We start from the raw sequence: 115,343 nt of genomic DNA on the forward strand, positions 1-115,343 counted from the left end.
GCAGTTCGAGCGCACCCGGACGCTTCGCTTCCTGCTCGACGTCAAGCTCGCGGCGCTGGGCATCAACCTGCCTGACTTCCACAGCGATTGGGTCCACGTCCTCTGGCAGGATCCCAACAAGGGGTTCGCCGCGCAGACGCTCAAGCGCAACTTCCCAGAGGGCGCGGAAAAGATACTGCAGTGGATGCCGGGCACATTGCTCCACGCCTTGATTCAATACAATGCGTACCATTTCCTCGCGGGTCGCCGGTCCTGGGTCTTCGGGCTCTTGCAGCCGGGGATGCCGGGGTGGAACGGAGCAAGCCTCCAGGTCGGCAAGGTAGAGGGCGGCAAGTTCACGGCATACAGTGGTAGCCCTACCCCGGTCTTCTACCTGGAGTCCTCCGCGGTCGAGCGCTCCTCGCTGCTCTTGTATAAGCTCATGGAGGTGGATCCAGGGGTCGTCATCGACATCCGGAAGACCATCATCTCCCTCTGGAGCATCCTCCTCGCGAACTATGTCCACTCCAAGGGCTTCCGTCTGAATGTGGTCCATCCCAAGGCCTATGGCTCGGATGACGGCGCCGTCCTCTGGGAAACCCAACCTGAATGGCGGGGCGTCTATCGCCGGAAGGTGGAATTCAAAAGCGCACAGGAGCTCTCCGCCAAGAAGTGGGTCCAGCATCTGCTGGACCTCCACCCCGCGCTGAAGAGCCAGCCGCTTTCGGATACCACGTTCAAGGGCTTCGGTGGCGGCAACTCCGGCGGTGGCGGCGCCAGCGGAAGTTGGTGAGCCATCAGCAATTCATTCGCGTGAGTACTCGCCACCGCGCATGTGCGAACTGGAGAACAGCCTCCTATTGCTCAAGGTCGGAATAAGCTCGCTGTGCAGATTATCGCTGGAGCCTCCAGGCGTGGAAAATTTGCCTTTTTTGTGGCTAGCTACGAGGCGCAGAGGAGGGACCACTGACACTGCACCTGCGAGGAGAGCCAACGGCGGAGGCTGCGCTCATGATCTAGGGCTAAGTCCTGGGAGGCACAAGCGATGGATAATACTTGTGAACCCAACGGGGACGGGCGTGCCGAGTTAGTATTACTGCAGCTTTGGCCATTCAGATGCCAGGGCAGTGCCGTCTCCACCAACAGGGTCTCGACTGACGAAGACTTACCAGATCCGCTGGGAACATTCTTAACACCAGCCCATACCTTTTCAAGACCGCAGTTGACTCACATGCCCACATGAACGCCATCCAAAAACCGTAGCGAATCTTCGCCAACACCTTGCTGGGACTCCGAATGCAATTAGAACAAAGACCAGCGCACAATCGCCCTCAAGATTTGGAAAACACAACCAACGAACACAGAAAAACATGAAAACCACAGACCCACACTGTAAATTCACACTAGAGGACGAAAAGGCAGGAAGAGTAAAATTCAAGCCACCCAAAGTAAGTGTAGAACGAATGGACACGGACACACTCTTCGGCATGAGCGACAGAGAAAGGAAATCCTGGTATCAGGGAAAAATCTCAAACTACGACAATCAACTCACAGAAAGCTCCATCAAAAACAAGATTCCCAAAAAACTCATAGCCGCAATAATACTAAACGAACTCGCCGACATTCAACTTGCAGATCAAATCCAAGAACAACTCGATCTGACCGACGGCTCTTTTGGTCCGGCACAAATGCAGGTCTTTGACACAGCGCTAAAATACGGCCACGTCGACATAATACAGAGCCAATTAAGCTCAACGCCAAAAACGATAATTACACCACGAAGAGTGGTCAGCATCCCCGAGAATTCAAGAATCGCAATCCACATCAGCCATCGACTTCGAATAATGCAGGTTGCCATCGAGGCGGTAGCGAGAGAAACCAACAGGCTACTCAACCTGATGAGGGCCAACATACTGAAGCCATGGCAGAAAGAGCACTCACTCAATCCGCCACCTGTTCCCAAAAAAACCACATCGAAATCGATACAATCCATGTACTACGAAAAAGGCCAGATCGGTGGCGCAGACAAGACCACGCGCTTTATGTATTTATGCGAGACAGTATCCGCCGCATACAACTCGCCAGACATTATAATTACGAGCAAGGAATTTAAATCACCAATCAAAGAAGCAATGAATCCGGCGCCAGAGCCAGAGTCAGAATCGCCGCTCCAGCAATGGATTCGCCACTACAAAAAGCCATACAAAAACGCGCGAGCACATGGCGGCAATGGCGGAATGATTGGGTCCGATATTGCGAATTTCGAGCTCTTCAAGTAGCCTCGCCAACAACATCAGTCGAAACAAAAATCCGGATTGCGGCGAAGGCAAACGACGACCAAGTATTGGGCATTGTGGACTTCCTACAATCCACAGCCATTCTCCTCAGTACTTGGTCCCGGTCGCGCCACGGGCAGCACCGTGGAGGTCGTTCCCATGGGGAACTCAACGACGATCCAGCAGCCCGTCGGGACTCGTGCCTCCTGGAAGGGCCAGGTCACCGCCCCAGCCCGTGGAAGCACAGCCAGACCCTTCGGAGCTCCGTGCCGGGTGCCTCGCTGAGGGGCGAGTCCAAGGCGAGCACCAAGCGCCAGGGGAGCACGTCCCACCGGATTGCGACCACCCGCGAACCCTGCGCGACTCCGAACCGCTCGCCCCCCTGCAGCTCCACCACCGCCACATCCATGGCCTTGCCGATCCCTAACTTCAAGCCGCCGCGGCCACCTGACCGTAGTAGTGCGCCGTGAACTCGCCCTCGGTGGCGAAGCGGGGATAGCGGCCCTCGGCCAGCGTGGGCGCGTCTGGCAGGGCGTTGGCGCTGGAGTGCTCCAGCAGCGCTGACAGGAAGCGCGCGTAGGCCTCTCGCGGCGCCAGGCCGGGATAGCGCTCCGGCAGCCCGAGCCCGGCGGCCGGGACGCGCAGCACGGTCGGCCCGCGCTGCGGGTCCCCCCAGGACACCACCAGGTCGGTGAGCACCGTCTGCCTTGGGGCCGCCCCTTCGGGCCCGGCGATGGGCAGCATCCCCACGGCCACCGCCATGACCTCCGTGACGGCCAGCGACCGGCGCTGGCCTCCCTGGGACTCCACCATCAGGGCCTTGTCGGTCAGTCCCAGGATGCGACAGGGGATGATTCGCGGGGGCAGCGTGGGGCCCCCGGGCGACTCGGGCGCCAGCGCAGCGACGGCGCGGGTCCTTGGCGTGGAGGACTCCGTGTCCAGGGCGATCCCCCGGTCCTTCATCCGCGCCTGCATCCGCTCCGCTTCCACCTCCAGCTCGCCGATCCGCTCCGCCAAGGCCGCGGCATCCCCTGTCGCCAGCGGCTTCGCCCGGGTCAGGTACTCCACCGCTTTCTCCGGAGCGTCACGGCGCGCCAGCCGCAGCTCCGCGGCGCGGACCAGGGCGCGCACCGCCATGGGGCCCGTGCCCTTGCCGGCCGCGGCGTAGAGCGACTCGGCCATCCCGAGCGCCGTGGCAGGAGCCCCCTCCTGGTCCATGCCCTGCGCCACGCGCCAGGCGACACCGGGGCGCAGCCGGTCCACCGGGAACAGCTCCCCCATCTGGTCCACCACGTTCCAGAGGGGTTCGGGGAGGTCATGTCCGACCAGGAGTTGCAGCGCCTTCTCCACCCTCGCGGAGCCGGAAGGCACCCGGCCGTCCTCCAGCTCCATCCGCCCCAGGGAGAGCAGCGCCTCGGTGTTGTCCGGATGGTCCGCCAGGATGCGCTGGAAGGTCGCTCGTGCCTTCTCCCGGTCACCGGTGTCCAGCGCGCTCTGCGCCTCCACCATGCGCGGGTCCGCCACCCAGCCCCCCTCCCGAGCGGCGATGGCAGGTGCGACGAAGCGCTCCTCCAGGCGTGTCACTCGCAGCGCGCTGGCCGCGACGAAGCCGAAGACGAACCCGCCAATGTGCGCCATCACCGCGACGCCCGTGTTGGTACCCAGGACCATGAAGTCGAACACCTGGTTGCCAAACCAGAGGCCCGCCCACAGCCAGCCCGGCACACCGAACGTGCCCCGCCAGATCTTCAGGAACCAGAAGAGGTAGCCCACGCGAACCCTGCGCGTGGCGAAACGCAGACAGAAAGCGCCCATGCACGCCGCCACCGCTCCGGAGGCACCGACCATCAATGTCTGGGATTGCGTGTCGAGCGCGAAGTGGGCAATCCCCGCCACCAGGCCTCCCACCCCGTAGAAGGCAGCGAACAGCGGCCGGCCCCAGGCGTCCTCGAGCAGCAACCCCACGACGTAGAAGAACAGCAGGTTCCCCAGCAGGTGCATCCACCCGAGGTGCAGGAACATGTACGTCAGCCATCCCCACTGCAGCAGGCCGCGCGCGGGCACGAGCCCCAGTCGGTGGAGCAAGCCGGAATCCCTCGCCTCCAGGACGCTCGTACAGTGCGCGTCGAGCCGCGCCTGGAGCGCATTCACATCCACGCCTCCGGCCGGAACCTCCGCCTCCTCCTTCAGCCGGGCCAGGAGCGCCTTGCCGTGCTCACTGAGCAGCGCGTTGCAGCCCTGAGGGAACTCCAGCTCTGGATGCGCGAGCGTCTCCTGGATCAGCTCGCGAAGCTCGCCTTCCCCTACCCCGCCCGGGTTCGCGGGAACCACCCAGGTGATGAAGAAGGCCACGGCACAGATGGCGGCGATGGAGACGGAGACCCAGGGGCGACGGTCCAACGTCGCACCCTCCACTCCAAGCGGGAGCAGGAACACCATGACGGAAGCCTCACCTCGGCGGGCGGGGCCCCCCACCCATGCGACTCGCGCATGGACATAGCACGCCAGGGCGCAGGCCTTCAGCCGGCGCACCCAACAGGACTTATCTTCAATTTCGTGAAAACAGCCATGTCGAGCAACTCACATGGCTCCCGGCGCACCGCTCACGGACTGTGACTCCGCGACGGCGGTACGGCGCTCTCGCTGGCGGTTGCGCTCAACGTCGCCATGCAGTCATCCAGGGTCGGATCTCCCGGCAGGTCCGCGACAACGAAGACAGAATGGTCCCCGGCCTCGGTCGGCTTCAGCACGAGCGCGATGCTCGCGGAGGCAGTCCCTACAATCGCTGGCATCGCGCAATTGATGCGCAGTCCGGAGACGTGACACGGCAGACCTGTTCCATCCGTGCTTCGGAGCAGGGTCATGGCCTCGGGCAAGATCACCCGAACGGAGAGGCCCGTCGCGGGGAGGTTGCCTGTGTTGGTGACCGTCGCCGACAGCCGGAGCTCCTCGTTCACGAGGACGGAGGACGGCGCCAGGGATGCCACGAGCCGCGCATCCGCATAAACGAGGTTCGGATCGCACGCGTCTCCGATGTGGTCTCCATCACGGTCCTGCTGTTCCGGGTTGAAGACAAGCTGACAGTTGTCCTCGCGGACGCCCAGGCCGTCCCCGTCATGATCCACATCCGGGAGGGATTGCTTGCGGTCGACAGGCATTCCCGCCGTACGCCCCTGAGAGACGACCGTCCGCTCCGCGCATGCAGTGACCATGCATCCGAGGAGGAGCCATCCTCTCAGGCCTGGGGGCACGAATCGTGAGGTGGAGTGACTCACGTCATTGCGCTCCAGGTGCCAGGCCCGGCGGCCCCCAGTCTCCCAGGGGCCGCGAGTCCACACAAGCCTACCGCCGCGCCGGGGGCACGCCGATCTCGCCGTACAGGTAGCCCTGCAGCGGCTTCACCGCGAGGTCCGAGCGCTTCAGCGACTCCAGCGCGCCCACCGCCATGCGCGCCGCCTGCACCGTCGTGTAGTACGGCACCGAGTGCATCAGCGCCTCACGGCGGATGGAGAAGCTGTCCGCGATCTCCTGCTTGCCGAAGGTGGTGTTGATGACCAGGACGATCTCCCCGTCGACGATCTTGTCGACGATGTTCGGCCGGCCCTCCTTCACCTTCTGCACCCGCTGCGACTCGATGCCCTTCGTCAGCAGGTAGTCGTGCGTGCCCGCCGTCGCCGTCAGGGTGAAGCCCATCGACCGCAGGCGCTTCGCCAGGTCCACCACCGCCGGCTTGTCGTCGTCCTTCACGGAGATGAACACCCGGCCGCTCTTGGGCAGCTTCACGCCCGCCGCCAACTGGCTCTTCGCGAACGCGGACGCGTAGTCCTCCGCCAGGCCCATCACTTCACCCGTGGACTTCATCTCCGGGCCGAGGATGACGTCCACGCCCGCGAAGCGCGCGAACGGGAAGACGCTCTCCTTCACCGCCACGTGCCGGAACTCCGGCTCCTCCGTGCGGTCCAGCTCCTTCAGCGTCTTGCCCACCATGCAGAGCGCGGCGATCTTCGCCATCGGGACGCCCGTCGCCTTGGAGATGAACGGCACCGTGCGGCTGGCGCGCGGGTTCACCTCCAGGATGTAGATGTTCTTCCCCTGGATGGCGAACTGCACGTTCATCAGGCCCACCACGCCCAGCTCGCGCGCCATGGAGATGGCCTGGTCCTTCATCCGCTCCACCAAGTCCGGAGACAGCGAGTGCGGAGGCAGCGTCGCCGCCGCGTCACCCGAGTGCACGCCCGCCTCCTGGATGTGCTCCAGCACGCCGCCAATCAGCACCTGCCCGGTGCGGTCCGCCACCAGGTCCAGGTCCACTTCAATCGCGTCCTTCAGGAAGCGGTCAATGAGCACCGGGTGCTCCGGCGACGCGCTCACCGCCTCGCGCATGTAGCGCTCCAGGCTGGCCGCGTCGTAGACCGTCTCCATCGCCCGGCCGCCCAGCACGTACGACGGGCGCACCATCACCGGGTAGCCAATGCGCTCGGCCACCTTGAAGGCCTCCGCGTGGCTGCGCGCGACGCCGTTCTCCGGCTGCTTCAGGCCCAGCTTCTCAATCAGCTTCGCGAACTTCTCGCGGTCCTCCGCCCGGTCGATGGCGTCCGGCGACGTGCCCAGGATGGGCAGCCCCGCCTGCTCCAGCGGCACGCTCAGGCGCAGCGGCGTCTGCCCGCCGAACTGCACGATGGCGCCCACCGGCTTCTCGCGCTGGGACACCTCCAGCACGTCTTCAATCGTGAGCGGCTCGAAGTAGAGGCGGTCGGACGTGTCGTAGTCCGTGGACACCGTCTCCGGGTTGCAGTTGACCATCACCGTCTCGTACCCGGCCTCGCGCAGCGCGAAGGCCGCGTGCACGCACGCGTAGTCGAACTCGATGCCCTGGCCGATGCGGATGGGACCGCTGCCAAGGATCAGCACCTTCTGCCGGTCCGTGGGGGGCGCCTCGTCCTCCTCCTCGTAGGTGGAGTAGAGGTAGGGCGTGTACGCCTCGAACTCCGCGGCGCAGGTGTCCACCCGCTTGAACACCGGTCGGATGCCGCGCGCGTGCCGGTGCGCCCGCACCTCCGCCTCCGGGTAGCCCATCAGGTTGCCCAGGTACTTGTCGGAGAAGCCGTGCGCCTTGGCCTGACGGAGCACGTCGTCCGCCAGGTGGTCCAGACGGCCAATGTCCGCCAGCGCCTGCGCCTCGCGCACCAGCGCCTCGATGTGCCGCAGGAACCACGGGTCGATGGCGGAGAGCTGGTGCACCTGCTCCACCGTCATGCCCTCGCGGAAGGCCTGCGCCACGAACCACGGGCGCTCCGGACGGGGCACGCGCAGGCCCTCGTGCAGGACCTTCTCCCGCTCCTCCTTCTCCGTGGGCAGCTCCGGCGACTCCAGGCCCACGCGCCCCAGCTCCATGGAGCGCAGCGCCTTCATGTACGCCTCGGGGAAGGTGCGGCCAATGGCCATCACCTCGCCCACCGAGCGCATGCTCGTGGTCAGCGTGCGGTCCGCCTTGGGGAACTTCTCGAAGTTGAAGCGCGGCACCTTCACCACCACGTAGTCCAGCGTCGGCTCGAAGGAGGCCGGCGTGTCGCGGGTGATGTCGTTGCGCAATTCATCCAGCGTGTAGCCCAGCGCCAGCTTCGCGGCGACCTTCGCGATGGGGTAGCCCGTCGCCTTGGACGCCAGCGCGCTGGAGCGCGACACGCGCGGGTTCATTTCAATGACGACCATGCGGCCGTCGCGCGGGTGGATGCCGAACTGGATGTTGGAGCCGCCCGTGTCGACGCCGATCTCGCGGATGACGGCCAGCGACGCCTGCCGCATGCGCTGGTACTCGCGGTCCGTCAGCGTCTGCGCCGGCGCCACGGTGATGGAGTCACCGGTGTGCACGCCCATCGGATCCAGGTTCTCGATGGAGCAGATGATGATGACGTTGTCCGCGGAGTCGCGGACCACCTCCAGCTCGTACTCCTTCCAGCCGAGCACGCTCTCCTCCACGAGGATGGTGGAGGTGGGGCTCGCCTTGAGGCCCGAGCGGCAGATGGCCTCGAACTCCTCGCGGTTGTACGCGATGCCGCCGCCCGTGCCGCCCAGCGTGAAGGACGGGCGGATGATGGCCGGGAAGCCGATCTCCTCCACCAGCGCCATGGCGTCCGTGAGCGTCGTCGCGTAGCCGCTCTTGGGCAGCGCCACGCCGATCTTCTGCATGGCCGCCTTGAAGAGCTGGCGGTCCTCGGCCTTGTTGATGGCCTCCAGGGACGCGCCGATGAGCCGCACCCCGTACTTCTCCAGGATGCCCTTCTCCGCGAGCGCCTTGGCCAGGTTCAGCGCCGTCTGCCCGCCCATGGTCGGCAGCAGGGAGTCCGGGCGCTCGGCGGCGAGGATCTTCTCCGCCGCCTCCACGGTGATGGGTTCAATGTAGGTGCGGTGCGCGAACTCTGGGTCCGTCATCACCGTGGCGGGGTTGCTGTTGAGCAGCACCACCTCCACGCCCTCGTCCCGAAGCGCCTTGATCGCCTGGGTGCCTGAGTAGTCGAACTCGACGGCCTGCCCGATGACAATCGGGCCCGAGCCAATCACGAGAACCTTCCGGATATCGGTACGCTTGGGCATCGGGCGCCCCCCATACCAACGTCCGCCCCCACATGCACGCGGTGCGTTGTGGCATGCGAAGGACCTGTCCGATTGGCCGCTCGCTCGGGGACCTGCTCCGGCGTCCTCTGCTACGCTGCCGCGCTTCCCTCCGGAGGTTTCATGCGTCGCTGGCCCCTGGCCCTGCTGGTCCTTCTCTCCGCGCCCGCCCTCGCCCAGGACACCGCTCCCGCCGCCACGCCCGCCCCCGCCGAGCCCACCCCGGCGCCGACGCCTGCTCCCGCCGCGCCCACCCCGGCGCCGACGCCTGCCCCCGCCGAGACCACTCCGGCGCCCGCCGCGGCCCAGCCTCCGGCGGCGGCTCCCCCCCCGGCCGCTCGCAAGCCTCCGCAGGCCGCCGCCACGCCCCCGGCCGCCGCGCCCGTGCCCCCCACGGCGCGCCCGCCCACGCCGCCCACGCCCTCCACCGCGGGCACCGTCCATCTGGGCCCGGGCCGCGAAGCCGCGCGCCCCACCGAGGAGGACCTGTCGCCCGAGGGCATCGCCCGCTCGGTGATCCACAACGAGGCGCGCTTCCTCTTCCAGAGCCTGCTGACGGGGGATGTGCGCACCGCGTCCACGGAGCTCATCTTCCCGTTCCAGCTGGAGGACAAGCGCTTCAACACGCCTGACGAATTGGTGCAGGCGTGGGTGAAGCAGCTGCGCGCGCGGCGCACGGACCTCATCACCCTCTACGACATCGAAGTGCTGCCCATCGCGGAGATGGAGAAGAAGTACGGCAAGCCGCCCGCGCGCCTGGGACTGGATCCGCGCGCGCTCAAGGACACCTGGGCCGCGGTGGGCAACCTCTCCGGCCACGCGGCCATCTTCCTCTTCCGCGGCAGCCCGGACCTGACCTGGCACGCCTTCGCGTACACGGACTGAAGAGACGCCCCGGTGCGCCCGGCGTTCCCACCGGGGCCACCGTCCTCCCAGACCGCGCCCGCGCTCAGCTCAGCGCCGCGACGAAGTCCCGCAGGCGCGTCAGGCCCTTCTGCAGCACCTCGCGCGAGGTGACGAAGCTCATGCGGATGTAGCCCGGCGCGCCGAACGGATCCCCCGGCACGGCCGCGACCAGGAAGTCGTTGAGCAGCGCCTCGGAGAGCTGGAGCGAGTCCGTCAGCGGCTTGCCCTGGTACGTCCTGCCCAGGAGCCCACGCACGTCCGCCATCGCGTAGAAGGCGCCCTCCGGCAGCCGGCAGCGGATGCCCGGGATGGCGTTGAGCCCCGCGACGAACAGGTCACGGCGCGCGCGGTACTCGTTCACCATCGCGGTGATGGTGTCCGAGGGGCCGTTGAGCGCCGCCAGCGCCGCCTTCTGCGTGATGGAGGACGCGTTGGACGTGGACTGGTCCTGCACCAGCTGCATGCCGGAGATGAGCGCCTTGGGGCCCGCCGCGTAGCCCAGCCGCCAGCCCGTCATCGCGTGGGACTTGGACAGGCCGTTGGACACCAGCAGCCGCGGCACCAGGTCCGGCGCCACGTTGCCCAGGTTGAGGAACGGCTCCCCCGTGTAGAGGAGCTTCTCGTACATGTCGTCGGTGACGATGATGCAGTCGTGGCCGCGCACCGCGTCCGCGATGCCCTCCAGTGTGGCGCGCGAGTACACCGCGCCCGTGGGGTTGGCCGGGCTGTTGAGGATGATGGCGCGCGTGCGCGGGGTGAGCGCCTTCTTGATGGCGGCGGGGTCCGGCGCGTAGCCGTCCTCCTCGCGCGTGGGGACGATGACCGGCGTGCCGCCCGCCAGGTGCACCATGTCCGGGTAGCTCACCCAGTACGGCGCGAAGACGATGACTTCATCGCCTTCATCCAGCAGCGCCTGGAAGCAGTTGTAGAGCGACTGCTTGCCGCCCGCTGTCACCACCACCTGATCCGGCGCGTACTTCAGGCCGTTGTCCTTCTCCAGCTTGCGGCAGACGGCCTCGCGCAGCTCCGGCATGCCCGCGGTGGCGGTGTACTTGGTGAAGCCCGTGCGCAGCGCGTCGATGGCCGCCTGCTTCACGAACTCCGGCGTGTCGAAATCCGGCTCACCGGCGGCGAGCACCACCACGTCCTTGCCGCTCGCGGCGAGCGCCTTGGCGCGGGCATTGAGGGCCAGGGTGGCGGAGGGCTTGATGGCTTGCAGCCGGCGGGCGAGTTTCATGCGCCTTGCCTAGCGCGGAACTCCCGAAGCGGACAAGCCCGCTCGCACGCCGCGAGGGCCGGATGCCCCTAGAGAACGACCCTAGGGTTTCGGGCCGAACTTCTTCTTCAGCCCCGCGTTGACGTTTGGCGGCACGAGCCCGTCCACGTTCCCCCCGAAGGTCGCGACCTCGCGGACGAGCTGCGAGGAGATGTAGAAGTAGTCCTCGCCCGTCATCATGAAGACGGTGTCGATGTCCGGCGCCAGCTTGCGGTTCATGTTCGCCAGTTGGAACTCGTATTCGAAGTCCGACACCGCGCGCAGGCCGCGGATGACGACGCTCACGTTGCGCTGGTGCACGTAGTCCACGAGCAGCCCGTGGAAGGCGTCCACCTCCACGCGGGGGTCGTTCACCGCCTCGCGGATGAGCTCGATGCGCTCCTCCTGGCTGAAGAGGGGCGTCTTCTTCGGATTCACCGCGATGGCGACGATGAGCCGGTCGAACATCTTCAGGCTGCGCTGGATGAGGCTCAGGTGCCCGTTGGTGAGCGGATCAAACGAACCAGGATAGATGGCGACCGGCATGGGTGCGTTGAAGTCTCGGCGGCCCCACGGGGCCGGTCAAGCGCACGTCACGGAGCCCGGTAGAAGCTCACCAGGGTGTCCCCGAAGCGGCGCTGGTCCTCCAGGGTCAGCCCCGAGTGGGCCTCCGGGGCCGCCTCCCGCTTGTCGTGCTCCACCATCACCGTGCCGCCCGGCGTCACCACGCCCGCCGCCACCACCGCCTCCAGCACCGTCTCCACCACGCGCGCCGCGTAGGGCGGATCCGCGAAGACGAGCTCGAACTTCGCCCCCTGCTTGCCCAGCGTCTCCAGCGCGCGGACCACGGGTTGCGCCAGGATGGACACCTGGGCGGTGAAGCCCAGCGCGTCGGTGTTCTTGCGGCACAGGGCCAGGGCCTCGCGGTCCTGGTCCACCAGCACCAGCCGCCCCGCGCCCCGCGACAGGGCCTCCAGCCCCAGGGCGCCGGTGCCCGCGTACAGATCCAACACGGCCTGGCCGTCCAGGAACTGGCCCAGCATGTTGAAGATGGTTTCACGGACGCGGTCCGCCGTGGGGCGGATGTGTCCGGACGACGGCTTGGGCCCCGTCAGGGCCCGGCCCTTCGCGCTGCCTGCAACGATGCGCATGCGCGCCCTTCTATCCCAGGTCCCCGTCCGGCTTCGCGAGGAACGCCATGGCCACCGACGCGGAGCGGTGCGCCCCCAGCGCCCCCAGCGCCTCCGTGGCCTCCGCGAAGGACAGCGCCTCCAGCGTCTCGCGGGCGGCGGGCGTCAGCGGCGGCAGCCCCTCCTCCAGCACGGAGAGCAGCTCCCCGGCCGGCATGCCCGCCGCCTGGGCGCGCGCCACCACCGGCTCGCGCACCTCCGGAGGCCAGGCGCGCAGGGTGAGCGGACCGAAAGGCCCTCCCCGGTCCACCTTGCGCACGCCCGCGGCCACGTAGCTGGACAGTCCCCCCGAAGGCCCGGTGGAGGCCTCCGCCACGGCCACCGCCACGCCCTTGCCCGCGGCCGTCTCCACCACCTGGCGCAAGAGCTCCACGTCCAGCTCCGTGCCTGGCTCGCCATGGCCCAGCTGCGCGTCCGACACGCGGAGGAAGCGCGGCGGGACCTGCCACTGCGCAAGCCCCTCCAGTAGCGTCGCGCACGCGTCCACCAGGCCGCCCGCGGACAGTTGGGGCGGGGACACCTCCAGCGACAGCTCGCGCTCCTTGAGCGGGCCCACCAGCGCGTTCACCGCCTCCACGGCCTCGTAGGAGGTGAGGCGCGACAGGTCCAACGACACCAGCGCGAAGCCCGCGTCCACCACGCGGAAGATGCCGTCCTGGAGCGCGTCCAGCACGTCCGCGTCCGTGGAGGTGACGCGCAGGGGGCCGGCCTGGAGGAACAGGGGCCGGGTGTGCCCGGCCTCCTGCGCCGCCGCGTGTACCGCCAGCACGAAGCGCTCCGGCGCGCCCCGGTCCGCCAGGGGGTGCGGGCAAGAGAGGCCCAGCACCGAGTCCTCCGCGCGGGCCGCGCCCAACAGGCCCGGCAGCGCGCCCTTGGACAGCACCGGCAGGCACGGCAGCGCCATGGGCGTGGACTCCAGCGCCCCAAGCAGCTCCCGTGGATCCAACAGGGGCACCCGGGAGCCCGGGCCCACCCGCGCCACCACGTTGCCCGGCCGCAGCGACAACACCTTGTCCAGCACGCTCATAGGAGCCGGCGAGAATCTCCGCCCCGCGCCCCTTTCGCAAGGACGTCAGTGCACCTCGCCCAGGTGGGCGTACGACTGGCTCTCGATCTGGATGGTCGTGTGGTCGATGCCGAAGCGGTCGAAGAGGTCGTGCTTCACGGCGGACAGGATGTCGTCGTTGTTGCAGACCATGGGGTCCGCCACCACCAGGTGCGCGGACAGCGCGTACATCCCGCTGGAGATGGTCCACACGTGCAGGTCGTGCACCGCCTGCACGCCCGGCACCTTCGCCATGAGCGCTCTCACCTGCTCCAGGTCCACGTGCGCGGGCACCGCCTCCAGCAGCACGTCCACCGCGTCCTTCACCAGCCGCAGCGCGCCCACGACGATGATCATTGAAATGAGCACGGAGATGATGGGGTCCACGACGTACCACCCGGTCCACCACATGATGCCCGCGCCAATCAGCACGCCCACCGACGACAGCGTGTCCCCCAGCACGTGCAGGAACGCGCCGCGCACGTTCATGGAGTGCGTCTGGTGCAGGAAGCCCAGCGCCGCCAGGTTCGCGACGAGGCCAATGCCCGCCACCAGCGCCATGGGCCCCAGCTCCACCGGAGCGGGCGTGCGCATGCGCTGCCAGGCCTCCAGCAGGATGAAGATGGTGATGACCAGCAGCAGCACCCCGTTGAGGAGCGCGCTCAGGATCTCCATCCGGTAGTAGCCGTAGGTCTTCTTCAGGTCCGCGGGCCGCCCTGCGAACCACAGCGCCAGCAGGCTCAGGACCATGGCCGACACGTCCGTCAGCATGTGCCCGGCGTCGGAGAGCAGCGCCAGCGAGTTGGTGAGGAAGCCGCCCACCGCCTCCGCCACCATGATGGTCGCCGTCAGCCCCAGCGCGAACAGGAGCCGCCGCCGGTCCTTGCGCCGCTCCTCCGCCAGCCCGCCCTTGCGGGGCCCGTGCGAATGGCCGTGCCCATGGCCGTGCGAATGCCCATGGTGCGAGTGGTCATGGTCATGGTCGTGCGAATGACCGTGTCCGGCCCTGCCGTGTGTATGTGGGGGTGCGCTCACAGGGAACCAGGGTACGCGATCAGCGCCATTATCGGACAGGTGCCGCTGGATTGATTTCGGACAACCCCGTAGATCCGTTGTCCTGATCCGCAACAGGCCGAGGGACGCGGGGATGGACTTCGAGAAGCATCAGAATCTGCACACCATTGTCATGTTGAGGGATGTCATCCGCAAGTGGTGGCAGGTGGAGCTTTCCTTCGCGGATCGCAACGGCGTGGTGCACGACTGGCAGCGCGGGGATTTCATCCCGCCGCCCAACGACTTCTGCCGCCACTCGCTGGGGGCGCGGGAGGGGATGCGGCGGTGTGCCCAGTCGGTGCGGGTGCTGCACGAGAAGTTCAAGGCCGCCAAGAACCTGCGCCGCTCGCTCTTCCACGACTGCCACCTGCGCCTGTCCATCGTGGGCGCGCCGCTCTACATCCGCAACGAGTACGAGGGCTTCCTCTTCGTGGAGGGCTTCGCCCGGCAGCCGCTCACGCCCGGCGACGGCCAGGTGCTGCTGAGCAAGATGCGCGACATCGCGCCCGGGGCGATGCTGGAGCTGGAGGGCGCGGCGGAGCGCGTGCCGGTGCTGGACGGCTCGGAGCTGAGCAAGCTGTCGGACCTCCTGGAGTTCGCGGTCACGGAGATCGCCAACCAGGAGGTGGAGCTCACGCGCAAGGAGGAGACCATCCAGTCCATGGCCTCCGAGCTGTCCAACCGCTACCGCTTCGAGAAGATCATCGGCCGCTCCGGGGCCATGAACGAAGTGTTCCGCCTGATGGAGAAGGTGGCCCACTCCGACTCCACCGTCCTCATCAACGGCGAGTCCGGCACGGGCAAGGAGCTGGTGGCGCGCGCCATCCACCACAACGGCCCGCGCAAGGACAAGCCGTTCGTCGTGCAGAACTGCTCCGCCTTCAACGACAACCTGCTGGAGAGCGCCCTCTTCGGGCACACCCGGGGCGCCTTCACCGGCGCGCTCAAGGACAAGAAGGGGCTCTTCGAGGTCGCGGACCAGGGCACCTTCTTCCTGGACGAGGTGGGCGACATGTCCCCCGCCCTCCAGGTGAAGCTGCTGCGCGTGCTCCAGGAGGGCACCTTCCTGCCCGTGGGCGGCACCCACTCCCGCGAGGTCGACGTGCGCGTCATCGCCGCCACCCACAAGGACCTGGGCGAACTGGTGAAGCGCGGCGAGTTCCGCGAGGACCTCTTCTACCGCATCAACGTCATCCGCCTGCAGCTGCCGCCCCTGCGCGAGCGCAAGGACGACCTGCCCGTGCTCATCGACCACTTCCTGCGCAAGCACCACCGCGAGGGCCAGCGCGCTCGGGGCCTGGCGCCGGAGGCCCTGGGCATCCTGGGCGCGTACGCGTGGCCCGGGAACATCCGCGAGCTGGAGAATGAAATCGAGCGGCTGCTCGTGCTGGGCGGCGAGCTGGAGACCATCCCCGCGGAGCTGCTCTCCAGCCGCATCCGCGACGCGGTGGTCCCTGGCGGCGGGCCCTTCATCGCCCCGCGCGCGCACGGAAAGCTGCACGAGGCGGTGGAGTCCCTGGAGAAGGAGATGATCCACCAGGGCCTGGTGCGCACCCGCTACAACAAGAGCCGGCTGTCTCGGGAGCTGGGCATCAGCCGCTCCAACCTGCTCTTGAAGATCTCCCGCTACGGGCTGGACAAGGGCATCCCCGAAGGACTGGACACGGACGAGGTGGAGGCGTGAGCGCACCGCATGGACAGGCGGTCTCCTTCCGGCAGGACTCGCTGCGGGTGCCGGACGGCGCGGACCTCTACTACCAGGTGCGGGGGGACGGCGCCCCGGGCATGGTCCTCTGCGACGGCCTGGGCTGTGACGGCTTCGCGTGGAAGTACCTGCTGCCCTACCTGGGCCGGCGCCACCGCGTGCTGCGCTGGCACTACCGGGGCCACGGCAAGAGCACCGTCCCCACGGACCGCACGCGCATTGGCATGGCGTACACCTGCGACGACATGGCGCGGGTGATGGACGCGGCGGGCATGGACAAGGCCGTCCTCTTCGGCCACTCCATGGGCGTCCAGGTGGCGCTGGAGTTCCACCGCCGCTACGCCCGGCGCGTGGAGGGGCTGGTGCTGGTGTGCGGCAGCTACGGCATGCCGCTGGACACCTTCCATGACTCCACGCTGCTCAAGCGCCTCTTCCCGACCTTGAGGGCCGCGGTGGAGCGCTTCCCCCGGCACACCGCGCGCATCGTGCACGGGGCGCTGACCACGGAACTGGTGGTCCAACTGGCCATCCGCCTGGAGATGAACCCGGAACTCATCGCGCGAAACGACCTGGCCCCCTACTTCACGCACCTGGCCCGGATGGACCCCGTCGTCTTCGTGCGCACCCTGGACTCGCTGGCCAACCACACCGCCGAGGACCACCTGGTCCACGTGGACGTCCCCACCCTGGTGGTCGCCGGGGAGAAGGACCGGTTCACCCCCGGCTGGCTGTCCCGGAAGATGGCCGAGCGCATCCCCTCCTCTGAACTCCTGATGATTTCCGAGGGCACCCATACCGCCCCACTGGAAGTCCCGGGGCTGGTGGAGCTGCGGGTGGAGCGCTTCCTGAGGGAGCGGCTGGGGGTGGAAACCGCCGAGGTCCCCCCAAAGGTGGGATAAGCGCCCAGTTGGCGGGGGGCCTGATTGTTTGCCTGCTGGACACCCGCCTTCATTGCAGGTGGAAAGCCCCCGGCATATAAGCCCCCGCCTTCCGGGTTCCGGTGGGATTGAGAAACCCCGTTCTGGGCGTCTCTCCTCGCACCTTCATTTCCGTTAGTTGGTCCTGATGATCTCTCGCGAAAACATCCGCAACGTCGCCATTGTCGCCCACGTTGACCACGGCAAGACCACCCTCGTCGACCACCTGCTGCGGCAGGCGGGGACCTTCCGCTCCAACGAGCACGTGGCCGAGCGGGTCATGGACTCGAACGACCTCGAGCGCGAGAAGGGCATCACCATCCTCGCGAAGAACACCGCCGTCTCCTACAAGGGGATGCAGATCAACATCATCGACACGCCGGGCCACGCCGACTTCGGTGGCGAGGTGGAGCGCGGTCTGCGCCTGGTCGATGGCGTCATCCTGCTGGTGGACGCCGCTGAAGGTCCCCTGCCCCAGACGCGCTTCGTGCTCAGCAAGGCGCTGGCCATGGGCCTGAAGACGGTGCTGGTCATCAACAAGATCGACCGTCAGGACGCCCGGGCCAAGGACGTGCTGGACCTCGTGTACTCGCTCTACATCGACCTGGGCGCGAACGAGGAGCAGTTGGAGATGCCGGTCCTCTACACCGTCGCGCGCCAGGGTCAGGCCTCCACGTCGCTGGAAGTGCCGGGCAAGACGCTGGAGCCGCTGTACGACGCCATCATCAAGCACATCCCGCCCCCGCCCGCGCCTCCGGCGGAGCAGACGACGCTCCAGTTGCTGGTCGCCAACCTGGACTACGACGACTACGTCGGCCGTCTGGCGGTGGGCCGCGTGCAGGCGGGCCGCATCACCCCGAACATGCCCGTGTCCGTCGTCCGCGAGGGCGGCAAGGTGCAGCAGGGCAAGATCGTCAAGCTGTTCGGCTTCTCCGGCCTGAAGCGCCAGGAGATCCCGGACGCGGGCCCGGGTGAGATCGTCTCCATCGCGGGCATCGAGGAAATCAGCATCGGCGACACCATCGCGGACTTCGAGAAGCCCGTGGCGCTGCCGCGCATCACCGTGGACGAGCCCACGATGATGATGATCTTCAAGGTCAACGACGGGCCGCTGGCGGGCAAGGAGGGCAAGTACGTCACCTCCCGCAACCTGCGCGAGCGCCTGTACCGCGAGGCCTACCGCAACGTGGCCGTGCGCGTGGAGGACACCGCGACGCCGGACGCGTTCCGCGTGGTGGGCCGTGGCGAACTGGCGCTGGCGGTCATCATCGAGAACATGCGCCGCGAGGGCTACGAGCTCACCGCCTCCAACCCGGAGCCCATCACCAAGGAAGTGGATGGCCAGGTCCACGAGCCCATGGAGCTGCTCTTCTGCGACGTGCCGGAGAACAGCGTGGGCGCGGTGACGGAGCGCCTGGGGCCCCGCAAGGGCCGCATGACGGACATGGCGCAGCTGGGCTCGGGCCGCACCCGCCTCCAGTTCCGCATCCCCGCGCGCGGCCTCATCGGCTTCCGCTCGGAGTTCCTCACCATCACGCGTGGTGAAGGCATCATGAGCAGCCAGTTCGACGGCTTCGAGCCGTGGTTCGGCTACATCCCCAAGCGCGCCAACGGCGCCATGGTCTCCGACCGCCTGGGCGACACGGTGCCGTACGCGCTGTTCAGCATCCAGGAGCGCGGTCAGCTCTTCGTGGGCGCGGGCACCACCGTGTACGAGGGCATGATCATCGGCGAGCACTCGCACCCGTCCGAGCTCAACGTCAACTGCTGCCGCGAGAAGAAGCTCACCAACATCCGCGCCGCCGGCCGCGACGAGAACGTCATCCTCGTCCCGCCGCGCGAGATGGGGCTGGAGAAGGCCCTGGAGTGGATCGCCGACGACGAGCTCGTCGAGGTGACGCCCAAGTCCATCCGCATGCGCAAGAAGGCGCTGGCCCACGGCGAGCGCTACCGCGCCGAGCGCGACCGCAAGCGCGAGGAGCGCGCCGAGGCGGAGTAGCCCTTCCGTCGAGACGCCTGAGGCTTCCAGGGGCCGTCACCTTCGCGGGTGGCGGCCCCTGCTTCGTTCCGGCTTCAGAAGCCGAAGCGGACGAGCCGGGCACGGTACGGCGTGGAGTTGCTCCGGTTCCCCTGGTCGTCCCAGCCCTTGAACTCCACGTCGTCCAAAAGCCGCTCCGTCTGGCCGTTGACGGTGACGGCGTTGATGAGCGGCAGGGTGATGGAGCCCACGTTGCGGCCCGCGAGCTGGTTGCCCGGATCCAACGCCTCCTGTCGGCCCTGGGAGCAGCTGTCGGTGAAGTAGCAGCCCCGGTCGCAGGCGGACTTCGTGTTGTACGAGCCGTGCTTGTTCACGGCCACGTAGATGCGCGGCGCGCCCCGGTACGCCCCCGCGTACTCGAGCTGCGCGTAGCCGTACCAGCCCGAGGCGTCGCACGCCGTCTCCAGGTGCGCGGACAGGAAGGCCTGGTCCAGGTACCAGCGGCCGTCGTCTCCATGGTGCACGTCCAGCACCTGGAACTCGGAGTCCCCGTCGTGGGCGAAGACGTTGAAGATGCCCAGGCTGGGGATGCCGTGGTCCTCGTAGTACGCGGACAGGTAGAAGATGCGCAGCGTGCGCTGCGCGGAGTTCAACGGCCGCGCCGCGAAGTACGGCCGGCGCGCCACGCCTTTCTCCCCCTGGGCAATCCACAGCGTGGGCATGAACGCCGCGGCCACCCGGAGCTCGCAGCTGTCGCTCACTCCGTCATGGTCCGCGTCCGGCAGCTGGCCCCAGCACGCCTCCGCGGACGGCAGGTCCGGGATGCCTTGCGCGAAGGCGGGGACGGCCAGCAATGACAGCACCACCACCCACACACGCGCGTGGGAACGGATAACGGGGGTCATGGGCTTACCTGGAAAGAAACGCGAGGGTGACTTTCAGGGTGAGCACACGACCGTCGGAGCTGAATCCGCCCCCCGGGCCGGGGCACCTGTCCGGCGTCAATCGAAGCGGTAGTGCAGCACCATGTCGTGCACGTCCTCACCATGCTTCGCCACGAAGCTGCCGTGGCCGCTCAGCCCCTCCAACGCGCCCGTGCCCGAGCCGGGAACGACCTCCCAGTCGGACGTGGCCGTGTCGTGCGCATAGACGCCCCGGTGGTTCAGCACGAACGCGCCCTGCCGTCCCAGGAGCGTGCCCGTCACCCGCTCCAGGCCCACGAAGTGACACGTCCCGTCAGCGCGGTAGTCCGACAGGTACGCCAGGACGCCCTGCCCCTCGAAGTCGCCCTGGAAGCCGCGCGTGCAGGTGGTCCGCGACAGCTTCACGCCGCCCTCCCCTTCACCGAAGAAGTCCTCCTGCCAGTTCGCCATCGAGAAACGGATCTTCGCGGGGGTATCCATGGTCCAGGCCACTCCACGTCAGGGGCGCGGACGCGCCATGCGTCCATGCACGGCGCACGCGAATAGCAGCGCCTCCCGGGATGTGATTGTAGAAACACGTCAGGACGCGGACGTCCGGCAGGAGGCGGCAAGGCGGGTGGAGTCGAACGCGGGCAAGCCTCGGGGCGTGTTGTATCCCCGTCCGGACTCCCGGCACTTCGAGCACGTCCGCGTGCTGCCCTCGGAGGACCTGCGTCCATGGGTGGAACACTTCTGGGCCGTGAGGTGGGATCTGCGCGGACAGCCACCCGTGCACCAGCAGACCCTGCCGCACCCGTCCGTGCATTGGGCCTTCGAGGCCGGCACGTCACGGGTGGGCGGCGTGAATCCGGGCCGCTTCTCCGTCACGCTGGAGGGCCTGGGCGGCGTGTTCAGCATCAAGTTCCGGCCGGGTGGCTTCTTCCCCTTCGTGGGGACGCCGCTGTCCACCCTCACGCGGCGCACCGTCCCACCGGGCCCGCTGCTGGGCCCCCAGGCGATGGAACTGGAAGCAGCCATCCTCGCCACCGACGTCACACGCGACGCGGACCGTGAGCGCATCGCCCTGGCGGAGGCCTTCCTGCGGGAGCACAAGCCCGCGCCGGATCCGAACGTGGCGCTCGTGCAGGGGCTGGTCACGCGCATCCTGGAGGACCGCGCGGTGACGAAGGTGGAGGACCTGCTCACGCCCGGAGGCCCGGGGCTGCGCACGCTGCAGCGGCTGTTCAACCGCTACGTGGGCGTGAACCCCAAGTGGGTCATCCAGCGCTACCGCCTGCATGAGGCCGCGGAGCGGCTGCGCGAAACGCCGCCTCCGGAGCTGTCGCGGCTGGCGCTGGAGCTGGGCTACTTCGATCAGGCGCACTTCATCCGAGACTTCCGGCGCATCGTGGGCCGCACGCCCGCCGGCTATGCCCGGTACGGGAGGGAACGACACACATGAAGACGATTGGATTGCTGGGCGGCATGAGCTGGGAGTCCACGGCGGAGTACTACCGGCGGATCAACGAGCACGTGAAGCGGGAGCTGGGCGGCCACCACTCCGCGAAGGTCGTCCTCTACAGCGTGGACTTCCAGGAGATTGAACACGCCCAGAGCGCCGGCCGGTGGGACGACGCGGCCCGCATCCTGTGCGACGCCGCCCGGGCGCTGGAGCGCGCGGGGGCCGAGGCCCTGGTGCTGTGCACCAACACCATGCACAAGCTGGCGCCGGAGCTCACCGCCGCCATCCGCATCCCCTTCCTGCACATCGCGGAGGCGACCGCGCAGGAGATCCTCCGCGCCCACGTGAAGACCGTGGGCCTGCTCGGGACGCGCTACACGATGGAGCAGGACTTCTACAAAGGCAGGCTCGCCGAATCGGGCCTGGAGGTCCTGGTGCCCACCGACGAGGAGCGCCAGCAGGTCCATGACGTCATCTACCAGGAGCTGTGCCTGGGCCAGGTGAAGGCGGCCTCCCGGGAGCGCTACCAGCGCATCATGGAGGGCCTGGTCCGCCGGGGCGCCCAGGGCATCATCCTGGGCTGCACGGAGATCACCCTGCTGATCAAACCCGGCGACGCGTCCGTGCCGGTGTTCGACACCACGGCCATCCACACCCTGAAGGCCGCCGCGTTCTGCCTGGGCGCGTAGCGCGCTTCAGAACGTGTACTTCACGCGCGGGAACACCGCGAACGACATGATGTTCGGCCCGATGATGTAGCGGCCGAGCAGGTCCGCGCCCACGGAGAAGTGGTCGAAGGACGTCGCGTACTCCACGCCCACGCCCAGGCCCGCGTTGAAAGCGTTGATGGACTGGCCCGGATCGCCGTCTTCCGGATTCACCGGCCGGGGCTCCAGGCGCGTGTAGCCCGCCGCCACCTTGGGCGTCAGGTAGAAGCGGTTGGCCAGCCGCACGTGGTACGCGGCCGTCAGGTCGCCGAAGGCCACCGTGAAGTTGTCCGACAGGGCGCAGACGTTGGAGTCCGGCAGATAGCCCGCGAAGCAGTTCTGCGCGGACGAGCCCAGCGCGAAGTGGGCCCCCAGCGAAATCTGCTCCGTCAGGTCGTACCCGATGCCCAGCTGCACGTATGACTGCGCGTTGGAGTAGCTGTTCTCGCCGCCCACCGTGAAGAACACACCGAGGTCGGTCTCGGTGAAGAACCCCCGGCGCGGCTCGAACGGCACACCCTCCGGCGGCGTGGCCCCCAGGGCCGGCGTCGCCAGCGCGAGCGCGGCCAACAGCAGCGACTTCCTCACGACTCCTCCCGTCACGTTGTCCTCCTGCTCCCTCGCACGCCTGGCAGCAGTGGCACGGACAGTAGTGACGCCCGGCACGAAACGGCAGCGGGGAAAAACGAAAATGGCGTGGACCGTTTCGTCCACGCCATTTCGGTCTTCCAGTCTACGAATCGTGGCTTTGTGCCGTTACTCCGCGGCGTCAGCGCCCGAGGGCGAGAACAGCCAGGGGTACGTCACGTTCACCACGCCGCCGCCCTTGGGCTCCGGGAACTTCCAGCGGCGGATGCGGGAGATCATGCACTGCTCCGCGGGAGAGCTGCCCAGCGTGGACTCGGACACGCTGGCGTCCGCCACCGCGCCCGCCGGGTCGATGGTGAAGGCCACCGCGACCTTGCCGGCCAGCGACGGGTTCTTGTTCAGCTCCGACTCGTAGCAGTACTTGATCTCGTTCTGGTGCCGCCGGATGACCTTGGCGATGACGTCCTTGTCCAGGCCGCCAATCACCGTCGTCTTGCCGGGGATGACCTTGGTGACGGACTTGCCACGGCCGCCCAGGTCGATGCCGCCCGAGCCGCCCGTGCCCCGGCCGTTGCCCTGGGTGCCCAGGCCGCCGATGCCCAGCGCCGTGCCGCCACCGCCGTTGCCCGTGCCACGCGAACCCAGGCCGCCCACGCCGTGCGCGTCACCCATGGCCGCGCCGCCCTTGAGGCCGCCCAGCGAGTTGTTGATACCCGTGCCGATGCCGCCCGGACCGAACACGTCGGAAGCGCCACCCTTCATGCCCTTGAGCGCGCCGAGGAGGCCCACCTTGCCCACCACCTGGCGGTCCTTCTCCTTCTTGGACTTGTCCACCACCGGGGTGCCCGGCTTGGAGGGCGCCGCCTCCTCCTGCTTCGCCTCCTGCTTGCCGAACTTGCCCTCTTCGTCCTTGGCCTTGGCCCCCTCCTCCACACCGGAGAGCTGGAGCTTCTTCGCCTCCACCTTCTTCTCCGGGGCGATGAGGAACTTGGCCACGCGCTGCTGGGACTCGAAGACGTCGTCCGCGGACTTCGTGTCCGTGTGCGGCGTCAGCATCATCGCGGTGACGAACGCCGCCGCCGCGAGGATGCAGATGGCGGCGATCTTGAAGAAGCTGAAGTCGCGGTCGGACAGCGACGTCGCCAGGATGGCCGGCGACGGCTTCACGTAGCGCATCACGAACGCCACCGTGCCCAGCGACACCTCCGCCCGGTCATGCAGGCCCAGGGTGAAGAGCTGCTCCTGATCCGCCGTGGCGTTGTTGAGCTGGCCCGCGGCGCGCAGCGCGTCCTTCGTGCGCACGTCACCGTTGTTGGTGACGAAGACGCCGGAGCCCGCCGGAGCGCGCAGCTCCAGCTTGTCGCCCTTGCTCAGCGCGAGCACGTGGCGCTTGCCCACCTGCGGCGAGAACACGGTGAAGGTGTTCTTCGCGGCCTCGCCGATGGTGACCGGCGCGCCGTCCTTGAAGTGCTGGACCTCCAGCATCTGGTCGCCCCAGAGCATGGAGACCTGGAGCACCTTCGCGTCCGGCGTGGGCTGCGCGTCCCTGGGCAGCGGCTCCTGCAGGTGCGGCGGAGGCTGCGGCTTGCGGGCCTGGGCCACCTGGGGCGGCGTGGCCTTGCGCGCCGCCACCGGAGGCGGCGGAGGGCCGAACACCGGGGTGGACGTCACGTTCGTCGAAGCCTGCGTGCCCAGCGCGCCCGCCGGAGCGGAGCGCGGCGTGCTCACCGTGCCCACCACGTTCGTGGGCGCAGCGTTCATCGCGGGTCGCGGAGGCGGAGGCGCCTGCCGCATGTTGGGAGGCACCGGCGCCGCGTGCGCCGCCGGAGCCGGAGCCGGAGGCATCACCGGGCGCTGCTGGAACACGCCGGGCTGCGCCACCGCCGCCGCCGGAGCCACCGGCCGGGGCGCGTCACCGAAGAGCACCTCCACCTGGGAGGTCCCCACCGTGAGCACATCCCCGGGCTTGAGGGCCGTGGGGATGATGAGCTTCTGCCCGGACACCTGCGTGCCGCCTTCACTGCCCAGGTCGATGGCCGTCACGGAGCCATCGTTGTCCACCTTCAGCATCACGTGGAGGTTGGACACGCGCGGATCCTGAATCTTCACCGCCGCCTGGGCGCCCGACCCCACGATGACACTCTCCGCCTCCGAAACCGTCTCCTGGATGGAGCCGTCCGGGGTGGTGATACGAAGCGTCAATCCGTTTTTTCTCGCCGCCGCCATGAAGTTCTTCCTTCTTCCCTTCCCGTCCCGAAAACGTTCAACGCCACCTGTGCTGTCTAGAGATTGTCCGCGGACTTCTGAAGTTCCGGGTCGAAGTTCTCCCGGACCTTGATGAGGCTTTGGAAATCCGTCTTCTTGCGGTTGAGGACGTAGGAGCCTTCCGGCTTGGTGAGCTCGCCCTCCACCGCCACATCCGTGAAATCAATCACCGTCTTCTTGCGGTACACGGTGCGATCCTCCTCCTGGATGATCTTCACCGAGTCCTTGCCGTCCTGAGCCAGGGCGGGAGCCGCCACCCCCAGCCCTCCCACCATCACCATCGCTGCCAGCAGTCGTTTCATGAGATGTCTCCGCCAGGCCCGCTTCGCGACTTCCATTGCAGGGCTCGCACCAACGCCAAGTCCCTGGATTCTAAGGGAGCCGCCCGGTCGCTTGCACCTGGGCGGCTATAGGTGGGAAGAAAGTTCTCGTCCTTCCCGCCGAGACGACTGTTGTTTCTTCAGGGCGTCGGAGCAGGCGCCGGAGCCGTCTGTCCATTGCCGGACGCATCGTCGGACGCGGGGGCAGCCTCGGCCGGAGCTGTCTCTTCGGTGGCCTCGGGCGCGTTGGCGTCCTGGGGCAGCTGGTTCATCACGGACGAGCCCGCGCCCCCGGTGGCTTCAGCGTCCTTCTTCTCTTCGCCCCCGGCCTCCGCGGTGGCGGCCGGAGCCGGCGCCGGCGGCGGGTTCTTGAGCATGTTCTGCAGGCCGTTCACCTTGGCGGTGATGAGCTGCTTGTCCTGATCCGTCGTGGAGGACAGCTCCTTGCAGCGGTCCAGGAACGCGATGGCCTTCTCATAGGCCGCGCGCTCGGACGCGTACGCCCAGCCCGCGCCGCACACCGCCTCCGGCTTGTCCGCGGCGCGCGCGAGCACCTTCTCGAACGCCTCGCCCGCGGCGACGCCCTTCTTCGGATCCAGGCCCTTCTGCCCGTCCAGCGCGTACGCCAGGTACAGCTGGCCCTCCAGGCCGTCCGGCTCCAGGGACAGGGCCTTGGTGAAGGCCTTCTCCGCGCCCGCGTAGTCGCGGTAGCTCAGCGCCAGGGCGCCCAGGTTGAGGTGCCCGGGCGCGAAGTTGGCATCCAGCGACACGGCCTTCTGGAACTGGGCCAGGGCGCGCGGACGGTCGTCCATCTTCAGGTAGATCATCCCCAGCGTGTTGGAGATGGCCGGGTCGTCCTGCGCTACCTTGCGCGCGTTGACGACCAGGAGCTCCGCCAGGCGGTACTGGCCCCGGTCGTACGCCACCAGCGCCAGCGTCTTGTACGCCTCCGGGTTGTCCTTGCTGCGCGCGAGCACGCGCCGGCCGGTGGCCTCCGCCTCATCCAGCTTGCCCGCCAGCCGGTACGTCGCGGCCAGCGCGTTGAGCACGGGCTCATCGTGCTCATGGCCCGGCGTCTGGAGCGCCTTCGTGTACAGCGAGAGGGCCTCGTCCAGTTGGCCCTCGTGCCGGTGCATCAGCCCCAGGTTCATCACGGACGGCGTGTGCGCCGGATCCAGGGCCAGCACCTGCTCGTACGCCACGCGGGCGTCCGCCGGCCGGCCCTGCTTCTCCGCGATGACGCCCAGGTTGAAGCGCGCGTTGAGCGCCTTGGGCTGCTGGTCGACGACGGCCTCGAAGCCCTTGCGAGCGGCGTCCAGGTCACCGGCCTCGTAGGCCTTCAGGGCCTGCGCGAACTGGCCATCCGCGTCGTCCTTCTCCGCCGGGGCGGGAGGGGGCGCGGCGGGGACCGTGACGGCGGGCTTCTCCACCGCGTTCATCGCGACGGGCGTGGGCCTGGGGCCCGTGGCGCAGGCCGTGGTGAAGGCGAAGGCGAAGGCCCCCGCCAGGAACATGCGCTTGGTGCGAAAGCCGTTCATCCCCGTCGTCCCCATCCCCTTCAACTGGCTGCTGATGTCGATGCTCTGGTTCGTCTTCACGGCCGCACCCCCTCGAGCGACGCGGTGGGTTCAGGCTTCGCGGCGCCGGAGCCTTCCGGCGTGCCCTCGGGCGGCGCGGGCTTCGCGCCCCCGGCCGGCACGGCTTCCGGCGCGGGAGTCGTCGCGGCGGGCTTCGGCTCCGCGGAGGCGCTGATGGGGCCGTTGAGGTCCTTCAGCACGCCCGAGGCGATGCGCGAATCACTGCTGCCCCGGTACGTCACCGGCTTCACCTGGGCGTAGGCCCCCGGGCGCAGCGTGTTGATCTGATCCTGCGCGGCCAGCGTCCACTCGCTGTAGATGCCCAGCTCGTAGGCCTTCTGGAGGCCCTTCTCCAGCGCCTCGTTGGACTTCTCCTCCAGGGGCATCGCCAGGTTCTCCAGCTCGCCGCGGTACATGCTGAGCTGTTCGTCATCCAGACCGGACGGATCCGGCGAGTCCATGATGTTGCGGGCGAAGTCCGCGTACGCGAGGCCGATGCGGGTCAGCGCCGCGATGCCCCACTCGCCGGAGCCCGTGGCGAGCACCGCCGCGTACTCCTTCTCCACGCGCAGCATCTCCTTCTGCTTGGCCTGCAGGTCGCGGCGGATGGTGGAGACGCGCGTGAACTTGATGTCGCTGAAGCGCTTCCACGTGGGCTCCAGCGCCAGGAAGCGCGCGTGGCCGTACGCGTTGAGCACCGCGGTGTCCTTGCGCACGCCCTCCGGCAGCTTGTTCCAGCCGCGCACCAGCTCGTCCTGCGCCTTCTCCTGGCCGCGCACGTCCTTCATCTTCTGGTACGCGAGCAGCTCGTGGTACCGCGCCAGGTACGCCTGCCCCGCGGCGGTGCGCGAGTCACGGCCGTAGTCCTCCACGAACCGGTTGAAGGCGCGGGCCGCGTCGCCCCACTTCTTCTCCTTCTCCCAGACGAGGCCGATGGAGAAGGCCACCTGCGGCACGTCCTTGCGGTCCTTGAAGCGCGCCAGGTAGTTGTTCCACGCTGTCACGGCCTTCTGGGACTCGCCCAGGCCGTCGTACCAGACGCCCGCGTTGAAGAGGGCATCCGCCACCCACTCGCCCGCCGCGTCCACCTGCGCCTTGCGCTCGGCGGCCCTCTGCGCGCGCTTGGACTCCACGTCCTCCACGGCGCCCGGCGTGTCGTCCTTCTTCGCGACGGGGGTGGCCTTGGCCTTCTTCTCCTTGTCCTTCTTCGACTGGGACTCGCGGGCCTTGAGGGCCGCGTCGTACTCGGCCACGAAGGACTCGGACATGGCCGCGGCCTTCTTGAACTCGGCGACCTTCTCGTAGAGGCCGGACAGCGTGTAGCGCGTCTTCAATTCGAAGTTGCTGTTCGGGTACTCCTTGAGGACGCGCTCACCGGCGGTGATGCCCTTGTCCACCTCACCGGCCTCCTGCGCGATGACCATCGCGTAGGTGAGCGCGCGGTCCGCGTTCTCCGACTTGGGGAACTCGGTCACGAAGGACAGGAACTCCTCGGCGGCCTTCGCCGGGTTCTTCTCCTTCTTGTAGACGACCTCGTCCACGTACTTGTACTGGCTGCCCTCCACCACGCGAGAGACGCGCAGGGCGAAGTCCGAGCCGGGCTTGGACAGCTTCTTGTTGGAGAGGAACTTGCGCGAGAGCGTGTTGAGCTCCTGCCACTCCTCGCGGCTCTCCAGCACGTACATGGTCAGGTCCGCGGCGTCGCGCGAACGGCGCTCCTCCGGGAACTTCTCGATGATCTCCCCGAAGCGGCGGGCCGCGTCCACGAAGTGCGCGCGGTCGTAGAGGATGACGGCGGCCTGGTAGCGCAGGTCGATCTCATCCTGGTTGCCCGGGAACAGGGTGTTGTACGTGTCGCACGCGGCGACCAGCCGGTCCTCGAACTTCGTGAGCGGCTGCTCGGCCTGCTCCTTGGCGTCGCGCTTCACCAGCTTCTGCTTGGCGACGTCGCCCTTGTCCTTCTTCTCGTCGACCTTCTGGCCGTCCTTCAGGTCGCTCTTGGCGATCTGGCCGCGTTCAATCTTGACGAGCTTGTCGTAGGCGAGCACCGCGTTGTACGAGGCGCTCTTGCGGTAGGCCTCGTTGGAGACCTCCTTCGCGGAGTCGCGGTCCGGGATCTTGAACGCCACCACGGCGTCGTACTCACCGGCGGCGGCCTCCCACTCCTCCAGGGCCCAGAGGATTTCGGCGTAGAAGAAGCGGATGTTGAAGGCGGAGTCCGCCACGAACTCCGGGTTGTCGCTGGAGGCGAACGCGTCCACGTACTGCTTGTAGATGTCGCGCGCGAGCCGGTAGGTCTCCACCTGGCGCGTCTTCTGCGCCTCCTGGTGGTACTCGGTGACCATCACGCGCATGGCCTCTTCGGTGACGCTGAAGGCGTTGCGCAGCACGCCCGCGTTGCTGGCGTTGGCGGTCCACCACTCGCCACCCGGGCGGTAGAGGTCCACCATCCGCTTCATCTCCTTGCGGACCTGCTGGCGCTGGCGAAGGCCCTCGAACGCGCGCACCACCGCCTGCTGGTACTCCGGCGCGTTCGCGCCCATGGGCGAATCGTCGATGAGCGTGCGGTACACCAGGATGGCGCTGTCGAAGTGGCCCGCGTCCACCAGGCCCGCGGCCGTCTTCGCGAGCAGCCGGCCCTGGCGCTTCGCCGGGGCCTTCTCCTTGAAGTAGGCGAGCGCCTCCTTCGGCTGATCCAACTGGACGTAGAAGACGGTGAGGTCGTTGAGGGCCTCCGTGCGCAGGTCGCCCAGCTCCTCGCCGCGCTGGCTCGCGTAGTCCACCACCTCGTGGAGCTTCTTCAGGCCCGCGTCCAGGTCGCCCGCGTTGAAGTCACACCAGGACAGCTTGTAGGTGGCGTAGGCGTAGATCTTGGGAACGCCGGAGTCGCGCGCCTTCTCGTAGTTCTCCTTGGCGGGCGCGAGCTTGTTGTTCTCGAAGTAGTGGTTGCCCAGCTGGATGTACGCGTCCGGGACGAACTGTGACTTCGGGAAGTCGCGGATCAGCTCCTCGTAGCGCTTCACCGCGTCGTCGCGGCGGTTGAGCTCGTAGAGGTTGTAGCCCAGGGAGAAGAGGACCTCGTCGCGGGCCGGGTAGTCCGGGTACTCGGCGAGGATGGCCTCGTAGATGCGCATCGTCTCCGCGCGGTAGCGCTCGGACTCGCGGTGGTCCTGCTCCGGCGCGGCGGCCTTCTCCCCGCGCGCCACGGCGGCGTCGTAGGCCTTCTCCGCCGCGAGGAACTTCTCCATCTCCAACTGGTAGAGGTACTTGGACTTCTCCCAGTAGAGCTCCGACAGGCGGTATTGCATCTCCGCCTTCTGCGTGGAGGTCTCCTGCAGCTTGGGGATGAGGCGCTTGAAGCCTTCAATGGCCTCGTCGCGCTTCTTGTCCGCCAGCGCGTCCTTCTTGGAGTCCGCGATGCGCGGCATGTCCGCGAACTTGGCCGTGGCCGGCTTCACCCGCGCCGGGCCCTTGCGCATGTCCTGGGGCGCCACGCCGGGCGGCAGCTCCGCCTTCTTCGCCGCCTCCTTGTCCTTCTTGCTCGCGGACTCGGCCTTCCTGGCCGCCGCCTTCGAGGAGGACTTCTTCGTCGCCACCTTGCGCGGCGGTGCCGTCTCCTCCGCCGCCTCCCCCACCCCACCGGCCGCGAGCGCGACGCCCACCGCCAGTGCACCGAACCGAAGAACCACCTTCATGCGAGCTCCTGGAGAACCGCGCCTCGCCTGCCTGGGAAAACTTCTGCCCAGTTGGGAGGGACGACGGAAAGTAGACGCGGGTACCCAGATTGAGAAGTGGCCCGGAACATGCCTTGTGCCCCGGCGTACGCGATCACGCTGGCGCAACTTCCAGGACTCAACATCACGCGAAGAGGCCCCGTCCCCCGTGACAAACGCACGGTGGCGGGGCCTCTTTGGATGCGTCTTCAAGGGTGCCGGGTGCGCCCGGCTCCTACTTGCCTGCTTCCCGGCCTACTTCTCCTGGCGAGCGGGGCAGCCACGCTTGAGCGTGTACTGGTAGTAGCCGATCTCGTCGATCCAGAACTCGCCCTGGAAGCGCCAGTAGTTGTAGTCCGCGCCGGGCATCTTCGGGCGGTAGAGCGTCTGGCGGGAGAGCAGCGCCTTCTGGTCCACGCCCTCGGAGAAGAGGTCCTTCTCATCCAGCGCCGTCTGCACGCGGATGATCTCCGCCTGGTCGGAGAAGGTGCGGAGGTTGTCCGCGGCCTCCTGGATGCGGTTCTTCGCCAGCGTGCCGCCCACCTGGAGCAGCGTGGTGCGGATGTCCTCGAGCGACGCCACCGTCTGCGCGGCGAACGGCGTCCCCTTCCAGGGGCCTTCGCTGATGGCGCGCTTCTCCTGGTCCACGCGCGACAGGGTCCGCATCACTTCGCGAATGCGCTCGTTGTTGCGGATCCACAGGTAGACGGCGCGCGGCAGGCGGCGGTTCTCGGAGGCCACCAGGTTGAAGGCGTTGATGGGCGCCACGTCCTCGCCGGTGAAGGGCTCCAGCTGCTTCGCCATGGGCCCATAGCGCTCGTCGAACGCGGCCAGCGTCGTCTTCACCTCGTCGTAGAGGCACGAGTAGTAATAGACGGTCGCCTTGAGGATCCACGACTCGGGCTGGAAGGCGCCCTCGAACTGCGGCGCGTGCAGCGCCTGGAGGCTGCCCAGCGCGCCGCCGAAGTCCTCGTTCTGGAAGCGGGCGAAGCCGTTCTCGAACAGGGCCTGATCCCAGAAGCGCGCGTAGCGGGGCACGCGTTCATACGCCTTCACCGCGTCCGCGTACTCGCCGCGGCGGTAGTGCACACGGCCCAGCGCCAGCAGCGCCAGCTCGCGCGTCTCCGGCAGCTCCACCTGCGGCTCCTTCGTGGTCAGCACGGCCTGGAACGCGGCGATGGCCTCCTTGTCCAGCGTCTCCCCTTCCCCGGGACGCCCCGGGAAGCGCGGGTCCGCGAGCACGGTGCCCAGCAGGTAGCGGGCCTTCGCGTAGACGCGGCTGTCGGCGGGCACGGCCTCCAGCAGCGCGCGGGACTCCTCGAAGCGCATGCGGCGCTGGCTGGCGGTGCCGACCAGGTAGTTGATGCGCGCCAGGACCTCCTTGGGCAGCGTGACCCACTGGTCGCGCACCTCGTCGGTGTAGGCCTGGTTGAGGATGCTGGGGATGAGGTTCTGCTCATCCAGCCGCTGCTGCATGTCCACCAGCCCCTCGATGGCCTTCAGGTACGAGGGGTGCTTGGGGCCGGCGTTGACGATGGCCGCGTAGGAGATGAAGGCCGCGACGGGCAGCTCCTTCTTGGCGAAGGTCTGCGCCAGGTAGAACTCGGCCTTGCCCTTCAGGTCCGCGTCCTGCCCTTCCGCCAGCTGCGCGAAGAGGGGGGCGGCGGTGTCCAGCTTGCCTTCGTTGAAGGCGGACAGCGCGCGGTTGTAGGTGCCCACGTCCTGCTGGGCGAGGGCCATCGAGGGCACGGCGAGGGGCCCGAGGACGACGAGGAGTCGGAGCAGTCGGGACATGGTTAGAAGAGCACCGAGAAGCCAGCGTAGAAGCTGACGTTGTTGAGGACGTCCGACGAAGGCTCGGCGACGAGATCCCGCCCGAGGATGATGTCCTCGCGGTAGTTCTTCTTCGTCTTCGGGTCCACGCCGTCGAACTTGGACACCTTGCAGCTGCCGCTCAGGTTGAGGCCGTCGAAGGGCTGGTTGGCGGCACGCGCGGCCTCCAGCGCCTCGAAGTCCGCCAGGTTGCAGCCGTCCACCTTGTCCACGCGCGCGGTGTAGATGAGGTCGCGGACCTCCAGGCGCAGGGCGTAGTGCTCACCGAACTGCACGCGGAAGCCGCCGCCCACCTCACCCAGGAACTTGTTGCCCGTGTCGCCGAAGCGCGCGGGCACCTGGTACGTCTCGCCGTCCACCTCGTTCGCCACCTCCGGGCGGATGAGGTGGCGCGTCTTGCCGATGCCCGCGCCGCCTGAGAGCACCACGCTGAACTGCGCCAGCGAGTTGTTGAAGAAGGCGAACTTGCCGTAGAGCGGCGTCACTTCGACGCCCGCGTGCGCGCCCCACTGGAGGAGCAGCGACGAAGCGGCCTGGGCCTGCTCGCGCACCTTGTCGATGAGCTCCAGGTTGAAGTCGCTCTCGTCCGAGTACCAGTTGTACTGGCCGCCCACCTGGAGCGCGAAGTTCTCCTGCAGGTGGTAGACGTAATTCAGCGCGGTGCCCACGTGGTTGGTGAACTTGCCGTTCACCTGCACGGCGGCGGGATAGAGCACCAGCTCGTGCTTGCCCTCGTCCGCGAAGCGCTTCTTCTGGACGATGTGGACGTTGACGTTCGGGTTGTAGAGCGGCGCGCCATTCACCAGCCGCTGCTGCTGCGCGTCCGTGGTGCGCGGCGCCTCGCCGGAGTCCAGCACCGGCGCGTCCGTGGGAGGCGTGGCGGCCGGAGCCTGGGCTTCCGGAGCCTGCGAGGACGGCGCGTTGTCGGTGTCGTCCTCACCGGTGACGGCGGGCGCGGCCGGAGTCGCCGGCGTGGCTTCAGGCTGGGACTGGGGCACGGCCGGCGCGTCGCGCTCGGTGCGCTGACGCTCCGGCGGCTCGGCCGGTGAAGGAGAGGCCGGCGCGGTCGCATCCGGCCCCGGAGCGGCCGGCGGCTGCGCCGGAGAGGCGCCTTGCGCGAACGCGAGGGCAGGCACCGCGGCAACGAGGAGCGCGATGGAACGGAAGGGTCGCATAGGAATGGGTCAGAAGGAGAAGGTGTAGCCGAGGTCGAACTGCACCAGGTGCGTGAGGCCCGGGCTGCCGGCGGGCTCACCGGTGGGATTGCCGGCCTCCCAGTCGTCGCGCAGCAGGTTCACGCGGTAGCTGTCCTTGAAGATCCAGTCGCGCAGCTCCAGCCGGATGCCGTGCTGCTCCTTGATGAAGAAGCGGAAGCCCAACGCGGCGGACACCACCGGCGCCACGCGCGACTCCTTCACCCAGTAGTTCTCCGTGGCGCTGCCCCGGTCATCCACGGCCGTGCGGTTGTCACAGACGCCCGCGGCCCGGTCCACGACCTGGGTGCACTGGATGACGGACTGGCGCTTCAGGTTGGTGAGGCCGCCGCCCGCCCAGAGGTACGTCTGGAAGTGCACCGGGATGTCCGCGACCAGGGAGATCTTCCCGTAGATGGGAGCCCACCGGGCGCCGACGACGCCGTGCAGGTTCATCCGCCACATGTCCTCCAGCTCGTCCGTGACGCGCTTGTCCTCGCGGTCCAGGAAGGACTCGGAGATGGAGCGCGCCAGGCCCGTCTGGCGGCTGACGGCGTAGCCCGCGCGTGCCTCCAGCGCGAACGTGTCGAACAGGTTGTAGGCCAGGCCTACGTCGAAGAAGTAGTGCGCCGTCAGGTGCGTCTGCACTGGCAGGCCCACGGACAGGGACAGCTCCGGATGGCCCGCGGGCTTGTAGAGCCGGTTGCGGACGACCGCCGAGTCCAGGACGCCGTCTTCCTGTGCGGCGGCGCCGAGCGCCGTCAGCGAGAGGCTCAGCGCGGCGAAGACGCGAAGCGTGCGTGCTTTCATATCTCCTGCCCGGCCCGGGGGTGGGCCGTTGGGTGATCCGGAGGGCAACCCGTCTGCTTGGACGGCGAGGCTCCGGCGTGGGACAGCGATGTGAGCACGGCGCCCATCCACCGCAAGCGGATCCCAGCGGCAGTCGGTAAAGTTTTCGCCCTTTGCCCCCAGGGCGACCAGCACTCAACGTTTCCAGACGGATGCGAGGCCTCGAGGCCCCGCGCGCGACGCGCGAAACACACCGCGCCCGGAAACGACGAACGCCCCGCCCGGCCACCCGAAGGTGCCCGAAGCGAGGCGTCGAATGGGGCGCGGTGTGAAGCGCCCCGGCGTCAGCGGCTGCGAATTACTTCGCGGCCTTGTGCTGCGCGCGCATGGCCACCTTGATGGAGGGGCGCACGATGACGATGCCGTCGTTGTGGCCGGCGACCGCGCCCTTCACGAGCACCAAGCCCTTCTCCACGTCCACGTCCACCACGGTCAGGTTCTGCGTGGTGACGCGGTCGACGCCGTAGTGACCCGGCATCTTCTTGTTCGGGTACGTACGGCCCGGCGTCTTACGCTGACCGATGGCGCCCGGGTGACGCTGATACTCGTGCGTACCGTGGGTCTTGGTCTGCGAGCCCTTGAAGCTCCAGCGGCGCATGACGCCGGAGAAGCCGCGGCCCTTGGTCACGCCGGTGACGTCCACCAGCTCGCCCTTGGCGAACATGTCCGCCTTGACGGCGTCGCCCACGTTGAAGCCCGCGGCCTCCTCGGCCGTGACGCGGAACTCACGCAGGTGACGGCGCGGCGTGGCGCTGGCCTTCTTGAAGAAGCCGAGCTCCGGCTTGTTCAGGAGCTTCTCGCGGATCTCGCCGAAGCCCACGGTCACCGCGGAGTACTGATCCTTCTCCGGGGTGCGCTTGCCGACCACCAGACAGGTGTTGACGTCGATGACCGTCACCGGAACGAGGTTGCCCTCGTCGTTGAACACCTGGGTCATGCCGATCTTCTTGCCAATCAGACCCTTCACGTCGTCCTCACAGCGAGCGCCCGTGGCGCTGAAAGCCCAATGAAATCAATGAACTGAACTGGCCTACACGCGTATCCGCGGCCGCCAGGAAGCGGCGCAAGATAGCAAACAGGTCCCCTACGTCAAGCACCAAGGGTGGGCGTCCCCCTCACTGCGCGACATCCAACCGCGGGTAGAAGGGGTCGAGCTGCTTGTCCGCGATGCGCTGGGCATACACCTCTTCGCCGAGGAGGAACAGGGCCTGATCCAGATAATCTTCCGCCCCCTTGATCTCTTCCTCCTTGGTGGCGATGGCCTGGTCGAGTTCCGCCATGCGGGCGTCGTGCTGCTGCTTCTGCTCCTCCGCGGCGTCTTCCAGCTCGATCAGGCGCTTGTGCGCCAGGATGCCGGCCCCGCCGGGCTGGCCGGGGGTGGGCGTGAGGGCGGTCGCCAGCTGGGACTCCCAGTCCTCCACCTCGCGCGCCAGGCGCATCTGGGCGATGCGGTTCTTCTTGAGGTTCTGCTTGGCGGCGTCCAGCTTCACCGGATCCTGGGTGGTCATCTCCAGGTCCGCGAGCTTCGCCTCCAGCTTCTTCAGGCCCACGACGGCGTAGCGCAGGTCGGCGCGGCGGGTGGCCAGCGTCTTGCGCAGCCCCTTCACCTTGCCCTCCACCGCCGTCACGGCCTTCTGGTACTTGCCGGTGATCTGCTTCTGGGCCGCGCACTCGTCCTCGTGCTGCGCCAGGAAGTCCTGGTAGGCCACGTCCTCGTCATTCATCTCCGCTTCCAGGGCCGCCAGCTCGTCCCGGCGCGCCTCCAGCACCTCTTCGGCGCGGTAGACGCGTTCCATGGAACGGGGGCAGTTCGGCTTGCCCGGGAGGACATCCCGGGCCAGGTCGCCGAGCTGGAAGATGAGATCGTTGTAGCTCTCCTTCGCCATGGGCCGATTCATACGCCCAAGACGCCGGGACTGTCACCGGCCGAGCGCGTTCCAGGCGCCCGGCCCCGGCCTCGCGGCCTCAGGAATCCGCGGGAGCCGCGACGGCCTGGGACTCGCCCCGCCGCACCGCCGCCAGGGCCCCTTCCGCCAGGGCGAGCAGCTCCCGGGCGCGGTCCTGCTCCTCGGTCCGGTTCAGTTCGCACACCCAGGCCGAGGACAGGTCCGCGTGCTGGCGCGCCATCTCCGCGGTCGTCTCATAGCGCGCGGCGGACGCACGGGCGAAGGCCCCCTCCCGGCGCAGCTCCAGCACCGTGTCTGGATCCAGATCGATTTCCTCCGGGGGCACTGGCAGCGGCCCTCGCCCCAGCGCCGCCAGGCGGGCCAGGAGCCGTGATGCATGGGCGCGGCAGAAGGCGGCCAGCACCATCAGGCGCGCCCGGACCCGCGCGTCGTTCATGCGCTCCGCCAGCCCCGTCATGCGACGGGCCGACACCACTTCTGCTTCCCACGCGGCGGCCAATGCGGCTGCCAGCCGGGTATGCCTCGCTCCCATCAGCGTCCCTCCCCCACCCTCGTGAGACGCAAGCTAGGAACGCTGTTGGTGCAATTCAACCGACCGCACGAGCAACCATCCAATAAAGCCCCACTCCCGCGAGGCAGATGGATGACAGGCGCACAACCTTCGAGTGCAGAAGGGGCCTGCGCTGGACGATCCGCAGCACGGGAACCAGGAAGGCCACTACCGCCGCCTGCCCCACCTCCACCCCCAGGTTGAAGCCCACGAGCGCTGGCACCACGGCCGTCCCCAACCCGTGGCCGCCGAGCACGCTCGCGAAGCCCAGCCCGTGCACCAGGCCGAAGAGGAAGGTGAGCCCCGCGCGGTGCCCGTGCCGGCGCAGGAACAGGTTCTCCAGCGCCATGTAGAGGATGGACGCGGCGATCGCGGCCTCCGCCCACCGGGTGCCCCGCGCGTCCAGCGTCACGTGGCCCAGGACGGTGAGCCCCAGCGTCAGCGAGTGCGCCAGCGTGAAGGACGTCACCAGCAGGAGGATCCGCCGGAACGAGCCGCCCACCAGCAACACGGCGAACAGGAACAGGAGATGATCCGCTCCGGCCAGGATGTGGCGGATGCCCTCGCCCACCCAGCCGGCGAACCCGCTCACCGCCCCGGGCGCGACCTCCACTTCATGGGCGTGGACGGCGGCCGGTCCCAGCAGGAGCAGCGCCAGCAACACCACCCGGACCCAGGGCAACGGCTTCATCGCGCGAAGGAGCCTGCCCTCCGCGCGCCCTGCCCGTCCACTACTCGCTCACGAACTCCAGCTGCACCTGCTGGCGGCCCGAAAGCCCGCCGTGGCGCGCGCCGCAGCGCGGACAGACCATCGGTTGATCCCACTCCCACTGCGCCTGCACCTCGTCCCCGCAGCAGACCATGGGGAGCGTGCGCAGCAGCTCCTCGTCCGGAGGCAGCGGCCGGGGCAGCGGCTCCGGCGCCACGGAGACGAAGGTGGGCCGCGGGTTCTGGGACAGCGTGCGCTGCACGTACGCCAATTGCTCGTACCGCACGTGGTTCGCCCACGCCCGAGCCATCTGCTCCACGTGCGCGGACTGATCCGGCGTGAGCCACGCGTCCGGCAGCGCGCGGTGGCCGCAGTACAGGCAGTGCCACGCGGGCAGCTCCTCCGCTGTGTACGCCTCGTGGAGGTTCTCGAAGGGGAAGTAGCCCGCGAGCAGCCGCTGCAGCATCCCCGCGTCGTGGCGGCTGGGCCGCGTCTTGAAGGAGCGCTGGCAGCGGGGACATTCGCGCCGAACGAAGCCCGCCTTGTCCCGCGGAAGCTCCAGCCACGCCATGTCCAGCTCCGGCAGGTTCATGCCATCCCCCGTCGGCGTCCCAGCGACGCGACGGCCAGCACGAACGCGACGAGCGAGAACACCAGGAGGAGGTGCACCCACTGCCCCTCCGTCGAACCGGTGATCAGCCCCATCACCCACAACACCATCAAGATGACGCCCATGGTCCAGTACACGCCACGCCTCCCGCCACAATCGGGCCCCGAAACTCAGACCGGGCCCAAGCTAGGAACGCAGGCGCACCGCGGCAACAGGTGGAGCTTTCTGCAGGGTCAGGTTGGGAAACAAACTTCCCAACCCGGGCATTTTTTCCGGCCGCCGTGGGCCGCGCCGGTCCTGTTTCCAGCCCCTCTCTTAAGGATCCGTGAGGCAGCTGGCGCACGCCACGTACGCTGGCACGTTGCCTGCTTAGCCGCTGGGTGTGGGCGAGTCAGTGGGCGCGGGCGGTTGGGGCGCCAGGGGAGGGCGAGATGCGGGGTTGGACGGTGGCGATGGTGGCGGCGGCGATGCTGGTGGGGGCGGACGCGGTGGCTTTCCCGGTGCAGGTGCCGGTGGGTGCCCAGGGTGAAGCGCCGGACGTCGCGGCCCTGAGGGCGCAGCTGGCGGAGAAGGACGCACAGCTCAAAGCCGCCCTGGCCCGGCTGCAGCAGTACGAGGACGAGGCGGACTACCTCCGCGCGGAGCAGATGGGCGTGGCCGAGGCCGTGCGCGCCTCCGGGCTCCCGGAGCGGCAGCAGCGCCGGCTGGCGGTGGCCATCGTCCGCGAGGCGGAGCGCAACAACCTGGATCCGCTGCTGGTGGTGGCGCTGATCCGCTGCGAGTCCTCCTTCAACAACTACGCGGTGTCCGGTGTGGGCGCCATGGGCCTCATGCAGGTGATGCCGGACACGGGCAAGTACCTGGCGGAGAAGTCCGGCTGGCGGCTGGGCCGCCACACCAACCTCTTCGACTTCGAGACGAACGTGAACCTGGGCACGGCCTACCTGGCGGACCTCATCAACCGCTTCGGCTCCGTGGAGGGCGCGCTCGTCGCCTACAACGCGGGTCCCGGGCTGGCCAAGCGCATCCTCGCGAAGAAGGAGAACCGGGTGAAGTTCATGGCCGGCTATCCCGCCAAGGTCGTGAAGGAGTTCCGCAAGCTGAAGGCCCAGCAGGAGCGCGCCATCAGCCTGCGTGCCGAGCAGCCGACAGCCGACCGCAAGGGTTGACCGCTGCGCGACACGCGCTTCGCCCGGTCGCCAACACTCCGGCCGAAGTTGCATGCCCGCCACTAACCTGATCGCCGGTGAAGGTGCACTGTCCGGCTCCGGCTGTGCACCCCCACCCCCCGGTGGGAACCCGGACCACCCCTGTGGCCCGGCAACGTGTGGCAGCCGCCATTTCATCGCGAGCTGCACACACGTGCACACCTCAGCGGGAGCGCGCATCATGACGGGGCTTCAGATTCATCGGCAGGAGGAGGCGGCGGGTCGGATCACGCTGCGCCTGGAAGGAACGCTGGACGGTCGTACGGCCCAGGAGCTGAGCAACTCGCTCCAGGCGCTGAGCCAGATTGAGGGCCAGGTGGTCCTGGACTTCGCGCACCTGCGCGAGTTCAAGGACAGCGCGGTGGGCATCCTGACCCACGGCCTGAAGGACAGCGCCGTGCAGCTGCGCGGGCTGGCCACGCATCACGAGCGGATGTTCCGCTACTTCGGCGTGCTGTCCTCGCCGACGACGCACCGGGCGTACTACACGCCCGAGGACATCTTCTCCGTCTGAGTCCTGGGTGGCCCTCCGGGCCGTGTGAATCCCCGGCAAGCGCCCGCGCCTCCAAGGCAGGCGGGCATCCGGCGTGGAACACGGGCGGCCTGGAGGGTGCCGGCGGGCGCTCGCCTGGGCTAGAGTCCGCGCCCAGATGACCCAGCCCGCTCGCGTCCTCGGTCCCGTCCCCTCCCCTGCTTCCGCGCGCGCGGTGATGGAGCGGCTCGCCGCCCAGCTTGGCCGCGCCGTGCAGGGCAAGCCGGAGGAGGTGCGGCGCGTCGTCACCTGCGTGGTGGCCGGCGGGCACCTGCTGCTGGAGGACATGCCCGGCGTGGGCAAGACGACGCTGGCGGAGGCGCTGGCGCGCGCGTGCGCCCTGTCCTTCGCCCGCATCCAGTTCACCGCGGACCTGCTGCCGGCGGACATCCTGGGCGCGCAGGTGTTCCACGCGCAGACGGCCACCTTCTCCTTCCGGCCCGGGCCGCTGTTCCGGCAGCTGGTGCTGGCGGACGAGCTCAACCGCGCGCCCCCGCGCACCCAGTCCGCGCTCCTGGAGGGCATGGCCCAGGGCCAAGTGTCGCTGGACGGGCAGACCCACGCGCTGCCCTCGCCCTTCACCGTGGTGGCCACCCAGAACCCGGTGGACTTCTCCGGCACCTATCCGCTGCCGGACTCGCAGCTGGATCGCTTCCTCGTGCGCCTGTCCCTGGGCCACCCGGCGCCGGACGTGGAGGCGCGCCTGCTCACCACGCGCGGCGCGGCGTCCCCGCTGCCCTCCGTGGAGGCCGTGACGGGGCCGGAGGAGCTGGCGTCGCTGCGGGACTTCGCCCAGGACGTGAAGCTGGACGCGGCGGTGGCGGACTACGTGGTGCGGCTGGCGCGGGCCACGCGCGAGCACGGCGACCTGGAGCGCGGCGCGTCCACCCGCGCGGTGCTGGCGCTGGGGTCCGCTGCCCGCGCCCAGGCCCTGTGGGAGGGGCGCGACTTCGTCACCCCTGGCGACGTGCGCGCCATGCTGGTGCCCTGCTGGGCGCACCGCGTGCTCTTGCGGAGCGCCGTGCAGGGGGTGTCCGCGCGGGACGAGGCGGCGCACCTGGTGGAGGAGATCGCCCGCAAGGTGGCGGCGCCCCGGTGAAGGCCCCCGCCCGTCCCCCCTTCAAGGCGCGGCTGCGCGCCTTCTTCCGTCCGCCGCGCACGCTGTCGGTGACGAAGACGGGCCGCACGTACCTGGTGGTGACGTTCGGCGTGGGGCTGGGCGCGCTCAACACGGGCAACAACCTGCTCTACCTGTTGCTGGGCCTGCTGCTCAGCATGGTGGTGGTGTCCGGCGTGCTGTCGGAGCGCTGCCTGCGCGACCTGACGGTGCGCCGGGTGGGCGCGGACGCGGCCTTCGCGCGCGAGCCCTTCGCCTACCGCTGGGCGGTGTCGCGCAAGCAGGGGCACGGCTTCGCGCTGACGTTCTCCGAGGACCTCTCCCCGCTCACCGGCACCGGGAAGCTGGGGCACCTGCCCGCGGGCAGGGAGCACATCGTCCGGGCGGACCTGGCCGCGCCACACCGGGGCCCCGTGCGCCTGTCCGGAGTGCGCGTCACCACCACGTGGCCGTTGGGCCTCTTCGCCAAGACGCGCGTGTTCTCCCTGGAGGGGACGCTGCTCGTCTACCCACGCCGGGGCTACGCCTGCAAGGAACCGGGGCCCGCGCAGAAGGGCCCCCGGGGCGAGGCGGGCAGCCCGCGCCACCTGGACGGCACCGGCGACGTGGCGGGCCTGCGCGAGCTTGGCGCGAACGAAGACGCGCGCCGCATCCACTGGCTGAAGAGCGCCGCGGCGGGGCGCCTCTTGAAGGTGGAGCGCGAGCGCGAGGAGCGCCGCGTCTGGAAGCTCGCGCTGGAGACGGGCCTCACGGGTGACGCGCTGGAGCGCCGCTGCGAGGAGGTCGCCGCCCAGGCGCACCAGTTGCTGGACGCGGGACATGAAGTGGGCCTCCAGTTGCCGGAGCGCGCGCTGCGGCCCGCCGCGGGGGCTTCGCAGGAGCGCCGCATCCTCCAGGCGCTCGCGTGGCTGGGCTTCGAGGGCGCGGACGCAGGGACGGACTCCCGGGAGGCGGCGTGAAGCGCCCCTTGCGGCTGCGGCTCGTTCTGCGCGACCTGGCGGCGGGCTCCGCGTTTGGCGCGATGGCCATGTCCGGCCAGCTCCCCGTGTGGGTGCTGGGCGTCTTCGCCGGGGCGCTGGTGCTGGCGCTGTGCAACGTGCGGCTCGTCTCGCGCTTCTCCCGCCTGTCCGTGCTGGGGCTGCTGATCGCCGCGGTGCTCCTGGGCCTCCAGCTGACGTCCGGCGCGATGAACGCGGTGGTGGCGGCGTGCGCCTTCGCGAGCCTCATCGCCGCGCAGCGGATGCTGTCCACGCCGGACGCCGCGGCCGAGGGGCAGACGCACCTGACGGGCCTCCTGATGGTGGCCGGTGGCGCGGCGCTGTCGGGCGACATGTCCTACGCGCTGTGCCTCATCGCCTTCGGGGTGCTGGCCAGCCTGTCGCTGGCACTGGGCGTGGTGGAGGCGGCGGTGCCGGACGACGAGCCCGTGCCGGTGCGCGCGGTGCTGCGGCCCTTGTCCGTGGGCGTGTCGTTCGCGGTGGCCGGTGCGGTGGCCTTCTTCGTGCTCTTCCCCCGCCTCAACTGGGCCATGGTGGGGCCGCGCTCGGGGCCGGGCCTGGGCGCGGTGAGCAGCGCGGGCTACTCCAACACCGTGCGGCTGGGCGGCGCGGGCACCATCAAGGGCAACCCGCGCGTGGTGCTGCGCGCCACGCTCACGCCCGACCCGGGCCTCGAGGCGCTGGACGCCTACTGGGTGGGCCGCACCTACGACACCTTCGACGGCATGGAGTGGACGAACGTCGTCGGCCCGCGGCAGACGGAGCGGCAGATCACCCTGCGCCCCGCCAGCGACACGCTCCTGCACCAGCGCATCGAGCTGTTGCCCGCGTACGGCGCCCGCACGCTGATTGCCCTGGAGACGCCTTCACGCCTGGGCAACGCCATGGCCCACACGCCCACCGGCACCCGCAACAGCCCGGTGCAGCTCCAGGGCGGCGGCGAGGTGCGCTTCACCATCGCCGCGCCCTCGTACACCTACGAGGCCTACAGCCTGCCGCCGGACGCGAAGAACGGCCTGGCCCCGGGCCTGGTCCAGGCCGAGCGCGATCAACTCCTGGCGCTGCCCGAGCACCTGGACGCGCGCGTAGCCCAGCTGGCGGCGCGGGTGCTCCAGGGAGAGAAGGAGCCGCTGGCCGCGGCGCGCAAGCTCACCGCCTTCCTGCAGCGGGACTACGCATACACGTTGGAGCAGGCAGGCACGCCCGAGGATCCGCTGGCGGAGTTCCTCTTCGTGCGCAAGTCGGGCCACTGCGAGCACTTCGCCACCGCGCTCACGCTGATGCTGCGCACGCAGGGCATCGGGGCGCGGCTCGCCACGGGCTTCTATGGCGGCACGCGCATGGACGGCGGCTACCTGGTGCGCGCGGGCGACGCGCACGCCTGGACGCACGTGCTCGTCCCGGGGCGGGGCTTCGTCACCGTGGACGCGACGCCACCGTCGAACCGCACGAGCCAGGGCTCCGTGCTGCTGGAGAAGGTGCTCGCCCTCTACGAAGCGGTGGAGGCGCGCTGGCGCAACTCCGTCGTCGACTACTCCTTCCGCGACCAGTTCGAGCTGGCGAGCGCCCTGGTCCGCCCGCCGCGCCGCGCGCCCGGCGCCCCCGCGAACGAAGCCCCCAGCCGCCTGCCCCCGCCGCGCGCGTGGGTGACCGCCGCCATCGTGGCCTTCGTCGTCTGGCGCGCGGGCCGCCTCGTCTCCCGCTGGACGGGCCGCGCCCCGGTGCTGGAGGCCACGCGCTTCCTCGACCGGGTGGACACGGCGCTCCAGAAGGCCCATGTGCCGCGCTTCGAACACGAGACGCTGGAGGACCTGACCACGCGCCTGGCGCGTGAAGGCCATCCGCTGGCGCTGGCGCTGACGCCCCTCACCCGCCGCTACCTGGAGGCCCGCTTCGGCGGCCATGCCCTGCGCGAGGGAGAGGCCGAGCACCTGCTCGCCACCCTGCGCCACGCGCTGGAAGCGGAAGCCGCCCGCCGCACCGCGAAGCCGGCCGGACAGGCGGGCCCTACCGCCCGCGCCTCCTGAGCGGAAGAGAAGTGCCCTCCGGACGGAAGCGGGCTTCCGTCGCCGGTCGCCCGCCCTCCCCAGGAACGCCCGGCCGAGGTGGAGAAATGTCTCCACCCTCCGCCATGCGGCGCCATTAAGCGTTTCACGGAACCCCATTCGCGGACGTCATGGCGACGTGCGCTCGAGGGCCGTGCGCCGTGCATTTTCTCCCCTCGCAGACCCCCGGATTTCCAACCGGCCACGGGTAACCGTTACAGACCGTTTCCAGGCGACGCCCACCTGCGTCCTGCAACCCCTCGGAGACACACGCGAATACATCCAACCCTGGTTGGCATCCCGGTTGCTCAGGGCAGACACGTCAAGTTGTAGGACTTGAACCCAGAGCACCTTTCAAGCGCCTCCGCCGCGGCAGGAGGCCCGATTTGGAGAACCCATCCATGCAGGCATCGACCGAGCAGTCGTCCAATTCTGGCTCCCTCGCGATGTATCTCTCGGAGATCAACCAGTACTCGCTCCTGAAGGTGGAGGAGGAGCAGGAGCTGGCGCGCCGGTTCATCAAGGGGGACCTGGCCGCCGGCCACCGCCTGGTGACGAGCAACCTGCGCTTCGTCGTGAAGGTCTCCTACGAGTACCGCTCCTACGGCATCAAGATGTCGGACCTCATCCAGGAGGGGAACATCGGCCTGATGAAGGCGGTGCAGAAGTTCGACCCGGACAAGGGCATCCGCCTCATTTCGTACGCGGTGTGGTGGATCCGCGCGTACATCCAGAACTACATCCTGAAGAGCTGGTCCCTGGTGAAGCTTGGGACCACGCAGGCGCAGCGCAAGCTGTTCTTCAGTCTGGCCCGCACGCGCCGGGAGCTGGAGAAGCTGGGCAGCGGCGAGGCCGTGGTGAACGTGGATGAGATTGCCCGGAAGCTCCATGTGAAGCCCGGCGAGGTGCGTGAGATGGAGCAGCGCATGGGCGGCCGGGACCTGTCCCTGGACGCGCCCATGGGCGAGGACGGCGGCAACAGCCACGTGGACTTCGTGGTGAGCGCCGCGGCGCCCCAGGACGACGAGTTCGCGGACAAGGAGGAGGCGGGCCTCATCAACAACCGCGTCCGCACCGCCCTCATGCGCCTGGATCCGCGCGAGCGCTTCATCATCGAGCAGCGCGTGATGAACGAGCGCCCCATGACGCTCAAGGAGCTGGGCGAGCACTTCGGCTTCTCCCGCGAGCGCGCGCGCCAGCTGGAGATCCGCGCCAAGGACAAGCTCAAGTCGGAGCTGGCCGCCCTGATGGCGGAGGTGGATCCGGAGACGATGGCCGCCCAGGGCTGAAGGGGCAGTTTTCGCACCCCGGCGGAGACCCTGCTACAACGGGCCCCCTGATTTCCTGTCAGGAGTGCCTGCTTGTCCCACGGTTCCCCGCCGGTCGTCGATGATCGCGTCCCCCTCGCGGAGGCGCATGGCTCCGCCCCGCACAAACCCTATGTGCCCCCCGAGCAGTCGCCCGCGGAGCTGACCATCCGCGGCCTGGTGCTCGGGTCGGTGCTGGGCATCGTGTTCGCGGCGTCGTCCGTGTACCTGGCCATCAAGGTCGGCCTCACGGTGTCCGCGTCCATCCCAGTGGCGGTGCTCTCCATCGCCATCTTCCGGGCCCTGGGGCGCTCCAGCATCCTGGAGAACACCATCGTCCAGACGACGGGCTCGGCGGGTGAGTCGCTCGCGTTCGGCGTGGCGGCGGCCCTGCCCGCGCTGCTCATCCTGGGCTACGACATCAGCCTCACGCACGCGTTCCTCACCGCCGCGCTGGGCGGCGTCCTGGGCGTGCTGATGATGATCCCCCTGCGCCAGGGCCTCATCGTCCAGGAGCACGGCAAGCTCACCTACCCGGAGGGCACCGCCAGCGCGGACGTGCTCATCGTCGGAGAGCAGGGCGGCACCAACGCCCGCACGGTCATCCTGGGTTTCATCATCGGCGGCGTCTACAAGTTCGCCTACTCCGGGATGAAGCTCTTCAAGGAGGCCATCGGGACGCCCATCAAGGGGCTCAAGGCCGCGACGCTCTCCACGGAGGTGTCCCCGGAGCTGCTCGGCGTGGGCTACATCATCGGGCCTCGCGTGGCGGGCATCACCTTCGCGGGCGGCGTGCTCAGCTACCTCATCCTCATCCCGATGATCTCCTTCTTCGGCAGCGGCATGGAGACGCCGCTGCTGGTGCACAACGGGATGTTGATCAAGGACATGTCGCCGGATCAGATCCGCAACGCGTACGTGCTCTACATCGGCGCGGGCGCGGTGGCGACGGGCGGCCTCATCAGCCTCATCCGCTCCCTGCCCACCATCGTGGGCGCCTTCAAGCGCAGCGTGGAGACGCTGCGTCAGTCGCGCACGCAGGGCGCCCTGCCCACGGTGCTGCGCACGGATCACGACCTGCCCATCACGGTGGTGCTGGTGGGCAGCGCGCTGCTCATCCTGGCCATCTGGCTGGCGCCGCCGCTGCACGTGAACTTCATCTCCGCCATCCTCATCGTCATCTTCGGCTTCTTCTTCGTGACGGTGAGCGCGCGCATCACCGGTGAGATTGGCTCGTCGTCCAACCCCATCTCCGGCATGGTGGTGGCCACGCTGCTCGTCACCTGCCTCGTGTACCTGCTGTTCGGCTGGACGTCGTCGCCGGACCGCTTCATGGCGCTCACCACGGCGGCCATCGTGGGCATCGCCGCGTCCAACGGTGGCACCACCGCGCAGGACCTGAAGACGGCGTTCCTCGTGGGCGGCACGCCCAAGAAGCAGCAGATCGCCCTCTTCGTGGGCGTGCTCACCAGCGCGATGTTCATCGGCCTGGTGCTGGTGCTGCTCAACCAGGGCGCCACCACGGTCATCCCGGAAGCGCACCCGGGCGTGCAGGTGACGGAGCTCACGCAGGAGACGCGCACCCAGCACACCTACCGCTGGGCGGTGTCCCAGGACGCGCTCACCCAGCGCGGCATGACGCCCGCGCAGCTCAAGCGCTCGCTGTGGGCGGAGCGCCTGGACGTGGCGACGGTGGACGGCGGGCTGGAGCTGCGCAGTTGGCGCCCGATGCCGCCCGAGCAGTTGTCCGGCCTCACGCTGGCGCCGGCCAACGGCCCGTCGCTGAAGCTGTCGGACGCGGGCGCCATCACCGCCGGTCCGGACCGCGTCTACAAGGAAGGCTTCGTGCGCGGCGCGGACACGCCCGTCCCCGCCGGCCGCTACCTGGTGGATGGCCAGGGCACCATCCAGTACGTGGTGGACCCGGGCATCGGCGGGCGCATCAGCGAGTACGAGGGCCAGACGCTCACCCGCTACTCCGCGCCCAAGGCGCAGCTGTTCGCGCTCATCATCGACGGCATCCTCACGCAGCGGCTGCCGTGGGACCTGGTGCTGCTGGGCGTCTTCATCGCGCTGATGCTGGAGCTGTGCGGCGTGTCCTCGCTGCCCTTCGCGGTGGGCGTGTACCTGCCCATCAGCAGCAGCGCCCCCATCTTCGTGGGCGGCATGGTGCGCCACTTCGTGGACAAGCTGCGCGGCGGCAGCGCGGCGGAGTCCGAGTTCTCCCCCGGCACGCTGATGTCCTCCGGCTACATCGCGGGCGGCTCCATCGCGGGCGTGCTGATTGCCTTCCTTGAAATCGCCAGCGACGGCGCCTGGACGCGCGCCATCAACCTGCCCGCCCTCTTCGGCCATGAAGGCGCGGTGGGCGCCTTCCTCAACGCCGTGGGCGAGAGCGAGCTGGCGCACCCGACGTGGTCCAACGTCTGGGGCCTGGCGTTCTTCGCCGTCCTCACCGCGGTGCTGTTCCGCTCCGCCCTCAAGGGCAAGAGCGGCGCGGAGTCCCCGCCGCCGTCGCACTGACGGCCAGAAGCACCCTCCCCGCTTCGTTCCCGGCGGGGAGGCCCTGGCCTTACAGCCCGGGCACCGACGGCGGCACCTCCGTGTCGCCGCCGGAGTCCCCCGCCCCCTTCGCGCAGACGTACTCCGCCCGCAGCGGCGTCACGATGCCGAAGGTGAAGGCGTAGACGAACGGGCTCCACCACGGCCAGTACACGTCCACCCGGGACAGGCCATGCCGGCACTCCGCCGCGGCCACGTTGGACGTCGTCAGCCCCTCCACCAGGCTCACGCCCGTCTGGGACTCCGGTGCGCCGTCGCGCGGCGCCGGACTGCGCACGCTCATGCGGAAACAGCCCGTGAGGGACGCCAGGACCAGGGCGGACACGGCCAGTCGCTTCATGGACGGGACTCCGGACGGCAAGGGGGCCCCTTGCGTAACACACCCGGGCTTCACCGCCAGTCCGCCCCTGTTGCCCAGGTGTCACGCCAACCCCCTGGATTCAGGGCGCTTCCCGAATTGGGTCCTGAACCTGGACGGGAGTACACTCAAGCTCCCCCCATCGGGGCCTTCCGCCCCCTCCGGATTCTTCAGGTTTCATGGCACAGCCCCAGAAAGTCACGGACGCGACCGCGGAACCGGAGCAGTCGCCGGAGGTCCGCGAGAAGGTGGAACTGGCGAAGACGTTCGCGTTCCACCTGCTCAAGGGCATCAAGCAGATTGGCATGTACCGCCACAACGAGGCGCGCTTCCCGGAGTTCCTCTCCAAGGCGCTGGAGGCCATCTCCACGTACACGGAGAAGTTCGGACCGCTCTCGCTGAAGGTGGAGCAGCAGAACTTCATGCTGCACGGCGAGCCGCTCTTCTCCGAAGAGTCGCCGCTGCCCTACAAGTTCTTCCGCGACGGCATCCGCCAGCTCATCTTCCGGCCGGGGCTGCCGCTGGAGGAGCTCGTCACCCTCACGCTCATCGCGCTGTCGGAGCCGGAGCGCGGCGCGGACGACGTGCTCGCGCAGCTGTGGCGCGCGGGCATGCAGCAGGTGGAGTACGTGGTGGTGGAGGGCTTCTCCATGGAGGGCGCCTCCGAGGACGAGGTCCAGGTGGAGGTGGACAAGGTGGTGGGCTACCTCTACTCCCGCCTCCAGACGAACTCGGATGACTTCCTGCGCTTCGCGCGCGTGTCCGCGGAGGACCTGGACGCGAAGCTGGACGGCGTGGAGCAGATCCGCGGCCTCGTCGTGGGCGGCCGGCACGCCTCGGACGACCTGAAGGCTCGCATCCAGCGCGAAATCACCGAGGAAGAGAACGCGCGCCTCTTCCCGAAGCTGGTGGGCGCGGTGTTCCAGGTGGTGGAAGGCGGCGTGGATGACGCGGCGCTGCTGGAGGAGATCTTCCTGCAGCTGTTGGACATGCTGCTGCTCCAGGACGACTTCGCCACGGTGAATCAGATCGTCCTCAAGCTGCGCGCGCTCTCCCAGCGCGAGGGCGGTGAGGACCTGGGGCGGCTGCTCACCAACTTCCTCCACAAGATGGGCGAGGAGCAGCGCCTCACGCGAATGGGCGAGTCGCTGAAGACGACGCGCACCCGCCAGCCACAGGACGTGACGCGCTACCTGCAGGCGCTGGGCGTGGACTCGGTGCTGCCGCTGCTCAGCGTGCTGGAGACCATCGAGCTGCCGGAGAACCGCGCGCTCTTGTGCGACGTGCTGGCCACGTTCGCGCGCGACCTGCCGGAGCCCTTCGTCGCGCGCCTGTTGTCGGACCGGCCGCAGACGGTGCGCGACATGGTCTACATCCTGGAGAAGAGCAACCACCCGGAGCGGGTGAAGATGTTCGGCCAGGTGATGAAGAGCCCCAACCTGGTGGTGAAGCTGGAGGTCATGCAGATCATCGGCAGGGGCCGCTCGGCGGAGGCCCGGCGCATCATCCTGGATGCGCTCACCGACGGCGTCTCCCAGGTGCGCATGCTGGCCGCCAAGCTGCTGCCGGAGTTCGACCGCGAGCGGGCCTTCACGGACCTGGTGCGGCAGGTGCGCGACCCCAGCTGGGACAAGAAGACGTCCGACGAGAAGGCCGCCGTCTACGCGGCCATCGGGTCCACCAACCTGCCCGCCGCGCTGTCCATGATGCAGCAGTTGCTGACGGTGAAGCCGTCCCTGCTCAACAAGCGGCGGGTGATGGAGGACAAGCTCCTGGCCATCACCGGCCTGGGCGGCGCGGGCTCCATCCAGTCCTACAAGATGTTGCAGGGCGTGGTGGAGGACAAGGCGCAGCCGCTGGAGGTCCTCACCGCGGCCCGCAAGGCGATGTACCAGACGCGCAAGTCCCTGTTCGGGGACTCGGCGCTCCCGGAAGAAGCGAGCTGACACCATGGCCGACAATCTGAAGATCAATCAGACCCAGGACGAGAACCTGGGCGAGTACGGTCGAGAGCACAACGAGAAGCTCCAGAACCTGTCGCGCTCCATGCTCGCGGGCCTCTACATGCTGGTGCGCTCGGTGAAGATGTATGACCCGGAGAACGCCGTCTTCGAAAAGCCGCTCCACCAGCTCCAGGACATCATCAACCAGATCATCGGCAAGGAAGGCCGGCTGGAGCTGACGGGCGTCAAGGACTCGTTCTACTTGAACGGCATGCTGGTGAAGGTGGACCTGAACTCCATCGAGAACCAGCGCTACCTGCTGTCGGAGATGCGCGCCAAGGACGTGGGCGGCATCACGCTGACCAAGCCCGTCACCACGCAGGAGCTGAAGAACTTCGTCTGGATCTTCAGCAAGGAGCAGTCCTCCACCGCGGAGGAGGACGGCCTGCAGGGGCGCAAGCTCCTCAACATGCGCGTGGCGAAGTTCTCCAAGCTGAAGGAGAAGCTCAACAAGGACATGGACACGCCGGGCGACCAGAAGGTCGACCGCAAGAAGTACGCGATGACCGTGTACGCCCGCGCGGTGTTCTTCCTGCAGAAGTACCTGGAGTCCGTGCGCGCGGGGAAGCCCATCGGCTCGTCGCGGGCGCTGCGCCTGGTGCAGGACTTCGTGGACATCTCCTACGATCAGCGCACCCACTTCCTGGGCATGACGACGCAGAAGCGCGAGGAGGACTACCTCGTCTACCACCAGGTGAACGTGGCGCTGATGTGCATCGTGTTCGGCGCGGAGCTGGGGCTCACCAAGCCGCAGCTGCGCGACCTGGGCTACATCGCGCTCTTCCACGACGCGGGCATGACGACGCTGCCGGAGGAGCTGGCCACCAAGCGCGGCGCGCTCACCGCGGACGAGAAGACGACGGTGGCCCGCGCGCCGCTCATCAGCGTGCGCAACATCCTGATGGAGAAGGGCTTCAGCCGCTCCACGCTCTTGCGCGTGGTGACCACGTTCGAGCACAAGACGGACTACGGCACCGCGGTGCGGGACGCGCGCGGCAACATCCAGATGATCATCCCCAAGACGAACCTGGGGGTGTACGCGAAGATCATCGCCATCTGCGACGCGTACGACGCGCTCACCTCCCGCAGGCCCTACCGGGACGCGTACGGCCCGGAGGTGGCGCTGATGCTGATGTGGACGGAGATGCGCCAGAAGTTCGACCCGGAGCTCCTGTCCGTCTTCATGCGGGTGATGGCCATCCAGCCCATCAAGGTCCTCTCCCGCCGTCAGCAGCAGCTCAGCGTTTCCGGCCTGTAGCCTTCTTCACCGGGGCCTTCGCCTTCGCGGGAGGCCCCGGGGGGACGCTCGCCTCGCGCAGCACGGTGAGCGCCTTCTGGAAGTCCTCCGGCAGGGGGGCTTCCAGGTCCAGCGCCTTGTGGGTGCGCGGGTGTTCGAAGGCCAGGCGCCACGCGTGCAGCGCCTGGCGGCCCAGCGCCTGCTGCGCGTCCGCCACCGCGCCCTTCGCCTTACGGCCGGCGCCGTAGAGCGCGTCGCACAGGAGCGGATGTCCGGCCTCCGCCAGGTGGACGCGGATCTGATGCGTGCGGCCGGTGAGCAGGTCCACCTCCACCAGCGCGGCGCCGTCGAAGGCCTCGCGCACGCGGAACAGGGTGATGGCGGGCTTGCCCTCCTTCACCTTGCCGGTGAACTTCTGGCGGTGGATGGGGTGGCGGCCGTAGAGCGTCTCGATGCGCCCCTCCGCGGGCGGCGCGCCGTGCACCAGGGCCAGGTACGTCTTCTGGACCTCGCGCGTCTTGAAGGCCTTCTGGAGCGCCACCAGGGCCCGCTCGTGCTTGGCCACCACGAGGCAGCCGGTGGTGTCCTTGTCCAGGCGGTGGACGATGCCGGGGCGCAACTCGCCGCCCACGCCGGCCAGGTCCTTCACGCGGTGCAGCAGCGCGTTGACCAGCGTCCCGGACGCGTGACCCGCGCCCGGGTGCACCACCATGCCGGCGGCCTTGTCCACGACGACGAGGTCCCGGTCCTCGTGCAGCACGGACACGGGCAGGGCCTCCGCCTGCGGAATCGCGGCGACGGGCGCGGGGACGTGGAGGGCCAGCAGCTCGCCTCCGCGCAGGCGCTGCGCGGCCTTGGCGGGCTTGCCGTCCGACAGCACGTGGCCGTCGGCGATGAGGCCCTGGAGGCGGGAGCGGGTGAGGTCCGGGAACGCGCGGGCCAGGTACGCATCCAGGCGCTCGCCCCGGGCCTCGGGGAGGGCGCGGTGCTCGCGCGTGTCGGGTGAGGCCACGGGGGTGGGCGCTACCAGATCTTCGACTTCACGTGCGCCTTGGAGCGCAGCACGATGTCGTTGATGGCGCGCTCGAAGAAGTTCGCCTGGGTGCTGATCTCCGCGCTCACGCGGCTCTTATAGAGCGCGCGCCCCTCTTCCAGTTCCTCCTTGAGGACCTCGAAAAGGTTGTCCTGCTCGATGCCCTTGATGATCTTCTGCTCGTTGTAGAGCGAAATATCGGAGGCGATCGCGCGGGCGAGTCGCATCGCCTTGACCTTTTCCTCTTCCGTCATCGTGCCACTACTTAGGCACCCACCCCGTGCGAGTCAACTTTTCCCGTCGCACGGGAGGGTGCATGGCCGACTCCCGGTCAACGGCCCGACTTGGCGGGTTTCTCGGAGAACAGCGCGAGGTAGCTCTTGGACACGCGCAGGGGGTCCAGGCCCAGCTCGCGGGCGAGGTTCATGAGGATGCCGCGCAGGTACACGGTGGTGGGCAGCGCGGTGTAGCGGTCCGCCTCCACGTTCTCCAGGTGACGCACGGAGATGCGGGTGCGGTCGGCCAGCTGCTGGATGGTGAGGCCCCGGGCCTCCCGGACGCGGCGGAGCAGCTCGCCGTTGAACTCGGCGTCGGAGGGGATGTCCACGCCCCGGGGGCGGGCCTCGCGGACCTTGGCGGCCACCTGGGCCAACGCGGACTCGGCGGTGGCGATGGCGGAGTCCTGGGCCAGGACCTGGGCGTCCCCCAGCTTGCGGACCGTGGGGCCCTTCACGCTGCCCGGCCCCGTGGGGCCGTTCTGCGCGGGACGCGAGTCGATGGGGCGCGACGTCAGCGGCCGGACGGCGGCGCGGGAGGCCCCGGTGGCCGGGACCCGGGCCAGCGCGGTGGTGCTGGAGTCCAGGGTGGGGTTCGGATCCGACTCGCCCTGGGTGGTCGTCACGGCCGAGGCGTCCGCGACAGGCGCGGGGCTGGAGGCCACGGATCCGGCCTCGGGGACCTGGGGCGTGGCGCTGGATTCCTGCGCGGGCGTCGCGGCGACCGCGTCGGGCACGGGCGTCGCGCCGACCGGCACGGCGGGCGTGGCGCCGGCTTCCGGTGCGGGTGGCGCGGCCACCGAAGCGGCGGGCGTAGCGCTGGCTTCCGATGCGGGCGGCGCGGTGACTGGCTCAACGGGCGAAGCGCTGGCTTCCGGAGCGGTCGTCGTAGCCACTGCCTCAACGGGCGAAGCGCTGGCTCCTGGCGCGGGCGGCGCTGCCACTGGCTCAACGGGCGAAGCGCTGGCTTCCGGCGCGGACGGCGCGGCTACCGGCGCGGCCACGGCATGGGTGCCCGTAGCGGGCTGAGGAGCGGGAACCTCTGTCGCCGTGGAGGCAACAGGAGCCATGAGGGTCTCCACACGGTCCGGCGCGGCCGCTGCCGCAGGCTCCACGACAGGGCTCGCGGGCACGGAAGCGGATCCGGTCGGAGGCAGGGCTTCCACCTGGGACGCAGCCGCCGTGGCAGCGGGCTCGACGGGGCCAGACGCCTCCGCCTTGGGTGCCGAGGCAGCCGGCGCGGTCTCGGCGCCAGGGGACTTCGCGTCCACGGCGGGGGCCGGGGCTTCGGCGGCTCCCCTGCCCTGGCCGCGCAGCGGACTCGCGGGGACGTAGACGAACGACAGGCTCCGGGTGAACGAGGCACGGAAGGCCTCCACCACCGCCACGCCTCCCACCATCACCGGCTCGGGGGGCACGCCTGGAGCGTCCTTCCCCGAGGACTCCTGCCGCTTCGACTCCTCACCGCGCATCCGCTCCTCGCTCTTTCCAGGCGTCCCACTCGCGCGAGAGGCCTCCCCTTCATTGTCGTTCACGGAAGCCGCGGCCTTCAGTCGCGACTCCGCCTCCAGCCTTTCGGCATCCACCGCACCCGCGGCCTTCGCCAACGCCGCCGCCGCGGTGGCCAGCGCCTCCGCGACACGCGCGGCCGAGTCCACCGCGCCCACCGCCTCCGCCGTCGCGACGGCCTTCGCGAGCCGCTCCGTGGACAGCCCGATGGAGCGGTCATACTCGACGCGCAGGTCCGCGTCGGTAAGCATCTCCATCGCTTCGTTCATCCGTTCACGCAGCGCTTCCACCTGATCCGGATCCCCCAGCGCGTACACCGCGATGGAATCCGGCGAATACAGCTCCATCAGGCGCTGATGGGCCGCGCGGATCTCCGTGTCGGTCGCCGAGGGCGGCACCTCCAGGAGCTCGTAGTAGGTCTGCTGCGCGAAGGGCTTCATGGGATGGCGGACTCGGGGGAAAGGCCGTCGAGCGTCAGGATGCGCGCGGCGATGCGCTGGAGTCCCTGGGACACGGGCGAGTCGGGGCGCTCGAGGAGCACCGGCTTGCGCTTGCGCACCGCGCGCCACGCCTCATCGTCGTGGCGCAGGGCGCCCAGGTCATCCATGTCGATGCCGAAGAACTTCTTCCACGCGGACACCATCGCGGCGCCGACCTTCTCGTCCGCGTCCGTGCGCGCCTGGTTCACGACGAGCCGCACGTGGAACGCCGCCAGCTCGCGCTCCAGCCGCTCCGCGTCCGAAGGGGCCTTGCGCCGCACCTGCTCGACGATGTCGTGCAGCGTCCGCAGGCCGCCCTCGCGGGTGGACAGCGCGCCATCGACCATGTCCTGGATGCCGTAGCGCGCCTCCGTCTGCTGGAGCTTGCGGAAGAAGGCCGCCTTGACGAAGCGGTACGCGTTCTCCACGGATGTGGGCTCCGGCAGCACGACGAGCAGGCCGTGGTCCGCGATGAGGAAGAAGTCGAGCGTGTTGAAGCTGGTGCCCGCGCCCAGGTCCAGGATGAGGTAGTCCGCCGTCGTCTGGGACAGCAGCGTGCGCAACAGCTTCTGCTTCTGCGCGTACTTGAGGTTCGCCGCGTCCAGCGAGTCCTGTGCGCCCGCGATCAGTGACAGCCCGGGCACGCCGGTGGCGACCATCACCTCTTCGAGGTTCGCCTTCCCGCGCCGCAGGAAGTCCGACAGCGTGGCCTCCGGAGGCCCCACGCCCAGGCAGGTGTGCAGGTTGGCGCCCCCCAGGTCCGCGTCGACGAGCAGCACCTTCTGGCCTGCCTGCGCGAGCGCGACGCCCAGGTTGGCGGACACCATCGACTTGCCGATGCCGCCCTTGCCGCCGCCCACCGCGATGATCCGCCGCGCGCGGGAGCGCCGGGCAAGGCCCGCGGGTCCCGAGGACGACACGTCATTGCCTGCACGCGGCGAGGTGCCAGCAGCCAGCGAGGCGGGAGCGGATGGAGGCAGGGGGGCGGGCTTCACGAAGGCTCGCATCAAAGCCCGTCCTACCGCCCGAGTCGACACCCCGCCATTTCACGACCGGCCCCAGAGCGCCGACAGCCCGCGCCCCGGCGCCAGGAGGCTCGGGGAGCAGGCGGCCGGGGAGCCGTTCGCTGTCACTCGTCGAGCAGCTCGACGTTCCAGTACGACACGTCCGCGAGGTGCAGGAACGGGAGCCACTCGCGGTAGGTGATCTTGCGGATGGCGCCGCGGAACAGCGGCGTCCAGCGCGGGCGCACGGGTTTCTTGAGCAGCCGCATCCCGGCCTGTTCCGGGGTGCGCCCGCCCTTCTTCAGGTTGCAGGGGACGCAGGAGCACACGACGTTCTCCCACGTCGTCTTGCCGCCCTGGGTGCGCGGGCTGACGTGGTCCAGGTTGAGCTCGCTGCGGGGCAGCTGCTTCGCGCAGTACTGGCAGGTGTCGTTGTCGCGCGCGTAGATGTTGAGGCGCGAGAAGCGCACCTTGGCGCGCGGCAGGTGGTCATACGCGCCGAGCACGAGGACGCGCGGCACGCGGATGGTGCGGTCGATGGTGGTGATGCTGTCCTGGGTGGCGCTGAGGGCGGCCCAGTCCTCGAACTCATACAGGCGGTACTGCTCGTCGATGGCTTTGGCGACGCCCTGATACAGCAGGGAAAAAGCCCGTTTGACCGACGTCACGTGAACCGGTTGGTAGTACCGGTTTAAAACGAGCACGGCGCTGTTGATCATGGCTGGCTTCCCGAACGGGCGGCCGCCACAGCCTGCGCGACCTGCCCCAGGTCCTCCTCTGAGAGACACCGGACGTCGAGAACGACCTCGTCATCCGCAATCCTGCCAATAACGGGCACCTCGGCTTCGCGCAGACGTTCCAGGAATACTTTCGGCGCTTCTACGGTGAGGCTGCAAGCGTAGGAAGGCAACCGGGCCAGAGGCATGGCACCTCCACCTACCTGTCCATCCACGGACACGACACGGCCCTCCACGCCGCTCGCCGCGAGTAGGGCCGCCAGGCGTTCGGCACGGGCTTGCAACAAAGCCGGTTGCTGGGTGAGCAGGCTTTGGGTGGGGACCACCTCCGGGCGGCCATCCCGGTATAGCTCCAGCGTGGCCTCCAAGGCCGCGACCGTCATCTTGTCGACACGCAGCGCACGTGTGAGCGGGTGGGATTTGATGCGCTGAAGCAGGTCCGCCCGGCCAACGATGACGCCCGCCTGGGGACCGCCAAGGAGCTTGTCGCCAGAGAACGCGACAACGTCCGCGCCCTCCCGGATGGCCTGGCCCACGGTGGGCTCCGGGGTGAGTCCCGGGCCAGACAGAGGCATGAGCGCGCCGGAGCCCAGGTCCTGGAACACGGGTACGTTACGGGAGCGTCCCAGTTCGGTGAGCTCCGCGAGGGACGCCTCTTCCGTGAAGCCAACGAGCGCGAAGTTGGAGCGGTGGACCTTCACGATGAGGCCGGTGTCCGGGCTCAAGACGTTGGCGTAGTCCGCGCGGCGGGTACGATTGGTGGTGCCCACTTCGACGAGCTTCGCGCCGGACTGACGCATGACATCCGGGATGCGGAAGCCGCCGCCGATTTCGACGAGCTCGCCACGGGACACGACGCATTCGCGACCGGACGCGAGCGCGGCGAGGACAAGCAGCACGGCGCCCGCGCAGTTGTTGACGACGATGGCGTCCTCCGCGCCGGTGAGCGTGCGCAGAAGGCCGATGAGCGGCGCGTAGCGGCTGCCACGCTCGCCTTCGTCCAGGTCGTATTCGAGGTTGGAGTAGCCCCGGGCAACAGCGACGACGCGATCCACGGCTTCAGGAGCCAGCGGTGCGCGCCCAAGGTTCGTATGGAGCACGACGCCAGTGGCGTTGATCACGCGCCGCAGGTTCGGCGTGGCCAGGGACGCAAGCGCCGCCTCAACGTCCGCGTCCTCGAAGGGACGCAGGTCACCGGCGAGGAGCCGGGAGCGCACACGTTCGACAGCGAGCCGCAGCGCCGCGACCGCGCGGGCATGGGGAAGGTTCGCGAGCCGGGACTCCAGCGACGACCGCCGCAGGAGTTGTTCGATGGAAGGAAGACCGCGAAGCAGCGCGTTCTTGCCATCCGGGGAGTTCGACGCAGCGCCCATGCCAAGAGCCTACTCTAGCTTTGGCACGGAAGTTGACGCGACCACATGAACCCAAAAGCCAATTCACCCCCCATCTTTAGAACGGTATCTCATACGGATCCTCTTCCCACCAAAAACCAAACCACTGAATAGAAAAAGCACTCTCACTCAACGAAGGAATATGCCGATATTTGATTTCATAGTCGAATTTATACCCACTACCCACCTTCCTCCAGAAATCCTCTACCGCACTAAGCGCCCCACAAACACGCTCAACTCTTGCGCTGTTGAAGTTCAGAAACCACTCACGATCCTCCTCGTAAAACTTAACCAAGCCCTCTTTGACGGCCGTCTGCCACTCATGGGCTTCGGAATCAAATGCTCTAAACCCCTCTCCCATCCCCACGGCTCTCGCATAAGCCATCCGCATTACGACCTGCGGCACGGACTTTGCTGCCTGATTAAACTTAGCAACCAAGCCTTTAAACTCAGCATCTTCCTTTTCAAACTTCGTGCTGGGCGAAAGAAGCCCCCCAGAAACGCCTGATGTCGCCAATGGCGCCTTCTGTTGCGGCGCATCGGGCATAGGGACTCGAGCTAACTTTTTTAACTCCTCAGCCGAGGCAGCACTAGCCTTGAGCTTTGCAGAAAGCTCGTCTATCTGCGCCTCCAATTTCTTGTACTCTGAACGTTCTACCACATCCGGCGCTGGCAATTGAGAGAGGCAGCCGGGCAGACCCGCAAGGAAATCTTCAACCTTTGATACAAATATCCCTGTACGGTTGGGCCGATGCCAGTCTGCCGCGCTAAACCGATCGTAGAGCTCAAATATTTTCTGCTTGTCCCCGACTCGAATACAATGCATGCCATACAACACGCCCTCAAGACTGCCAAAATCAACTGGCGGAACAAGAATCGGCAGTAATTTCTCCGCAGCCCAAGCGACCCCCAATTCACTCATGCAAAAAGGGCTTCGGTAATAGTTTGGGGAAACCAGAGCGATAACAATCCTGCAACCGGCGATTGCCTGCCGGATTCGCGGATTAAAGTTCTCACCCGCTTGTATTGGGCTGCTTGGCGCTGAAGTATAGAATATTTGTGCCGGAGAAAGCCCAATGCCTGCAACAAGCAATTGCTCAACGAAGAACCCAACCAATCCACGATCGGCAGAGGAGTGGCTTATGAATACCGGTTCTGGGTTAGAAACTGCGGGCGAAGTGGTAGACATGCGGTAGTCGTATTGGAGCAGGCGAGCAGGTATTCCCCAGAGCATAGTTGGCCCGGAGCGGAATCCAAAAAATCCAGCAAACACGCCTGAACATAAAGCCAGGAGTCATGTCGGACCCAGCAGGCAATTCCTCATTCTTGCAAGTCGAAAATCGGAAGCTCGGCAGTTCGTTCTGCTGTCATGGATGGACTTAAAAGCACTCGCTACTCCCGTCCACGCTAGCCGCCTAATGCATCCTTGACCAATCAACATGCAAGCACTGCCACTTTTTCACCACAACTAAACCACTGGATTAACTCATCATTTAACTGAAGGCGCAAATCCCTATACTCCTAAAAATGGCCAGCCGCCACAGTTGCGGCACACCGTCCAATCAAACACTACAAACCTGCTACCACCCGCCATAGGGCACGGTGATGGCCTCCATGTAGTGGCCACTGGGGTCCTGGAAATAGACCCCACGGCCTCCATCATGGGTGTTGATCTGGTTCTCCTGGTGGCCGAACGGGTCCGCCCAGTGCTGGATCTTCCGGTCGCGGATCTTGGAGATCAGCGAATCAAACACCTCTTCCGACACCAGGAACGCGTAGTGCTGACCGTGGATGGCGTCCTTCGTCGTCATGTAGTCGAGCGTCGCCCCATCCGACAGCTTCACCGCATGGAAATGCCCGAAGCGCGTGGGCTCGGGCAATCCCAGCAGCTCCGCCAGGAATCGCGCGGACGCGACCTGATCCTTCGCGTGGACGATGGTGTGGTTGAATTTGACAGACATGGAGGCCCCCTGGAGAAGGAGCCTCCTATAACGCCCGCCCCCGCTGGAGTGCCAGCGGCCACAGCTTCGCCAGTTCAGCGCGCAGCACCGTGGCGCTCGCGTAACGCTCCTCGGGCTGCTTCCGCATCAGCTTGAGGACGACCTGCTCGAAAGCTTCCGGCAGCTCTGGACGCCGCTTCCTCGGAGGCACGGGCGTCTCCTGCACGTGCATCAGCATCAGCGGAATGGGCTGCGCATGCCGGAACGGCAGTTGCCCGGTGAGCAGCTCGTACGCCACCACGCCCAGCGCATACAGGTCCGTGGCCGGGGACACCTCCGCCCCCTTCACCTGCTCCGGCGCCATGTACTCCGGCGTCCCCAGCGTCGCGCCCTGCGCCGTGTTCCCCATCACATGCGCGCTCTTGGCGAGCCCGAAATCCATCAGCTTCAGCACGCCCGTGCGCGTGATGAAGAGGTTCCCCGGCTTCACGTCCCGGTGCAGCACCCCACGCGCGTGCGCGTGCTCCAGCGCCACCGTCGCGTGCATCAACCACCGCAAGGCGTTGGCCAGCGTGGGGCGCCCCTCCTGCATCACCTGCCGCAGATCCCTCCCCTCCAGTAACTCCACCGTCAGGTAATGCCTCTCCCCGTCCGAGCCCGCGTCGAACACATGCAGGATGTTCACGTGCTCCAGCGCCCGGGCGTGCTCCACCTCCTGGCGGAAGCGCGTCACCATCGCCTCGTCGGCGTACGGCACGGCCAGCACCTTGAGCGCCACGCGCTGCTGCTTCTTCACATCCAGCGCCTGGTACACCGCCGACGTGCCGCCCACGCCCAGCCACTTCTCCACCCGGTAGCGCCCCGCCACCACCTGCCCGGGGACGAGCCCCTGGTGCACGGGCGCGGGAGGCCGGGGCGTCACCGCCCCCTGGAGCAACGTCCCCCCCGGAGACACGGGCGTCCGCACCTGCGGCAGCGTCGGCTCGGACCCGTCCTCGGCCACGGCGTTGCCCGGCCGCGCGTTCAGCGCCTCCGGGCCCAGATAGGTCAAGCCTCCGCTGTCACGGTCCTTGGAATGCACCCCGCCCTCCCCCCTCACGGCTCCAGCAACGAGACCGGCGCCGGCGCGCCCGCGCCTTCGAGGTCCAGGTGCGGCGTGGGCAGGTTGTACTCCGCGGCGGCGAGGGTGGCCTCCACCATGATGGGGCCCGAAATCTCCGAGGGCTCGCCCTGGCAGAGCACCTCCACCACGTGCTCCAGCGTCCACTTGCCCATGCGGCTCACCTCCAGCCGCTGGCCGTTGAACTTCGCCGTGTCCGACAACTGGCCGCTCGCGGAGAGCTTCGCCTCCACGGATTCACCCAGGTAGCCGCGCGCCAGGTTCAGCACCCGGTCGATCACCGCGTTCCAGGCCTGAAGGTGCGTGCGGTCCTGCGCCTCGTCGATGATGTCCAGGCCCACCTGCAGCCGCTCCATGCGCTCCAGGAACTGCTGCACCAGCTTGCCCCGGATGATGCGGCCGTGCTGCGGGGCGATCATCTCCACCGCGGGCGAGAGCTTCCGGATGGCCGCCACCGCGCGCACCAGCGCCGAGTTCACCGGCATGTAGATCTGATGGAACGCCCGGATGCCGTTCCAGTCAGACTCGTCCGCCCACAGGCCCTGGGCCTTGCTGTCCGTGAGGCCTCCGAAGAGGTCCCCCGTGAAGAGCACCCGCGTCTGCGGGTCGTACAGCATCACCGCGCCCCGGAAGTGGCAGAACGGCGACGGCACCGGCAACAGCTTGTGCCCCGTGGGCACGCTCAACCCCGCGGAGAACTTCTCCGTCGGGATGAAGCGGTTGCGCGGCAGGTTGAAGTGGACGATGAGCCGCCAGGTGTCCTCGGAGCACAGGATGCTCGCGCGCGGCGAATAGCGCGCCGAGATGATGTTCGCGGACGACCCCACGTCCGGATCCTGGTGGTTGATGAAGAGCGCGGACAGGCGGTCCATCCCCCCAATGAGCGACACCACCTTCGTGTGGATGGTGGAGAAGTCGCTGCTCGACCCGGGGTCGATGAGGAGGTTGAACTCAGAGGGTTTCTTCGTCCGTTGATCCGTCCCCTGAAAGCGGCGCAGGAACGGGTTCGCGAAGAAGATGCCGCCGGGCTCGCGCTTCCCGACCCAGAAGGTCTCGGGGGCGATCTCCACGGCGGTGCGGTTGAGGTCTATCTGTTGAGGGCTGGGGGTGCTGGGCTGGCTCATGGCGTGTTTCCTTCACGCAAACGAGGGGGGTGGAATTGCGCCGCAACCCTACCAGCCCACCGCCACCCCGGGTCCCCTTCTGGGACCTATTCGCAAGAGGGCATGAGCCGCGCTTCTCGCTCTGCCCCCCGCACGGCAATCAGGACCAATTCAGTCCTCGCCGGACTCCTTGCCTGGCCGGTCGTCGAAGAGTTGCACCCAGCGTCCGTCAAACCCGCCGTTCTGAGGCAGGTACCACCCACCCTGCAGCCAGAAGCCCTGCTCCCGCCCGTCCGTGTCGTCCGTCACGCCCGAGTGCACGAAGTAGTCGTGTTGCCACCAGTATGAGTTCACGGACGCCAGGTAGCCGCTGGCGCTCATGCGCGTCTGCCCCCGCGAGTCCACCACCGTGCCCGCCCATGACTTGTCGTGGAACGCGCTGGACCCGCCGCCCCCCGTGTCGGACGCCTTGTCGTTCAGCTCGAAGGTGCCGAAGAACCACTTCTTCGACGGGTAGCCCTCGCGGTCGTCCTGCCCCTCCACGTCGCGCGTCTTGGAGAAGAAGCGCTGCATCCCCACGCTCACCTCCGCCTGCCCCGCCTCGTTCACCACCGGGCTCTCCAGGAAGAAGAACTGGGGCTCGTCCGGCAGCCAGTGCGTTGCATAGCCCCCGTGCTCCCAGTGCGTGGGGAGGATGTCCGCCAGGTCCTGCAGCTCGTACGTGACGCGCTTCACCGCGGGCCAGTTGGCGGAGTCCCCATTGTCATAGCGGCTGGCCAGCGCGTCCGCCGTCGAGTACCGCACCGGCTGCGCGTTGAACGCCGCCACCGCCGCCCCGTCGTCCTCCGGCACGAACACGTAGTGCAGCTTCTTGCGCCCGTCGTCGTTGTTCACGTCCGCCTCCGCCTTGCCCCCGGACGCCATCCGGCCCGCGAAGAACGAATACGGATCCGTCACGAAGCGCAGCTCCTGCCCGTGCGGCGCCAGCAGCTTGTCGGACCACTCCGCCTGCCAGATGAGCAGGTGGCTGCCCGTGCCCGTCTGCATGAACTGGAGGTCGCCGCTGCCCGCCCGGCGCACCACGTTGCGCTTGTGCTGCGTCACCACCGCGTACGCCACGGACTCCCCGCTGCCCGGATTGCCCACGACGTTCTTCACCTGGAGCTCGACGCGCTCCCAGTCATGGAGCTGCCAGTTGCCCGCCGCGTTCTTATCCAGCGCGTGATACAGGTGATACACGAGGGTGAGGTTCTTGCCCCCGTCCATGTACTCAATCAGTGACGTGTAGAGCGTCGGCCGGATGCGCCATTTGTCGAACGCGCTGGGGCCCACGCGCGACGCGTCCACGTACTGGTTGATCTGCTTCCAGTGCAGCTTGTTGTTGGAGAAGTCCCCGTCCTGGTCGAAGTCGAAGTTCGTCAGCCAGTCGTAGCCGTGCTCGTTGCCGTTGCCATTGGCGCGCTTGAAGATGACCGGCGCGTAGTAGCGAAGGAACGCCTGCCGCTGCGCGTTCGTCAGCGACCAGGCCTGTGCCTCGGCTTCCGCCGGAAGACACAAGGCCACCAGGGTGAACAGCGCGACCGCGAGGGGAGCGATTTTCGTTCGGAGGGTGGACATGGCGGCCTACGAAACCACGGCCCGCCCCTCCCTATACAAGGAATTCACGAATCAGCGGGACCTATGGACCCGGCTGCCGCCACTCTGGCTTTCGGCGCGCGTAGAGCACGAAGGGCACGGCGCCCAGGGCGAAGACCAGCCCCGCCAGGTTCGCCACATAGGCGATGGGTTGTTCCACCTTGAGTTGCTTGGGCGGCACGAAGCCCACGATGAAGGCCAGGGCGGAGGACACGATTCCCACACAGGCGAGCAGCGGCAGCGCGGGCGCCCGGTAGCCTCGCGGGATTTCGGGACGCGCGCGACGCAGCTTCAGCGCCGACACGAACAGCAGTCCATACATGGGGATGTAGAGCTGTGTCGTCATGGCGGCGAGCGCCCAATAGACCTGATTGACGTCCTTCGCGATGAAGAACCCCAGGGCGAGCAGCGCCACCAGCACTCCTTGCGTCGCCAGGAGCGCCGTGGGAGTGCCATGGCTGTTGGTGCGCTGGAAGAGCGGCGGCAGCAAGCCCTTGCGCCCCACCAGCAACAGACTGTGGTTGGGTCCCAGCATCCAGGTGAGCACCGTGCCCAGCGCGGCGATCAGGAACAGCAGCGCGAAGACCATAGCCATCCGCTTCAAGCCATACACGTCCAGGTATGTCTCGAAGGCCTGGATGAGCCCCGCGCTCAAGTCCAGCCGCTTGTGCTGGACGGCCACGGCGACGCCCAGCGTGGAGAAAACGAAGATGAGCGTGGCGAGCAGCGCCATCAGCACCATGGCCTTCGGATAGCCATGGCGCGCGTCCTTCATCTCCCGGACGTGCACCGCGCTCACCTCCACGCCGCCGTATGCGAGGAAGTTGCCCACCACGAGCACCAGCCCGCCGATACCGGACCACGGCGGCAGGAGATGACTCGCCTCCAGCGGCGTGGCCGATGCGTGGCCGCCGAGGAGGTACGCCACGGCCAGCAGTGTCAGCAGGGTCGTGGGGATGACAATGCCGAGCACCACGCCCCATACGGAGAAGCGCGAGGCGTGACCCACGCCGTGCAGGGCCACCGCTGCGCACAGGCCGAAGCCCACCAGCACGAAGGCGCCGTTGAAGGGGCCGTTGAGCGCGAGAACGGGCGACACGATGTACGCGAGGTTGCCCGCGGCGAAGGACAACAGCAGGGGATAGAAGATGATGTTCTGCACCCACTGCTGCCACGCGGCGCAGAACGCCCACTTCTCACCCAGCGCTTCGTGCACCCATGTGAAGACGCCTCCAGGCCAGGTGCTGCCCAACTCGGCGGCGGTGAAGGCCGCGGGCAGCAGGAAGACCAGGGCGGGGAGGATGTACAGCACCACCGACCCCAGCCCATACTCGGACATCGCCGCGACGTTGGTCAGGTTGATAACGGCTGACGCAGACAACAGCCCCATCGCGGGCCAGCTCATTCCCCGACCCGGACGGCTCGCGGGAGTCCCAGCGGACGGCACGTGCATGGCGGGCCCCCTTTCGCCAGGGAGTTGTCACTGACTCCGCCCTGCGGCAAGAACGCGGCCTTCCCCCAAGTCCGCGAGTGAAAGGTCGTCCCATCGCAAGGCGGTGCGCAGAGCAGTCCCTCGCACTCTCAGCCGGCCCGAGCGTTGATTGTCATTCCTTTCGCCGCCCCCCTGACGGGGCTCGAATCGAAGCAGCAGGAGGCGGCGCCTTCGCGAGCCCGCCCTCCCGTGTCAACGCGATGCGCTCGGCATCACCGGCACCTTGGGCGCGCGGCCGTAGAGCAGCTGGTAGGTGTTGTAGGAGCGCAGCACGCGCTTGATGTAGCCGCGCGTCTCCGCGATGGGGATCTCCTCCACCCACGCATCCAGCGCCAGGTCCGGCTTGGCCGCGCGCCAGCGGTTCACCGCGCCGGAGCCCGCGTTGTAGCTGCCCACGGCGTAGGGCGTGTGGCCCTTGAACTGTTTGATCAGGCCGCCCAGGTAGTGCGCGCCGAAGCGGATGTTCAGCTCCGGCTGGAGCAGCGAGTCCACGGTGAAGTGCTTCACCTTGAGCTCGCGCGCCACGCCCTTCGCCGTGGAGGGCATCAGCTGCGTGAGGCCCAGCGCGCCGGCCCAGGACAGGGCCTTGGGGTCCAACGCGCTCTCCTCGCGCATCAGCGCCTGGAGCAGGTCCGGCTCCACGCCCGCGGGCGCGGTGTGCTTTTCAATCAGGTCGCGGAACGCGTTGGGATAGGCCACCTCCCACACCGGCCGCGTCTGCGCGGTGATGCGCCCGCTCAGGTCCTTGCGCAGCGCGAGCCGCGCGATGGCGTGCGCCGACCGCGCGTCACCGGACTGTGACAGCACCATCACCAGGAGCCGCATGGACTCCGGCGGCTGGTTGGCGCGGTTCACCAGCATCAGCTCCGACGACACGGAGTCCGCGAAGCCCAGCCGCAACAGCTCCACGCCCGCGCGGAAGTGCGGGTCGTCTCCCATGGGGCCCGCGAACATCGGCCAGGGGCTGGCGGCCTCCGGCACGTCGAAGATGGACGCGGACACGGCCTCCAGCCGCTTGGGGTCCAGGTCACCCAGCTTCGAGCGCGCCATCAGGCCGTAGTACGTGGCCGGGTGCTCCACCGCGAGCTTCTCCATCAGCTCCGCGGCGCCCTGGATGTTGCCGCGCTCCTCCAGCGTGCGCGCCCGCCAGTAGCGCGCGCGCTCCACGTCGTAGGACTCGTCCGCGTTGGCGAACTGCTCCTCGATGCGGTCCAGGAAGGAGAAGCCCCCGTCCTCCACCTTCGACGTGCGCGCCACCCAGAAGGCCTTGAAGAGCGCCTCGCCCAGGAAGTCGCCCTTGGGGTACAGCCGCGCGACCTCATCCAGCCGCGCCATGGCCTCCTTGGGGCGGTTGGTCTTCACGTACAGGTCGGCCGCGTAGAAGAGCGCGTCGTCCGCGAACGAGTGGTCCGGGAACTCCTTCGCCAGCCGCTCGTAGGTGTCCGTGCCGCGCTGCTGATCCACGATGGAGCGCGACGAGCCCAGCACGTACAGCGCGCGGGCCAGCAGGTCGCGGTCCTTGCACTGCTCCACCACCGGCGTGAGGATCTGGATGGCGGCCGTGTGCTGGCGCTCCTTGCGCTGCCCCTTGCCGAACGCGAAGTGCGCGCGGCACGCGAGCGCGTCCGGCAGCTTCAGCGTCTTGAGCATCGGCTCCAGGATGGCCATGCCCTGCTTGTTGCGGTGCGCTTCAATGAGCGCCTCCGCGCGGCCCACCTTGGCGTCCACGGGCGGCGTCTGCCCCTTGAGGCGCTTCTCCACCTGCTTGACGATGGGCGACAGCGGCTGGGCCGCCCACAGCTTCCACAGCGCGGCCTTCTCCGCCGCCTTGTCCTTCTTCTCCACCGCCAGGTCCGCCGTGGCGATGAGCGCCTCCGCGCCCACGTTGCGGCCCCAGCCCGTCATCATGCGCTGGGTGAGCGGCGTCAGCGCCTCCATGGCGCCGTCGTAGTCCTTCTTCTTGCGCAGCACGCGCGCCAGGCCCAGGCGCGCGTCCACGTACATGCGCGAGCCCTCCGGCACCTGCTTGAAGCTGGCCGCCGCGTCCTCCAGCCGGCCCTGGGACTCCAGCGCCACGCCCGCGTGCGTGAGGCAGCGGTCCTTCAGCGCCGGGTAGTCGTTGGCGAGCGCCCCCATCTCCGTCGCCGCCGCCTTGTCGTCCCCGGCCCGCACCGCGGACAGCGCGCGCAGGTAGCGCACCGGCGGGCTGTCCCCTTCACCCTCCAGCAGCGCGCGCGCCTTGGTGTACTGGCCCTTGTCGAACGCGTCCTTCGCGTCCTTCTTCTTGCCGTCCGCGAAGTACGGCGTCAGGTCCTCCAGCCCGTAGCGGCGCCCGCGGTGCACCACCGGCGTGGGCGGCACGATCCCCGGGAAGGCCGGGTTGAACACCTGCACGTAGCCCACCGGCAACGGCGCCTTGTCCGCGTCCGGCGGCGGCGTCAACTGCGCCTCCGACGGCGCGTTGTCGGTGCGCGTCGTGGGGGCCTGATCCGTGTCGTCGCTGGAAGCCGGAGCCGCGGGAGCCGTGGCTGCCGGAGCGGTGCCGGGGACGGCGGGGGCGGGAGCCTGCGCGGACAGCAGCGCCGCGGAGGCGAGGAGGGCGAGATGCTGGAGGGACACTTTCATTCGCGGGGGCCTCGGGGACCCTGGGAGATGCGCTCGGGCACGCCCGAGGACAACTGGGGATGGTTGGAAAATTTCCAGCCCCTGACAGAGGTTAGACTGTCCGCCTGCACATGGATATCCGCACCCAAAGCGCACTGCTCGCTTCCATCATCGGTCTGGCGCTGGGCGTGTCCATGTTGTTGCGCCCCGGACGGCCCCGGGTCCTCACGCTCTACTCCGTCTTCACCCTGACGGTCGCCGGGTACTACCTCAGCCTCTTCTTCCACAGCATCTTCCCCCCTCAGGACTACCCCTGGGTGTCCCGCATCGCCCTCGGGGCGACGGTGCTCGTCGTCTCCCTGGTGCCCGGGGCGGCGGTCGCCTTCTTCCTTGAGTTCCTGGGGGTCAGCAAGGGAGCGCATCAGGTCGGCCGGCGGCTCGCCCTCCTGTCCGGCGTGCTGGGCCTGACGGTCGCCGTTACACCGTTGGCGGACAAACCGTGGGCCCGTCTGGCGCTGGGCGCCTGGGTGCTGGGCACGTTGTTCACTTCCGTGTCCTTGCTGGTCCACCGGGTGCGCACGACGGAGTCGCGCATCGAGCAGTTCCGGCTGGCGTACCTGGCCATTGGCGCGGGCGCGGCGGTGCTGTTCAACGGGCTGGACTTCCTGTCGCGCAACGACATCCCGTTCCCCACGCTGGGCCCCGTCTTCGCGACGCTCTACCTGTTCTTCCTCGCGCAGACGCTCTTGCGGCTGCGGCTGATGGACCTGCACGAGCTGCTGGGGAAGATCGCCTCGCAGACGGTGCTGGCCATCATCCTGGCGTCGGTGTTCACGGTGCTGACGGCGTGGGTGGACGAGAACACGTCGCTCTTCGTCTTCAACACGGTGGTGGCCGCGTTCGTCATCCTCATCCTGTTGGATCCGCTGCGCACCAAGGTGGAGGAGATGGTGGTGCGCATCTTCTTCCGCGAGCGCTTCGCGCTGCTGGGCACGCTGAGCACCCTGCGCGTGCGCATGGCGTCCGTCATCGAAATCTCCGAGCTGGCGAACGTGGTGCTGGACGCGCTGCACGAGACGGGGCGCGTGACGCACGCGTCGGTGTACCTGATGGCGGAGGACCGGCCGGGCTACCGGCTCCTGGACTCGCGCGGGCCCCTGCCGGTGGCGCTCCTGGACACGGCGGCCGCGCGCGGCGTGCTCTTCGCGGTGGCCAGCGGGCAGAAGGCGGTGCTGCTGGAGAACATCGAGCGGCGCATCTCCGTGATGCGGGTGCAGGCCGTGGAGGGCAAGCGCTTCCGGGACGAGCTGAAGCGGCTCAACGACACGCGCGCCGCGCTGCTCCAGATGAAGGCCGGCATCAGCGTGCCGCTGATGGGCAATGACCGCGTCATCGGCTTCCTGAACCTGTGGGACGAACGGGTGCCGGAGGCGTACGCGTCGGATGAGATCGCGCTCATCCTGGAGGTCTCCGAGCGGATGGCGACGGTGCTGGAGAACTCCAAGCTGTACGAGAAGATCCGCGAGCGCGACCGCCTGGCGGCGCTGGGTGAGATGGCGGCGGGCCTGGCGCATGAAATCCGCAACCCGCTGGGCGCCATCAAGGGCGCGGCGCAGTGCCTGGACCCGAAGAAGCTGCCGGGCGAGGACGGCGAGTTCCTGGACGTCATCGTGGAAGAGGTGAACCGGCTCAACGGCGTGGTGACGGCGTTCCTGGACTACTCGCGTCCGCTGAAGCAGAGCTTCGGGCCCACCGACCTCAACGAGGTGGTGACGCGCACGATGCGGCTCATCCAGAACGACATGCCGCCCACGGCGGAGCTGGCGGTGGAGCTGGACCTGCGCCTGCCGCGCGCGGAAGGCGACGCGGAGCAGCTCAAGCAGGTGTTGATCAACCTGGTGCAGAACGCGGTGCAGGCGCTGGGGCCGCAGCCGGGCCGCATCACGGTGCGCACGGAGAAGCCAGAGCGCTTCGGCGACCTGCGCAGCGCGGGCGGCGAGTTCGTGGAGGTGCGCGTCTCCGACAACGGCCCGGGCATCCCGGCGGATCAGCAGCCGCACATCTTCGTGCCCTTCTTCACCACGAAGCAGAAGGGCACCGGCCTGGGGCTCGCCATCTGCCAGCGCATCGTGAAGAACCACGGCGGCAGCATCAGCGTGCAGAGCAAGGTGAGCGAAGGCACCACGTTCATCATCCGCCTGCCGGCGCTCCCCTCCGAGCCGGTGGAGGGCGCCCTGCCGGACGGCACGCCCGTGCCGCCCACGCGCCCCTCCCAGCCCGCCCTCCCCGTCCCGGAGGAGCTGCGCGAACCCACGCCGGCCCCGAAGACGCCCGAGCCCAAGCCGAAGAAGGAGAAGCGCCGCCGCGCGGGCTGAGTCGCGCGGCATCCCGTTTCCGGGAAAGACCCGGTAGGCTGAGGGGGCCATGCAGGCGTGCCCCTACTGCCAGACGACGATGCGCAACACCTACGCCCGGGGGCTGGTGCGCGACGAGTGCGGCGCCTGCGGGGCCGCCTGGTTCGAGGAGGAGATGCTGGCGCGCGTCGTCGGCGGGCCCACGCTGACGGCCGTCTTCGAGCAGGCGAAGGGCAAGCCCGGGCGGTGCAAGGGCTGTGAGGCCGCGCTCCAGTACGTCCCGGGCTGTCCCTCCTGCGGGAAGCAGGCGCCCACCTGCCCCACCTGCGGCAGCGCGCCGCTGCCCGTGGTGGACCTGCGGGACGTGACGGTGGACGTCTGCACGAAGTGCCGGGGCGTGGCCTTGGACGGGGAGGAGCTGGGCCGGCTCCAGAAGGCCGCGGAGCCGGAAGCCCGCCCCGAGCCGCGGCCCATCGCCGCCGACTTCGAGCACGAGTACGACCCGAAGCGCAGCCTGAGCCTGTTGCCCAAGGTGCGCGTGGGTGACGAGCCCGCCTGCGTGACGTGTGGCCGGCGGATGGACGTGCGCTACGGCTTCGTCTGGGAGGAGCGGCTGTACTGCGGAAGCTGCGCGCCGGAAGGCTCCGCGCCGTACACGGACGAGCTGACCAAGGCCCAGCCCAGCGAGACCTACGGCCGCCGCGCCCGGCACCTCAACAACAGCGCCGCGGAGTCCGCCGTCGTGTGGCTCCTGTCGAAGATCTTCAAATAGCCGTTGTAGCGATTCAGGTTACAAATCAGCGTCGCGCACGACGCATTTGTCACGTTGAAAATTTCACCCGGGGTATTGCACCCTGTCTGGATGAAATTGACCTGTCTCATCGTGGCCGCGCTCGTTTCAATCCCATTACACGCAGGCGCTGGGGAGGCCATTGAAATCAAGCTCGCGTCGAAGGTAACGAAGTTCCCGGCGGACACGCCCGTGGACCTCGCCGTGACCTTCACGAACGTATCGAAAGAGCCGGTGCGGATCCTCGGCTACCAGACGCCTGCCCTGGATGGCATCCAGGCGGACATCCTCACCGTCGCGCTGGAGCGCAAGCCGGTGGAGTACATCGGCCGGCTCTACAGGCGCGGCGCGCCCGCGGACAGCGATTACCTCACGCTGAAGCCGGGAGAGAGCATCTCGGGCATCGCCTCGCTCTGGGACAACTACGACCTCTCCGTCTCGGGCACCTACGCGGTCCAGTTCAAGACCGAGCTCCTGGACGCTGGAATGGGCAAGGGGACGGTGGTCTCCAACGTCGTCTTCCTCGACATCGAGGGTCGCGAGCCGCCCCTGGATCCGGACGACCTGGACGACGAACCGCAGACCAAGATCGTCAGTGGCAGCAACGAGAAGTGGAAGTCGTGCAGCAGCTCGCAGAAGAACGCGGTGATCGACGCCCGGCAGCACGCCCTCAACTACGCGAACGACTCCTATGACTACATGGTGGCGGGGAACCCGGTGACCCGCTACACCCAGTGGTTTGGCGCCTACGACAGCTCTCGTTACAGCACCGTCCGTGAGAACTTCCGGAAGATTCGCAACGCGGTGGACAACGAGACGTTCAAGTATTACTGCAATTGCAACCAGAGTGGCGCCTACGCCTACGTCAAGCCCCGGCAGGAATACAAGATCCACCTGTGCCCGGCGTTCTGGCCCGCGCCCATGACGGGCCCGGGTTCCAAGGCAGACACCCTGATTCATGAAGTCAGCCATTTCCGGGTCGTGGCGCAGACGGATGACGTCGTGTACGGCACCTCCGCCAGCATGTCGCTCGCGAACTCCAATCCCAGCAGCGCCATCCGCAACGCGGACTCGTACGCGTTCTTCTCCGCGGCCACGCCCTACAACCCCTACAACCCCTGCGCGCCGACCGTCACGTCGCACACGGGCGCGCCCCTCACCGCGAGCTGGGATGGAGCGAACTGCCACGTGATGAACGTGCCCTCCGGGCTGACGGCGTTCGTCCACAACAACGCCTACTACGTCAACGCGGTCCCCGGCACGTATTGCCCGGCGCCTTCCGGCTGGGACACGGCGAACTGCTACATCCTCCCCTACCCCTCCTGGAGCACCAGCTACTTCATCTGGTCGGGGAACCTCTACCTGACGCCCGGCCCCGGCAATGCGTGCCCCGCGCCGTCGACGTTCGACGGGGCCAACTGCTACGTCATGCCGCTGCCGTGGGGTTCGGCGCCGTTCAAGTGGGCGAACAACCTCTACATCACGCCGCCGCCCCACTGCGTCATCGGCGGCTATGACGGTGCGCACTGTCTGGTGGGCACGGCTCCCGCCAGCCGGAACGCCTACCTCTGGGGCTCGGCCTTCTATTACGGCCACTGAGGCGGATGGACACCGTGTCATGACGGGTTGTCATTGCTGTCACCGCGTTCACTGACACGAGGTCCCTGACCGGGCTTGAGGGCCAACAGCGCTCCCTCTGGGACAGCCGCTGGCCCCTGGCTTGCTCAAGGCCTCCCTGTTCCAAACAGGGAGGCCTCATCGTGAACCGTGAGCTGCAGCGGCCCATCCAGGGCCTGTTCGTCCTGCTTGTCTTTGCGTGTGCCCTGACGGCCGCGCTCATCGTGAATCAGGTGACCAGCGCCTTCGTGATGCCAGGCATCCGGGACACCTGGGCCGCGGCTCCGGCGCCATCGGACGTCCCTCCCGCCACGCCTCTGGATGGGGCGCAACTGGCGAGGCTGACGGGGCTCTCAGCCAACACCGGCGTGGAGGTGCCTCCAGAGCCGCCGCCGGACGTCCGCCGGAGCACGCTGGGCATCCGGCTGCTGGGCACGCTGGTGGCGCAGGATCCGCATTGGTCCATGGCCTCCATCCATGAGCTCCCGGCTGGCAGTGCGCGCAGCCTGATGATCAGCGACACCATCCAGGGCGCCCGTGTCTTCGCCATCGAGCGGGAGCGCATCCTGCTGCTGGTGGATGGACGGCTCGAATACGTCGACGGCTCCGGGAGCGGAACGCCCGCCCTGGTGAACGTCCAGCCAGGGGCTCCCGGCCTGGGCCACGGCATCCGGGAGACGGGCCCGGACACCTACTCCGTGCCGCGCGAGGACGTCACCGAAGCGCTCACGCATCTGAACGAGCTGTCCATGCAGGCCCGCGTGGTCCCCGCCTTCAAGGACGGCCGCCCCGTGGGCTTCAAGCTGTTCTCCATCCGGGAGAATTCCTTCTACTCCCGGCTGGGGCTGCGCAACGGAGATGTGCTCCAGCGCATCAACGGCCTGGACCTGGACAGCCCCGACAAGGCGCTGGGGGCCTTCACGAAGCTCCGAGACGCCCGGCGCATCGAGCTGCGAATCGAGCGCGGTGGCGTCCCGATGCAGAAGACCTTCGACGTCCAGTAGGCCCCGTCAGGCCTGCGCCGCCGCCAGCTTCTCCTGCGCGGCCTCCCACCGGGCGTAGAGGTCCTCCAGCTCCTCCTTGCCAGCGCGGTGCGCGTCCATCAGCGGCTTCGCCCGGGCGAAGTCGTTGTAGAGCACCGGGTCCGCCAGCTGCGTCTCGCGGTCCTTCTGCTCGGCCTCCACCTTCGCGATGCGCTCCTCCAGCTTCGCGATCTCCTTCTTGATGGGGCCCTCCACCACGGAGCGCCGCTGGCGCGCCTCCGCCTCCAGCCGCTTGCGGTCCTTCTCCGACACCGGGCCCGCGGCCGCCGCGGCGCCCTTCCCGCTCGACGCGCCCGTGTCCGCGCCCTCCGCCGACAGGCGCACCTGCTCCTGGTGGTAGAGGTACTCGTCCAGGTTGCCCGCGTGGGACGTGAGCTTGCCGTCCGCCACCTCCCAGACGTGCGTGCACAGGTTGTTGATGAAGCTGCGGTTGTGGCTGACGAACAGCAGCGTGCCGCCGTACAGCTTCAGCGCTTCAATCAGCATCTCCGACGAGTCCAGGTCCAGGTGGTTCGTCGGCTCGTCCATCAGCAGGAAGTTGGACGGAATCAGCAGCAGCTTCGCCAGCGCCACGCGGGCGCGCTCGCCACCGCTCAGCACGCCAATGGGCTTCTCCACGTCGTCGCCGCTGAAGAGGAACGCGCCCAGCACGCCGCGCACGTAGCTCTCCGGCTTGTCCGCCGCCAGGGGCCGCACCTCCTCGATGATGGTGTTGTGGCGGTCCAGTTTGTCCGCGTGGTGCTGGGCGTAGTAGCCCACCACCACGTTGTGCCCCAGCGACACCTTGCCGCTGTCCGGCGCCAGCTCCCCCGCCACCATCTTGAGCAGCGTCGTCTTGCCCGCCCCGTTCGCGCCTACCACGGCGATGCGCTGGCCCCGCTCCAGCCGCGCATCCAGGCCGTTGTAGACGGTGAGCGCGCCGTAGCGCTTGGTGATGCCCTCCATCAACACCACGTCCCGGCCCGAGCGCTCCACTTCCGGGAAGCGGAACTTCATCGTCTGGCGCTCTTCCAGGACCTGGACCTTCTCCAGCTTGGCCAGCATCTTCGCGCGGCTCTGCGCCTGCTTCGCCTTGGTGGCCTTCGCGCCGAACCGGTCGATGAAGCCCTGCAGCTCCGCGCGGCGCTGCTCCACCTTCTCCGCCCGGGCCTGGAGGAGCACCATCTCCTCCGCGCGCTGGCGCTTGTAGTCCTCGTAGTTGCCGGCGTACTCGCGCACGCCCTCCATCTCCAGCGACACCACCCGGTTGATCTGCCGGTTGAGGAAGTCGCGGTCGTGGGAGATGAGCACCATCGCCTTGTTGGAGCGGCGCAGGAACCCGTCGAACCACGCGAGCGTGGGCACGTCCAGGTGGTTCGTGGGCTCGTCCAGCAGCAGCAGGTCCGGGTCCTGGAGGAGCAGGCCCGCCAAAGCCGCGCGCATGCGCCAGCCGCCAGACAGCGCCTGGGTGGGCTTGGACAGGTCCGCGTCCTTGAAGCCCAGGCCCTTGAGGATGCGCTCGGCGTGGTGGCGGCCGTAGCGGTTCTCGAAGTCGTCCAGCTCCGCGTGGAGGTCCGCCAGCGTCTGCGCCAACTCCAGCTGCTCCTCCTCGTCCGTGCTGGCCGCGAGCGCTCCTTCCGTGTCCTTCAGGCGCGACTCCAGCGAGTCCCGGCCGGGGACGGTGCTCATCACCGCCTCCACGACGGTGCCCTCCGGCAGGCCGGCGATCTCCTGGGGCAGGTAGCCCGCCCGGGCCCGGCGGCTGTACTGGACGGTGCCCCCGTCCGGCTGGCTCGCCCCGGCGATGATCTTCATGAGGGACGACTTGCCCGTCCCGTTGGCCCCCACCAGACCCACCCGGTCCCTGGGACCGAGGGTGAAATTGTCCTCGTCGAAGAGGACCTTCTTTCCGTAGGCGAGGCTGATGTCCTGGGCGATGACGAGGCTCATGGCGGAGGGGGGAGATAACAGCCGGGAAGCCCTTCGGGAACGGTCCTGATGCCTGCCTGACTGCCCAGGGAGCACATCTCCCCGGTTGGGCGGAAGGCGGGGCTTGCCTATACTCCCGCCACCCATGGCCGCTCCCTGTCCCCACTGCGGTAGTACCGAAGGTCAAGATCACCTGTGCGCGGCGCAGAGCCTCCAGCTCCTGGGCCAGGTGCTGGACGGCCGCTACAAGATTGAGAGCGTCCTGGGCCAGGGCGGCATGGGCATGGTGTTCCGGGCCACGCAGACGTCCGTGCAGCGCCCGGTGGCCGTGAAGACGCTCAACCCTTCGTTGGCCGCGGCGCCCCAGTTCTTCGAGCGCTTCCGCCGCGAGGCGGAGATCGCCAGCCGCCTGCGCCACCCGAACGTCATCACCATCTTCGACTTCGGCCGGGCGGCGGACGGCACCTGCTACTACGTGATGGAGCTCCTCAAGGGGGAGAGCCTCAAGGAGCTGGTGAAGCGCGAAGGGCCCATGACGCTGCGCCGCGCGGTGAACCTGCTGGAGCAGGCCACGCTGGGGCTGGCGCACGCGCACGAGGAGGGTTGCGTCCACCGCGACCTGAAGCCGCACAACATCATGGTCCAGGCGCTCGACGGGAAGGACTTCGTCAAGGTGCTGGACTTCGGCCTGGTGAAGGCGCTGGAGCAGGACGAGGAGGAGCAGCTGACCTCCACGGGCCAGGTGCTGGGCACCCCGCAGTACATGCCGCCCGAGCAGGCCGGCGGCGAGTCCGTGGATCAGCGCTCCGACCTCTACTCGATGGCGGGAGTGCTCTACTTCTGCCTCACGGGCAGCTCGCCCTACGGCGCGAACACGGTGCGCAAGGCGCTGACGGCGTCGCTGACGCAGCCCGTGCCCCCGGTGAACAGCAAGCGCCAGGGCGCGCCGGTGCCGCCGGAGCTGGACGCCTTCTTCACCAAGGCGCTCGCGCCGGAGAAGGAGGACCGGTACCAGAACGCGCAGGAGTTCATCGACGCGCTGCTGGACGCGGTGGAGGGCCTGTCCCCGGAGGAGCTGGACGCGCACCCCACGGGAGGTACGCCCGGCGCCGAGCGAGGCACGGGCAGCCGAAGCCGCGCGGGCTCGGGAAGCCGCGCCGGTTCGGGCAGCCGCCTGGGTTCAGGAAGCCGCGCGGGCCGTGCACCGGCCACCGGCAAGACGGGCTCCCGCGTGGGCATGGCTCCGCCCCGGGGCAGCAGCACGTCCGCGGGAGCGCAGGCGGCGCCCAGGGCGACCTCCAACGGGAACAGCCCGGCGCCGGTGGCCGCGAGCCGGCCCCGTCCCCCTGCCCCCCGCGCTGCTGAGCCGGAGCCGGAGCTTCCGCCTCCGCCCAAGGGCATGTCCGGGGGCGTGAAGGCGGCCATCATCGGCGTGCCCCTGCTGCTGATTGGCGCGGGCGTGGCGGTGGTGATGACGCGTGGGGGGGGTGAGGCGACGCAGACGCCGCCTCCCGTGGCGATGACGCCTCCGAAGGCCCCTGTGGACGCACCGCCCACGCGGGTGCAGGAGCCGCCGACGGCGCCTCCTCCGGCGGCGCTGCCGCAGGACGTGACGGTAGAGTTCACCTCCTCGCCGTCCGGCGCGGCCATCTTCGACGGCGATGCGCAGATCGGCACCACGCCCACGAAGCTGCTCATGCCGCGCTCCAAGGTCACCGAGCTGCGCTTCAAGCTCTCCGGGCATCAGGACCAGGAGAAGACCCTGGACTACAGCCGACTCGCGGACACGTCGGAGCAGCGCGTGAACGTGCGGCTGGAGCCGGTGCGCGCCGCCCCGCCGCCCCGGCCCACGAAGCCCGTGAAGACCGGCGGCAGCGACCCGGGCATCGGCGTGTTCGAGTAAGCCGTAGGTTCGATTCCCGTCGCCTCGATCCCGAGAAGCCCAGCAATCCTAAAGGGTTGCTGGGTTTTTCTTCATGTGCCCCATTGTGCCCCTCTGATGTCTCTAGCCCAGCGCGGCGTGCGGGTGGGGGATAGACCGCTCCAACTCCTGCACCGCGCGCTCCCGCGCTTCGGGTGACAGGTGCGCCTAGCGCATCGTCATTTCGATGGTCGCGTGCCCCATCAACTCTTGGATCACCTTGAAGGCCACGCCCAGCATCTTAAGGTGGCTGTCGTAGGTGTGCCGCAGGTTGTGCTCCCAATGGAGCCCTTTAGGCGGCTGATGCCCGCCCTACGCAACGCCCGCTGGAGCGGAGCCTAGTCATCCCAGCGGTGAGCGGCTGACCGTCCGGCTAGCAGAACACGTAAGGGTCGCACAGGTGGCAATGGGCCTTGAGTGCTTCCTCAGCCGACGCCGGCAGGTCCATGGTCCTTTCCCATCCACTCTTGGGCACCCACACCACGCCGCACCAGATGGTCAGGCGCACATTGAGCTTGCCGCGTTGCAAGTCCAAGTCGGTCCACTGGAGTCCGATCAACGCCCCAAGTCGCAGGCCCATCTTGAGCGCCACTAGGATCAACGTTCGCCATTCCGGCTCAGCAGCGTTGAGCAGGCGTTCGGCGTCTTCGAAGGATAGGAAGTGTCAAAGGTGGGCTATTTCGTCTTGAATAGCTTGACGCGCGGGACGTGTTGGAGAACGCCAACCTGCACATAACTACTCGAAGCAGGAGTGATACAGCGCAGCGCCGTGTGTCCAGACTCGGGGCGAAGCGCGACCTGACCGGAGGTAATCACAGAGAGTATGGAAACGAGAAAGGCGACGTAACAATCCCCGGTGAACACTACCGAACCGAGCCCGTGTTGCCGCCCGGCCCCACGGGAACGAGACATCGCCATGAAGAAGAGTACGCAGGGGGAAGCCACGCCGTCGAGTTTGCGGTTCAAAGCGCTGGAGGCACTGACGCGGGAGCAGATTCAGCACAGGCTGCAGCGGATTCTGGAGGGGGAGCTGCCGGCCTTCTTGGGGCGGCCAAAGAGCGAGCGGCGGACGGAGGTGGACGCAAAGCCGGGCTACCGTAACGGGCACGGTAGGGAGCGGCGATTGGCGACGAGCATGGGGACGGTGCGGGTGAGTCGGCCGCAAGTGCGGGGAAGCGAGGAGCCGTTCGATTCAAAGGTGCTACTGCTGCTCGTCAGGCGCACGAAGCAGGTAGGGGCACTGCTGCCGACGCGCTACCTGCACGGCCTGGCGATGGGGGACTTCGAACTGACGCTGCGGGGCCTCCTGGGAGAAGGGGCGCCGCTATCGAAGGCGAGCCTGGAGCGATTGAAGGCGGGTTGGCAGCAGGAGCACGCTGAGTGGAGCCGACGCTCGCTAGTGGGCAAGGAGGTGGCGTACGTCTGGGCGGACGGGGTGTACGTGAAGGCGGGGCTGAAGAAGGAGAAGGCCGCGGTGCTGGTGCTCATGGGGGCGCTGCGGAACGGACGAAAGAAGTGCTGGCGCTCGTCAGCAGCCACCGGGAGTCCGAGGAATCGTGGGCCGAGGCGCGGCGAGACTTGAAGAAGCAAGGGCTCGAGGAGCCTCGGCTGGTGGTTGCCGATGGCCACCTGGGAATCCGGGGCGCGGCGGCGCAAGTCTGGCCACAGGCCGAGCACCAGCACTGCTTCAATCACAAGCTGCCCAACGTGCTGGACAAGCTGCCGAAGAAGGAGTTGGCGGCGGCCCGGGTCCTGCTCAAACCCATTCCCCATGCCGTAACCCGTGCCGAGGCCGAAGCGCAGTGCGACACCTTCGTCGCCGAAAACCAGCAGAAGGAGCCGAAGGCGACCGCGTGCCTGCTCCATGATTGGGAGCGGCTCGTCACCTACTACCGTTTCCCCAAGCAGCACTGGAAGCATCTGCGCACCGCCAACAGCATCGCGAGCCCCTTCGCGTCGCTGAGGCTGCGCACGTACGCGGCCAAGCACTCCCACAAAGTGGAGAATGCCACCGTGCTACTCTGGAAGCCGCTGTTCGTCGCCCAGAAGAGCTTCCGCAAACTCGATGCCGCCGAGCACCTCCGAGACGTGCTCGCCGGCCGCACCTACGAGGGCGGCAACCTCGTAATGCTACCTCCGGGGACTCGCCGCGCCGCCAAACACGTTTCCACACCAATTGACACGACCTCTCAAGCGGTGCGCTCCTCCACAACCAACTTGAGGCTTCCGACAACAGGCTGGCTCAAGTTCTCAGCATCGATTTCCCACCGCACTTCGTAAACGCCCGGTTGACACGGCGGAGCGACCCTGAGGCCATCTTCGCCTGTGAATGGCCAGCGCCGTCGCGGGGCGATGCGGTCGAGGCGCAAGGACACCGCGCCATCCTCCACTCGAAGGCGCGAAACATGCCGAAGGGTGAGCTTCGTTGGAATGTGCGATGGGAGGGTGATGCTCGGGACAGCAAATTCCCGAAACATCGCAGGCAATGCGAACTGCTGCGTGTATTGCCTCATGAGCCGAGCTGCTGCGCCGATGACAGGCCTTTCCGGGACCTTGAGGGGCACCTCCGTCCGAGGAGGCTCGTCGGCCTCCCAGACCTCGAAGCCCTCTGGGAATGTCAACGTCACAAGCACGTCCGATGCCGTCGCCCGTTCGTTCTCGATGACGACGCCCAACGGCACCCCATGCTTCTCGTAGCGAGTCGACGCGTTCTGTCGCACCCACCGATCCCTGTTCTCCGGCACTGCCAACAAGGCCCGAACCTCCTCGTTGTACCTTCGCGCGCGAGCAGCATCGTCGGCAGCAATGTCAGCGGCGCCCAACTCGGTCTCGGAGAATGGGTTGACCACCCTACCCAAGTTCCGCAGGCGATTGGGAACAGCCGAGAGACGGGTGCCGTCGGCAGACTCCCCAGAAGTCAGAGTCAGGAGAAGGGAGAGCTGAGGCTCCTCTTCGTGCGGGCCGAGCCTGGACCACCCGGGGAAGTGCTTTGCTAGCAGCTTTCGGTGGCCAGATAGCTCAAGGGCAATGTCCTCCCAGAACAGTAAGAAGACGCGGAACTGCCCCGCTTGGGCACGCTTCTGGTCAAGCAACCTGACTGCACGCTGCACCTTTGCGTCAGCAGGTGCCGTCGTACAGATGAGCAACTCCGAGAGAGCTGGCTCGAATGATTCAGCGTCGCTGACGCACTCCTCGGCTACCTTGAGGTCAAGGCCATCGGTCCGCTTGCATTGCGCTCCTGCATACTGCCCGGGTGCCAGGTGCGCTGCCGGCCCGTAGATGTCCACCCCGGCTTGGCGTTGGCCGCTGCGTCCGTTTCTTGTGACGTTCGGCGTCTTCCAACGCTCACGCAGGACATCGGCTACGAGATCTTCGAACTCGTCCCACCCCTTGGGACGAGGCAACTCGGTCGTTGGGGGCGATGGCATGGTGCTGATGTCCGAAAACCCCGCGCGGACTAACTGGGGTTCGAAGTGGAATATCGACGGCTTACACCGGGGGCCTGACTATGCGCAGAAACGACCGTTTCCTGCCAGCAAGAAGCGGCACCCCAACGTCAGGCGAGCTAGAATCTGCGGCTATAAATGAAGCCGCAAATCTCCGAGTTCTCCTTCGGCTATGCCCTGACCGAGGCGCTGGTTCGAGAAGGTACATCGCCGGTCCTCGCTGCCCCCCTCTTCCCATCCCTCCTGAAAGAGGGCGCACCAGGCGGTGGCTACGACCTGATGCTGACGCACGCAGACGGCCTGGCGTTTCTCCAGTTCAAGCTTTCGGACCACATGGTCAAGAAGAGCGCCAGCGAATGCGGCAAAGGACACTTCTCTCCGCCTTTCTTCCGAATGCACATTCGTCCAGCATCAATATCCAACCAACACGCGATGCTCTGCGAGTGGGCGCAGAAGGGCCACTGGGTCTACTACGCGGCTCCAGCCTTCCATACCCAGGCCGAGTTCAACGACGCCTACCTTCAAAGAAAAATCGTTGACCGCACGTTCTTCATTAGCCCTCTCCAGATTGGAAAGCTCTCAACGAGCGAGGAACACCATGTTGCCTTCGACACCTCACACAACCACCGGGTCTACTCGAAGAAGGGAAGAGCAGTGAGCGGTGCATTCGGCCGCAGGTGGTTTACTGAACTGCGATCGGAGGGTCTTCGCATTCCTCGCGGCGAGGTGCGGTCGGTGGCCGAGAGAACGGTGAACGAGCTAACCGAGTTTCTCCAGGAGCGCGGGCGGTCCAGCGATGCAAGGCTTGTTCGTGAAACGCTTGCCCGAAGGAACGAAGATCCGGTCGCGCAGCTTGCCGACCTGTCCCGGACACTGCTTGATTGCGAGGTTCTGCTAGTCGGAGAAGGCACCAGCGAGAAGAAGGGCACGACCCAAGTCCCCTGACATCAATGCTGTCTACCTGCACCGCACTCGGAGGTGTTAGCGGCGGAGCAGGGCTCGCCTGACAGCGGCTAGGCGTTCCTACAGGGTGCTGTAGTTGCGCTCAGGCATTTCGTGGCCCTTGATGACGCCGAAGATGGCTCGATGTCATTGAGTTCGGGACTGTCGGGCGGCAGGGAAAAGAGGTGCACGCCGTGGCGGGCCAGGTTTGGGAGGGCACGCCGGATGTGCAGGCTGCGGTGGGTGTTGCTGTTGTCCAGCCCCACCCAGGTAGGCGGAGCTCACGGGCGCATCAGTGACTGGAGGAAGTGGAGTATGTCAGCCGCGTTGACAGTGCGTGGCATGACTCGGAAGTGCAGTCCTGGCCACGGCCACAATGGGTAGTAGGCTGCCAGCGCATTGACACGGTTGCGGGCAGTCGCCCCGTACCGGACGAGCCGACGCTCGCCAGCAGCCGTCCAGCTGTAGCCGACGGGCTGCGTCGGGGAAATGCAGCACTCCTGCAGGAAGTACAGCCGCACTCTCGCGCCGCAGGTATTTTTTGAGCCTAGCCGGTGGACTGGGCTTTGGGGCGCCATCCACACCTGACGCTGTAGCGGCTGCCACTCTACAGCCCGTTGAGCGACCGTGGCGCCCTCTGCGCCAGCGCCCGGTCCCAAGCGGTGCTCCGTCCTCTCGGCTCACTTTGGAGCCCGACCCAATCAGCCGAGGCGCGAATCAGGAGACTTCCCATCGGATCGACACAGCCCTATGTGTTCGCTGCGTCTTTTCATGGAGAACCGCCCGGCATGTCGCGCCCTTCTCCCTCACGCCACTGCTTCGCCGTGCTCACACGGTGCCTCGCGCTCTGTGGCATCGCACTGGGAGCGGCGTGCGCATCCACTCCGCCCACACCCGCCGTGGACGCGCCGGCCATCATCGCTGACGCACGGAAGATCGTGACGCCGGAGGCGTGGAGGAACTGCTCACGATTCCGGTGGGCGGGACACACCAATGGATCTCCGTCCGGGGTCGTGACCGGGACAATCCCATCCTGCTGATGATCCACGGTGGGCCTACCTCGCCGGAGCTGCCGACGAGTTGGGCCTTCCAGGGCGGCTGGGAGGACTACTTCACCGTGGAGCAGTGGGACCAGCGCGGCAGTGGCAAGACGTACAACGCGAATGACCCCGCTCGCATCGCGCCCACGTTGTCGCGCGAGCGCATCACCGAGGACGCCGTGGAAGTGGTCCAGTACCTTCGCCGCCGCTATGGCAAGGAGAAGGTCTTCGTCCTGGGGCACTCCTGGGGGAGCCTCGTCGGCCTGGGGCTGCCCACCGCCATCCCGAGCTGCTGTTCGCCTACGTGGGGATGGGGCAGGTCATCAGCGGCCAGGAGAACGAGCGCGTCAGCTATGCGCTCACGCTCGCCGCGGCGGAGGCCGCGCACAACACGGAGGCCCTCCAGAAGTTGAAGTCCATCGCGCCCTATCCCGAGCAGGACGGGTCGCTCCCCCTCCAGAAGCTCGGCATCGAGCGCAAGTGGTCCAACGCATTCGGAGGACTGGTGCATGGCCGCGACGGCATCAGCCACTACCTGAATCTCGCGGAGCTCTCCCCCGAATACACCGCCAGGGATGTGGCGGCGATGGACCTGGGCTCCCAGCTTTCCTTGCCCAATCTGCTGCCGGACCTGGCCCGGGTCGACTACGGGCGGGTCACGGACTTCGGCTGCCCGATCATCCTTTTCGCGGGGAGGCACGACACGACCACGCCCTCGCAGGTCGCGGCCAACTGGCTCCAACAGGTGCGCTCGCCGGGCAAGCAGCTCGTCTGGGTCGAGCACTCCGCCCACATGATGATGGTGGAGGAGCCCGGACGCGTGCTCCTCCACCTGGTGCAGGACGTTCTGCCGCAGGCGGCGCGCAGCCCTGCTCAGGCTCGGTACTCGTGCGGGATGAGCCAGAACACCGCCGTGCGGTGCGACACGGGAAAGTAGACGACGTACACGTCGTGGAAACGAAGGTCCCCGGTAGAGGGTTCCTTACAGCGCCGCCGGGCTGGGGCAGGTGCTGTAGCAGTCCTCGCGCTCCGGCGCGCACTGGGCCGGCGTCGGGGAGTTGCGCAGGCAGTAGGTGTAGGCGAGGTCGCACGCGTACTCGCACGGCGGCGGGCGCATGGCCTGCACCGGGCTGGCCACCCAGGGTTGGCATTTGGCGTAGCAGACATTGCTCTGCGCCTCGCAGGCGGCGTCCTGCTCGGGCGACGTCGACTGAAGGAAGCATTCGTCATACTGGATGAAGCAGGCCCGCTCGCAGGCCCTCTGCGACCGGGCCGTCACCTCCGAGGCGGGCGCCCGGTAGGAGGAGCAGAATTCGGCGCAGGAGTTGCTCTCGTCGCGGCAGAGTTGCAGCTCCTCGGGCGTTGTCGCCTGATAGCTACAGGTCCGGTAGGCCGCGAGGCATTCCCGCTCACATGGCGTCAGCGTCTGGGATTCAACGTCCCGCGAATCCATGTCCACGCCGCCACAGCCCGCGAACAGACCGACCGACAGCAGTCCCGCGATGATTGCCAGACGCACGCCATGCTCCTTGAGTTGAGAATGAAGGTGCCCCATGAGGAGCCGTGCGAGAGTGACAGGCATCGCCAGGACCGTCACCCCGAGATGGCGTGTAAGTGACAGGACTTGAACATCCCGCTCACGCCTGAAGGCCCCTCATCGGGGGCTGGGCTACGACAAGCCTTTGCGAGTGAATATCGAGACAGGGACGGAGGCGAGGGCACAAAGCTCCCGCACTCTGGCGTCCCTTCTCGTACGGCCTTGCTCCCCCGCTATTGCACCGTCACGGAGATCGCCGCGGACGTGGTGACATTGCCCGCCACGTCGGTGGCCCTGGCCGACAGCGTGTGTTTGCCCTTGGCCGCGCTCAGGAGGTTCCAGCTCACGCTGTAGGGCGCGCTGGTGTCCGTGCCGAGCACGGTGCCACCATCGTAGAACACCACCTGGGTCACACCGGCGTTGTCGCTCGCGCTGGCTTGAATGGTGGTGCTCAGGAACAGGGCCAACAAGGTCGCCCCATTCGCCGGAGAGGTGATGGCCACGGCCGGAGCGGCGTTGTCCACGGTGACGTTGCGCAAATCAACCTTGACGTTCCCGGCGGCATCATAGGCCTTGGCGTAGAGCGTGTGACTGCCATTGGCCGTCCCCACCGTGTCCCAATTCACGGAGTACGGCGCGGTGGTCGCGGTGCCGATCAGCGTCGAGCCGTCATGGAACTCGACCTTCGTGACGGCCCGGTTGTCGCTCGCGCTGGCCGTCAGCGGCACGCTCCCCCGGACATAGGAGGCCGCGGGAGCGGTGAATGACACCGTGGGCAGAGCGTTGTCGACGATCACCTGGACCGCCACGGAGGTTCCCGTCCGGCCCAGACCATCGTAGGCCTTCGCCGTGAGCGTATGGGTGCCCGAAGCCACGCCCTCGGTATTCCAGCTCACGCTGTAGGGGGCCGTGGTGTCCGTCCCCAGGAGCGTCGCGCCGTCATGGAACTCGACCTTCGTCACACCGGTGTCGTCCTGCGCCGTGGCCGTCACCGTCACCGTGCCGAGCAGTTCGGCATTGCTGGCTGGAGCGGTGATTGCCGCCGTCGGAGCGAGGTTGTCGACGATCACCGAGACCCCGGCGGACGTCCCCGTGAGGCCCGCGCTGTCGTAGGCCTTCGCCGTGAGCGTATGGGCGCCCGCGACCGCGCTCGCGGTATTCCAGCTCACGCCGTAGGGGGCCGTGGTGTCCGTCCCCAGCAACGTCGCACCGTCATAGAACGCAACCTTCACGACGGCCAGGTTGTCGGTGGCGGTGGCTGTCACCTGCACGATCCCCTGGACAGTGCCCGCGGCCGGAGCGGTGAGCACCGCCGTCGGAGGCGTTACGTCCGCCTCCGGCGGGCCGACCGCGAACATCAGGTCGTCATGATCATCATAGGCGCCGGTGCTGCACGCCGAGGCGGTGCTGCCACCAGACAAGTAGTTGGCGCGAACCGCCTGCACGCTTCCCGCGGGCAACACGTACTCCGTCGAGAGGACCTGCGAGCCACTCGCGCTCGCCCGGAGCGTGGTCAGGTACGTCCACACGGGGGCGGAGGCATCGCTCGCGGAGTAGAGGGCGACCGCATCAGAGTAACTATTGTCGACCATGGCCCCGACCTCGATCCGGACGCGCTTTCCTTCCAGCAGGGATGCTCCATTCACGCCGGAGACCGCGATCCAGCCGACCCTCCCGGACGGGTACGAGCCCCCTACCCCATCGGCACAGCCATCGAGCGTGTTGGGCGGGTGGAGCTCCGGGAACTGGGAGACGACACCGCGGCCCTGCAGGAGCGACTCGGAGTCACAGACACTGGAGACCTGGGCGCACGCGGGAACCTTGCGTGTGGCGTCGTACACGGCGGTACCCGGCTGGGCCACGCTCACCGTGACCGGAGCGCTGGTGGTGAGGTTGTTCGCCGCGTCATAGGCCTTCACGGTGAGGGTATGGCTGCCATTGGGCACCGAGTGGCTGTCCCAGATCATGGCGAAGGGCGGCGAGGCGCTGGACACGGCGCGGATGCCATCCACGTAGAGGTCGACTCCCCGCACGCCATGGTCGTCGCTCGCGCTCACCTGGATGGAGATGAGGCCCGCCAGGCTCGCCCCCTGCGAGGGCGAGGTGATGGACACCGTCGGAGGCGTGGAGTCGTTGTCCACGATGAAGGAGCGCGTGGCCGATACACCCACGTTGCCGGCGCCGTCGTAGGCCTTGGCGATCAGCGTGTGGGCGCCGTTGGCGACACTCCGGCTGTCCCAGAGACGGCTGTAGGGTGCGCTGTCGCCGCTCGACCCCAGCAACTGTCCATCGAGGAAGTAATCCACCCGGGAGATGACATCATCATCGGCGGCGTTCGCCTGGAAGAAGGCATAGGAGCTGACGGTGGCGCCCTCCGCCGGTGAGCTCACCGAGACCGTGGGCGCGGTGACGTCGCGGATCACCGTCACCCCCACCGCGGGCGAGGTCCCCACGTTGCCATAGGCGTCAAATGCCTTGACCGTCAGCGTGTGGCTGCCATTGGCCACCGCGCTCGGATTCCAGGAGATCGCGTAGGGCGAAACGGAGTCCGTTCCCATCAACGCACCGTCCACGTAGAGCTCGACCCGGACGATCTGCGTGTCATCGGTGGCGGTGGCCTGGACCTGCACGGTCGAGCGGACCGTGGCACCCGCCGAGGGCGAGGTGATCGACACCGTGGGCGGAGTGTTGTCACGCACGATGGTCACGTTCACCGGCGCGGACACCTCCACGTTGCCCGAGGTGTCGTACGCGCGGCTGGTCAGGGTGTACGGGCCGGGGGGCTCGGCGGTGGTGTTCCAGCTGAAGGCGTAGGGAGACGTGGAATCGGTGCCGAGCAGGCGCGTGCCCGCGTAGAGCTCGACCCTCGCCACCTTGCTCGGGTTGCCGGCCGTGGCGGAGACCGTCACCGTTCCCACCACGGTCGCCCCGTTCGAGGGGCTGGTGATCGTCGTGAGGATGGAAGCGTGGTCGTTGTTCACCGTCACCACCACGGGGCTCGAGGGGCCCGCGTTCCCCGCGACGTCCCGGGCCACCGCCGTCAGCGAGCGGCTGCCATTGGGCGTGTTCCAGCTGTTCCAGCTCACGCTGTACGGCGGCGTGTCATCGGTGCCCAGGAGGGTCGACCCCTCGTAGAAGTCCACGCGCGCCACGTCGTAGTCATCACTCGCGCTGGCCGTGGCCGTGGCCATCCCTGTCAGGACCGTGCCTTCGGCCGGAGAAGTGAGCTGCGCGGAGGGCGGCGTGGTGTCCGGCTCGTCCGCGAGCGTGAAGACCAGGTCATCGTGGTCAGCGTCATTGCCGGAGCTGACGGTGCACGGGGACTGGGTGTGCGTGCCGAACCAATAGCTCGCGCGCACGGCCTGCACGCTTCCGGCGGGAAGCCGGTACTCCGTGGAGAGGGTCTGTTGGCCATAGTTGCCCTGAGCGATCGTGGTCAGGTAAGTCCACGAGGGGTGGGCCGCGTCACTCGCGTAGTAGAGATCCACCCCCTCCCGGTTCGGGCTGAGGGCATTGACGGTGACATCGATCCGGACCCGCTTCCCGGCCGCCAGGTTCGTCCCATCCGGCCGATACACGCGGATCCGCTCGATGGCGGTCGAGGTGCCCGGATAGAAGGTCGCGGTGCCGTCGGCGCATCCATCCAGCGTGTTGGGCGTGTGGGCCTCGGAGGGAGAGCCCCTGTTCGCGAGCAGCGTGACCGAGTCGCAGTAGGACGACGGCGTGGTGCAGACCGGAACCTTCAGGGTCGCGTCGTACGCCGCGGCGCCCGGGTTGCTCACCGTCACGGTGACGGAGGCGCTCGTCGAGCCATTGCCGGCGGCATCCAGGGCCGTGGCCATCAGCGTGTGGCTGCCATTGGCCTGGAACGTCGAGTCCCACGTCAGCGAATAGGGAGCCGAAAGACGGGTGCCGAGCAGCTTGCCATCGACAAAGTAGGTCACCTTCCCCATCTGCCGGTCGTCATTCACGGAGACCTGGAGGGAGACCGTGCCGCTCACGTTCGCGCCGGAGGCCGGCGAGACGAGGGCTACCGTCGGAGGTGTGTTGTCATTGTCCAACACCACGTTCAGCGGCCCCGCCATGGAGACGTTGCCGGCGGTGTCATAGGCCTTCACGTAGAGCGCCCAGGGACCGTTCGTGAAGTAGCGGGCGCTCCAGGTCACATCGTAGGGCGCCGTCGAGCTGCCTCCGATGAGGCGATAGTTGGAGGGCGGGAGCAGATAGAAATACTCGACACGCACGTTCCCGCCCCTGTCGTCACTGGCACTGGCGGTCAGGTGGACCTCCCCGCTCACGGCCGCGCCCTCCGCGGGTGAGAGGAAGGACACCTGCGGCGGGACGATGTCGTTGTTGACGATGACGTCCACAGGAGCCGACAGGGTGTCGAGGCCCGCCGCATCGTAGGCGCGCGCCGTGAGGCGATGGGCGCCGTTGGGCAAGCCCTTCGTAGGCCACGTCAGGGTGAAGGGAGGACGGCTGGCCATGTCGACGAGGGTCGCGCCGTCGTACAGCTCGACGCGCGCCACGCCGAAGTTGTCGCTCGCCACCACCCCGACGGTGACGGTGTTCTCCACCACCGCGCCCGCCGTGGGCGAGGTGATGACCACCGTGGGCGGAGAGGGGTCCAACTCCTGTCCCACCGCGAAGACCAGGTCATCGTGGTCGGAGCGGGCGTCCGGGTTGCACGCCTGGGCGCTTCCTCCGGCGCGGTAAACCCCGCGAATGGCCTGCAGTCCGCCCGGAGGAAGGAGGAACCCGGTCGAGAGGACCCGGTCCCGATAACCGCCGGGAGAGAGGGTCGTGAGGTAGGTCCAGACGGGGTTGCTCGCGTCGGCCGCGGTGTAGAGGTCCAGGAACTCCTGCCCGTACTGGTGGCTGGCCCGGACCGTCGCCTGGATCGTCACCCGCTTGCCCTCCGCGAGCGCATCCCCCGCGTCCCGGAAGACGGCGAGCCGCTGCAGCGCGGGGCTGGGGAGATCCGGCCGGTCCGTTCCATCCGCGCAGCTCCCCGTCAGGGTATTCGGTGCATGCGGCTCGGGGCCGAGCGCTCCCCTCCCCTCAAGCAACCACACCGAGTCACACCGGCTGCTCACGCTCGCACAGGCGGGCACCTGCCACTGCGCGTCGAAGGCCGCGTTGCCCGCGTTCTGCACGGCCACGTCCACGGGCGCGCTCTGCGACCCGCCACAGCCGTCGTCGTAGGCCCTGGCGGTGAGCGTGGTGGAGCCGCTGCTGGCGGTCGTGGTGTCCCAGGCCAGCGCGTAGGGGGGCGAGGTGACCGTGCCCAAGAGGTGCGTGCCCGCGTAGAACTCGACCTTCGTGACGCCCACGTCATCCGTGGCGTTGGCCGTGAGCGTCACCGTGCCGCTCAGCGCCGCTCCGGCCGCCGGTGCGGTCAGGGCCACCTGCGGTGACCCGGTCGCCTCCAGCACCGGGCACGGGGTGAACAGGAGCCGGTTCGGCGCGCCCTCGGTGCCGGAGACCTTGTCCGGCGTCACGCGGCTGATGATCCTGTTCGCGACCTCCTCGGGCGTGGCGGTGGGGTTGGCTTCCAGGTAGAGCGCGACCGCGCCCGTCACATGGGCGGCGGCCATGGAGCTGCCGCTGGCCAGCAGGGTGTCGCTGTAATGACCATAGGTGCCCGTTTCACCCGGCCAGGCCGAGGTGATCCCCGAACCCGGCGCGAAGAGGTCCACGCAGCTGCCGTAATTGGCATACGAGAACCGTTGGTCCGTGTCGGTGGTCGCGCTGACGGTGATCGCCGCCGGAAGTCTTCCGGGAGAGCGGGAGCACGCATCCGCGCCGAAGTTGAAGGGGCCGCCCTCGGTGTCGCCCGCGGCCACGACGTAGGGGATGCCCGCGTTGATGGAGCGGGTGATCGCATCCTCCAGGGCCTGCGTGTCGGAATAGGCCGTCAGGCTCAGGTTGGCCACCGCCGGCTTGATGTGATTGGCCGTCACCCACTCGATGCCCCGGATGGCGTCGGACACGTAACCCGCGCCGTCGCAGCCGAGCACGCGCACCGCGTGGAGCTTCACCCCCTTGGCGACGCCGTAGGTCTTGCCGCCAATGCTTCCCGCCACGTGGGTGCCGTGGCCATTGCAGTCCGGGTTGCCCTGGTTCCCGCTGTAGCTGGCGACGTCGTATTCGAAGCGGGCGCGCCCCTCGAACTGGGTGTGGGGCGTCCAGATGCCCGTGTCGAGCACGTAGACATGCACCCCGCTGCCCGTCCGGCTGTAGGAATAGCCCTGGTCCAGCGGCAGGTCGTGCTGATCAATTCGATCCAGGCTCCACGGAGGAGACGGCTGCGTGCTGGCGGCCCTGATCATCCCGTCCTCTTCGACGTAGCGCACGCGCGGGTCCAGGCTCAGCCGCCGTGCGTCGGCCTCGGTCATCATCGCGACGAACCCCGGGAAGGCGTGCGAGTACACGTGCCCGACCTTCGCCCCGTGGAGCGATGCTACTTCCGAGGCCACGGAGGCCACGCGCTGCGTCGGCGCCTGGAGCGCGACCAGCGAGGTCTTGTCCTCGAGGACGACGATGTATCGCCCCGGGAAGGCCTTCGCCGTCTTCAGCAACCGGGTGCCGGCGACGAACGCCTTTCCGCCCGGGCTCACGCGCAGCGGGGATTCGGCCTCCGCCGTGCCGGAAGAGGTCTTCGAGTCACAAGCCAGCAGCGTGACGCCGACGGCCACCAGTAGTGGAAAAATCCGCATACTCTAAATTGAGTGACGGACGTGAAGTGGATCGCGCTCCGGATACAAGGTGCGGGCTGTAACGGCGGGGTTCAGTAACGACCTTCAGGCTCCCGATGCGCGGGCACGGCAGGTGACACGCCGTGCCGCGACCGTGAAGGCTTGAGGCTGCCGGCGACACAGGGGGGTTCGACATGAAGGGCAGCATCGGCATCTGGGTCTGTTTGGGACTGTTGAGCGGATGCGCCACGAGCGGGCCGACCATCCTGGCCCCCTACACGTTGCAACCCGCGTGTGACGGGGGCGATGCCGCCGCGTGCACCGAGCTGGGCATCATCTACTCGCTGGGCGCCGGAGTCCCCGTGGATGAGGGCCACGCCAACGCCTTGTTTGAAAAGGCCTGTGCGGCAGGACATGCCAAGGGATGCTTCGGCCTCGGCGTGTCCTATGAGAATGGCCACGGAGTGACCCGGGACGATGTCCACGCCAATGCCTTGTACGAACAGGCCTGTGCGGGCGGAGTCGCCGCGGGCTGCCACAACCTCGGCGTGTCCTACGAGAAGGGCCGCGGAGTGCCCAGCGATGATGTCCGCGCCAACACCTTGTTTGAAAAGGCCTGTGCAGGCGAAGTCCCCATGGCCTGCCACAACCTCGGCGTGTCCTACGAGAAGGGCAGCGGAGTGCACAAGACGGATGCCCGCGCCGCTACGTTCTTCGAGAAGGCTTGCAGGGGCGGATATGCCCCCGGGTGCTACAACCTCGGCTTGTTCTACGACAGAGGCCGGGGAGTGCCCCGGGACTGGATCCGCGCATCCGCGCTCTATGAGGCAGCCTGCACGCGCGGAGTGGCTGAGGCCTGTCACAACCTCAGCGTGAGCTACAGAAAGGGCAAGGGAGTCCAGAAGGACATGCGTCGCGCCGCCATGCTGCTCGAAACGGCGTGCTCGGCCGGACTGGCCGACAGTTGCGCCGACCTCGGAATGCACTACCAGAACGGTGAAGGAAAGCCGATGGACGTGGCCCGCGCCGCCAGCCTGTATGAAAAGGCGTGCACGAACGACAGCGCCCTCGGATGCAACAACCTGGGTGCACTCTACGTCAAGGGCCTGGGCGTACACAGGGCCGTGGATCATGCCGCCACGCTCTTCGACAAGGCTTGCAAGGGCGGATACGCGGGAGCGTGCTTCAACCTGGGCATCCTCTATCGAGGCGGTGTTGGAGTCCCTCAGGACGAAGCCCAGGCCGTCACGCTCATGGAAAAGGCCTGCCAGGCCGGCGTCGCCAACGCATGCGTCAAGCAGTGACGGCAAGGCCAAGGGTGTATCAGCGACATCCGCGCCAGAGTTCGACGCCCACTCGAAGGACCTCCAGGGGCGATGGAGGCGGGCGGAGCCAGGGCGTGGAGGTGGTGGCCTGCGTCGCAGAGGCTATACTTCGCCGCCGATGGCGAGCATTGGACACGTGGCAATCGGAATGGCCGCGGCACGGGCCTGGGTAGGCAAGGACGCGTCGCGCGCGAAGCTGGTGCGGGCGATGGTCGCGTTCTCGGCGCTGTCGATGTTGCCGGACGCGGACGTCATCGCGTTCGCGTTCGGCATCCCGTACGAGGCGCCCTGGGGCCACCGGGGTGCGTCTCACTCGTTCGTCTTCGCGCTGTGGGTCACCGCCATCATCGTGGCCATCGCCCGGCGCGCGGGAGCACCGGCGCTGCGCACCTTCCTCTGCGTCGCGTTCGTCGCGTTGAGCCACGGACTGGCGGACATCCTGACGGACGGCGGGCTTGGCTGCGCGTTGTTCTGGCCGTTCTCGTATGAGCGCATCTTCGCGCCCGTCACCCCCATCCCGGTCGCGCCCATCGGGCTGTACATGTTCTCCCCACGCGGGCTCTACGTGGTGATGTACGAGCTGCTCTTCTTCGCGCCGTTCTTCCTCTACGCGACGTTCCCCAGGAAGAAGCCCCTGGCGGAAAGCACCGGGTAGCCAGCGTGGCCTCGCTGTTCACCCATGCCGCCTGGACGGCGCTCGCCGTTCGCGCGCGGCCGGGGGCCGTCCTTCCACGCCGGGTCCTGATCACGGCGGGGCTCTGCGCCATCATCGCGGACCTGGACTTCGCGCTGGCGCCCCTCAGTCAGCACCCCGGCGACCTCTGGGCGCACCGGGGACTGCTGCATTCGCCCCTGTTCCTGCTCGTGCTCGCCGTCGTGGGCGCGGCGCTGGTGACGCCCCGTGGCGAGTGGCGCCAGCGCCTTGGGCGGTACGCGCTCGTGTTGTGGCTCGCGGGTTGCGGGCACGTGCTCCTGGACCTGCTCACCTGGGGTGGGCCCGGCACGGCGCTCCTCGCCCCCTTCTCCGAAGCGCGCTTCCAGTTGCCACGTGCGCTGCGGCTCGCGCCCGTCGTCCCGGTGGGGATGGATGAATGGCTGGGACGGCTCGGCGTGCAGGTGCTCGCGGTCGAGTCGCTCTTCATCCTCCTCCCGACGCTGCTCCTGGTGCGCGGCGCCACGCTGCCTCCAGAACCCACCGCGCGTCGCGGGTGGACCGTCCTCTTCGGTGCGTGGGCGCTGCTGGCGGCGGCCTTGCGCGTGTTCGGGCCCACAGGCTTCTCGCTGCCCCCGGAGCGCGTCATCTCCGCCCTGCCATCGGAGCCAGGCGAGCGGCCCGAGGCACTCCCAGGCCCCGCGCTCGTCACCCGGTTCGACGAACTCCAGGCGCGCGGCCTGTTCAACCGTCCCCTGGCACCGACGCGGGTGCCGTGGTCCTCCGAGTTCTATCCCTTCTGGTTCGGAGGCCAGGCTGGCCGATGGCGTGACTCCGTGCCGACCCTGGTGGGGAGGACGCTGTTCGGCGTGGAGCCGCCGTCCGCCCCGGCTCCGGGGGCTGAGCTGTTCGGGCTGTCTCCGGTGGAGAAGTACGACCTCGCCTCGGGAGCGGTGGACTTCCCCGCGACGAAGGCGGCGCTCGCGGAGACGCACAACCGCCGACCCCGGCCCAGGTTCTGGTTCGGGCTCTGCAACGGAGCGGCGGCGGCGGCGCTCGCCCTGGAGGAGCCCTTCCGCACGGTCGATGTCGTGGCCCGCGATGGGCGCAAGATCCGCTTCCATCCCAACGACGTGAAGGCGCTGCTCGCGGCCGCGTACTACCAGCCGGCGGAGATCCATACCGTCAGTGAGCTCTGCACCGGGTCGGGCTTCGACGTGAGCGCGCGTTGCAGCGTCCACCCCGCCGCCTTCGCGCTGGCCGTGTTGAATCGCCTGGGGATTGGCGGCCAGTCCTTCGTCGTGGAGGTCCATCCCACGAAGCAATCGCAGTACCACTCAGTGGCCGGTGCCACGGTGCGGGTGACGCGCGAGCCCTACGCACCCTCCAGCGAGCCCCTGGCGCCCGGGCTCGCTCCGCGCGTGACGAAGCTCGTGGACGTCGACCTCGAGTTGAGCCTCAGCTCCACGCTGCTCCCCGCGAGCGCCACGGACATCCTGGATCCGAAATGGTCCGAGGGCAGCGGATACATGAAGGTCGGCGCCAGGCCCCTCGTGCAGCACTACCCGATGACGCTGGCACTGGATGCCTCCGGTGAAATCGTGGGCGGGCGCTACACGGGAGACCCTCCGGACGGGCCGGACCAACTCGGGGTCACCAGCCCCCTGCCCGCCCTGCGCGCGGAAGGCGTCGTGGACGCCGCCCCCCCGCTGCGCTGGCAGGCCCTCGAAGCGCTCGCGAGGGCCAGCGTGAGCACCAATCCGAGCCCCCCCACCGTGGACGTGAAGGTCTTTGACGCCAGCCCCCCACCGCCCTGAGGCAGGTGGACGCCGCGGCCTCTATGATAGGCTTTGAGGTCCACTCGAAGGACCTCCAGGGGTTTCTCATGAAGCTCTCCCTTTCAGCTTTGGTGACGTTGGTTGGCCTTTCCCTCATCGGGTGCGGTGGCCCAGCCCTCGACGACAGCCTGACTCCCGAGGCCGAAGCGCGTACGGTGTCCCAGTTCGGAACCTGTACGGCGACCTGCGCCGGGGGAACGTCGGTCTCCTGTACGGGGACCACCTGCTCGTCGACGGACAACCAGGGCGTGACGTGCGACGGCGTGCTGACCGCGTGTCCGTCTTCCTGCGGCGGACTGCTGTCATGCAGCACGTACGTGAACCAGCGGTGCACGACCCCTGGCGCCACGAAGGCCTGCTGCAACGCCACGACCCACGCGCCGGACTCCCTGCTCTGCTCGGGCTCGGCGGCCACGGGCTACCGCTGGCTCAACTGGTAGCAGGGATGAATCCGCTGGGATGCGGGCGTAAGAGCAGCGCAGTCCGGACTGGGTGTCTGCATACCCGGCGCACCCCGCATCCCAGTCCACAAAGACAAAGAGTGTCTTTGTCAGGACGTTCCCTCAAGGTATGTCAGGGCCCGGAACGGGTGCCTAAGGCACCCGTCTGGCTTGCCGGCCGGCGCAAGCCATTTGAGGGGGAAGTCAATGAACAAGGCAGTGAACCACCGCGGGACGCGAGGCGTCCGCGCAATGGTGGGGAGCATCTTCATGCTGGCGCTGGTCGGGGCCGGTTGTGGACGCGAGGAGAAGGAAGTGCCGGAGAACACCCCGGCGCCGGAGGTCACCGCCCAAGCCACGGGGCCTTCCGAGAAGCGTACGGCGTTCCTTCAGCTGGTCCCCGGGCAGCCGCCCCAGGAGGTGCGCTACCACGTGGAGGATGGCTGGGCGGTCGCCTTCGGCGACGTCCTGCTGGGCCCCGTGGACTGGGTCGAGGCGGAGACCCAGCGCCTGCGCGCGGGAGGCCCCACGTCTGGCTCCAGGGTGAATGCGTCCAGCGTGGGCTACCACGACGCCAAGAACCTCTGGCCGAACGGCGAGGTGACCTACACCTTCGCCAGCGGCTTCCCGGAGTCCCGCAAGGGCATTGTCTCTTGGGCCATTGAGGAATGGGAGAAGAAGACCGTTGTCCGCTTCAAGTGGAAGGCTTCGTGTGGCTCCGGCGAGGATTGCGTCATCATCAAGCAGCCGAGCACTCCCAAGTCGTGTAATTCCGTCGTCGGTCGACTCTTCGGTGGGATCGGGTTCTCCACCCCCCAAACGCTCAACCTGGGAGCGGAATGCACGAATGGCCAGGCCCTCCACGAGCTGGGGCACGCCATCGGTCTGCACCACGAGATGTCCCGGTCGGACCGGGATCAGTACATCCAGGTCCACCCGGAAAACTTCGCCGACGGCCTGGATAACTTCGACAAGGTCAATGAAGCCATCAACAGTCCGTATGACTACGGCTCCATCATGCATTACTCGGTCACCTCCGGCTTCTCCAAGAAGGATGCGAACAACAACGACCTGCCGCTCTTCACCACGCTCCAGCCCGTCCCGGCAGGGGTGACGATTGGCCAGCGCGATGGGCTCAGCGACTGGGACGTTCTGGGGCTGACGTCCATGTACGGCAGCTACATCAGCCAGAAGTATGGCGTGTTTGGAATCGCGACCATGGGTCTGCCCACGGGTCCCGAGGGCATCGCCAAGGACCGTGGCATCTACCGCCCGTACACCCATGGGTTCATCTACTTCCACCCGGACGTAGGCGCTCACATGGTCCGCAATGAAATCGCCACCAAATACGCGCAACTGGGCCACGAGAACAGCCCGCTGGGCTACCCGCTGGACGACACGCAGACCCTCTCCAGCGGCCTGAAGCGCAATCACTTCCAGGGCGGCACCATCACCTGGCATCCGGTCGCGGGCTACCGCGTGAAGTACGGCTCGGACATCCAGCTCCAGGGTGACTTCATGGACCTGGGCTACGACCAGATGCTCTACATCAACACGGACGGAAGCGGCGCAAAGGTGAAGGTCGTCAACTACGGCAACCTCACCCCGCCGGGAGTCGCCGGATACGTCGAGCAGTGGGGAACCCATCCGCTGCTCAGCGGGTGGATCGACGAGGACGACGTCCAGCTCGTGGGCGACTTCATGGGCCTGGGCTACGACCAGGTGATGTTCATCAACCGCAGCGGGGACGCGGGCCGGCTGATGGTGCTGGACTTCAAGAACCCGGCGCAGGTCCCGGCCGTGATGGTGGGCTACGAGGCGTACTCGGAGAGCACCCTGCTGGGCGGCTGGCTGGACGACGAGGACCTGCAGTTCGTGGGTGACTTCGCCAACCGGGGCCGAGATCAGGTGATGTTCATCAACCGCGATGGCCAGGCGGGCAAGGTGATGATCATGGACTTCATGATCCCCTCGGCGCCGGGCCGCTTCGGCTCCATCACCTACCGCGAGGAGTGGGGCGAGTCGCTGGTCCTGAGCGGCTGGCTGGACAGCAACGACCTTCAGCTCGCCGGGGACTTCAGGGGCCTGGGCTACGACCAGCTCATGGTCATCAACCGCAGCGGCGACGCCAGCAAGGTGGCGGTGGTGGACTACTCGACGGGAACCCTGGGCGGGGTGTTCATCGCGTCCGAGAGCTGGACGAGCACCTCCTGGCTGACGAGCAACTGGTTGAATGACGACGACCTGCAGATCGTGGGCGACTTCCGGGGCCTGGGACGCGACCAGGTGATGTTCATCAACCGGGGCCAGGATGGCGGCAAGGTGATGGTCATCGACTACGCCGTCAACGTGCAGCCCACCCAGTTGGGCAACGCCGTCTACCAGGAGCCCTGGAGCATGAGCGGCTGGCTCACCACCGGCTGGCTGGATCAGGATGACACCCACCTGGCCGGAGACTTCGGGCAGAAGGGGCGCAGCCAGCTGCTCTCCATCAGCCGCACGAACACCTCCGGCAAGCTGCAGATTCTCGACCTGGGCACCGGCGTGGCCCCCGGCAGCCGCATCTACAACGAGTGGTGGAACTCCTACTCCATGCTCGACGGCTTCCTGGACTGACGTCTCGGGATGAACCGGCACCCCGGGGTTGGCTCACGCCGGCCCCGGGGTGTAGCGATGCAGGAGTGTACGGCTACTTCGTGACGAAGAAGTCCTTCAGCTCGTCGGGGGTGCCATTGAAGTAGTTCTGGTCGACCTGCCCTTTGATGCCAGACACCTCGCCGTTCTCCGTGTACTGCCAGAAGTGCCAGCGCTTCCACCCTTTGGGGAGCTTGGGCTCGGACTGATTCTTGTACGCGGCGAGCCAGAGCGGATGATCCACGAAGTAGGCGTGGTCACAGAAGCGGGTGCTCCACGTCACGTGGTTCGTGTAGATCATCGGCTTGGAGCCGAGCTCCTTCTCCACGCCCTGTGAGAAGCGCTGGAGCTTCTCCGCGAGCTGCTCGCAGGTGAAGCCGCTGTACTCGCCCTTGAACTCCTCCACGTCCACCACGGGAGGCAACTCACCGGGGTCGGACTTCAGGCGCTCCGTGAAGTTGGCCACCTGCTTGTCCACGTCCTCCTTGGGGTGGAAGAAGTGGTAGGCCCCGCGAGGCAGCCCTGCCTTCCGGGCACCGCTCCAATGTGACGCGAAGCTGGGGTCCTTCTTGCCCGTGGACTCCGTCGCCTTCACGAAGACGAAGCCGGCCCTGGCCTTGAGGTCATCCCAGTTCACGGTGGACTGATAGCGGGAGACGTCGATGCCCCGCAGCCGGGCCTTCGTCTCCTGCACCTTCACGGCGGTGGCAGCCGGCTCGGCGGCGAAGGCCAGGGAGCCGCAGGCCACGAAACCCAGCGTGCTCATCCTGCCCAGCATTCTCATCAATGATTTGCTCGGGGACATCTCGGCGCTCCTTAGTAGACGGTGAAGTTGAGGGTGAGGTTGGGGCGCACGCGCTGAGCGCCCGCCAGGGGGAGATGGACGCCGCCGCCCAGGGCCACTCCCAATGGGCGGCCCTTGTGGGACGGGCTGTAGGTGACGAGCGCGTCGCCACCGCTGCCCTGCAGGGAATCGAAGTCGGAGGAGAAGCCTCCCGCCAGACCAACGGCGCCCAGCCGAACCACGCTCACCGCGGCGCCCAACCGCAGCGGGCGCTCCGAGCGGAACGAGCTGCCCACGGTGGCCATCCACTCCGGGCCCCACGTCACCGACCGGGGCGGGGGGCCCATCTCCGGTGCGTTCGAATAGGTGAAGTCCGCGTCCACCAGCTGGGCCTCCATCAGCTCGCGGTACTTCCCCTCCCCTTCCGCGGAGACCTCCACGAGCTGGATGCGCTCGGCCATCAGCGAGCCGTCCAACTGCTGCGTGACGGTGCCCTTCACCCGGAAGAACTGCTTTAATTCCAGGGTCTCATCTCCCTGCACCCAGATATTGGGGTCGGAGAGGCGGACCCGCTTCTGCTTGTCTGAAAATGCGTAGGTGATGACAGGCTCCGGCAAGGAAGGCTCCATCGCGCGAGCCACCTCGGTGCCGGTCTCGCCACGCTGATCCAGCTCGAAGACGGAGCGGGAGAGGCTCTTCAATGCAAGGCCATGCTCGCGGCGGAGCTTCTCGAACTCCGCGTCCTTCGACGTCAGCTGCGCGGTGTATTTCTTTTCGAGTGCGTCCTGTGACACGAGCCGAGACCGCGCAGTGCCAAGCTGTGTGTTGAGGGCTTCAATCTCCTTCTCACGCGCGGTGAGGTGCCCCTGGAGCTGGCGTTGGAACTCCGCCTCTCGCTGTTCCCACTCCCCATCCCGGTAGCGATGGGAGAGGTACGCTCCTCCCGTCGCGGAGCAGAGCACCAGGACACCCAACATTGCGCCTGACTTGAGCCACGGCATGAATGTCTCATCCGGAAGACTGCGTGCATGTCCCAATGACCTTGCGCTCGAAGATCATTGCAGAAGGCATGCCTGCGCCCCCCTGAGAGGACGCCACCGCCGCGGCCCCAGGTCTTCCCGCCAGAGTCCTTCGCCTTGACGCGCAAGTGACGCGCCAGCGCCGGGTGGCTGCTCATCACGACGTGGGGTTAGACTCCCCATCCATGATCAAGCTCCACCAATTCCACCCCTCCGGGAATTGCTACAAGGTCCGCCTGCTGCTGCATCAGCTCGCGATTCCGTTCGAGACGCGAGAGGTGGACCTCTCCGCGGGAGCGACGCGCACGCCGGAGTTCAAGGCGATGAACCCCATTGCCCGGACCCCTACCGTGGAGCTGGAGCCCGGGGTCTTCCTCGCCGAGTCCAACGCCATCCTCTGGTATTTCGGCGAGGGCACGCCCTTCATCCCCAACGACCGCCTGGAGCGGGCGCGGATGCTCCAGTGGATGTTCTTCGAGCAGTACAGCCACGAGCCCTACATCGCCGTGGCCCGGGCGTGGCTCACCTTCTTTGGCATTCCCTCCGGCAAGGAGAAGGAGCTGGAGGAGCGCATCCTGAAGGGCTACGCCGCGCTCGACGTCATGGAGGGCGAGCTGCGCAAGCGGCCCTTCTTCGCGGGCGAGCACTACAGCCTCGCGGACATCGCGCTGTATGCGTACACGCACGTGGCGGAGGAGGGCCGGTTCGACCTGGGCCGCTACCCCGCCATCCGCGCCTGGTTCGAGCGCGTACAGGCCCAGCCCCGCCACCTGCGCATCACCGACGTCGTCAAGACGCCGTAGGCCCCGGAAGGGGTTTGCGCCGGGTCTTCAGCGCCCGGCGTGCACGCTGACGGTGCGCCCGTTCAGCGGCTGCAGGGGGCGGTTGTTCGGGTTGAGGTGGGGCAGCCGTTCGAACGCGGCGATCTGCGCGTCGGACATCTGGATGGGCTGCTTCATCACGTACCACTGGAGCCCCTGCGTGCACGGAGGCGTGGTCAGCGAACCCGCGTACTGGAAGAAGGCCTTGTCGTGCGGCAACAGCGCGCTCGCGTTGAGGAGCGCCCCCGCGGGCGAGCTCTCCTCCCCCATGTGCCGGGGCAGGTGCCGGAAGGCGGTGAACAGCGCCGCGTTCACCGCGCCCTCCTCGATGAGGACTCCGACGACCAGCGCGGGCGTCCCATTCGCGTCCGTGTGCACCAGATGCAGCTCGAGCGGGTACTCCACGCCGTCCTTCGTGTGCTCGCTGGGCGTGTGGAAGTGGAACTGCGCCAGCTTGTACTCGTTGCCCCCCACCCGGACGGTGCTGCCGCTGTCGTAGGTGAACTGCACCGTGTGCCCCGTGTTGAGCATGCGCACGCGGCTGGTGGCGTAGTGGAAGCTGGGAACGTCCAGATGCGGGCGCGCGGCCCCCGCGGTCACCAGCGCGATGGGTGACTGCGCCTCGCCCTGCGCGCAGATGGCGTCGCCGGGCAGTTCGCCCCAGTGCTCCGGGCTCAGCGTCTGGTCGTAACCCCAGTGCGCATCTTCGCTGGTTGTCGTGACGGAGGCAGGCGCCCCATCGGCGGCGAAGGCATTCGGAGCAAGCAACAGGGAGGTCAGCAGCGCGCCCCGAAGGGCACGCACGGAGTCGGTACGGGAGAGCATCATGGTGGGGAGTCCTCGGCGACGGTCATCCATCGCGGGGCGCCCTCATAACCGGCGGCGCGGGCCGGCGCAGATTTCTGATTATTTCTGACTGACCCGCTTTCCCGCGAAACGGCCGTTAGCGGGAGAGCGACTCGAGGGCGTGGATGGCCTCGAAGAGGACGGCGCGGAACTCGTGGTCGTCGTCCTCTTCGTCCAGGGCCTCCCGGTGCGCCAGCAGCAGCGGGAGCAGCGACACGTCCTCCAGCGCCTGGGCGGCCTCCACGTCCAGCGTGGTGACCACGGGCCCCTCGTCCAGCACGCGCCGCAGCGGCTCGAGGACCCGCGCGTCCTTGCGCAGGGCCAATCCCAGGAGGGCCTCCCCGCGAATCTTGACGTGGGGCTCGGCGAGCCGCTCCACCAGCGCCTCGCGCAGCTCCGGCGTGTCCACGTCCCGCGCCTGGGAGCCGAGCGTGAACGTGGCCCACTCGCGCACGGTGTCGTCAGCGTCGCGGGAGAGGTGGATCAGTGCCTCCATCGCCTGGGCGTCCCGGTGGCTCGCCAGGCCCATGACGACGCCGAAGCGGACGGGGGCCTCCGGGTGCTCTTTCAGGGAGAGGAGCGCGGGCACCGCGCGAGCGTCCCCCAGGTGGCCCAGGGCGGCGGCCATCGCCTCCAGCACGGCGGCGTCCTGCTCCTTCGCGAGCGCCGGCAGGAGCGCGTCCGTGAAGCGGGCGACGCGCTCCGGGGACCGGTGCCGGAACTCCAGCTGCGCCAGGATGTTCGCGCCACGTCCCCGCTCCTTCGAAGAGGAGGACTGGAGCCAGGCCGCGGCTTGCTGGAAGACCTCTTCCCCACCCCGGTGGTGCAGCTGCCAGATGGCCCGCCACGCGCCCGGGTCCTCCTCGCCGCCCTGGAGCGTGCGCGCGAACAGCTCATCGGTGGAGAGGTTTGCCTCGGGCGGGGAATCCATGCCGGGGAGCCTAGCGCCGGACGCCCACGGCCTCCCAGGCATTGCCTGACGCACGGGCCCGGCGCCGTCGCGCCGGGCCCGCGTGAGTTCACTTCAAATCACGGCGTATACAGCTCCGTGGACGGCCCACTGGACGTCGCGCAGCCCACGGCCAGCACCTCGCCGGTGGACAGCGGGGTGAGCGTGTGGCCCGCGCGCGTGGCGCTCATGCTCGTGGTGGCCGTCCATGCGTTGGTGGCCGGGTCGTAGCGCTCCGCGCTGGCCTGGGGGAACGCCGACGACGCGCCGCCCACCTTCCACGTGCCGCCGGACGCCAGGAGCGCGCCCGAGGGCAGCAGCGCGCTCGCGTGGCCATGCCGGGCCGTGGCCATGGCGCCCGCGGACGCCCAGAGGCCCACCGGCTGGAACTTCTCCGCCGCCGACTGCGACGCCTGGCCCACGTAGGAGCCGCTCCCCGACAGGCCTCCCACCGCGAGGGCCGAGCCATTGCCCAGCAGCTCCAGCGTGAAGTCGGTGCGCGGCGTGCTCATGCTGCTGGAGGTCGTCGTCCAGGTCCCCGTGGACGGGTTGTAGAACTCCGTGCTCGCGAGCCGGTACACCGACGTGAAGACCATGTAGAAGCCGCCGGTGATGAGCACCCGGCCGTTGCCCAGCAGGACCGCCCGGTGGCCCATGCGGCCGGTGGCCAGGCTTCCCGTGGTGGACCATGTCCCGGTGGTGGGGTCGTACAGCTCGGAGCTGGTCAGGTAGACGCCGCCGTTGGCGCGGCCGCCCGAGACGAGCACCTGCCCCGAGGGCAGCAGCGTCGCCGTGAAGCCCGTCCGCGCGTTGACGAGGCTGCCGGTGGCCGTCCAGGTGCCCGCGGTGGGGTCGTACAGCTCCGCCGTGGTGATGGTGCTGTCCCAGTTGCCTCCAATGACGAGCACCTTGCCGTCCGCCAGCTTGACCGCCGCGTGGCCCGTGCGGGGCTCCGTCATCGTCCCCCCGGAGGTCCAGGCATTGGTGATGGGGTCGTACCGCTCCACGCTGTCCAGTTCGTACCCGAGCGGGTCACCGCCGCCCACGACCAGCACCTCGCCGGAGTCCAGCGAGGTGGCGGTGTGGCCGCAGCGGTTCGTGGCGAGCGGCGCGCCCGCGCGCCAGGTCAGCGGCCCCGCGTCGTACAGCTCCGCGGCCGCCGTGTAGCCCGAGCTCGTGTTCCCGCTGGCCACGAGCACCTGCCCCGTGGGGAGCAGGCTGAACGCGGACTGGTCGCGGCCGGTGAGCAGGCTGGCCGTGGCCGTCCACGTCCCGGTGGCCGGGTCATAGGTCTCCGCCGAGCCGCTGTTGTCGAACACCAGCACCCTGCCGGACGGCAGCAGGACGGCGCTGGGGTTGAAGTAGGTCCCCGTCATCGAACCCGTGTACGCCCAGGTGTTCGTGGTGGGGTTGTAGAGCTCCGCGGTGGCGGTGCCGCTGCCTCCGGCCACCAGCAGCTTGCCGGACGGCAGGAGCGTGGCCGTGTGGCTGTAGCGGGCCCCGTTCATGGCGGTGCCGAAGGTCCACGTGTTGGTGGCCGGGTCATAGAGCTCCACCGTCTTCAGGGTGCTGGTTCGGCCGCTGCCGCCCGCGACCAGCACCTTGCCGGAGGGCAGCCGCGTCGCGGTGTGGCGGTAGCGGTTGGTGCTCAGACTGGGACCGGCGGTCCACGTGTTGGTGGCCGGGTCATACAGGTCCACGACGCCAATGGGCCCGATGGGGCCCGCGCCGCCCGTGATGAGCACCTTGCCGCTGGCAAGCACCACGTCCTTGCCCATGCCGCGCGCCTGGGGCCCGCCGGGCGTGGTCGTCCAGGCACCCGAGGTGGGCTCATAGAGCTCCGCGGTGGCCACGTAGACACCCGCGCCGCCGCCCGCGTAGCCGTTGGCCACCAGCACCTTGCCGTTGCCCAGCGCCGTGACGGTGTGGCTCACGCGAGGGGTCGCCATGGAGCCGGTGGCCGCCCAGGTGCCGGTGGCCGGGTCATACAGCTCCGCGCTGGTGGTGGGGCCGCTCGTGTTGCCGCCCACGACCAGCACCTTGCCCGAGCCCAACCGCGCCGCCACCGCGCCGCTGCGCGCTGTCAGCATGGCGCCGGTGGACTGCCACCGCGGCGTCCCGAGCGCCGCGCGCTGCGTGCCAGGGCTGGAATCCGTTGCGTCCTGTGCGTCCGCGCCGCAGGCCGCGCAGGCCAGCGCCAACAGGAGAGAAGGAAAGGCTGCAAGTCTTTTCAGGGATGAGGGCATGGGATGACCCACGTCGCGGCAGGGTCTGCCATTCGGACGGGGCAGCGCATCCTGCGGCCTCGCACTGCGCGGTTTCAAGTCAACCATTGCGCGACGGTCCGCGGTCGTCATTCCAAGGCGGCCGGGGCGATTTCACCCCACGCGCGCCGTCGCTGGGCCCGCGTCAGGGCCATTTCCTATACAGCGTCCGGCGTTGGCCACCCACCCGAAGGACGTGTGATGAGAGCTTCACTCCGACTGACTCAAACCCTGATGTTATGCCTTGCCGGAGGGTCTTGCGCCCCCAGCCCTTCCGATACGGATTCCGCCCCGGATGCGAGTGTATCCGTGGCCCAGACGCTCGCATCGACAGACGCGCAGTACGACGCCTCACTGGCGGCGCCCGCGTGCACCTCCCACGGCGCCCGCTGTGATTCCAACACCCTGCTGACGGGCCGGGGCACCGTGGGCCCCGAGTCCCATGCCCCCAACACGTTGGGCGGAAGCTGCGCCGACGGGAACGACGGCACCTTCCAGTCCGACGCCTCCGTGGAGGCCCTCCGCGTCTCCACCGTGGATGGCGTCTCGTGGCTCGCCCAGGGGCGGAACGTGAAGGTGGAGGCGGACGTGTGGGGTGCGCCCTCCGCGGGCAGCGCGCTGATGCTCTTCCGGGCCGAGGATGCCACCGCGCCTCAGTGGGTGTACCTGGCCACGCTGCCCGCCGCCGGCGGCGCCGAAACGCTCTCCACCACCTTCAAGCTCCCCGCGGGCAGCTTCCAGGCCGTGCGCGCCGTGCTCGTGGACGCCGCCCAGGCCCAGGGCGCTGAGTGCACCCCCGGGGCTGTCCATGACCATGACGACCTGGCCTTCGCGGTCGCCGCGCCGGACGTCAGCTCCCCGGAGCTCTCGCACTCGCTCCCCGCCGGGACTTATGTCACCGGGCTGGTGACGCTCGGGGCCAATGCGGTGGATGACCAGGCCATGGGCCGGGTGGACTTCTATATCGACAACGTCCTCGTGGGCAGCGACAGCAGCGAGCCCTTCGAGTGGGTCTGGGACAGCGCCTCCGTGCCCAACGGCACGGTCATCTGGGTGCTGAGGGCCTACGACGCCGTGGGCCATGTCCGGACCGGTTCCATCAACCTCTACGCCCGCAATGACCGGGATCCGCCGACGGTGAGCCTCCGTGCCCCCTTGGAGGGAGCGACGGTGGGCGGGTCGGTGAGCGTCGTGGCCAACGCCACCGACGACATCGGCGTCACGCGGGTGGAGCTCTATCTCGATGACACCGTGCTGCTCGGCACGCGCACCGTGGGCCCGTACGGTGTCGCCTGGAATTCCCAGACGGCGTCGCCCGGCCCGCATACGCTGACGGCCAAGGCGTTTGACGCCTCGGGGAAGATGACGACGTCGGTGCCCGTGCACGTCACGGTGGACCCGGCGCCCATTGTGGCCCTCGTGTCGCCCGCGGCGGGCACCGTGCTCACCGGCACGGTGACGCTTACCGCCACGGCGACGGACAACACGCCCGTCTCCCGGGTGGACTTCCGCTCGGATGTGAACTTCACCACCTTGTGCAGTGCCTACAGCCCCTCCTTCAGCTGCAGCTGGAACAGCCGCAATCTGCCCAATGGTCCCACCCGGATCCGGGCCGAGGTCCGGGATCCGGCGGGCAATCTCGTCGACTCCGAGAGGATCCCCTTCACGCTGGACAACGACCTCACTCCGCCCACCGTGACCGTCACCGCGCCCGTAGCGGGAGCGACCGTGCGGGGCAACGTGGTGCTCTCCGTCGACGCCTCCGACAGCAGCGGGATCGCCCATGTGATGTTCCTGGTGGACGGCACCGCGGTGGGCTCAGACGCCACGGCGCCGTACACCTTCACGTGGAACAGCGCCCAGTTGGCGAATGGCACCCACACGGTGACCGCGCAAGTCTGGGACTCGCTGTACAACATGGGGAGCTCGACCCCGGTGAACATCACGGTGGACAACGACAAGGTCGCGCCGGTGGTTTCCTTCACGTCGCCCGTGGAGGGCGCCGTCCTGCGGGAGACCGTCACGCTGGCGGCCACCGCGAGCGACGCCTCCGGCATCAACCGTGTGGAGTTCCACCGGGGCTCCACGCTGCTCGCGATCGACTCGAGTCCGCCCTTCACGTACGACTGGGCCACGCGCGGGCTCGCCAATGGCGCGTACACACTGACGGCGAAGGCGTACGACGGTGCGGGGAACATGGGCAGCACGCTCCTCAACGTGACGGTGGACAACGACCGCACAGCGCCCACGATCTCCTTCACCTACCCCGCGCCCGACGACATCCTCGTCCGCGACTCGACGTACCTCCTCACCGTTTCAGCCAGCGACAACGTCGCGGTGACCCGGGTCGACTACTTCCTGGACGGGGTGCCGATCAGCTTCGTCACGACGGCGCCCTTCTCGAAGTCCTGGTACAACTCCGCCACTCCCGGGACTCACACCCTGTCCGCGACGGCCAATGACGCCGCGGGCAATCTCTCCGCCAGCGCGTCCGTGACGGTGTTCGTGCTGTATCCGCCTTCGCCCAACATCAGCCCCTTCACCTACAGCGCGCGCAACACGAATGACGCGACGGTGGGCACGGTCAACCAGTCCATCGCGATGGTGGCGGGACAGACCTTCACGGTGGGAACCTGCGGCGTGGCGGGCTCGACGTTCACGGGAGACACCTCCCTGCGCCTCTTCAGCCCGAATGGGACGCAGGTGGCCTTCAACGACAACGCGTGTGGAGGGGCGGGCTCGAACTTCGTCTACACGGTGCCGACGACCGGCACCTACTCCTTCCAGGCCGGCTGCGCCGCGAACACCGCGTGCTCGGGCACCGTGGCCTGGACGCTCAACTCGCCGTATTCAAGCTCCGGGACATTCAACTACAGCGCCGCCAATACCAGCAGCGCCACGGTGAACACGGGGAACGTGACCCTCACCCTGCTGGCGGGGCAGACCTTCACGGCGGGAACCTGCGGTGTAACGGGCTCGAGCTTCTCCGGGGATACCTATCTGCGGCTCTACGGACCGAGCGGCACGCAGCTGACCTTCAACGATGACGCGTGCGGCGGCGTGGGTTCGAAATTCGTCTACACGGTGCCCGCGGGCGGAGGCGGGAGCTATCAGCTCCGTGCCGGCTGCTACTCGAACACCGCTTGCAGCGGCACCGTGGCCTGGACCCTCCAATAACAGCCGTTGGTGAACCGGGGCGCGGGGAGGCCTCCTTGTTCCTTCCCGCGCCTTCACATGCACGGTCTATCGCAGCCAGCGTCGTGGGCCGACACAGTCCTCATGAGCTCTGTTGAAGTTGAAGTGGAACGAGATGCCTGGGCATCCGAATGCCCTCCCAGATAGCGACCTGCTCCATTCCCACGATGAGGAAGAAGAGAGAGGAACCTTCGAACCGGTCCTCCTTCAACCGTCTTCTCCAGCCATCGACGTCAACGCTGGAGGGAGTGGGGACTGGTTCGGGATGGGTGTGCCACTCCCCCAGATAGTGGCAGGTGCCTTGGGATTCAGCCCATCGAGCATCGATGACCGACTGATGCCGTGAGGGCGCACGGTGGAATCGGAGCCGTGCCCGCGAGTCTCCCGTCATGGGCGTTGTCACTTCGTCGATGATGATGTCGTCGCATCCCTGGATCTGGCGGCCGAGAAGCACCCCGCCCGCCTCCGTCTGGGACGGTTCCAGTTGCCGGAATGGATCAAGCCGCGCAAGCACCTCGGGAGACACCTTCAAGACGCCGCCACCGGCGCGCCTGAACAAGAGACCCTTCATGGCTTCAGGTGGGCGCGCAGATGGGGCAATCCAACCGCCTGAAATCAGAGTGGTGGCTTTCCCTGGTGTCCTGCCCCGTGAGGAACCGGGGCGTGACGGTGTACCCCGCTTTCTGGAAGGGGGCCGAGTCGCTCTTCCAGGAGAACAACGTCGCTTCATCGATCTCCTTTCGCAGGGAGCGCAATGCCAGGCGCGCCGCCAGTTCCGCCGTTCGCTGAGCATCGAGGTTCGCGAAGGGCAGATAGCTGGTCCCACACCCAAGCACGTCCCGTCCGTAACTGACGCCCGGCGAGGCGAAGGCCGCCCGATTCTCCAAGGGGCCTCCTTCGACAGGGCGTTCATAGAGACACTCCAGGCAGCCTCGTTTCCTGCCGGGCTGCCCCGCCACGTGGGTCAGCAGCGAGTGGCCGCCCAACCCGTATGGCTCCAACCACGCGAAGAGCACGGGGGGATTCCCGGCATCCATCCAGGCCCATTCGTTCAGATGAAGATCCAGGACGGGAATTCCCATGGCGGCGATCACCAAGTCATAGGAGCGGAGGCGTTCGGAGTGCTCCTTGAGCCACCATTCAACCGATTCGAAGACCGCCTCCATTTCAATATATGGCGTGCGCCAGAGGATCTCCGCGCTCAGCGCATGGACTTTCGGCTGACGACGCCAGGACATCCCGCAGACGTGCCGGTACGTGTTTTCTGGGGCAAGAACGTCCGGGTCCACCAGCGTGAGATGTCCGACTCCTGCCCGAGCCAGCGCCATGGCCAGATGGCCACCGACGGAACCACACCCCGCGATGAGCACCTTGCACTTCTGAAGGTCTGGCTCCGCGCCACCGCGAGGAAGGAGATAGGAGCGGTCCCACCGGACGAGGTGGATGGGCGTCAACTTCGCATTCGTGTTGTCTGCGAGAAGCGGATGCCTTTGCTCGAACTGCGTCACCTCCAGGCCCAGAAGGGCGCGGTCCGCTCCAGTCCGCTCCAGTCCCAGGATGAGAAGGTGCCGTGACTTGTCGCAACGGCTGATGAGGTTCGTGAGCGCGGTCCTGAGCCCATCCGGGAGCCGCCGCGCATACGCGCGCAACCCCGCCGGCGTCGCGAGTTCCCCCACGTTGAAGCCAGCCGCATCTCCTTCTGGAGACAGCGGCAGATAGAGGGCATTGACGGCATGGAGGCGCTCAGCCGGAATGGACAGGCGTGAGCGCGAGTAGGTCTCCGCATCATCCGCGACGCCCTTCATCTCCGTCGTTGTCTGGAGCACGGATACAATCCGGGGCTCATCCCGGACCGTGATGAGGCAGTCAAGCGCGCGTCCTTCCGCCAGCCCCTCCCAATATGCGACGGCTTCCCGCAGGAACTCCCGGCCACGGTTGCCAGTCACCAGGTCCTGGAGCATGTGGCGGACCCGGAGGAGTGATTCCTCAACGATGGCTTCAGGGTCCTTCCGGTCAAGCAGCGTCAGATCCGAAGTATAGCAGAGCGTGTTGTCGCTGAATCCGTGAGGGAGCATGAGGGCGGGCGTCATCCCCTCGATGGAGATCACCGGCAGGCATCGCGGGAAGGTCCAGGGCAGGCGAATGCGCAGACGGAACGTGTGTTCCGCCACACTCAACCATCCCGTGCAGGTGGCTTCTTCGTACCCGAACTTGTTCGAAGCTGTCTGCAACAGGATAGGGCCGCAGTTCTCCAGAATCCCACGCCGGGAGACCTGTTCGAGCGTCCGCAGGTGCGAAGCCTGACGCTGGGCCTCCTCGCAATACGGATTCACGCGGAGATCCCCCCACCGGCGACCGCGCGGCTTCCGGGACGGGCGCCGCTCGACTTATCGGGAACGGGGAACTTCGGGCCGAACGCATCGCGTAGGGTCTCGCAGGCGGTGACAGGGTCCGGATCCCGGGTTGCGTCGTCCAGCTTCTCCTTGAGTTGGAGAAGCCGCTCCCGGAACGTCGTCATCTGGCCATCCGTCATCTTCGTGAAGATGTCCGTGCCCGGTGCCACGGGAACAGCGACGGAGAGACGGTACACCGGCGCCCCATCCTGCTTCGTTCCGACGACCTGGAACTTGGATGCCAGGGTGGCGACGAAGCCCCGCAAGGCCTCCAGGTCATCACACCTGGTTCGTGCGGCAAAGGCGTCCTGCTTGACGCGTGGTTGGAACCACTGTCCGGCCGCGACTGTCAGCCCGATGCCTGACGGCGCGTTCTGACCATCCGTCTTGAACTTCTCCGTCTTCCAACGCTTCAGCGCCCGGATGATCCGAAGGAACTGGTCCTGATCCATCCCGGTGAATCGCTGCTCCACCCAGCCGATGAGCCCTTCGGGGTCCGACTCCTCCCAAGAGCGGTTCTTCTCATCCGCGCCGAGTTTCCCCTTGGCAATGAAGAGCCGCTTCGTCTCGCTTTCCGGGTCATCGTAGGCGTAGACCGCGAGATCGACATGGAAGGCCTGTTCTCCGTCACGGGTGTACTTGACCGTGACGCAAGAGCGTCGGATCTCGGTTCCCAACTCCGTGTGGTCCTTCAGGGCCTTGGCCACCAACTCCTTCAGATCCACGGGGTTGGGATAGTCCTCCTTCGCGCAGTTGAACTTCAGTCCCACGTCGATGTCGTAGTCCTGTCCCTCCGCGGGGTGGATGCCCGTCCCCATCTCGTAGCTCCCTTGATTGATGAACTCGAAGGAGGGGACCGTCTCGCCCTCTTCACGCAACTGCGCGAAGGCCTTGCGGAGCTTCCCCAGGATGATGTCCCGCTTATGGATGAGCTCCTTGTTCTCCTTGAGCCGCGTGAGCCGGATTGCGTCATCGAACTGCTCGAACTGCTTCTGGACGTCAGCCATGGCGGGTTTCGCTTTCTTGCGAGACTGGATTGAGCAGGGTGACAGAGGGGCGTCCCTCTTTGGCGGCCGTCAAAGCCAAACGCCACCTGTATCGGGGGATGTCTTTGCCGTTGTAATTATAGGAGTAACATTCCGGAAGGCCGGTGGATGCCAGCGCCCGGCCGACGTGAAAGGCGATGCTGACAGGGACGGCAGCGAAGACGTGGACACTTTTGAATTCATTGCGTCCACTGACATTCACTTCAATGGCATCACGGATGACCTTGGCGTATTCAAGAACCTGGGCCTCACTTTGAACAATGCCCTTTTGGGGAAGCTTCAACTGAAGGTGGAGATCCAGGCGGACCTCCGACTCCGGCAGGACCTCAGCGCAGTCCTTCACTTCGACCTCGTTGGAGACGGAGATCCTGACGCGCGCCGCGCAACCCGACTTGCGGGAGTCGCAGGTCACTTCAAGCCGCGGACTGGAGCCCGGCGGCTGCGTGGACCAGGTGAAGCGCTGGAGGGACCGGTCATGTTCAACGACATGCACCAATCGATTATTCGCAAGGTATCCGGACAGGAGCGCCAGGGGCACGTAGGGAAATCCGTAGTAGAGGATCGCGGTGCCACGCTCATTAAAAGTGCTTCGGAGCAAACCCTTCGGTGCCGCCAGTCGCTGGACCTCTTGCTCCAGGTTTTCCCATTGGCGCTCTCCAATGGCTTCGTATTGGTCGATGAGGACGATGCCGGGCCGGATGTTCCGGCGAGCGAAGAGCTCTGGAGCATCCTCTTCGTGTGGTTCCACTGAAGTCCGGGTGAGTGCCTCATGGCAGACGCGCACCAGTTCCTCGCGGGCCTCGGCCCCGGATGGACGGCGCGGCGGAGGACTGAACGGATAGAGCGCGGGCTCGTCCCCTGCCCGGGCATAGAGCTGAAGTGAACGGCTGTCGCGATAGCAATCTGTTTCGCGAAGGCGGCGGCGTGTGGCGGAGAGCGCGGCTCCCAGGTTCGCTCCATCCACGAGCAGCCGGGTATAGAGCGTGCGGGCCAGCACAATGGAACCTGGACAACTCAGCGGGAATCGGGAGGCGATGACCGCGGGTGCCCCATTCGTGTGGAGCATCTGGGCGATGCTCCGCATGGGATGGGCTGGGGCACCCGAGTCTCCACTCTGGCAAGCGCTGAGCGTGATGAGGCGGAGGGAGTTGGCCTTCGCGAAGAGCAGAGTGCCCAGTCGCCGGGCATTGACGGTTTCGGCCCCCTCCGTCGGCTCGAAGGCGTTGAGCTCAAGGCCATACGTGCCATCGCCCAGATTCTTTCCATGGCTCAGCAGGTGAAGGGCCGTAAACGGGCGGGAGCTTTGCCGGATCCTATCTTCGAGCAACTGCGCAGTGGCGTCAGGCAGGACGTCATTGTCCGGGTCGAAGTCGAACCGGGCCGCAGCGCACGCTTCCTTGAGTGCACTCAGATGCTCTTCGTGGGGAACCCATCCACCCGCGGATGACCACGCGAAGAGGATTCGCCCCTGGGGCCGGGAATCGGGCTCATGGCGAGGCTCGCAGTCGTACTCATATTGCAGCACGCAATCATCCGTTTCGGCGAATGGAGGCCCGTTGCCAATGGTCAGGAGTTCCCACGGGAGAAAATACAATTCGTCCGCAACTGCGGCGCAAAGCGTCAGATGGACGGGGCGGCCTTGATGAAGCGCATCCTTGATGTGTGACTCGACCAGGGCCCAGCCCGCAGGGCTGAGAAAATCACCCAGGGCCTTCGAGAGCCGCTCGCCATGGGCACCACCTGGGTCGTTCCGTGCGAGCGCCTCCAGGTCCTTGCGGAGCTTCGACCAGCGAAGTTCAATCGATGCGCCAGTGCCTCGGGAGTGCCTGGCGTGGTACGACCTCGACTGCCAGGCGAATTCCTTTTTGGATTGCCCAGTGAACTCCAGCTTGATTTCCAATGGGACAGGCTTGGGAGACATGGCGTCTTCCTGCTGTTGTATGACTTCGGAGACGAAAGACGCCTTGAGATTATTTTTGTTACCTCCGGCGCAGCGGAAGCTGGACCGCGGGATCTCCAAGCAGCACGAAGCTCGAAAGGTCGTGGTACAGCATCCACCGATCGGCCTGCTCGGCGGGGCTGCCGGCATAGGTCTGGCCGGACATGAGGGCCTTTCGTTGCTGGTGGTAGCTGGACGTCAAGGCTGCGCCTGTCTCGGCAACGGCCTTGAGGATGCCGGCCATGGCGGCCCCTACTCTTCTCCGTTTGGCGAGCGCCTGGATGAAGCCCGCGAAGCGCATGAACCTGCTGCGGCCCCGGTCGTTGAAGCTCTGGGTCCACGCCAGGTCCACGTGTCCCAGCACCGCGAGGGGCCCCTCTGGATTGGACAGAGCGGCTTGTGGGAGCGCGGCGATGAACGGGCTGTCCTTGTGAGGGCGCATCAATGCCTTGACGAGCGCCGCCTCCCTCGGTTCGAGGTCATGGAACCATGACGCATAGGCGCTTTGCTCCGGGGTGCCGCCGCTGAAGCACGCGAAGCAGAGCCAGATTCCCCCCGGCAGGAAGGGGACCGTCGCGACATCCTCCGCGCAGAGCAGTTCGTCCTGGGGAAGGAGCAGCGCGCCCTGGCGGGCCCGCTGCTCCTCGGCGGAGTTCCAGTTCCTGCCCTTGGGCTGGCCAAGCCCATGGCTGAGTGAAAACAGCACCGACGGTTCGGCTCCTCGCGCGAACTCGAGGAACCTTGCGACAGCGGAGTCCTGCCCGATTCCCTGTTCAATCCAATGACGCGGCGGATCCGCGGGAAGCCGGCCCTCCCGCTGAAGCCGTCGGCACTCCTCCACACTCGGCACCATCAACTGGTCATGGCCGATTCGGGTTGCGTCCGTATGGTCGCGCGCCGTGTAGAAGAGCGTTTGCGCCCGCTCCACATCCGACGGTGTTCGTGCCCAGCGGACGACCTTCTGGACATAGGCCCGGTAGCCGTCCTCGGATGGAAACACCAGGCGGCCCACGAGTGCGTTGGTGGCCAGGACCTGCTGAAACTCCAGGGAGACCGCGTCCAGATCGCCGAGGATCAACACGTATCGGGGACGGTCCTGCTCCTGGCCATTCTCCGTGTCGAAATGGCGTTCCTTCCACCGATGGGCTGCTTCCCGGTCCAGTCCGGATGGAACCGCATAGACGCGAACCTCGCCCCCCTGCTCTTCCTGGCGAAGCTCCCGAAGGGGCGCGATGAGCTCCAGCAGCCGCTCTCCCTCGGGTCCCCGTGGGTAGACGATGCCCCAGCGCTGTGCCGGAAAGTCATCCAGGTCCCCCGCGTCACTCCACAGGTATTTCGGTGGTGAGATGCCATGAAGGGAGGGCGGGTTTCGCAACACCGAATCATCAAACCCAGGGCAAAGAACGGGCTCGCGGGTGTCCGCGTGCGCGAGCAGCAACTCAAGGGACATTGATGGACTCGCTAGGGATTGGAGGTGGCCGGCAGTTCCAGATAGCGGTCCAGCACGTCCCTGGGCAGGGCTGGCCGGGCATGCAGCTCCACACGGGACTGCTCGCGCACCGCCTGATTGATGAGCGCGCCGAGCGATTCCTCCAACAAGCCCTTGCTCGCGAAGAACACCTGTCCGGGATCCTGCGCGACGCCAAGCGCGAGGAACGTCTTGGGGTCTTCCAAGGGCATGAGCAGGATGCACCGGTCCGCCGTGCCCTCAAGCCACAGCGGGCTGGCGGTCCCCGCCACGTAGTCAGGCACATTCCTGGGAGCGAAGCCGCGCACCGGAGTGCCCGTGGGCCCCTCCACCTCGTGGCCCTCCCAGGGAGGGTTGCTGGCGTACTGCTCGAGGAGCCAGCGTGGCAGCGGGGGCCATTCGTAGAGCCGCACCTCCGCGCTGTCTCGGACCATCCTCTCGATGAATGGACCCAGGTTCGTACTCACCCGTCCCCTGCCGACGAAGCATGGCGCATCCGGAGCAAGCACTCCGAATGCCAGGAACTCCGTCGGCCGTGACAAGGGCATGAGGTAGACGAGACGTCGCGCTGTCGAGTCTCGCGGCCAGAATGCCTGCTCTTGTGTGAACTCCAGATCGAGGTACGGCAGATTCGGCGTGTCCAA

At 67.7% G+C, this 115,343-nt stretch carries 83 protein-coding genes and 2 pseudogenes (1 of these 85 cut by a window edge); 32 read left to right on the top strand and 53 right to left on the bottom strand.

Annotated elements, in window-relative coordinates; all coding sequences use genetic code 11:
• On the top strand, positions 1 to 772 hold the 3' portion of the coding sequence (locus JYJ93_RS26845) for a hypothetical protein (protein WP_206796473.1). Its footprint begins 215 nt before the window's first position; only the last 772 of its 987 coding nucleotides appear in the window; its start codon lies beyond the left edge, outside the window; it ends in the stop codon at positions 770 to 772.
• Between the two features lie 670 nt (positions 773 to 1,442).
• A complete protein-coding gene (locus JYJ93_RS26850) occupies positions 1,443 to 2,258 on the top strand; it encodes a hypothetical protein (RefSeq protein WP_206796483.1) in 816 nt (271 codons plus the stop codon).
• Between the two features lie 426 nt (positions 2,259 to 2,684).
• Here the strand turns inward: JYJ93_RS26850 and JYJ93_RS26855 are convergent, their stop codons facing one another.
• The 3 genes from JYJ93_RS26855 to carB all read right to left on the bottom strand — a co-directional run bounded on the left by JYJ93_RS26855 (position 2,685) and on the right by carB (position 8,849).
• The gene (locus JYJ93_RS26855) at positions 2,685 to 4,655 is read right to left on the bottom strand and encodes a rhomboid family intramembrane serine protease (protein ID WP_242543938.1); all 1,971 of its coding nucleotides are present in this window, start codon (positions 4,653 to 4,655) and stop codon (positions 2,685 to 2,687) included.
• 203 nt (positions 4,656 to 4,858) lie between these two features.
• Positions 4,859 to 5,413 carry a thrombospondin type 3 repeat-containing protein gene (locus JYJ93_RS26860; RefSeq protein WP_206796502.1) on the bottom strand — a complete coding sequence of 185 codons (555 nt, stop codon included), beginning with the start codon at positions 5,411 to 5,413 and terminating at the stop codon, positions 4,859 to 4,861.
• Between the two features lie 184 nt (positions 5,414 to 5,597).
• The gene (carB, locus tag JYJ93_RS26865) at positions 5,598 to 8,849 is read right to left on the bottom strand and encodes a carbamoyl-phosphate synthase large subunit (protein WP_206796511.1); all 3,252 of its coding nucleotides are present in this window, start codon (positions 8,847 to 8,849) and stop codon (positions 5,598 to 5,600) included.
• Positions 8,850 to 8,990: 141 nt separating this feature from the next.
• Between carB and JYJ93_RS26870 the strand changes: the two genes are divergently transcribed.
• Positions 8,991 to 9,752, top strand: coding sequence for a hypothetical protein (locus JYJ93_RS26870; protein WP_206796513.1), 762 nt, complete (start codon positions 8,991 to 8,993; stop codon positions 9,750 to 9,752).
• A 64-nt stretch (positions 9,753 to 9,816) separates the two neighbouring features.
• On the opposite strand, the gene JYJ93_RS26875 is transcribed toward JYJ93_RS26870, so the two are convergent.
• From JYJ93_RS26875 to JYJ93_RS26895, 5 genes are all read right to left on the bottom strand, one after another.
• A complete protein-coding gene (locus JYJ93_RS26875) occupies positions 9,817 to 11,010 on the bottom strand; it encodes a pyridoxal phosphate-dependent aminotransferase (RefSeq protein ID WP_206796515.1) in 1,194 nt (397 codons plus the stop codon).
• A gap of 81 nt (positions 11,011 to 11,091) precedes the next feature.
• On the bottom strand, positions 11,092 to 11,574 hold the full coding sequence (gene coaD / locus JYJ93_RS26880; protein WP_014396068.1) for a pantetheine-phosphate adenylyltransferase: 483 nt from the start codon (positions 11,572 to 11,574) through the stop codon (positions 11,092 to 11,094).
• 47 nt (positions 11,575 to 11,621) lie between these two features.
• Complete coding sequence (gene rsmD / locus JYJ93_RS26885; RefSeq protein WP_206796525.1) at positions 11,622 to 12,179, bottom strand: 16S rRNA (guanine(966)-N(2))-methyltransferase RsmD; 558 nt, start codon at positions 12,177 to 12,179, stop codon at positions 11,622 to 11,624.
• A 10-nt stretch (positions 12,180 to 12,189) separates the two neighbouring features.
• Positions 12,190 to 13,245: a hypothetical protein gene (locus JYJ93_RS26890; RefSeq protein ID WP_206796528.1), complete on the bottom strand. Its 1,056-nt coding sequence runs from the start codon at positions 13,243 to 13,245 to the stop codon at positions 12,190 to 12,192.
• Positions 13,246 to 13,290: 45 nt separating this feature from the next.
• Entirely contained in the window at positions 13,291 to 14,298 is a 1,008-nt protein-coding gene (locus JYJ93_RS26895) for a cation diffusion facilitator family transporter (protein WP_206796530.1), read from the bottom strand.
• Positions 14,299 to 14,410: 112 nt separating this feature from the next.
• On the opposite strand from JYJ93_RS26895, the gene JYJ93_RS26900 reads away from it, so the two are divergent.
• From JYJ93_RS26900 to typA, 3 genes are all read left to right on the top strand, one after another.
• A complete protein-coding gene (locus JYJ93_RS26900; RefSeq protein ID WP_206796533.1) occupies positions 14,411 to 16,000 on the top strand; it encodes a sigma 54-interacting transcriptional regulator in 1,590 nt (529 codons plus the stop codon).
• Positions 15,997 to 16,920: an alpha/beta hydrolase gene (locus JYJ93_RS26905; protein WP_206796534.1), complete on the top strand. Its 924-nt coding sequence runs from the start codon at positions 15,997 to 15,999 to the stop codon at positions 16,918 to 16,920. The genes JYJ93_RS26900 and JYJ93_RS26905 overlap by 4 nt, the downstream gene beginning before the upstream one ends.
• A gap of 166 nt (positions 16,921 to 17,086) precedes the next feature.
• Entirely contained in the window at positions 17,087 to 18,937 is a 1,851-nt protein-coding gene (typA, locus tag JYJ93_RS26910) for a translational GTPase TypA (protein WP_206796536.1), read from the top strand.
• Positions 18,938 to 19,011: 74 nt separating this feature from the next.
• On the opposite strand, the gene JYJ93_RS26915 is transcribed toward typA, so the two are convergent.
• Together JYJ93_RS26915 and JYJ93_RS26920 are read right to left on the bottom strand one after the other, a co-directional pair.
• Positions 19,012 to 19,821: a hypothetical protein gene (locus JYJ93_RS26915; RefSeq protein ID WP_206796537.1), complete on the bottom strand. Its 810-nt coding sequence runs from the start codon at positions 19,819 to 19,821 to the stop codon at positions 19,012 to 19,014.
• A gap of 96 nt (positions 19,822 to 19,917) precedes the next feature.
• Entirely contained in the window at positions 19,918 to 20,319 is a 402-nt protein-coding gene (locus tag JYJ93_RS26920; RefSeq protein WP_206796539.1) for a DUF3224 domain-containing protein, read from the bottom strand.
• A 136-nt stretch (positions 20,320 to 20,455) separates the two neighbouring features.
• Here JYJ93_RS26920 and JYJ93_RS40850 point away from each other — a divergent pair, with 136 nt between their 5' ends.
• A complete protein-coding gene (locus JYJ93_RS40850) occupies positions 20,456 to 21,280 on the top strand; it encodes a DUF6597 domain-containing transcriptional factor (RefSeq protein WP_206796541.1) in 825 nt (274 codons plus the stop codon).
• The gene (locus JYJ93_RS26930) at positions 21,277 to 21,969 is read left to right on the top strand and encodes an aspartate/glutamate racemase family protein (protein ID WP_206796543.1); all 693 of its coding nucleotides are present in this window, start codon (positions 21,277 to 21,279) and stop codon (positions 21,967 to 21,969) included. Before JYJ93_RS40850 ends, JYJ93_RS26930 begins: the two co-directional genes overlap by 4 nt.
• A gap of 6 nt (positions 21,970 to 21,975) precedes the next feature.
• Here JYJ93_RS26930 and cglE read toward each other — a convergent pair whose 3' ends face one another.
• From cglE to JYJ93_RS27000, 14 genes are all read right to left on the bottom strand, one after another.
• On the bottom strand, positions 21,976 to 22,575 hold the full coding sequence (gene cglE / locus JYJ93_RS26935) for an adventurous gliding motility protein CglE (protein WP_206800472.1): 600 nt from the start codon (positions 22,573 to 22,575) through the stop codon (positions 21,976 to 21,978).
• A 168-nt stretch (positions 22,576 to 22,743) separates the two neighbouring features.
• Complete coding sequence (locus JYJ93_RS26940) at positions 22,744 to 24,801, bottom strand: TonB family protein (protein WP_206796546.1); 2,058 nt, start codon at positions 24,799 to 24,801, stop codon at positions 22,744 to 22,746.
• A gap of 56 nt (positions 24,802 to 24,857) precedes the next feature.
• Positions 24,858 to 25,142 carry a hypothetical protein gene (locus JYJ93_RS26945; RefSeq protein ID WP_120547342.1) on the bottom strand — a complete coding sequence of 95 codons (285 nt, stop codon included), beginning with the start codon at positions 25,140 to 25,142 and terminating at the stop codon, positions 24,858 to 24,860.
• Positions 25,143 to 25,300: 158 nt separating this feature from the next.
• The gene (locus JYJ93_RS26950) at positions 25,301 to 26,758 is read right to left on the bottom strand and encodes a tetratricopeptide repeat protein (RefSeq protein WP_206796555.1); all 1,458 of its coding nucleotides are present in this window, start codon (positions 26,756 to 26,758) and stop codon (positions 25,301 to 25,303) included.
• Entirely contained in the window at positions 26,755 to 30,432 is a 3,678-nt protein-coding gene (locus tag JYJ93_RS26955; RefSeq protein WP_206796557.1) for a tetratricopeptide repeat protein, read from the bottom strand. The genes JYJ93_RS26950 and JYJ93_RS26955 overlap by 4 nt, the downstream gene beginning before the upstream one ends.
• Before the next feature lie 273 nt (positions 30,433 to 30,705).
• A complete protein-coding gene (locus JYJ93_RS26960) occupies positions 30,706 to 32,244 on the bottom strand; it encodes a tetratricopeptide repeat protein (protein WP_206796559.1) in 1,539 nt (512 codons plus the stop codon).
• 2 nt (positions 32,245 to 32,246) lie between these two features.
• Positions 32,247 to 33,458, bottom strand: a complete 1,212-nt coding sequence (locus JYJ93_RS26965) for an outer membrane beta-barrel domain-containing protein (RefSeq protein WP_206796561.1) — start codon at positions 33,456 to 33,458, stop codon at positions 32,247 to 32,249.
• A gap of 9 nt (positions 33,459 to 33,467) precedes the next feature.
• A complete protein-coding gene (locus JYJ93_RS26970) occupies positions 33,468 to 34,286 on the bottom strand; it encodes an outer membrane beta-barrel domain-containing protein (protein ID WP_206796563.1) in 819 nt (272 codons plus the stop codon).
• A gap of 337 nt (positions 34,287 to 34,623) precedes the next feature.
• Positions 34,624 to 35,292 (bottom strand): 50S ribosomal protein L3, encoded by a 669-nt coding sequence (gene rplC, locus JYJ93_RS26975; protein ID WP_120589586.1) that lies wholly within the window; start codon positions 35,290 to 35,292, stop codon positions 34,624 to 34,626.
• A gap of 148 nt (positions 35,293 to 35,440) precedes the next feature.
• Positions 35,441 to 36,211, bottom strand: a complete 771-nt coding sequence (locus JYJ93_RS26980; RefSeq protein WP_206796564.1) for a hypothetical protein — start codon at positions 36,209 to 36,211, stop codon at positions 35,441 to 35,443.
• A gap of 79 nt (positions 36,212 to 36,290) precedes the next feature.
• Positions 36,291 to 36,704, bottom strand: coding sequence for a hypothetical protein (locus tag JYJ93_RS26985; protein WP_223743187.1), 414 nt, complete (start codon positions 36,702 to 36,704; stop codon positions 36,291 to 36,293).
• A 115-nt stretch (positions 36,705 to 36,819) separates the two neighbouring features.
• The gene (locus tag JYJ93_RS26990) at positions 36,820 to 37,473 is read right to left on the bottom strand and encodes a HupE/UreJ family protein (RefSeq protein WP_206796566.1); all 654 of its coding nucleotides are present in this window, start codon (positions 37,471 to 37,473) and stop codon (positions 36,820 to 36,822) included.
• A 40-nt stretch (positions 37,474 to 37,513) separates the two neighbouring features.
• Positions 37,514 to 38,083 (bottom strand): hypothetical protein, encoded by a 570-nt coding sequence (locus JYJ93_RS26995; protein WP_206796568.1) that lies wholly within the window; start codon positions 38,081 to 38,083, stop codon positions 37,514 to 37,516.
• Complete coding sequence (locus JYJ93_RS27000; protein ID WP_206796577.1) at positions 38,080 to 38,238, bottom strand: lmo0937 family membrane protein; 159 nt, start codon at positions 38,236 to 38,238, stop codon at positions 38,080 to 38,082. Before JYJ93_RS27000 ends, JYJ93_RS26995 begins: the two co-directional genes overlap by 4 nt.
• 294 nt (positions 38,239 to 38,532) lie before the next feature.
• On the opposite strand from JYJ93_RS27000, the gene JYJ93_RS27005 reads away from it, so the two are divergent.
• From JYJ93_RS27005 to JYJ93_RS27035, 7 genes are all read left to right on the top strand, one after another.
• Positions 38,533 to 39,270, top strand: a complete 738-nt coding sequence (locus JYJ93_RS27005) for a lytic transglycosylase domain-containing protein (RefSeq protein WP_206796579.1) — start codon at positions 38,533 to 38,535, stop codon at positions 39,268 to 39,270.
• A 220-nt stretch (positions 39,271 to 39,490) separates the two neighbouring features.
• A complete protein-coding gene (locus tag JYJ93_RS27010) occupies positions 39,491 to 39,823 on the top strand; it encodes an STAS domain-containing protein (protein WP_206796582.1) in 333 nt (110 codons plus the stop codon).
• A 136-nt stretch (positions 39,824 to 39,959) separates the two neighbouring features.
• Positions 39,960 to 40,940, top strand: coding sequence for a MoxR family ATPase (locus JYJ93_RS27015; RefSeq protein ID WP_206796584.1), 981 nt, complete (start codon positions 39,960 to 39,962; stop codon positions 40,938 to 40,940).
• The gene (locus JYJ93_RS27020; protein ID WP_206796586.1) at positions 40,937 to 41,917 is read left to right on the top strand and encodes a DUF58 domain-containing protein; all 981 of its coding nucleotides are present in this window, start codon (positions 40,937 to 40,939) and stop codon (positions 41,915 to 41,917) included. Before JYJ93_RS27015 ends, JYJ93_RS27020 begins: the two co-directional genes overlap by 4 nt.
• Complete coding sequence (locus JYJ93_RS27025; RefSeq protein ID WP_206796589.1) at positions 41,914 to 43,983, top strand: DUF3488 and transglutaminase-like domain-containing protein; 2,070 nt, start codon at positions 41,914 to 41,916, stop codon at positions 43,981 to 43,983. The genes JYJ93_RS27020 and JYJ93_RS27025 overlap by 4 nt, the downstream gene beginning before the upstream one ends.
• A gap of 419 nt (positions 43,984 to 44,402) precedes the next feature.
• The gene (locus tag JYJ93_RS27030) at positions 44,403 to 45,290 is read left to right on the top strand and encodes an RNA polymerase factor sigma-32 (protein WP_206796597.1); all 888 of its coding nucleotides are present in this window, start codon (positions 44,403 to 44,405) and stop codon (positions 45,288 to 45,290) included.
• A 72-nt stretch (positions 45,291 to 45,362) separates the two neighbouring features.
• Positions 45,363 to 47,831, top strand: a complete 2,469-nt coding sequence (locus JYJ93_RS27035) for an oligopeptide transporter, OPT family (protein ID WP_206796607.1) — start codon at positions 45,363 to 45,365, stop codon at positions 47,829 to 47,831.
• A gap of 49 nt (positions 47,832 to 47,880) precedes the next feature.
• Here the strand turns inward: JYJ93_RS27035 and JYJ93_RS27040 are convergent, their stop codons facing one another.
• The gene (locus JYJ93_RS27040) at positions 47,881 to 48,210 is read right to left on the bottom strand and encodes a hypothetical protein (protein ID WP_206796609.1); all 330 of its coding nucleotides are present in this window, start codon (positions 48,208 to 48,210) and stop codon (positions 47,881 to 47,883) included.
• Positions 48,211 to 48,407: 197 nt separating this feature from the next.
• On the opposite strand from JYJ93_RS27040, the gene JYJ93_RS27045 reads away from it, so the two are divergent.
• Together JYJ93_RS27045 and JYJ93_RS27050 are read left to right on the top strand one after the other, a co-directional pair.
• The gene (locus JYJ93_RS27045) at positions 48,408 to 50,174 is read left to right on the top strand and encodes a HEAT repeat domain-containing protein (protein ID WP_206796611.1); all 1,767 of its coding nucleotides are present in this window, start codon (positions 48,408 to 48,410) and stop codon (positions 50,172 to 50,174) included.
• Positions 50,175 to 50,178: 4 nt separating this feature from the next.
• A complete protein-coding gene (locus JYJ93_RS27050; protein ID WP_206796613.1) occupies positions 50,179 to 51,489 on the top strand; it encodes an HD domain-containing phosphohydrolase in 1,311 nt (436 codons plus the stop codon).
• Here the strand turns inward: JYJ93_RS27050 and JYJ93_RS27055 are convergent.
• The 13 genes from JYJ93_RS27055 to JYJ93_RS27115 form a co-directional block, all read right to left on the bottom strand.
• Entirely contained in the window at positions 51,470 to 52,480 is a 1,011-nt protein-coding gene (locus JYJ93_RS27055) for an RluA family pseudouridine synthase (protein ID WP_206796615.1), read from the bottom strand. The two genes, JYJ93_RS27050 and JYJ93_RS27055, sit on opposite strands and share 20 nt — an antisense overlap.
• An 11-nt stretch (positions 52,481 to 52,491) precedes the next feature.
• Entirely contained in the window at positions 52,492 to 52,755 is a 264-nt protein-coding gene (locus tag JYJ93_RS27060) for a hypothetical protein (protein ID WP_120526362.1), read from the bottom strand.
• A 77-nt stretch (positions 52,756 to 52,832) separates the two neighbouring features.
• Positions 52,833 to 54,725 carry a helix-turn-helix domain-containing protein gene (locus tag JYJ93_RS27065; RefSeq protein ID WP_206796617.1) on the bottom strand — a complete coding sequence of 631 codons (1,893 nt, stop codon included), beginning with the start codon at positions 54,723 to 54,725 and terminating at the stop codon, positions 52,833 to 52,835.
• Positions 54,722 to 55,771 carry a P-loop NTPase gene (locus JYJ93_RS27070; protein ID WP_242543939.1) on the bottom strand — a complete coding sequence of 350 codons (1,050 nt, stop codon included), beginning with the start codon at positions 55,769 to 55,771 and terminating at the stop codon, positions 54,722 to 54,724. Before JYJ93_RS27070 ends, JYJ93_RS27065 begins: the two co-directional genes overlap by 4 nt.
• Before the next feature lie 122 nt (positions 55,772 to 55,893).
• Positions 55,894 to 56,487 (bottom strand): HNH endonuclease, encoded by a 594-nt coding sequence (locus JYJ93_RS27075; RefSeq protein ID WP_014396030.1) that lies wholly within the window; start codon positions 56,485 to 56,487, stop codon positions 55,894 to 55,896.
• Complete coding sequence (gene selA / locus JYJ93_RS27080; RefSeq protein ID WP_206796627.1) at positions 56,484 to 57,878, bottom strand: L-seryl-tRNA(Sec) selenium transferase; 1,395 nt, start codon at positions 57,876 to 57,878, stop codon at positions 56,484 to 56,486. The genes JYJ93_RS27075 and selA overlap by 4 nt, the downstream gene beginning before the upstream one ends.
• Before the next feature lie 76 nt (positions 57,879 to 57,954).
• A complete protein-coding gene (locus JYJ93_RS27085) occupies positions 57,955 to 59,085 on the bottom strand; it encodes a toll/interleukin-1 receptor domain-containing protein (protein ID WP_206796629.1) in 1,131 nt (376 codons plus the stop codon).
• A gap of 391 nt (positions 59,086 to 59,476) precedes the next feature.
• Complete coding sequence (locus JYJ93_RS27090; protein WP_206796630.1) at positions 59,477 to 59,857, bottom strand: VOC family protein; 381 nt, start codon at positions 59,855 to 59,857, stop codon at positions 59,477 to 59,479.
• A gap of 25 nt (positions 59,858 to 59,882) precedes the next feature.
• Entirely contained in the window at positions 59,883 to 60,917 is a 1,035-nt protein-coding gene (locus tag JYJ93_RS27095) for a serine/threonine-protein kinase (RefSeq protein ID WP_206796632.1), read from the bottom strand.
• Positions 60,918 to 60,931: 14 nt separating this feature from the next.
• Positions 60,932 to 62,080: a hypothetical protein gene (locus JYJ93_RS27100; protein ID WP_206796634.1), complete on the bottom strand. Its 1,149-nt coding sequence runs from the start codon at positions 62,078 to 62,080 to the stop codon at positions 60,932 to 60,934.
• A gap of 150 nt (positions 62,081 to 62,230) precedes the next feature.
• Entirely contained in the window at positions 62,231 to 63,676 is a 1,446-nt protein-coding gene (locus JYJ93_RS27105) for a hypothetical protein (RefSeq protein ID WP_206796636.1), read from the bottom strand.
• Between the two features lie 61 nt (positions 63,677 to 63,737).
• Positions 63,738 to 65,084, bottom strand: coding sequence for an amino acid permease (locus tag JYJ93_RS27110; RefSeq protein ID WP_206796639.1), 1,347 nt, complete (start codon positions 65,082 to 65,084; stop codon positions 63,738 to 63,740).
• A gap of 294 nt (positions 65,085 to 65,378) precedes the next feature.
• Positions 65,379 to 67,811, bottom strand: coding sequence for a transglycosylase SLT domain-containing protein (locus tag JYJ93_RS27115; RefSeq protein WP_206796647.1), 2,433 nt, complete (start codon positions 67,809 to 67,811; stop codon positions 65,379 to 65,381).
• A 110-nt stretch (positions 67,812 to 67,921) separates the two neighbouring features.
• On the opposite strand from JYJ93_RS27115, the gene JYJ93_RS27120 reads away from it, so the two are divergent.
• The 4 genes from JYJ93_RS27120 to gspC all read left to right on the top strand — a co-directional run bounded on the left by JYJ93_RS27120 (position 67,922) and on the right by gspC (position 73,555).
• On the top strand, positions 67,922 to 70,165 hold the full coding sequence (locus JYJ93_RS27120; protein WP_206796649.1) for an ATP-binding protein: 2,244 nt from the start codon (positions 67,922 to 67,924) through the stop codon (positions 70,163 to 70,165).
• 49 nt (positions 70,166 to 70,214) lie between these two features.
• Positions 70,215 to 70,916: a zf-TFIIB domain-containing protein gene (locus tag JYJ93_RS27125; protein WP_206796651.1), complete on the top strand. Its 702-nt coding sequence runs from the start codon at positions 70,215 to 70,217 to the stop codon at positions 70,914 to 70,916.
• A 90-nt stretch (positions 70,917 to 71,006) separates the two neighbouring features.
• Complete coding sequence (locus JYJ93_RS27130; protein ID WP_206796653.1) at positions 71,007 to 72,533, top strand: M35 family metallo-endopeptidase; 1,527 nt, start codon at positions 71,007 to 71,009, stop codon at positions 72,531 to 72,533.
• A 161-nt stretch (positions 72,534 to 72,694) separates the two neighbouring features.
• On the top strand, positions 72,695 to 73,555 hold the full coding sequence (gspC, locus tag JYJ93_RS27135) for a type II secretion system protein GspC (protein WP_206796655.1): 861 nt from the start codon (positions 72,695 to 72,697) through the stop codon (positions 73,553 to 73,555).
• A 6-nt stretch (positions 73,556 to 73,561) separates the two neighbouring features.
• On the opposite strand, the gene JYJ93_RS27140 is transcribed toward gspC, so the two are convergent.
• The gene (locus JYJ93_RS27140; RefSeq protein WP_206796658.1) at positions 73,562 to 75,523 is read right to left on the bottom strand and encodes an ABC-F family ATP-binding cassette domain-containing protein; all 1,962 of its coding nucleotides are present in this window, start codon (positions 75,521 to 75,523) and stop codon (positions 73,562 to 73,564) included.
• Positions 75,524 to 75,647: 124 nt separating this feature from the next.
• Here JYJ93_RS27140 and JYJ93_RS27145 point away from each other — a divergent pair, with 124 nt between their 5' ends.
• Entirely contained in the window at positions 75,648 to 77,405 is a 1,758-nt protein-coding gene (locus JYJ93_RS27145; RefSeq protein WP_206796660.1) for a serine/threonine-protein kinase, read from the top strand.
• 102 nt (positions 77,406 to 77,507) lie between these two features.
• Here JYJ93_RS27145 and JYJ93_RS27150 read toward each other — a convergent pair.
• Positions 77,508 to 78,143 (bottom strand): annotated as a pseudogene (locus JYJ93_RS27150) (site-specific integrase); the annotation flags it as partial.
• 196 nt (positions 78,144 to 78,339) lie between these two features.
• Here JYJ93_RS27150 and JYJ93_RS40290 point away from each other — a divergent pair.
• Positions 78,340 to 79,703: pseudogene (locus JYJ93_RS40290) on the top strand (IS256 family transposase).
• Here the strand turns inward: JYJ93_RS40290 and JYJ93_RS27165 are convergent.
• Positions 79,613 to 80,851 (bottom strand): hypothetical protein, encoded by a 1,239-nt coding sequence (locus JYJ93_RS27165; protein ID WP_206796665.1) that lies wholly within the window; start codon positions 80,849 to 80,851, stop codon positions 79,613 to 79,615. The pseudogene JYJ93_RS40290 and the gene JYJ93_RS27165 sit on opposite strands and share 91 nt — an antisense overlap.
• 156 nt (positions 80,852 to 81,007) lie before the next feature.
• Between JYJ93_RS27165 and JYJ93_RS27170 the strand changes: the two genes are divergently transcribed.
• Positions 81,008 to 81,814, top strand: coding sequence for a hypothetical protein (locus JYJ93_RS27170; RefSeq protein WP_206796667.1), 807 nt, complete (start codon positions 81,008 to 81,010; stop codon positions 81,812 to 81,814).
• A gap of 1,347 nt (positions 81,815 to 83,161) precedes the next feature.
• Positions 83,162 to 83,788, top strand: a complete 627-nt coding sequence (locus tag JYJ93_RS27185; protein WP_206796672.1) for an alpha/beta hydrolase — start codon at positions 83,162 to 83,164, stop codon at positions 83,786 to 83,788.
• A 45-nt stretch (positions 83,789 to 83,833) separates the two neighbouring features.
• Here the strand turns inward: JYJ93_RS27185 and JYJ93_RS27190 are convergent, their stop codons facing one another.
• Together JYJ93_RS27190 and JYJ93_RS27195 are read right to left on the bottom strand one after the other, a co-directional pair.
• On the bottom strand, positions 83,834 to 84,370 hold the full coding sequence (locus JYJ93_RS27190) for a hypothetical protein (protein ID WP_206796674.1): 537 nt from the start codon (positions 84,368 to 84,370) through the stop codon (positions 83,834 to 83,836).
• Positions 84,371 to 84,621: 251 nt separating this feature from the next.
• Positions 84,622 to 91,086, bottom strand: a complete 6,465-nt coding sequence (locus JYJ93_RS27195) for an Ig-like domain-containing protein (RefSeq protein WP_206796676.1) — start codon at positions 91,084 to 91,086, stop codon at positions 84,622 to 84,624.
• A 194-nt stretch (positions 91,087 to 91,280) separates the two neighbouring features.
• Here JYJ93_RS27195 and JYJ93_RS27200 point away from each other — a divergent pair, with 194 nt between their 5' ends.
• The 5 genes from JYJ93_RS27200 (at position 91,281) to JYJ93_RS27220 (ending at position 97,957) form a co-directional block, all read left to right on the top strand.
• Positions 91,281 to 92,390 (top strand): SEL1-like repeat protein, encoded by a 1,110-nt coding sequence (locus JYJ93_RS27200; RefSeq protein ID WP_206796678.1) that lies wholly within the window; start codon positions 91,281 to 91,283, stop codon positions 92,388 to 92,390.
• A 139-nt stretch (positions 92,391 to 92,529) separates the two neighbouring features.
• Positions 92,530 to 93,066, top strand: coding sequence for a metal-dependent hydrolase (locus JYJ93_RS27205; protein WP_206796680.1), 537 nt, complete (start codon positions 92,530 to 92,532; stop codon positions 93,064 to 93,066).
• 5 nt (positions 93,067 to 93,071) lie between these two features.
• Entirely contained in the window at positions 93,072 to 94,880 is a 1,809-nt protein-coding gene (locus tag JYJ93_RS27210; RefSeq protein WP_206796682.1) for a metal-dependent hydrolase, read from the top strand.
• Between the two features lie 176 nt (positions 94,881 to 95,056).
• Complete coding sequence (locus tag JYJ93_RS27215; protein ID WP_242543941.1) at positions 95,057 to 95,341, top strand: hypothetical protein; 285 nt, start codon at positions 95,057 to 95,059, stop codon at positions 95,339 to 95,341.
• Between the two features lie 270 nt (positions 95,342 to 95,611).
• Entirely contained in the window at positions 95,612 to 97,957 is a 2,346-nt protein-coding gene (locus JYJ93_RS27220) for a M12 family metallopeptidase (protein ID WP_206796686.1), read from the top strand.
• 73 nt (positions 97,958 to 98,030) lie between these two features.
• Here the strand turns inward: JYJ93_RS27220 and JYJ93_RS27225 are convergent, their stop codons facing one another.
• Positions 98,031 to 98,741: a GH25 family lysozyme gene (locus tag JYJ93_RS27225; RefSeq protein ID WP_206796687.1), complete on the bottom strand. Its 711-nt coding sequence runs from the start codon at positions 98,739 to 98,741 to the stop codon at positions 98,031 to 98,033.
• A 50-nt stretch (positions 98,742 to 98,791) separates the two neighbouring features.
• The gene (locus JYJ93_RS27230) at positions 98,792 to 99,736 is read right to left on the bottom strand and encodes a hypothetical protein (protein WP_206796689.1); all 945 of its coding nucleotides are present in this window, start codon (positions 99,734 to 99,736) and stop codon (positions 98,792 to 98,794) included.
• Between the two features lie 227 nt (positions 99,737 to 99,963).
• Between JYJ93_RS27230 and JYJ93_RS27235 the strand changes: the two genes are divergently transcribed.
• Positions 99,964 to 100,581, top strand: a complete 618-nt coding sequence (locus JYJ93_RS27235) for a glutathione S-transferase family protein (protein ID WP_206796691.1) — start codon at positions 99,964 to 99,966, stop codon at positions 100,579 to 100,581.
• 27 nt (positions 100,582 to 100,608) lie between these two features.
• Here JYJ93_RS27235 and JYJ93_RS27240 read toward each other — a convergent pair whose 3' ends face one another.
• The 3 genes from JYJ93_RS27240 to JYJ93_RS27250 all read right to left on the bottom strand — a co-directional run bounded on the left by JYJ93_RS27240 (position 100,609) and on the right by JYJ93_RS27250 (position 104,484).
• Positions 100,609 to 101,427 carry a carbonic anhydrase family protein gene (locus JYJ93_RS27240; RefSeq protein WP_206796693.1) on the bottom strand — a complete coding sequence of 273 codons (819 nt, stop codon included), beginning with the start codon at positions 101,425 to 101,427 and terminating at the stop codon, positions 100,609 to 100,611.
• A gap of 115 nt (positions 101,428 to 101,542) precedes the next feature.
• Positions 101,543 to 102,376 (bottom strand): HEAT repeat domain-containing protein, encoded by an 834-nt coding sequence (locus tag JYJ93_RS27245; RefSeq protein ID WP_206796694.1) that lies wholly within the window; start codon positions 102,374 to 102,376, stop codon positions 101,543 to 101,545.
• Positions 102,377 to 102,474: 98 nt separating this feature from the next.
• Positions 102,475 to 104,484, bottom strand: coding sequence for a kelch repeat-containing protein (locus JYJ93_RS27250; RefSeq protein WP_206796696.1), 2,010 nt, complete (start codon positions 104,482 to 104,484; stop codon positions 102,475 to 102,477).
• Positions 104,485 to 104,967: 483 nt separating this feature from the next.
• On the opposite strand from JYJ93_RS27250, the gene JYJ93_RS27255 reads away from it, so the two are divergent.
• Positions 104,968 to 107,835: an Ig-like domain-containing protein gene (locus tag JYJ93_RS27255; protein ID WP_206796698.1), complete on the top strand. Its 2,868-nt coding sequence runs from the start codon at positions 104,968 to 104,970 to the stop codon at positions 107,833 to 107,835.
• 593 nt (positions 107,836 to 108,428) lie between these two features.
• Here the strand turns inward: JYJ93_RS27255 and JYJ93_RS27265 are convergent.
• From JYJ93_RS27265 to JYJ93_RS27285, 5 genes are read right to left on the bottom strand one after another with little or no spacing between them, the layout of a single operon-like run.
• The gene (locus JYJ93_RS27265; RefSeq protein WP_206796716.1) at positions 108,429 to 110,186 is read right to left on the bottom strand and encodes a ThiF family adenylyltransferase; all 1,758 of its coding nucleotides are present in this window, start codon (positions 110,184 to 110,186) and stop codon (positions 108,429 to 108,431) included.
• Complete coding sequence (locus tag JYJ93_RS27270; RefSeq protein WP_206796719.1) at positions 110,183 to 111,253, bottom strand: nucleotidyltransferase; 1,071 nt, start codon at positions 111,251 to 111,253, stop codon at positions 110,183 to 110,185. The genes JYJ93_RS27265 and JYJ93_RS27270 overlap by 4 nt, the downstream gene beginning before the upstream one ends.
• A complete protein-coding gene (locus tag JYJ93_RS27275) occupies positions 111,246 to 113,213 on the bottom strand; it encodes an SAVED domain-containing protein (protein ID WP_206796729.1) in 1,968 nt (655 codons plus the stop codon). The genes JYJ93_RS27270 and JYJ93_RS27275 overlap by 8 nt, the downstream gene beginning before the upstream one ends.
• A gap of 58 nt (positions 113,214 to 113,271) precedes the next feature.
• A complete protein-coding gene (locus JYJ93_RS27280; RefSeq protein ID WP_206796731.1) occupies positions 113,272 to 114,681 on the bottom strand; it encodes a hypothetical protein in 1,410 nt (469 codons plus the stop codon).
• Between the two features lie 11 nt (positions 114,682 to 114,692).
• A complete protein-coding gene (locus JYJ93_RS27285; protein ID WP_206796733.1) occupies positions 114,693 to 115,133 on the bottom strand; it encodes a hypothetical protein in 441 nt (146 codons plus the stop codon).
• Between the last annotated feature and the right edge of the window lie 210 nt (positions 115,134 to 115,343).

It is taken from the genome of Corallococcus sp. NCSPR001 (assembly GCF_017309135.1).
Taxonomy (GTDB): Bacteria; Myxococcota; Myxococcia; order Myxococcales; family Myxococcaceae; genus Corallococcus.

Bases quoted from the DNA above. Each gene is read 5' to 3' on its own strand.
- JYJ93_RS27115 (WP_206796647.1), bottom strand. From the start codon at position 67,811: ATGAAAGTGTCCCTCCAGCATCTCGCCCTCCTCGCCTCCGCGGCGCTG.
- JYJ93_RS27140 (WP_206796658.1), bottom strand. From the start codon at position 75,523: ATGAGCCTCGTCATCGCCCAGGACATCAGCCTCGCCTACGGAAAGAAG.
- JYJ93_RS27275 (WP_206796729.1), bottom strand. From the start codon at position 113,213: ATGTCTCCCAAGCCTGTCCCATTGGAAATCAAGCTGGAGTTCACTGGG.
- JYJ93_RS27090 (WP_206796630.1), bottom strand. From the start codon at position 59,857: ATGTCTGTCAAATTCAACCACACCATCGTCCACGCGAAGGATCAGGTC.
- JYJ93_RS27065 (WP_206796617.1), bottom strand. From the start codon at position 54,725: ATGAAGCCCTTCGCGCAGCAGACCTACTACGAGCTCCTGGAGGTGCCG.
- JYJ93_RS27060 (WP_120526362.1), bottom strand. From the start codon at position 52,755: ATGACGGAAGAGGAAAAGGTCAAGGCGATGCGACTCGCCCGCGCGATC.
- JYJ93_RS26875 (WP_206796515.1), bottom strand. From the start codon at position 11,010: ATGAAACTCGCCCGCCGGCTGCAAGCCATCAAGCCCTCCGCCACCCTG.
- JYJ93_RS26900 (WP_206796533.1), top strand. From the start codon at position 14,411: ATGGACTTCGAGAAGCATCAGAATCTGCACACCATTGTCATGTTGAGG.
- JYJ93_RS27285 (WP_206796733.1), bottom strand. From the start codon at position 115,133: ATGGTCCGAGACAGCGCGGAGGTGCGGCTCTACGAATGGCCCCCGCTG.
- JYJ93_RS26945 (WP_120547342.1), bottom strand. From the start codon at position 25,142: ATGAAACGACTGCTGGCAGCGATGGTGATGGTGGGAGGGCTGGGGGTG.
- JYJ93_RS27245 (WP_206796694.1), bottom strand. From the start codon at position 102,376: ATGGATTCCCCGCCCGAGGCAAACCTCTCCACCGATGAGCTGTTCGCG.
- JYJ93_RS27205 (WP_206796680.1), top strand. From the start codon at position 92,530: ATGGCGAGCATTGGACACGTGGCAATCGGAATGGCCGCGGCACGGGCC.
- JYJ93_RS26930 (WP_206796543.1), top strand. From the start codon at position 21,277: ATGAAGACGATTGGATTGCTGGGCGGCATGAGCTGGGAGTCCACGGCG.
- JYJ93_RS27005 (WP_206796579.1), top strand. From the start codon at position 38,533: ATGCGGGGTTGGACGGTGGCGATGGTGGCGGCGGCGATGCTGGTGGGG.
- JYJ93_RS27070 (WP_242543939.1), bottom strand. From the start codon at position 55,771: ATGCGAGCCTTCGTGAAGCCCGCCCCCCTGCCTCCATCCGCTCCCGCC.
- JYJ93_RS27040 (WP_206796609.1), bottom strand. From the start codon at position 48,210: ATGAAGCGACTGGCCGTGTCCGCCCTGGTCCTGGCGTCCCTCACGGGC.
- JYJ93_RS27110 (WP_206796639.1), bottom strand. From the start codon at position 65,084: ATGGGGCTGTTGTCTGCGTCAGCCGTTATCAACCTGACCAACGTCGCG.
- JYJ93_RS27270 (WP_206796719.1), bottom strand. From the start codon at position 111,253: ATGGCTGACGTCCAGAAGCAGTTCGAGCAGTTCGATGACGCAATCCGG.
- JYJ93_RS26990 (WP_206796566.1), bottom strand. From the start codon at position 37,473: ATGAAGCCGTTGCCCTGGGTCCGGGTGGTGTTGCTGGCGCTGCTCCTG.
- JYJ93_RS26955 (WP_206796557.1), bottom strand. From the start codon at position 30,432: ATGAAGGTGGTTCTTCGGTTCGGTGCACTGGCGGTGGGCGTCGCGCTC.
- JYJ93_RS27125 (WP_206796651.1), top strand. From the start codon at position 70,215: ATGCAGGCGTGCCCCTACTGCCAGACGACGATGCGCAACACCTACGCC.
- coaD (WP_014396068.1), bottom strand. From the start codon at position 11,574: ATGCCGGTCGCCATCTATCCTGGTTCGTTTGATCCGCTCACCAACGGG.
- JYJ93_RS26970 (WP_206796563.1), bottom strand. From the start codon at position 34,286: ATGAAAGCACGCACGCTTCGCGTCTTCGCCGCGCTGAGCCTCTCGCTG.
- selA (WP_206796627.1), bottom strand. From the start codon at position 57,878: ATGGGCGCTGCGTCGAACTCCCCGGATGGCAAGAACGCGCTGCTTCGC.
- JYJ93_RS26860 (WP_206796502.1), bottom strand. From the start codon at position 5,413: ATGCCTGTCGACCGCAAGCAATCCCTCCCGGATGTGGATCATGACGGG.
- JYJ93_RS27185 (WP_206796672.1), top strand. From the start codon at position 83,162: ATGGGGCAGGTCATCAGCGGCCAGGAGAACGAGCGCGTCAGCTATGCG.
- JYJ93_RS27240 (WP_206796693.1), bottom strand. From the start codon at position 101,427: ATGATGCTCTCCCGTACCGACTCCGTGCGTGCCCTTCGGGGCGCGCTG.
- JYJ93_RS27145 (WP_206796660.1), top strand. From the start codon at position 75,648: ATGGCCGCTCCCTGTCCCCACTGCGGTAGTACCGAAGGTCAAGATCAC.
- JYJ93_RS26980 (WP_206796564.1), bottom strand. From the start codon at position 36,211: ATGGCGAAGGAGAGCTACAACGATCTCATCTTCCAGCTCGGCGACCTG.
- JYJ93_RS27165 (WP_206796665.1), bottom strand. From the start codon at position 80,851: ATGCCATCGCCCCCAACGACCGAGTTGCCTCGTCCCAAGGGGTGGGAC.
- typA (WP_206796536.1), top strand. From the start codon at position 17,087: ATGATCTCTCGCGAAAACATCCGCAACGTCGCCATTGTCGCCCACGTT.
- JYJ93_RS26850 (WP_206796483.1), top strand. From the start codon at position 1,443: ATGGACACGGACACACTCTTCGGCATGAGCGACAGAGAAAGGAAATCC.
- JYJ93_RS27105 (WP_206796636.1), bottom strand. From the start codon at position 63,676: ATGTCCACCCTCCGAACGAAAATCGCTCCCCTCGCGGTCGCGCTGTTC.
- JYJ93_RS26920 (WP_206796539.1), bottom strand. From the start codon at position 20,319: ATGGATACCCCCGCGAAGATCCGTTTCTCGATGGCGAACTGGCAGGAG.
- JYJ93_RS27085 (WP_206796629.1), bottom strand. From the start codon at position 59,085: ATGTCTACCACTTCGCCCGCAGTTTCTAACCCAGAACCGGTATTCATA.
- JYJ93_RS27130 (WP_206796653.1), top strand. From the start codon at position 71,007: ATGAAATTGACCTGTCTCATCGTGGCCGCGCTCGTTTCAATCCCATTA.
- JYJ93_RS27075 (WP_014396030.1), bottom strand. From the start codon at position 56,487: ATGATCAACAGCGCCGTGCTCGTTTTAAACCGGTACTACCAACCGGTT.
- JYJ93_RS26940 (WP_206796546.1), bottom strand. From the start codon at position 24,801: ATGGCGGCGGCGAGAAAAAACGGATTGACGCTTCGTATCACCACCCCG.
- JYJ93_RS26915 (WP_206796537.1), bottom strand. From the start codon at position 19,821: ATGACCCCCGTTATCCGTTCCCACGCGCGTGTGTGGGTGGTGGTGCTG.
- JYJ93_RS27220 (WP_206796686.1), top strand. From the start codon at position 95,612: ATGCTGGCGCTGGTCGGGGCCGGTTGTGGACGCGAGGAGAAGGAAGTG.
- JYJ93_RS27015 (WP_206796584.1), top strand. From the start codon at position 39,960: ATGACCCAGCCCGCTCGCGTCCTCGGTCCCGTCCCCTCCCCTGCTTCC.
- JYJ93_RS27200 (WP_206796678.1), top strand. From the start codon at position 91,281: ATGAAGGGCAGCATCGGCATCTGGGTCTGTTTGGGACTGTTGAGCGGA.
- JYJ93_RS27170 (WP_206796667.1), top strand. From the start codon at position 81,008: ATGAAGCCGCAAATCTCCGAGTTCTCCTTCGGCTATGCCCTGACCGAG.
- JYJ93_RS26995 (WP_206796568.1), bottom strand. From the start codon at position 38,083: ATGAACCTGCCGGAGCTGGACATGGCGTGGCTGGAGCTTCCGCGGGAC.
- JYJ93_RS27120 (WP_206796649.1), top strand. From the start codon at position 67,922: ATGGATATCCGCACCCAAAGCGCACTGCTCGCTTCCATCATCGGTCTG.
- JYJ93_RS27050 (WP_206796613.1), top strand. From the start codon at position 50,179: ATGGCCGACAATCTGAAGATCAATCAGACCCAGGACGAGAACCTGGGC.
- rsmD (WP_206796525.1), bottom strand. From the start codon at position 12,179: ATGCGCATCGTTGCAGGCAGCGCGAAGGGCCGGGCCCTGACGGGGCCC.
- JYJ93_RS27225 (WP_206796687.1), bottom strand. From the start codon at position 98,741: ATGAGCACGCTGGGTTTCGTGGCCTGCGGCTCCCTGGCCTTCGCCGCC.
- JYJ93_RS27230 (WP_206796689.1), bottom strand. From the start codon at position 99,736: ATGTTGGGTGTCCTGGTGCTCTGCTCCGCGACGGGAGGAGCGTACCTC.
- JYJ93_RS26870 (WP_206796513.1), top strand. From the start codon at position 8,991: ATGCGTCGCTGGCCCCTGGCCCTGCTGGTCCTTCTCTCCGCGCCCGCC.
- JYJ93_RS27030 (WP_206796597.1), top strand. From the start codon at position 44,403: ATGCAGGCATCGACCGAGCAGTCGTCCAATTCTGGCTCCCTCGCGATG.
- JYJ93_RS26890 (WP_206796528.1), bottom strand. From the start codon at position 13,245: ATGAGCGTGCTGGACAAGGTGTTGTCGCTGCGGCCGGGCAACGTGGTG.
- JYJ93_RS27250 (WP_206796696.1), bottom strand. From the start codon at position 104,484: ATGCTGACAGCGCGCAGCGGCGCGGTGGCGGCGCGGTTGGGCTCGGGC.
- JYJ93_RS27235 (WP_206796691.1), top strand. From the start codon at position 99,964: ATGATCAAGCTCCACCAATTCCACCCCTCCGGGAATTGCTACAAGGTC.
- JYJ93_RS27010 (WP_206796582.1), top strand. From the start codon at position 39,491: ATGACGGGGCTTCAGATTCATCGGCAGGAGGAGGCGGCGGGTCGGATC.
- JYJ93_RS27100 (WP_206796634.1), bottom strand. From the start codon at position 62,080: ATGAGCCAGCCCAGCACCCCCAGCCCTCAACAGATAGACCTCAACCGC.
- carB (WP_206796511.1), bottom strand. From the start codon at position 8,849: ATGCCCAAGCGTACCGATATCCGGAAGGTTCTCGTGATTGGCTCGGGC.
- JYJ93_RS26965 (WP_206796561.1), bottom strand. From the start codon at position 33,458: ATGCGACCCTTCCGTTCCATCGCGCTCCTCGTTGCCGCGGTGCCTGCC.
- JYJ93_RS26960 (WP_206796559.1), bottom strand. From the start codon at position 32,244: ATGTCCCGACTGCTCCGACTCCTCGTCGTCCTCGGGCCCCTCGCCGTG.
- JYJ93_RS27045 (WP_206796611.1), top strand. From the start codon at position 48,408: ATGGCACAGCCCCAGAAAGTCACGGACGCGACCGCGGAACCGGAGCAG.
- JYJ93_RS27280 (WP_206796731.1), bottom strand. From the start codon at position 114,681: ATGTCCCTTGAGTTGCTGCTCGCGCACGCGGACACCCGCGAGCCCGTT.